The organism is Halobaculum magnesiiphilum (assembly GCF_019823105.1).
Classification (GTDB): domain Archaea; phylum Halobacteriota; class Halobacteria; order Halobacteriales; family Haloferacaceae; genus Halobaculum; species Halobaculum magnesiiphilum.
Genome location: NZ_CP081958.1, coordinates 615831 through 727612 on the forward strand (window position 1 = coordinate 615831; position 111782 = coordinate 727612).

109 protein-coding genes, 7 tRNA genes and 8 pseudogenes (2 of these 124 cut by a window edge) are annotated in these 111782 nt (G+C 62.6%); 68 read left to right on the plus strand and 56 right to left on the minus strand.

What is annotated here, in order from left to right:
- From K6T50_RS03170 to K6T50_RS03185, 4 genes are all read left to right on the plus strand, one after another.
- Positions 1-2198, plus strand: the end of a protein-coding gene (locus K6T50_RS03170; RefSeq protein ID WP_222607980.1) for a DUF7997 domain-containing protein. Its footprint begins 2362 nt before the window's first position; only the last 2198 of its 4560 coding nucleotides appear in the window; its start codon lies off the left edge, out of view; it ends in the stop codon at positions 2196-2198.
- Positions 2199-2371: 173 nt separating this feature from the next.
- Complete coding sequence (locus K6T50_RS03175) at positions 2372-2842, plus strand: NUDIX hydrolase (protein WP_222607981.1); 471 nt, start codon at positions 2372-2374, stop codon at positions 2840-2842.
- Between the two features lie 94 nt (positions 2843-2936).
- Positions 2937-3656, plus strand: a complete 720-nt coding sequence (locus K6T50_RS03180) for a metal-dependent hydrolase (RefSeq protein WP_222608807.1) — start codon at positions 2937-2939, stop codon at positions 3654-3656.
- Between the two features lie 95 nt (positions 3657-3751).
- On the plus strand, positions 3752-4150 hold the full coding sequence (locus K6T50_RS03185) for an OsmC family protein (RefSeq protein WP_222607982.1): 399 nt from the start codon (positions 3752-3754) through the stop codon (positions 4148-4150).
- 81 nt (positions 4151-4231) lie between these two features.
- Here the strand turns inward: K6T50_RS03185 and K6T50_RS03190 are convergent, their stop codons facing one another.
- Positions 4232-4381 carry a hypothetical protein gene (locus K6T50_RS03190; protein ID WP_222607983.1) on the minus strand — a complete coding sequence of 50 codons (150 nt, stop codon included), beginning with the start codon at positions 4379-4381 and terminating at the stop codon, positions 4232-4234.
- Between the two features lie 308 nt (positions 4382-4689).
- On the opposite strand from K6T50_RS03190, the gene K6T50_RS03195 reads away from it, so the two are divergent.
- From K6T50_RS03195 to K6T50_RS03205, 3 genes are all read left to right on the plus strand, one after another.
- Positions 4690-5442 (plus strand): GTP cyclohydrolase III, encoded by a 753-nt coding sequence (locus tag K6T50_RS03195; RefSeq protein WP_222607984.1) that lies wholly within the window; start codon positions 4690-4692, stop codon positions 5440-5442.
- A gap of 59 nt (positions 5443-5501) precedes the next feature.
- A complete protein-coding gene (locus K6T50_RS03200) occupies positions 5502-6389 on the plus strand; it encodes an ADP-ribosylglycohydrolase family protein (RefSeq protein WP_222607985.1) in 888 nt (295 codons plus the stop codon).
- Between the two features lie 69 nt (positions 6390-6458).
- Positions 6459-7247: a PHP domain-containing protein gene (locus K6T50_RS03205; RefSeq protein WP_222607986.1), complete on the plus strand. Its 789-nt coding sequence runs from the start codon at positions 6459-6461 to the stop codon at positions 7245-7247.
- Between the two features lie 17 nt (positions 7248-7264).
- Here K6T50_RS03205 and eif1A read toward each other — a convergent pair whose 3' ends face one another.
- Positions 7265-7552 carry a translation initiation factor eIF-1A gene (eif1A, locus tag K6T50_RS03210; protein ID WP_159668491.1) on the minus strand — a complete coding sequence of 96 codons (288 nt, stop codon included), beginning with the start codon at positions 7550-7552 and terminating at the stop codon, positions 7265-7267.
- A 234-nt stretch (positions 7553-7786) separates the two neighbouring features.
- On the opposite strand from eif1A, the gene psmA reads away from it, so the two are divergent.
- A complete protein-coding gene (gene psmA / locus K6T50_RS03215; protein ID WP_222607987.1) occupies positions 7787-8548 on the plus strand; it encodes an archaeal proteasome endopeptidase complex subunit alpha in 762 nt (253 codons plus the stop codon).
- A 127-nt stretch (positions 8549-8675) separates the two neighbouring features.
- On the plus strand, positions 8676-9497 hold the full coding sequence (locus K6T50_RS03220; RefSeq protein ID WP_222607988.1) for an MOSC domain-containing protein: 822 nt from the start codon (positions 8676-8678) through the stop codon (positions 9495-9497).
- 32 nt (positions 9498-9529) lie between these two features.
- On the opposite strand, the gene K6T50_RS03225 is transcribed toward K6T50_RS03220, so the two are convergent.
- On the minus strand, positions 9530-9793 hold the full coding sequence (locus K6T50_RS03225) for a BolA family protein (RefSeq protein ID WP_222608808.1): 264 nt from the start codon (positions 9791-9793) through the stop codon (positions 9530-9532).
- Between the two features lie 113 nt (positions 9794-9906).
- Here K6T50_RS03225 and K6T50_RS03230 point away from each other — a divergent pair, with 113 nt between their 5' ends.
- The 4 genes from K6T50_RS03230 (at position 9907) to K6T50_RS03245 (ending at position 13449) form a co-directional block, all read left to right on the plus strand.
- The gene (locus K6T50_RS03230; RefSeq protein WP_222607989.1) at positions 9907-10371 is read left to right on the plus strand and encodes a DUF7988 family protein; all 465 of its coding nucleotides are present in this window, start codon (positions 9907-9909) and stop codon (positions 10369-10371) included.
- Between the two features lie 57 nt (positions 10372-10428).
- The gene (dgoD, locus tag K6T50_RS03235) at positions 10429-11580 is read left to right on the plus strand and encodes a galactonate dehydratase (protein ID WP_222607990.1); all 1152 of its coding nucleotides are present in this window, start codon (positions 10429-10431) and stop codon (positions 11578-11580) included.
- 358 nt (positions 11581-11938) lie between these two features.
- Positions 11939-12763: an SDR family NAD(P)-dependent oxidoreductase gene (locus K6T50_RS03240; protein ID WP_222607991.1), complete on the plus strand. Its 825-nt coding sequence runs from the start codon at positions 11939-11941 to the stop codon at positions 12761-12763.
- A gap of 68 nt (positions 12764-12831) precedes the next feature.
- Complete coding sequence (locus K6T50_RS03245; RefSeq protein ID WP_222607992.1) at positions 12832-13449, plus strand: class I SAM-dependent methyltransferase; 618 nt, start codon at positions 12832-12834, stop codon at positions 13447-13449.
- A 185-nt stretch (positions 13450-13634) separates the two neighbouring features.
- Here the strand turns inward: K6T50_RS03245 and K6T50_RS03250 are convergent, their stop codons facing one another.
- Entirely contained in the window at positions 13635-15614 is a 1980-nt protein-coding gene (locus K6T50_RS03250; protein WP_222607993.1) for a 3-hydroxyacyl-CoA dehydrogenase/enoyl-CoA hydratase family protein, read from the minus strand.
- 168 nt (positions 15615-15782) lie between these two features.
- Between K6T50_RS03250 and K6T50_RS03255 the strand changes: the two genes are divergently transcribed.
- Entirely contained in the window at positions 15783-16442 is a 660-nt protein-coding gene (locus K6T50_RS03255) for a DNA-3-methyladenine glycosylase family protein (protein WP_222607994.1), read from the plus strand.
- Positions 16443-16544: 102 nt separating this feature from the next.
- Here K6T50_RS03255 and K6T50_RS03260 read toward each other — a convergent pair whose 3' ends face one another.
- The 3 genes from K6T50_RS03260 to K6T50_RS03270 form a co-directional block, all read right to left on the minus strand.
- Positions 16545-17153 carry an archaellin/type IV pilin N-terminal domain-containing protein gene (locus K6T50_RS03260; protein WP_222607995.1) on the minus strand — a complete coding sequence of 203 codons (609 nt, stop codon included), beginning with the start codon at positions 17151-17153 and terminating at the stop codon, positions 16545-16547.
- A gap of 249 nt (positions 17154-17402) precedes the next feature.
- Positions 17403-17606, minus strand: coding sequence for a DUF5786 family protein (locus tag K6T50_RS03265; RefSeq protein WP_222607996.1), 204 nt, complete (start codon positions 17604-17606; stop codon positions 17403-17405).
- 86 nt (positions 17607-17692) lie between these two features.
- The gene (locus K6T50_RS03270; protein WP_222607997.1) at positions 17693-19051 is read right to left on the minus strand and encodes a RimK family alpha-L-glutamate ligase; all 1359 of its coding nucleotides are present in this window, start codon (positions 19049-19051) and stop codon (positions 17693-17695) included.
- 153 nt (positions 19052-19204) lie between these two features.
- Here K6T50_RS03270 and K6T50_RS03275 point away from each other — a divergent pair, with 153 nt between their 5' ends.
- Positions 19205-20227 (plus strand): succinylglutamate desuccinylase/aspartoacylase family protein, encoded by a 1023-nt coding sequence (locus tag K6T50_RS03275; protein ID WP_222607998.1) that lies wholly within the window; start codon positions 19205-19207, stop codon positions 20225-20227.
- Positions 20228-20239: 12 nt separating this feature from the next.
- Here the strand turns inward: K6T50_RS03275 and K6T50_RS03280 are convergent, their stop codons facing one another.
- Positions 20240-21160 (minus strand): DUF7351 domain-containing protein, encoded by a 921-nt coding sequence (locus K6T50_RS03280; protein ID WP_222607999.1) that lies wholly within the window; start codon positions 21158-21160, stop codon positions 20240-20242.
- Positions 21161-21359: 199 nt separating this feature from the next.
- On the opposite strand from K6T50_RS03280, the gene sdhC reads away from it, so the two are divergent.
- The 5 genes from sdhC (at position 21360) to K6T50_RS03305 (ending at position 25548) form a co-directional block, all read left to right on the plus strand.
- Positions 21360-21785 (plus strand): succinate dehydrogenase, cytochrome b556 subunit, encoded by a 426-nt coding sequence (gene sdhC, locus K6T50_RS03285; protein ID WP_222608000.1) that lies wholly within the window; start codon positions 21360-21362, stop codon positions 21783-21785.
- Positions 21785-22156 carry a succinate dehydrogenase hydrophobic membrane anchor subunit gene (locus K6T50_RS03290; RefSeq protein ID WP_222608001.1) on the plus strand — a complete coding sequence of 124 codons (372 nt, stop codon included), beginning with the start codon at positions 21785-21787 and terminating at the stop codon, positions 22154-22156. Before sdhC ends, K6T50_RS03290 begins: the two co-directional genes overlap by 1 nt.
- A 2-nt stretch (positions 22157-22158) precedes the next feature.
- The gene (locus K6T50_RS03295; RefSeq protein ID WP_222608002.1) at positions 22159-23064 is read left to right on the plus strand and encodes a succinate dehydrogenase/fumarate reductase iron-sulfur subunit; all 906 of its coding nucleotides are present in this window, start codon (positions 22159-22161) and stop codon (positions 23062-23064) included.
- A gap of 168 nt (positions 23065-23232) precedes the next feature.
- Positions 23233-25086, plus strand: coding sequence for an FAD-binding protein (locus K6T50_RS03300; RefSeq protein WP_222608003.1), 1854 nt, complete (start codon positions 23233-23235; stop codon positions 25084-25086).
- Positions 25087-25296: 210 nt separating this feature from the next.
- Entirely contained in the window at positions 25297-25548 is a 252-nt protein-coding gene (locus K6T50_RS03305; protein WP_345778651.1) for a MarR family transcriptional regulator, read from the plus strand.
- A 109-nt stretch (positions 25549-25657) separates the two neighbouring features.
- Here the strand turns inward: K6T50_RS03305 and K6T50_RS03310 are convergent, their stop codons facing one another.
- From K6T50_RS03310 to K6T50_RS03330, 5 genes are all read right to left on the minus strand, one after another.
- Complete coding sequence (locus K6T50_RS03310) at positions 25658-26059, minus strand: VOC family protein (protein WP_222608004.1); 402 nt, start codon at positions 26057-26059, stop codon at positions 25658-25660.
- Positions 26060-26152: 93 nt separating this feature from the next.
- Entirely contained in the window at positions 26153-27157 is a 1005-nt protein-coding gene (locus K6T50_RS03315; RefSeq protein WP_225935359.1) for an ABC transporter ATP-binding protein, read from the minus strand.
- Positions 27154-28038, minus strand: a complete 885-nt coding sequence (locus K6T50_RS03320; protein ID WP_222608005.1) for an ABC transporter ATP-binding protein — start codon at positions 28036-28038, stop codon at positions 27154-27156. The genes K6T50_RS03315 and K6T50_RS03320 overlap by 4 nt, the downstream gene beginning before the upstream one ends.
- A complete protein-coding gene (locus K6T50_RS03325; protein ID WP_225935360.1) occupies positions 28035-29717 on the minus strand; it encodes a branched-chain amino acid ABC transporter permease in 1683 nt (560 codons plus the stop codon). The genes K6T50_RS03320 and K6T50_RS03325 overlap by 4 nt, the downstream gene beginning before the upstream one ends.
- Entirely contained in the window at positions 29714-30811 is a 1098-nt protein-coding gene (locus tag K6T50_RS03330) for a branched-chain amino acid ABC transporter permease (RefSeq protein WP_222608006.1), read from the minus strand. Before K6T50_RS03330 ends, K6T50_RS03325 begins: the two co-directional genes overlap by 4 nt.
- A 137-nt stretch (positions 30812-30948) precedes the next feature.
- Here K6T50_RS03330 and K6T50_RS03335 point away from each other — a divergent pair, with 137 nt between their 5' ends.
- Entirely contained in the window at positions 30949-31581 is a 633-nt protein-coding gene (locus K6T50_RS03335) for a GNAT family N-acetyltransferase (RefSeq protein WP_321170120.1), read from the plus strand.
- 29 nt (positions 31582-31610) lie between these two features.
- A tRNA-Thr gene (locus K6T50_RS03340) sits at positions 31611-31684 on the plus strand.
- 96 nt (positions 31685-31780) lie between these two features.
- Here K6T50_RS03340 and K6T50_RS03345 read toward each other — a convergent pair.
- Together K6T50_RS03345 and K6T50_RS03350 are read right to left on the minus strand one after the other, a co-directional pair.
- The gene (locus K6T50_RS03345) at positions 31781-32023 is read right to left on the minus strand and encodes a type II toxin-antitoxin system HicA family toxin (RefSeq protein ID WP_222608007.1); all 243 of its coding nucleotides are present in this window, start codon (positions 32021-32023) and stop codon (positions 31781-31783) included.
- The gene (locus K6T50_RS03350) at positions 32024-32305 is read right to left on the minus strand and encodes a type II toxin-antitoxin system HicB family antitoxin (RefSeq protein ID WP_222608008.1); all 282 of its coding nucleotides are present in this window, start codon (positions 32303-32305) and stop codon (positions 32024-32026) included.
- Between the two features lie 400 nt (positions 32306-32705).
- On the opposite strand from K6T50_RS03350, the gene K6T50_RS03355 reads away from it, so the two are divergent.
- Together K6T50_RS03355 and K6T50_RS18855 are read left to right on the plus strand one after the other, a co-directional pair.
- Positions 32706-35030 (plus strand): right-handed parallel beta-helix repeat-containing protein, encoded by a 2325-nt coding sequence (locus K6T50_RS03355; protein WP_222608009.1) that lies wholly within the window; start codon positions 32706-32708, stop codon positions 35028-35030.
- Positions 35031-35840: 810 nt separating this feature from the next.
- Entirely contained in the window at positions 35841-36194 is a 354-nt protein-coding gene (locus K6T50_RS18855) for a CHY zinc finger protein (RefSeq protein ID WP_225935361.1), read from the plus strand.
- Between the two features lie 100 nt (positions 36195-36294).
- On the opposite strand, the gene msrA is transcribed toward K6T50_RS18855, so the two are convergent.
- From msrA to K6T50_RS03375, 3 genes are all read right to left on the minus strand, one after another.
- The gene (gene msrA, locus K6T50_RS03365) at positions 36295-36828 is read right to left on the minus strand and encodes a peptide-methionine (S)-S-oxide reductase MsrA (RefSeq protein WP_222608011.1); all 534 of its coding nucleotides are present in this window, start codon (positions 36826-36828) and stop codon (positions 36295-36297) included.
- 72 nt (positions 36829-36900) lie between these two features.
- On the minus strand, positions 36901-37533 hold the full coding sequence (locus K6T50_RS03370; protein ID WP_222608012.1) for a class I SAM-dependent methyltransferase: 633 nt from the start codon (positions 37531-37533) through the stop codon (positions 36901-36903).
- Positions 37534-37583: 50 nt separating this feature from the next.
- Complete coding sequence (locus tag K6T50_RS03375) at positions 37584-38726, minus strand: serine hydrolase domain-containing protein (RefSeq protein ID WP_222608013.1); 1143 nt, start codon at positions 38724-38726, stop codon at positions 37584-37586.
- 178 nt (positions 38727-38904) lie between these two features.
- On the opposite strand from K6T50_RS03375, the gene K6T50_RS03380 reads away from it, so the two are divergent.
- Both K6T50_RS03380 and K6T50_RS03385 read left to right on the plus strand, forming a co-directional pair.
- A complete protein-coding gene (locus K6T50_RS03380; protein WP_222608014.1) occupies positions 38905-39741 on the plus strand; it encodes a nucleoside phosphorylase in 837 nt (278 codons plus the stop codon).
- Between the two features lie 136 nt (positions 39742-39877).
- Positions 39878-41128 carry an NAD(P)/FAD-dependent oxidoreductase gene (locus K6T50_RS03385; RefSeq protein ID WP_222608015.1) on the plus strand — a complete coding sequence of 417 codons (1251 nt, stop codon included), beginning with the start codon at positions 39878-39880 and terminating at the stop codon, positions 41126-41128.
- Positions 41129-41219: 91 nt separating this feature from the next.
- Here K6T50_RS03385 and K6T50_RS03390 read toward each other — a convergent pair whose 3' ends face one another.
- Entirely contained in the window at positions 41220-41360 is a 141-nt protein-coding gene (locus tag K6T50_RS03390; protein WP_222608016.1) for a hypothetical protein, read from the minus strand.
- A 46-nt stretch (positions 41361-41406) separates the two neighbouring features.
- Positions 41407-41940 (minus strand): HTH domain-containing protein, encoded by a 534-nt coding sequence (locus K6T50_RS03395; RefSeq protein ID WP_073311173.1) that lies wholly within the window; start codon positions 41938-41940, stop codon positions 41407-41409.
- Between the two features lie 220 nt (positions 41941-42160).
- On the opposite strand from K6T50_RS03395, the gene K6T50_RS03400 reads away from it, so the two are divergent.
- A complete protein-coding gene (locus K6T50_RS03400; RefSeq protein WP_222608017.1) occupies positions 42161-43087 on the plus strand; it encodes an NAD-dependent epimerase/dehydratase family protein in 927 nt (308 codons plus the stop codon).
- 58 nt (positions 43088-43145) lie between these two features.
- Here K6T50_RS03400 and K6T50_RS03405 read toward each other — a convergent pair whose 3' ends face one another.
- From K6T50_RS03405 to K6T50_RS03440, 8 genes are all read right to left on the minus strand, one after another.
- Complete coding sequence (locus tag K6T50_RS03405) at positions 43146-44915, minus strand: hypothetical protein (RefSeq protein ID WP_222608018.1); 1770 nt, start codon at positions 44913-44915, stop codon at positions 43146-43148.
- The gene (locus K6T50_RS03410) at positions 44908-47874 is read right to left on the minus strand and encodes an FtsX-like permease family protein (RefSeq protein ID WP_222608019.1); all 2967 of its coding nucleotides are present in this window, start codon (positions 47872-47874) and stop codon (positions 44908-44910) included. The genes K6T50_RS03405 and K6T50_RS03410 overlap by 8 nt, the downstream gene beginning before the upstream one ends.
- Before the next feature lie 255 nt (positions 47875-48129).
- Positions 48130-48648, minus strand: a complete 519-nt coding sequence (locus tag K6T50_RS03415; RefSeq protein WP_222608020.1) for a DUF8154 family protein — start codon at positions 48646-48648, stop codon at positions 48130-48132.
- On the minus strand, positions 48638-49327 hold the full coding sequence (locus K6T50_RS03420) for a nucleotidyltransferase domain-containing protein (protein WP_222608021.1): 690 nt from the start codon (positions 49325-49327) through the stop codon (positions 48638-48640). Before K6T50_RS03420 ends, K6T50_RS03415 begins: the two co-directional genes overlap by 11 nt.
- A 213-nt stretch (positions 49328-49540) precedes the next feature.
- Positions 49541-50059, minus strand: a complete 519-nt coding sequence (locus tag K6T50_RS03425) for a DUF7342 family protein (RefSeq protein ID WP_222608022.1) — start codon at positions 50057-50059, stop codon at positions 49541-49543.
- Between the two features lie 186 nt (positions 50060-50245).
- Positions 50246-51475, minus strand: a complete 1230-nt coding sequence (locus K6T50_RS03430) for an RNA-guided endonuclease InsQ/TnpB family protein (protein ID WP_222608023.1) — start codon at positions 51473-51475, stop codon at positions 50246-50248.
- 214 nt (positions 51476-51689) lie between these two features.
- Positions 51690-51974 carry a type II toxin-antitoxin system RelE family toxin gene (locus K6T50_RS03435; RefSeq protein WP_222608024.1) on the minus strand — a complete coding sequence of 95 codons (285 nt, stop codon included), beginning with the start codon at positions 51972-51974 and terminating at the stop codon, positions 51690-51692.
- Positions 51967-52248: a ribbon-helix-helix domain-containing protein gene (locus K6T50_RS03440; RefSeq protein WP_222608025.1), complete on the minus strand. Its 282-nt coding sequence runs from the start codon at positions 52246-52248 to the stop codon at positions 51967-51969. Before K6T50_RS03440 ends, K6T50_RS03435 begins: the two co-directional genes overlap by 8 nt.
- A gap of 145 nt (positions 52249-52393) precedes the next feature.
- On the opposite strand from K6T50_RS03440, the gene K6T50_RS03445 reads away from it, so the two are divergent.
- Both K6T50_RS03445 and K6T50_RS03450 read left to right on the plus strand, forming a co-directional pair.
- Positions 52394-52939, plus strand: a complete 546-nt coding sequence (locus K6T50_RS03445; protein WP_222608026.1) for a winged helix-turn-helix domain-containing protein — start codon at positions 52394-52396, stop codon at positions 52937-52939.
- Positions 52940-53139: 200 nt separating this feature from the next.
- A complete protein-coding gene (locus K6T50_RS03450; protein WP_222608027.1) occupies positions 53140-53529 on the plus strand; it encodes a hypothetical protein in 390 nt (129 codons plus the stop codon).
- Here the strand turns inward: K6T50_RS03450 and K6T50_RS03455 are convergent.
- On the minus strand, positions 53512-53727 hold the full coding sequence (locus tag K6T50_RS03455) for a DUF8154 family protein (RefSeq protein ID WP_222608028.1): 216 nt from the start codon (positions 53725-53727) through the stop codon (positions 53512-53514). The two genes, K6T50_RS03450 and K6T50_RS03455, sit on opposite strands and share 18 nt — an antisense overlap.
- Entirely contained in the window at positions 53720-54400 is a 681-nt protein-coding gene (locus tag K6T50_RS03460) for a nucleotidyltransferase domain-containing protein (protein ID WP_222608029.1), read from the minus strand. The genes K6T50_RS03455 and K6T50_RS03460 overlap by 8 nt, the downstream gene beginning before the upstream one ends.
- Before the next feature lie 422 nt (positions 54401-54822).
- Between K6T50_RS03460 and K6T50_RS03465 the strand changes: the two genes are divergently transcribed.
- Together K6T50_RS03465 and K6T50_RS03470 are read left to right on the plus strand one after the other, a co-directional pair.
- Positions 54823-55020 (plus strand): antitoxin VapB family protein, encoded by a 198-nt coding sequence (locus K6T50_RS03465; protein WP_222608030.1) that lies wholly within the window; start codon positions 54823-54825, stop codon positions 55018-55020.
- Positions 55021-55343: 323 nt separating this feature from the next.
- Positions 55344-56948: a SufS family cysteine desulfurase gene (locus K6T50_RS03470; protein ID WP_222608031.1), complete on the plus strand. Its 1605-nt coding sequence runs from the start codon at positions 55344-55346 to the stop codon at positions 56946-56948.
- A 67-nt stretch (positions 56949-57015) separates the two neighbouring features.
- Here the strand turns inward: K6T50_RS03470 and K6T50_RS03475 are convergent.
- A pseudogene (locus K6T50_RS03475) lies at positions 57016-57369 on the minus strand (type II toxin-antitoxin system PemK/MazF family toxin).
- The gene (locus tag K6T50_RS03480) at positions 57366-57737 is read right to left on the minus strand and encodes a MarR family transcriptional regulator (RefSeq protein ID WP_222608032.1); all 372 of its coding nucleotides are present in this window, start codon (positions 57735-57737) and stop codon (positions 57366-57368) included. The pseudogene K6T50_RS03475 and the gene K6T50_RS03480 overlap by 4 nt, the downstream one beginning before the upstream one ends.
- Positions 57738-57995: 258 nt before the next feature.
- On the opposite strand from K6T50_RS03480, the gene K6T50_RS03485 reads away from it, so the two are divergent.
- Positions 57996-58427, plus strand: a complete 432-nt coding sequence (locus K6T50_RS03485; protein WP_222608033.1) for an NUDIX hydrolase — start codon at positions 57996-57998, stop codon at positions 58425-58427.
- Positions 58428-59112: 685 nt separating this feature from the next.
- Here K6T50_RS03485 and K6T50_RS03490 read toward each other — a convergent pair.
- The 3 genes and pseudogenes from K6T50_RS03490 to aglM form a co-directional block, all read right to left on the minus strand.
- A complete protein-coding gene (locus tag K6T50_RS03490) occupies positions 59113-60372 on the minus strand; it encodes a DUF4365 domain-containing protein (protein WP_222608034.1) in 1260 nt (419 codons plus the stop codon).
- Positions 60373-60604: 232 nt separating this feature from the next.
- A pseudogene (locus tag K6T50_RS19240) lies at positions 60605-60676 on the minus strand (UDP binding domain-containing protein); the annotation flags it as partial.
- Positions 60677-61469: 793 nt separating this feature from the next.
- A complete protein-coding gene (aglM, locus tag K6T50_RS03500; RefSeq protein ID WP_222608035.1) occupies positions 61470-62774 on the minus strand; it encodes a UDP-glucose 6-dehydrogenase AglM in 1305 nt (434 codons plus the stop codon).
- 87 nt (positions 62775-62861) lie between these two features.
- Between aglM and aglF the strand changes: the two genes are divergently transcribed.
- The gene (gene aglF, locus K6T50_RS03505; RefSeq protein WP_222608813.1) at positions 62862-63614 is read left to right on the plus strand and encodes a UTP--glucose-1-phosphate uridylyltransferase AglF; all 753 of its coding nucleotides are present in this window, start codon (positions 62862-62864) and stop codon (positions 63612-63614) included.
- Positions 63615-63906: 292 nt separating this feature from the next.
- Here aglF and K6T50_RS03510 read toward each other — a convergent pair whose 3' ends face one another.
- Positions 63907-65712 carry an ABC transporter ATP-binding protein gene (locus K6T50_RS03510; protein ID WP_222608036.1) on the minus strand — a complete coding sequence of 602 codons (1806 nt, stop codon included), beginning with the start codon at positions 65710-65712 and terminating at the stop codon, positions 63907-63909.
- Positions 65713-65812: 100 nt separating this feature from the next.
- A pseudogene (locus tag K6T50_RS18865) lies at positions 65813-65944 on the minus strand (IS6 family transposase); the annotation flags it as partial.
- 153 nt (positions 65945-66097) lie between these two features.
- Here K6T50_RS18865 and kdsB point away from each other — a divergent pair.
- From kdsB to K6T50_RS03525, 3 genes are read left to right on the plus strand one after another with little or no spacing between them, the layout of a single operon-like run.
- Complete coding sequence (kdsB, locus tag K6T50_RS03515; protein ID WP_222608037.1) at positions 66098-67291, plus strand: 3-deoxy-manno-octulosonate cytidylyltransferase; 1194 nt, start codon at positions 66098-66100, stop codon at positions 67289-67291.
- Positions 67278-68105 carry a 3-deoxy-8-phosphooctulonate synthase gene (gene kdsA / locus K6T50_RS03520; RefSeq protein ID WP_222608038.1) on the plus strand — a complete coding sequence of 276 codons (828 nt, stop codon included), beginning with the start codon at positions 67278-67280 and terminating at the stop codon, positions 68103-68105. The genes kdsB and kdsA overlap by 14 nt, the downstream gene beginning before the upstream one ends.
- Positions 68098-69078, plus strand: coding sequence for a KpsF/GutQ family sugar-phosphate isomerase (locus tag K6T50_RS03525; protein WP_222608039.1), 981 nt, complete (start codon positions 68098-68100; stop codon positions 69076-69078). The genes kdsA and K6T50_RS03525 overlap by 8 nt, the downstream gene beginning before the upstream one ends.
- 104 nt (positions 69079-69182) lie before the next feature.
- Here K6T50_RS03525 and K6T50_RS03530 read toward each other — a convergent pair whose 3' ends face one another.
- Positions 69183-70121 (minus strand): alkaline phosphatase family protein, encoded by a 939-nt coding sequence (locus K6T50_RS03530; RefSeq protein WP_222608040.1) that lies wholly within the window; start codon positions 70119-70121, stop codon positions 69183-69185.
- A gap of 63 nt (positions 70122-70184) precedes the next feature.
- A complete protein-coding gene (locus K6T50_RS03535) occupies positions 70185-71900 on the minus strand; it encodes a capsular polysaccharide export protein, LipB/KpsS family (protein WP_222608041.1) in 1716 nt (571 codons plus the stop codon).
- 224 nt (positions 71901-72124) lie between these two features.
- Here K6T50_RS03535 and K6T50_RS03540 point away from each other — a divergent pair, with 224 nt between their 5' ends.
- Complete coding sequence (locus K6T50_RS03540) at positions 72125-72952, plus strand: hypothetical protein (protein ID WP_222608042.1); 828 nt, start codon at positions 72125-72127, stop codon at positions 72950-72952.
- A gap of 37 nt (positions 72953-72989) precedes the next feature.
- On the opposite strand, the gene K6T50_RS03545 is transcribed toward K6T50_RS03540, so the two are convergent.
- Positions 72990-73343, minus strand: a complete 354-nt coding sequence (locus tag K6T50_RS03545) for a CatB-related O-acetyltransferase (RefSeq protein WP_222608043.1) — start codon at positions 73341-73343, stop codon at positions 72990-72992.
- Between the two features lie 650 nt (positions 73344-73993).
- Here K6T50_RS03545 and K6T50_RS03550 point away from each other — a divergent pair.
- From K6T50_RS03550 to K6T50_RS03575, 6 genes are all read left to right on the plus strand, one after another.
- Positions 73994-75616: an asparagine synthase C-terminal domain-containing protein gene (locus K6T50_RS03550; RefSeq protein WP_222608044.1), complete on the plus strand. Its 1623-nt coding sequence runs from the start codon at positions 73994-73996 to the stop codon at positions 75614-75616.
- Positions 75617-75707: 91 nt separating this feature from the next.
- On the plus strand, positions 75708-76757 hold the full coding sequence (locus K6T50_RS03555; RefSeq protein WP_222608045.1) for a glycosyltransferase family 2 protein: 1050 nt from the start codon (positions 75708-75710) through the stop codon (positions 76755-76757).
- Positions 76754-77857 (plus strand): glycosyltransferase, encoded by a 1104-nt coding sequence (locus K6T50_RS03560; RefSeq protein WP_222608046.1) that lies wholly within the window; start codon positions 76754-76756, stop codon positions 77855-77857. Before K6T50_RS03555 ends, K6T50_RS03560 begins: the two co-directional genes overlap by 4 nt.
- A gap of 904 nt (positions 77858-78761) precedes the next feature.
- Entirely contained in the window at positions 78762-79730 is a 969-nt protein-coding gene (locus K6T50_RS03565) for a hypothetical protein (protein ID WP_222608047.1), read from the plus strand.
- A 339-nt stretch (positions 79731-80069) separates the two neighbouring features.
- Positions 80070-81473, plus strand: a complete 1404-nt coding sequence (locus tag K6T50_RS03570; protein WP_222608048.1) for a sulfatase — start codon at positions 80070-80072, stop codon at positions 81471-81473.
- A 25-nt stretch (positions 81474-81498) separates the two neighbouring features.
- A complete protein-coding gene (locus K6T50_RS03575; RefSeq protein ID WP_222608049.1) occupies positions 81499-83112 on the plus strand; it encodes an alkaline phosphatase family protein in 1614 nt (537 codons plus the stop codon).
- Here the strand turns inward: K6T50_RS03575 and K6T50_RS03580 are convergent, their stop codons facing one another.
- The 3 genes from K6T50_RS03580 to K6T50_RS03590 all read right to left on the minus strand — a co-directional run bounded on the left by K6T50_RS03580 (position 83113) and on the right by K6T50_RS03590 (position 85927).
- Positions 83113-84225, minus strand: a complete 1113-nt coding sequence (locus K6T50_RS03580; protein ID WP_222608050.1) for a glycosyltransferase family 4 protein — start codon at positions 84223-84225, stop codon at positions 83113-83115. It abuts the gene before it with no gap.
- Between the two features lie 11 nt (positions 84226-84236).
- Positions 84237-85490, minus strand: coding sequence for a sulfatase (locus K6T50_RS03585; protein WP_222608051.1), 1254 nt, complete (start codon positions 85488-85490; stop codon positions 84237-84239).
- Between the two features lie 62 nt (positions 85491-85552).
- Positions 85553-85927 carry a hypothetical protein gene (locus K6T50_RS03590; RefSeq protein ID WP_222608052.1) on the minus strand — a complete coding sequence of 125 codons (375 nt, stop codon included), beginning with the start codon at positions 85925-85927 and terminating at the stop codon, positions 85553-85555.
- 104 nt (positions 85928-86031) lie between these two features.
- Here K6T50_RS03590 and K6T50_RS03595 point away from each other — a divergent pair, with 104 nt between their 5' ends.
- Positions 86032-87174, plus strand: coding sequence for a glycosyltransferase family 4 protein (locus K6T50_RS03595; RefSeq protein WP_222608053.1), 1143 nt, complete (start codon positions 86032-86034; stop codon positions 87172-87174).
- Between the two features lie 32 nt (positions 87175-87206).
- Here the strand turns inward: K6T50_RS03595 and K6T50_RS03600 are convergent, their stop codons facing one another.
- Positions 87207-87860, minus strand: coding sequence for a DUF8102 family protein (locus K6T50_RS03600; RefSeq protein ID WP_222608054.1), 654 nt, complete (start codon positions 87858-87860; stop codon positions 87207-87209).
- A gap of 561 nt (positions 87861-88421) precedes the next feature.
- On the opposite strand from K6T50_RS03600, the gene K6T50_RS03605 reads away from it, so the two are divergent.
- The 3 genes from K6T50_RS03605 to K6T50_RS03615 are packed head-to-tail and all read left to right on the plus strand — an operon-like array spanning position 88422 to position 90308.
- Complete coding sequence (locus tag K6T50_RS03605; protein ID WP_222608055.1) at positions 88422-89798, plus strand: tyrosine-type recombinase/integrase; 1377 nt, start codon at positions 88422-88424, stop codon at positions 89796-89798.
- A gap of 59 nt (positions 89799-89857) precedes the next feature.
- Positions 89858-90061, plus strand: a complete 204-nt coding sequence (locus K6T50_RS03610; RefSeq protein WP_222608056.1) for a type II toxin-antitoxin system HicB family antitoxin — start codon at positions 89858-89860, stop codon at positions 90059-90061.
- Complete coding sequence (locus K6T50_RS03615; RefSeq protein WP_345778652.1) at positions 90039-90308, plus strand: type II toxin-antitoxin system HicA family toxin; 270 nt, start codon at positions 90039-90041, stop codon at positions 90306-90308. The genes K6T50_RS03610 and K6T50_RS03615 overlap by 23 nt, the downstream gene beginning before the upstream one ends.
- A 26-nt stretch (positions 90309-90334) precedes the next feature.
- Here K6T50_RS03615 and K6T50_RS03620 read toward each other — a convergent pair whose 3' ends face one another.
- From K6T50_RS03620 to K6T50_RS18870, 4 genes and pseudogenes are all read right to left on the minus strand, one after another.
- A complete protein-coding gene (locus K6T50_RS03620; protein WP_222608057.1) occupies positions 90335-91348 on the minus strand; it encodes a tyrosine-type recombinase/integrase in 1014 nt (337 codons plus the stop codon).
- Positions 91349-91615: 267 nt separating this feature from the next.
- Entirely contained in the window at positions 91616-92035 is a 420-nt protein-coding gene (locus K6T50_RS03625) for an HVO_A0114 family putative DNA-binding protein (protein ID WP_222608058.1), read from the minus strand.
- Positions 92036-92070: 35 nt separating this feature from the next.
- Positions 92071-92385: a toxin-antitoxin system TumE family protein gene (locus tag K6T50_RS03630; RefSeq protein WP_222608059.1), complete on the minus strand. Its 315-nt coding sequence runs from the start codon at positions 92383-92385 to the stop codon at positions 92071-92073.
- A gap of 181 nt (positions 92386-92566) precedes the next feature.
- Positions 92567-92985: pseudogene (locus K6T50_RS18870) on the minus strand (UDP binding domain-containing protein); the annotation flags it as partial.
- Here K6T50_RS18870 and K6T50_RS18875 point away from each other — a divergent pair.
- Positions 92969-93190 (plus strand): annotated as a pseudogene (locus K6T50_RS18875) (UTP--glucose-1-phosphate uridylyltransferase); the annotation flags it as partial. The pseudogenes K6T50_RS18870 and K6T50_RS18875 overlap by 17 nt on opposite strands.
- A 922-nt stretch (positions 93191-94112) precedes the next feature.
- A complete protein-coding gene (locus K6T50_RS19245; protein WP_222608060.1) occupies positions 94113-94340 on the plus strand; it encodes a MarR family transcriptional regulator in 228 nt (75 codons plus the stop codon).
- Here K6T50_RS19245 and K6T50_RS03645 read toward each other — a convergent pair.
- On the minus strand, positions 94337-94585 hold the full coding sequence (locus tag K6T50_RS03645; RefSeq protein WP_222608061.1) for a winged helix-turn-helix domain-containing protein: 249 nt from the start codon (positions 94583-94585) through the stop codon (positions 94337-94339). The two genes, K6T50_RS19245 and K6T50_RS03645, sit on opposite strands and share 4 nt — an antisense overlap.
- Positions 94586-94848: 263 nt before the next feature.
- On the opposite strand from K6T50_RS03645, the gene K6T50_RS03650 reads away from it, so the two are divergent.
- The 3 genes from K6T50_RS03650 to K6T50_RS03660 all read left to right on the plus strand — a co-directional run bounded on the left by K6T50_RS03650 (position 94849) and on the right by K6T50_RS03660 (position 96920).
- Positions 94849-95343, plus strand: coding sequence for a hypothetical protein (locus tag K6T50_RS03650; RefSeq protein WP_222608062.1), 495 nt, complete (start codon positions 94849-94851; stop codon positions 95341-95343).
- Positions 95340-96017 (plus strand): hypothetical protein, encoded by a 678-nt coding sequence (locus tag K6T50_RS03655; RefSeq protein ID WP_222608063.1) that lies wholly within the window; start codon positions 95340-95342, stop codon positions 96015-96017. The genes K6T50_RS03650 and K6T50_RS03655 overlap by 4 nt, the downstream gene beginning before the upstream one ends.
- A 63-nt stretch (positions 96018-96080) precedes the next feature.
- Positions 96081-96920, plus strand: a complete 840-nt coding sequence (locus tag K6T50_RS03660; protein ID WP_222608064.1) for a hypothetical protein — start codon at positions 96081-96083, stop codon at positions 96918-96920.
- Between the two features lie 708 nt (positions 96921-97628).
- On the opposite strand, the pseudogene K6T50_RS03665 reads toward K6T50_RS03660, so the two are convergent.
- The 4 genes and pseudogenes from K6T50_RS03665 to K6T50_RS03680 form a co-directional block, all read right to left on the minus strand.
- Positions 97629-98489, minus strand: a pseudogene (locus tag K6T50_RS03665) (hypothetical protein).
- A gap of 19 nt (positions 98490-98508) precedes the next feature.
- Positions 98509-99765, minus strand: coding sequence for an RNA-guided endonuclease InsQ/TnpB family protein (locus K6T50_RS03670; RefSeq protein WP_222608065.1), 1257 nt, complete (start codon positions 99763-99765; stop codon positions 98509-98511).
- Positions 99766-99902: 137 nt separating this feature from the next.
- Positions 99903-100853 carry a helix-turn-helix domain-containing protein gene (locus K6T50_RS03675; RefSeq protein ID WP_222608066.1) on the minus strand — a complete coding sequence of 317 codons (951 nt, stop codon included), beginning with the start codon at positions 100851-100853 and terminating at the stop codon, positions 99903-99905.
- Positions 100854-100945: 92 nt separating this feature from the next.
- Positions 100946-101221, minus strand: coding sequence for a hypothetical protein (locus K6T50_RS03680; RefSeq protein ID WP_222608953.1), 276 nt, complete (start codon positions 101219-101221; stop codon positions 100946-100948).
- 120 nt (positions 101222-101341) lie between these two features.
- Here K6T50_RS03680 and K6T50_RS03685 point away from each other — a divergent pair, with 120 nt between their 5' ends.
- A complete protein-coding gene (locus K6T50_RS03685) occupies positions 101342-101875 on the plus strand; it encodes a DUF7342 family protein (RefSeq protein ID WP_222608067.1) in 534 nt (177 codons plus the stop codon).
- Here K6T50_RS03685 and K6T50_RS03690 read toward each other — a convergent pair.
- Positions 101835-103088 (minus strand): RNA-guided endonuclease InsQ/TnpB family protein, encoded by a 1254-nt coding sequence (locus K6T50_RS03690; RefSeq protein ID WP_222608068.1) that lies wholly within the window; start codon positions 103086-103088, stop codon positions 101835-101837. The two genes, K6T50_RS03685 and K6T50_RS03690, sit on opposite strands and share 41 nt — an antisense overlap.
- Before the next feature lie 370 nt (positions 103089-103458).
- Between K6T50_RS03690 and K6T50_RS03695 the strand changes: the two genes are divergently transcribed.
- From K6T50_RS03695 to K6T50_RS03755, 13 genes and pseudogenes are all read left to right on the plus strand, one after another.
- Entirely contained in the window at positions 103459-103749 is a 291-nt protein-coding gene (locus tag K6T50_RS03695; protein WP_222608069.1) for a UPF0175 family protein, read from the plus strand.
- Positions 103750-103854, plus strand: a pseudogene (locus K6T50_RS19250) (PIN domain-containing protein); the annotation flags it as partial.
- 203 nt (positions 103855-104057) lie between these two features.
- The gene (locus tag K6T50_RS03705; protein WP_222608070.1) at positions 104058-104399 is read left to right on the plus strand and encodes a toxin-antitoxin system TumE family protein; all 342 of its coding nucleotides are present in this window, start codon (positions 104058-104060) and stop codon (positions 104397-104399) included.
- Complete coding sequence (locus K6T50_RS03710) at positions 104380-104817, plus strand: HVO_A0114 family putative DNA-binding protein (protein WP_222608071.1); 438 nt, start codon at positions 104380-104382, stop codon at positions 104815-104817. Before K6T50_RS03705 ends, K6T50_RS03710 begins: the two co-directional genes overlap by 20 nt.
- 351 nt (positions 104818-105168) lie before the next feature.
- Positions 105169-105591: a GtrA family protein gene (locus K6T50_RS03715; RefSeq protein ID WP_222608072.1), complete on the plus strand. Its 423-nt coding sequence runs from the start codon at positions 105169-105171 to the stop codon at positions 105589-105591.
- Between the two features lie 749 nt (positions 105592-106340).
- A tRNA-Gln gene (locus tag K6T50_RS03720) sits at positions 106341-106416 on the plus strand.
- A 3-nt stretch (positions 106417-106419) separates the two neighbouring features.
- Positions 106420-106493, plus strand: a tRNA-Asp gene (locus K6T50_RS03725).
- A gap of 251 nt (positions 106494-106744) precedes the next feature.
- Positions 106745-106817: transfer RNA gene (locus K6T50_RS03730), tRNA-Leu, on the plus strand.
- A gap of 196 nt (positions 106818-107013) precedes the next feature.
- Positions 107014-107084 (plus strand) — tRNA-Met (locus K6T50_RS03735).
- Between the two features lie 12 nt (positions 107085-107096).
- On the plus strand, positions 107097-107501 hold the full coding sequence (locus K6T50_RS03740) for a hypothetical protein (RefSeq protein WP_222608073.1): 405 nt from the start codon (positions 107097-107099) through the stop codon (positions 107499-107501).
- A gap of 47 nt (positions 107502-107548) precedes the next feature.
- Positions 107549-107624, plus strand: a tRNA-Glu gene (locus K6T50_RS03745).
- Positions 107625-108049: 425 nt separating this feature from the next.
- Positions 108050-108181 (plus strand) — tRNA-Arg (locus K6T50_RS03750).
- Positions 108182-108296: 115 nt separating this feature from the next.
- On the plus strand, positions 108297-109826 hold the full coding sequence (locus tag K6T50_RS03755) for a TROVE domain-containing protein (RefSeq protein WP_222608074.1): 1530 nt from the start codon (positions 108297-108299) through the stop codon (positions 109824-109826).
- A 298-nt stretch (positions 109827-110124) separates the two neighbouring features.
- Here K6T50_RS03755 and K6T50_RS03760 read toward each other — a convergent pair whose 3' ends face one another.
- A complete protein-coding gene (locus K6T50_RS03760) occupies positions 110125-110568 on the minus strand; it encodes an ArsR family transcriptional regulator (RefSeq protein ID WP_222608075.1) in 444 nt (147 codons plus the stop codon).
- A 125-nt stretch (positions 110569-110693) separates the two neighbouring features.
- On the opposite strand from K6T50_RS03760, the gene K6T50_RS18880 reads away from it, so the two are divergent.
- A complete protein-coding gene (locus tag K6T50_RS18880; RefSeq protein ID WP_225935364.1) occupies positions 110694-111299 on the plus strand; it encodes a DUF8170 family protein in 606 nt (201 codons plus the stop codon).
- 14 nt (positions 111300-111313) lie between these two features.
- Here the strand turns inward: K6T50_RS18880 and K6T50_RS19215 are convergent.
- Positions 111314-111415: pseudogene (locus tag K6T50_RS19215) on the minus strand (RNA-guided endonuclease InsQ/TnpB family protein); the annotation flags it as partial.
- 86 nt (positions 111416-111501) lie between these two features.
- Between K6T50_RS19215 and K6T50_RS03770 the strand changes: the two are divergent.
- On the plus strand, positions 111502-111782 hold the 5' portion of the coding sequence (locus K6T50_RS03770) for a coiled-coil domain-containing protein (RefSeq protein WP_222608076.1). The gene runs 391 nt beyond the window's last position; only the first 281 of its 672 coding nucleotides appear in the window; the start codon lies at positions 111502-111504; the stop codon falls past the right edge of the window.

Sequence of the window (111782 nt, forward strand, 5' to 3'; positions counted from 1 at the left end):
CGCTGGCGTACGAACACGTGATCACCGAGACGGGCGACGGCCGCGGCCACGAGTGGGAGCTGCGCGTCGAGTACGCGGTCGACCCGAACCACGACGCGCTCGTCGCGGACGTCGAGTTCCGCGCCGGCGACGACGGCGAGTACCACGTGTTCGTGGCCGCGGACACGGCGCTCACGAACACCGGCACGCGCGACCGGGGGCTGCGCCTGGGCCAGCCGGGGAGCCACCACCTCGTCGCCCGCGACGCCGGCGCCTACACCGGCGAGCGGGGCGACGCGCGGCTCGTCGACGAGGGCGGGAACGGCTACTCCGTCGCCGTCGCGATGGCGACGGTCGACCGCTTCGACTGGGCGACCGTCTGTGCCGCCGGCAGCGACGAGCTGTCGGCGCTGTTCGCGACCGGCGAGGTGCCGCGGACGCGCTCGTCGGTCGACAACGACAACGTCGTCCTCGTGGGTCGCCTCGGCTCCGGGCGACACACGAGCGAGACGCTCTCGCTCGGGTTCGCGCGGCAGGCCGACGCCTCGGCGGCGCTGGGCGAGGCGGTCGGGTCGCTCGCGACCGGCTACGACGAGGTCGCGTCGGCGTACCGCGAATCGTGGCGGGACTTCCTCGCGGACCGACCCCTGCCCGACGCCGTCGCCGGCGACGACGAGCTCGCGAACCAGTACCGCACGGCGCTGATGACGCTGCGCGCCGTCGAGGACAAGACCTACCGCGGGGCCAGCGTCGCCTCGCCGTCGGTGCCGTGGGGGGAGGCGGTCCACGCCGACGAGCAGAAGGGGTACGGCTACAACTTCGTGTGGGCGCGGGACCTGTATCAGGTGTTCACCGCCTCGCTGCTCACCGACGACATCGGCACCGCCATCGATCAACTGGAGTACGTCTACGAGTACCAGCAGGACGAGGACGGTTTCATCCCGCAGAACACCTACCTCAACGGCATCACCCGCTGGGGCGGCGAGCAGATGGACAACATCTCGTTCCCGGCGGTGATGGCCTACCAGCTGTGGGAGGCGGGCGTCGACTTCGCGGACACGCTGTACGACTACGAGCACGTCCGCCGGTCGGCCGACTACGTCGCGCGCAACGGCCCCGCCAGCGGGCAGGAGCGCTGGGAGGAGGAGGCGGGCTACTCGCCCTCGTCGATCGCCGCCGAGATCGCCGGGCTGGCCTGCGCCGGGAAGCTCGCGCTGGAGACCGGCGACGAGGCGAACGGGCTCGTGTGGCTCGCGCTGGCCGACCGCTGGACCGGCGAGGTGGAGACGTGGACCGCCACCGAGACGGGCACCGCCCGCCACACGCACACGCCGTACTACGTCCGCGTCACCCGCGACGGCGACCCCGAGGCGGGCCACCTCCGCACCCTCGCCAACGACGGCCCGCGCCTCGACGAGCGCGACATCATCGACGCCGGCTTCCTCGAGCTCGTGCGCCTCGGGATCAAGCCGTGGAACGACGAGACGGTCCGCAACTCGGTGCGCGAGGTCGACGACACCATCCGCGTCGACCTGCCGGCGGGCGTCGCCTTCTACCGCTACAACGGCGACGGCTACGGCGAGCTCGACGAGGGAGACGTGGGTGCCCCCTGGTCGGTCGAGAACCACGGGAAGGGTCGGCTGTGGCCCCTCCTGACGGGCGAGCGCGGCGAGTACGAGCTTCGGGTGGACCCCGCCGAGACGGAGCGCGAGCCCGAACTGGATCCGACCGCGCTGCTGCGGACGATGCAGCGGTTCGCCAACTCGGGCCGGATGATCGCAGAGCAGGTGTGGGACCGCGACTACCGCACAGAGTACGACTGGGAGTACGGCGAGGGGACCGGGAGCGCGACGCCGCTGGCGTGGTCGATGGCGCAGTTCGTCCGCCTCGCCCACGGCGTCGACGCCGGCGAGCCCGTCGAGACGCCCGCGTTCGTCCGCGATCGGTTCCTCGACCGGCGGCTCCACGACAGCGACGAGAAGCCCGCCCTCCGCGTCGACACGAACTTCCAGGGCAACAGCGTCGTCGTCTCCGGCGAGACCACCGGCGCGCGCGTCGCCGTGACGACGCCGGTCGACTCGGCGATCGTCGACGCCGAGGACGGGGAGTTCGAGGCGACGCTGGACATCGGCTACGGCGAGAACGACATCACCGTCGCCGCCGCCAGCGACGCGGACCTGGAGACGGCCGCGACGACCGTCTCCCGGTACACGGTCTGACCGTCGGTCGGGCTGGCACCAGCCAGCGCCGACCCCCACCCGCGTCGTCCGTTCCACGCCGGTTCCCGGGATCGGCGACCGGTGATCGCTCGTCCACATCGCGCCGAAATTCCTAGTAGGAGTATATACACCATCAGGGGTACCTTTACCACCGGACGAGTCAATTAACTCATATGACCGAGCCGGAGACGACGTACGTCGGGAAGGCGTGCGCGTACATCACTCGCGGCGGCTCGCAGTTACTGGTGTTCGAAGGACCGGGACACGACGGGCTCCAGATCCCGAAGGGAACGATCGAGCCCGGCGAACGGCCGCGGAGCGCGTTGTTTCGGGAGGTACGAGAGGAGAGCGGCCTTGCGACGCTGGCGAGCGTCGACAAGCTGGCGACGGACGTGTGGACCCGGCGCGAGTCGCCGCCGAAGGCGTACGTGCGCCACTTCTATCACGCGAGCGTCCACGAGCCGCGCGACGAGTGGACCCACGTCGTCCGCGACGGCGGCGGCGAGCACGGCAGCGAGTTCGCGTTCTCGTGGGTCGACATCGACGAGGCGCGCGACCGGGAGTTCGCGCTGGCGCTGGACGACTACGTCCACCGGCTCTCGGCGGTCCCCAGCGCCGTCGAGGTCGCCGGGGCGGCCGACTGAGTCGCGGCCCGCCTCCGGACCACCCGCGGATCGCCTCGCAGCCGGCGAACGGATTTATGTGTAATTCGACCGAACACACGGGTGCATGACATCCATGGACCTCACCTGGCACGGTCACTCCACCTGGACCGTCGAGATCGAGGACACCACCTTCCTGATCGACCCGTTCTTCGACAACCCCCACACCGACACCGACCCCGAGGAGGTCGACCCCGACCACGTGCTGCTCACGCACGGCCACGCGGACCACATCGCGGACGTGGACCGGTTCCGCGGCGCCCACGTCGTCGGCACGCCCGAGGTCACCGGCTACGTCACCGACGAGTACGGCGTCGAGGACACCACGGGGATGAACCTCGGCGGCACCGTCGAGCTGGGCGACGCGTTCGTGACGATGGTCCGCGCGGACCACACGAACGGGCTCGACACCGGCTACGGCGCCTCCGGCGGCACGCCCGCGGGGTACGTCATCTCCGAGACGAAGCCGACCCAGGAGTCCGACCCCGACAGCACGTCGTTCTACCACGCCGGCGACACCGCGCTCATGACGGAGATGCGCGACGTGATCGCGCCGTTCCTCGAGCCCGACGCGGCCGCGGTCCCCGCCGGCGACCACTTCACGATGGGGCCCGCGCAGGCGGCCATCGCCGTCGACTGGCTCGACGTGGACTACGCGTTCCCCATGCACTACGACTCGTTCCCGCCGATCGAGATCGACACCGACGACTTCGTCCGCGAGGTCCGCGCGACCGGCAGCGACGCCGAGGCGGTCGTCCTCGGCGACGACGAGACGTTCACGATCGGGGGGGAGTAAGTCGCCGCCGGAACCGGACTCGACGTCGGTATCCGTGAACCGGTGTCGTCCGCAGTAACAAGGTTTACGCGCGAACCGCCCTTGGTGCCGGACGCATGTCCGATATCGAGACTTCCACCGTCAGCGAAGAGGGCTTCACCAGCACGAGTCAGGTCGGCGACTTCTCGCTCACCGTCGACGCGCTCGGCGAGGACGGCCCCGACCCGAACTCCGTCCTCGTGGCCGACTACGCCTCCTGCTTCCTGCCCGCCTTCCGCGTCGGCGGCCAGCAGCGCGGGCACGAGGACCTCGGCAAGGTCCAGATCGACGCCGAGGCCGACCTCGACGACGACGACGACCTCACCGCGATCCGCTTCGACATCCACGTCGAGGCGGACGTCGACGACGAGACGCTCGCCGACATCGTCGAGCGCGCCGAGGGCATCTGCCACGTCCACTCGGCGCTGCGCGAGGGGCTCCGCGCCGACATCACGGCCCACGCCGACGCCTTCTGAGGCCGGCGCGGCCGCTCACGGGACGAATTCGTTTTTCGGGAAACGACGACCGGGAGCGGCGGCTTCGCGCCGCCTGCGGACTCAGCGGCGGGCGTCGTCGCCGCGGTAGGATCGGTACGTCATCGCGCGGCCGTCGATGATCACGACCTCCTCGTCGGTGCGGTCGCTCGCACCCCCGACGGGGTCGTCCGGCTCGTCACGGAAGACGTACGGTGAGTCGCGCTCTTCCATGGTAGTGGATACCACATCACCACGTATAAATCTTCGTCAGACAGTCTCTGCCATGATTTTTGGGGCGACATCGGCGTCCGTCGGATCGCCGGATCTCCGGGCTACCAGTCGGGCGAGGTTTCAGACTCCCGGCCCGCTCACTCTTCACGGGGCCCGTTGACTCGTCGCGGGCGATCATCACCCGCGGGCACGTTGACTCGTCGCGGCCGTAGGACTCCCCGCCCGTGGCTGGCCGGTGTGAACCCCCACCCGTCACGGATCCGTGAACGGTAACGCGTATGTGTCGTCGGTCCTCGAATCGACATACAGTGACCGCCGCGCAGTTGACGTTGGTGCAGATCGACAACTACGGCCCGTGGACCGTGACGCCGGAGCCCCGTCGGGAGATGGACCTCCAGACGCTCCAGTCGCGCCTGTTCGCGGACATGGCACAGTACATCGGCAACCGGGGCGGCTACGTCTTCTTCACCCGCTTCGACAACATGGTCGCCGTGACGAACGGCCTCGACCGCCGGGACCACGAACTCCTCCAAGAGTCCGTGGGGAACCGCTACCCCGTCACGGTGAGCCTCGGTGTCGGCGTCGACGAGGTGCCGATCGAGGCGCTGGAGACGGCTACCGAGCGGGTGCAGGCGGCCGGATCCGCCCAGTCGTCGGACCGTAGCGAGGTCCTCGCGGGCGAGTTCCACGGCGGCGACGCCGCGGACGACGTTCACATCGCGCACTTCGACGTGAACGACGCGACCGGGAAGTACACCGACCGGCTCAACGAGTTCGACTCGTTCATCAACATCGAGCAGGGGTACGCCTCGCTGATGAAGTACATGCGTGAGGAGCACGGCGCGCTCTCGTTTTTCGTCGGTGGCGACAACGTCATCGCGGCGTGTCCGGACCTCTCGCACGACGAGTACATGGGCGCCATCGACCACGTCGCCGCGGACGCCGACGTCCAGCTCAAGGTCGGGGTCGGCTCGGGCGCGACGCCCCACGAGGCCGGCTTCGCGGCGAAACACGCCCTCGAGGACTGCCGCTACGAGGGGACGCTCGTCGAGTTCGCCTGAACGCGACCGAACTTCCCGACACCGACACGGTTGTGTCGCCGCCGACCCGACGCACCCCCATGACCGACCGCGACTCCGAACCGCCGGCCGCGACGGATCCGTCCGGGTCCCGCCGCGATCGCGCCCGCGCGAGCCTCCTCGGGGTGGCCTGCGGCGACGCCCTCGGGCGCCCCGTCGCCGGCGACGCCCCGGCCGCCGTCCGCGACCGCCACGGCCGCGTGACCGAGATGCTCGGCGCCGACGGCCGCCCCGCCGGAACGACTACCGACCCAACGGCCGCCGCCGTCGCCGCCGCCGAGCGACTGCTCGACCGAGCAGACGCCGCCGTGAGCGCCGACCTCGACCCGCCATCGGCGGACCGCCCCGGCGCGCTCCTCGCCGCCGTCCCGTACGGCTGCCTCGCGGGGGACGCACACGACCGTGCCGCCGCGGCTGCCGAGGCCGCCCTCGTAGCCGGGACGGCCGCCGGCGACGATGTCGCGGCCGAGTCGTCCGCAGCGCTCGCGACGGTCGTGGGTGAACTCGTCGACGGCGAATCCGTCGCGGACGCGGTGTCGACGGCCATGAGCGTCGCCGTGGCGCGGGACGCGCCGGTTCCAGTGCGCGAGACGCTGTCGGTCGTCGGCGACCGCGGCGCCGTGACCATCGACCCCGCGGGCGACCCGGCGGCGGTGTTCGAGACGGCGCTCCACGAGGCGGTCGCCGCGGCGGACGCCGAGGAGGCGATCGTCTCGGCGGTCAGCCGCGGGGGGCACGCGAGCGTGCTCGGCGCCGTCGCCGGCGCGGTCGCGGGGGCACGCTTCGGAGCGGTCGAGGAGGGGGACGCGATCCCGGCGCGCTGGCTGAACGAACTCGGCGGGGCGGCGGATCTCCGGGCGCTCGCCGACGCGCTCGTCGCGCGGGAGGTCCGGATCGACTCCGGGGTCGACACCGACGGGGACGCCTGAAGCGACTGCAGTGGGAACCCGTGTCACCGTTCCCGAAGCTTCGTGAGGGGGGCCGTCATCGGATCGGCCGTGCACCACGACTACCACGTCCACTCGACGTACTCGGACGGGTACTTCATCGAGTTCATGGCGACGGCGGCCGCGGAGGCGGGGCTGTCCGGCATCGGCATCGCGGACCACTGCGTCGTCTCGGAGGACCCGGCCGAGGACCGCTACCGCCGCGAGATGGGGTTCAACCTCGACCTCACCTACGAGCGCCGCCGCGACGCGATCGAGCGACTGCGCGACCGCGTCGACGTGCGCCTGTTCGACGCGGTGGAGTTGGACTACGAGCCCCGCGACGAAGCGGCGATCGCGTCGTTCCTCGAGGAGGCGGAGTTCGATTACGCGATCGGGAGCGTCCACGACCTGGAGGACGTGAACGTCCACGTCCGCGACTACTTCGCCGACAAGTCCGAGCGGGAGCGTCGCGCGCTCGTCGACGAGTACTTCGAGAAACTGGTCGCGCTCGCGGAGTCCGAGCTGTTCGCCATCGCGGCACACCCGGACCTCGTGGAGCGGAACCCCGCCCTCCGCGGGCTTGCGACCCGGGATCACTACGACCGCGCGGCCGCGGCGTTCGCGGAGTCGCGGACGGTGCCCGAACTCAACGCCGGGCGCGTGCTCGACGACTACGGCGCGTTGCACCCCGCGCCGGGGTTCCTCGACGCGCTGGCCGACCACGGCGTCGCCGTCGCGGTCGGCACCGACAGCCACCGGCCGGCCGCCATCGAGCCCCGCGTCGAGCGAATCGACGCCGAGTTGGCCGAGCGCGGGCTGGAGCCGGTTCGGGTGATGGACGTCCCGGACGCCAGTTGACTGCGAGAATCCCGCGGTTATTGGATGTGGCCTTCCTCGCGGAGCTGCTGGGCGTCGTCGGACTCGTAGCGCCAGACGACCTCCGCCTTCTCGTCCTGCCAGTCCCACGGCTCGGCGATGACGATGTCGCCCTCCTTCACCCACGTCCGGAACCGCATCCGGCCGGGGATCCGGCCCATTCGCTCCTCCCCGTCGGCACACCGGAGGGTGACCCGGCGGCCGCCGAGCATGTCGGTGACGGTTGCGAACACCTGGTTGTCGTCGGGCATCCTCAGTGGCTTCCGATTTCCTGTGTCGTCGCTCATGGACGCGGGTAGGTGACCGAGTGGGATAAGTACGTGTATTCGGCGAGCGACGGACGCCGGCTTCGACAGCCGACGGCCGACACCGGTCGCGTCCGACTCGGTCCCCTCAGCGGTCACGTCCCGCGGTTTTCGGTCGTTCGCTAAAACTCCGTTTAGGGAGGCTTTTTCCGGCGTCGACCCATACCCTGGAGCGATGACCGCACTCGCGACGACGATTCACGTCGGTGGTGGCCGATGAGGGGGAACGACCAGCAGGCGTACGACCGCGGCACGTCGCTGTTCTCCCCGGACGGTCGGATCTATCAGGTCGAGTACGCCCGCGAGGCCGTCTCCCGGGGCGCGCCCTCCGTCGGCGTCCGCACGAGCGAGGGCGTCGTGCTCGCGGCGCAGGCGCAGGCGTCCTCCAGCCTGATGGAGTCGGAGTCGATCGAGAAGCTCCACAAGCTCGACGACCACGTCGGCACCGCCAGCGCGGGCCACGTCGCCGACGCCCGCCAGCTCATCGACTACGCCCGCCGGATGGCACAGGGCAATCGCCTGCGGTACACGGAGCCGGTCGGCGTCGAGACGTTGACGAAGTACGTCACCGACCACATCCAGGAGAACACCCAGCGCGGCGGCACGCGCCCGTACGGCGCCGCGCTCCTCGTCGGCGGCTTCGAGGACGGCAAGCCACGCCTGTTCGGCGCCGACCCCTCGGGGACGCCCCACGAGTGGAAGGCGACCGCGATCGGCGGGTCCCGCCAGGAGATCCAGGAACTCCTCGAGGAGGAGTGGAGCGAGGAGCTCACGCTCGATGACGGGATCAGCCTCGCGCTGCGCTCGCTGTTCGAGGTCAACGACGAGCTCACCCCGAACGATGTCTCGCTTGCGACCGTCTCCGAGGACGGCTACACCGCCTTCACGGCCGACGAGATCGCCGACCTCGTCGAGGGTCTCGATCTGAATACCGAGGAGGACGCGGACGACGACGCGGACGACGAAGCCGAAGAGTAACGCGCTCGCTCGGCCGCGACGCGGTTCGAACCGGGTTCCGTTTTCTCGACCCGTGCTCCGGCGACCGCGTCGGCGACGCCGACATCGGACCGGTCGATTCAACGGCGCCGGCGTCGTACCACGGACGATGACCGACGACGCGCTCGCGACGACGCTCGATCGGATACGCGTGTTCCCGATCAAGTCGCTCGACGGAGTCGACGTGGACGCCGCAACCCTGGCGCAGGCCGGCGGGCTCGCCCCCGACCGCGAGTTCGCGATCCTCGACGCCGACGGCGACTACGTGAACGGGAAGAACGAACGCCGGATCCACCGCGTGTCGGCCGACTTCGACCTCGACGGTCGGACCGTCGACCTGGCCGTCCCACACGACTCGGACGCACCTGCTGCCGCCGCCTTCCACCTCGACGACGACCGCGACGGGATCGAGTCGTGGCTCGGGTCGTTCCTCGGGTACGACGTGTCGCTGGCGGGCGAACGCGCCGGCGGGTACCCCGACGACACGGAGCTGCCCGGCCCGACGGTGATCTCGACGGGGACGCTCCGCGAGGTCGCCTCGTGGTTCGACGGCGTGACGGTCGACTCGATGCGACGACGCTTCCGCGCGAACGTCGAACTCGCGAGCGAGGAACCGTTCTTCGAGGACCGCCTCGTCGCCGAGCCGGGCGAGCGCCTCCGCGTCCGCGTCGGCGACGCCGAGCTGCTCGGGGTGAACCCCTGCCAGCGCTGCGTCGTTCCCTCCAGGAACCCCGACACAGGGGAGGAACTCGACGGCTTCCGAACCCGCTTCATCCGCAAGCGCGAGGAGACGATGCCCGACTGGAGCGGCGGCGGGCGCTTCGACCACGCCTTCCGGCTGATGGTGAACACCGAGGTTCCGGAGGCGAGCGTGGGAACGACGCTCCGCGTCGGCGACGACTTGCGGATCCTCGGCGTCGAGAACGAGTGAGAGTCTGGCCGCGGTCGGGGGTCGGGGGCGCCCTACTCCGCGTGCTCTTCGTACTCCTCGGGCGTGTACGTCTTGATCTCTAGGGCGTGCACCTCCCGCGTCATCGCGTCGCCGACGGCGTCGTACACGAGTTCGTGCTGCTGGACAAGCGACTTCCCCTCGAAGGCAGGGGAGACGACGACCGCGGCGAAGTGGGCGTCCTCATGGTCGGGGTCGGGCGCCCGCGGGGTCGTGACGGTCGCCTCGCAGTCCTCGATGCCGGCCTCGATGGCCGCCTCGACCTCCTCGGTGCTCATGCTCATGGGCGAGGGTGGGCGGTCGTCGGGGAAAAAGCGGTCGGTGCGGGCGGCGACATCGGCGGACGCGCGGTCCCGACGGGCTTACGACCCGAGGCGGGAAACGGGCGGTCGTGAGCGCCGGCACCGCCGAGGGCGACGATCCGGCGGATGCGGTTCGCGAGCGGTTGCTGTCCGAGCACGGCTCGCTGTTCGACGCCGTCGACGCCGTCGCCGACGCTGTCGCCGACCGGTGGGACGGTCCCGACCGCGGCGACGCTCCCCGAACGGCCGATCGCGACGCGGTGGTCCCGACGTTGCGCGCGGCACTCGTGGCCGCGGACGTGCTCGACCGTCTCCCAGCATTGCTCGCGACGGGCGCGAACGCGCTCGGCGTCGACCTGCCGGCCTCGCCCGTTCCGGCCCCGCCGTACCTCGTCGTGACCGCGACCGGGCCCGTGGTGCGGGCGACGCTCCCCGACCGGGGGCGACTCGTGATCACCGTCCGCGTGTTCGACGTGGACCGAACGGGCGCGTCGCCGCGATACCGCCGGCTCGATCGCGGCGTTCGCGAGACGCTGACCGTCGAACTCCGGTAACGCCGGGTGGAGGACACGACACCGTGGAGTTTTCACCCGGGACGTGAACCCCGAGATATGACCGAGATCGTCGACTACGAGCTGTACGCGGTGCCGCCACGGTGGCTGTTCTTGAAGCTGGAGTGTGCCGACGGCTCCGTCGGCTGGGGCGAGCCCGTCGTCGAGGGACGCGCGCGCACCGTCCGCGGCGCCGTCGAGGAGCTCGTCGAGGAGTACCTGCTCGGCGAGGACCCCGCGCCCGTCGCCGACCACTGGGAGCGGCTCTACCGCGGTGGATTCTACCGCGGCGGCCCCGTGCTCATGTCCGCCATCGCGGGGATCGACCAGGCGCTCTGGGACCTGAAGGGCAAGCATCTCGGCGCGCCCGTGCACGAGCTGCTCGGCGGCCCGGTCCGCGAGCGCGTCCGCGTGTACCAGTGGGTCGGCGGCGACCGGCCCGCGGGCGTCGCGGAGGCGGCCGAGGCGAAGGTCGACGCGGGCTTCACCGCGCTGAAGATGAACGCGACGCCGGAGCTGGAGCGCGTCGAATCCCCGGACACGATCGATCAGGCCGCCGAGCGCCTTCGGACGGTTCGAGAGGCCGTCGGCGACGAGATCGATATCGGCGTCGACTTCCACGGCCGCGCGACGAAGACCGCGGCGAAGCAACTGGCGGCGGCGCTGGAACCCCACGACCCGTTCTTCATCGAGGAGCCGGTCCTGCCGGAACACAACGACGCCCTCGCGGACATCGCCGCGAGCACGAGCACCCCGATCGCGACCGGGGAGCGGATGTTCCATCGCACCGACTTCAAGGAGGTGCTGGAGACGAACGCCGTCGACGTGATCCAACCGGACCTGAGCCATGCGGGCGGCATCACCGAGTGCCACCGCATCGCGTCGATGGCCGGCGCCTACGACGTGTCCGTCGCGCCGCACTGCCCGCTCGGCCCCGTCGCACTGGCGTCGTGTCTCCAACTCGACGCCGTCGAGCCGAACGCCCTCATCCAGGAGCAGAGCCTCGACATCCACTACAACGAGACGAGCGACGTGCTCGACTACCTCGCGGACCCCTCGGTGTTCGAGTACGAGGACGGCTTCGTTCCCGTGCCGGACGACCCGGGGCTCGGCGTCGACATCGACGAGGACGTGCTCCGCGAGCGCGACGGTCACGACGACTGGCACAACCCCGTCTGGCGCCGTCCGGACGGCAGCGTCGCCGAGTGGTGAGTCGGCGACGGAGCGGCGATCCCAGACTACCCACGGCTGTATCGGGGTAGTCCGAGGCGACGACGCCGAACAACCGCCAGCGACGATGACCGGACCGGGAACAGGGCGGGACTGAAAGGGGCCGGCGTTCTGCGGTCGGTGCGGCCGGCGCGCTCCTCGGTCGCTTCGCTCCCTGCGGTGCTCACCGGTCCGCTCGTTCCCGCAGAACGCCGGGGGCTTTCGGACGGATCGTCGCAGCAACTGTCACCGTGACGGCGGTCACGATCACCGCGCCGAGCACACCGACGACCCCGCCGACGACACGGTCCGATCACGAACCAAGCATCAAGTCACCCGACCGAGACACGTAACACGAACAATGACCAGCTACGACACCTCCGCCATCGACGAACTCGAACCGCGAGCGCGATACGAGAACAAGGTCGCCGTCGTCACCGGCTCGACCCGCGGGATCGGCGCGGGCGTCGCCAAGCGCCTCGCCGCCGAGGGGGCACAGGTCGTCGTCACCGGCCGCAGCGCAGACGCCGGGGCGGAGACGGTCGCCGCCATCGAGGACCTGGGCGGCGAGGCCGTCTTCGTCCGCGCGGACATGCGCGAGCCCGACGACATCGCGGCGTTGTTCGAGGCCACCGCCGACGAGTTCGGCCGCCTCGACGTGCTGGTGAACAACGCCGGCGTCGAGACGTACACCGCCGCCGACGAGGCCGAGCTGGACGACTGGAACTTCGTCCTCGAAACCGACTTCCGCTCCTACTGGCTCTGCGCCAAACACGCCCGCGAACACATGGACGAGGGTGCCATCGTCAACATGTCCAGCAACCACGCGTTCGCGACGACGCCGAGCATCTTCCCGTACAACGCCGTCAAGGCGGGGATCAACGGGATGACCCGCGCGATGGCGATCGATTTCGGCCCCGACGTGCGTGTGAACACGGTGAACCCCGGCTGGGTCGCCATCGACCGCACCACCGGCGACATGGACGAGGAACGCCGTGAGGAACTCGCGAGCATCCACCCGACCGGCCGGATCGGGACTCCGGGCGACGTGGCCGCCGCGGTCGCGTTCCTCGCGAGCGACGAGGCCGGCTTCGTGACCGGCGCGAGCCTGACGGTCGACGGCGGCCGCGACGCCGTGTTGCAGGACGACTTCCTCCCCGACTACCGCGAGCGCCGCGAGGAGTAGCGAGGCGCCGACCGCCGCTTCGCCGCGACTCCGGCGGAGGTAAACCGCCGCGTCCCCTGCCCCCGGATATGAACCCCGACGAGGTCCGCGACGACTGGGCCGAGCGCGAGGGAGAGTTCTCCCCGCGCTACTACGCCGAAAAGGGCCCCGACGACACGAGCGACGCCCTCCTGTCCGCCATCGAGTTCTATGTCGGCACCGACGCCCGGGTGCTCGAACTCGGCTGCGGCTCCGGTCGACACCTCGAACACCTCCGCCGCAACGGCTTCGACCGGCTCACGGGCGTCGACATCAACGACGAGTCGTTCGACGTGATGGCCGAGTACTTCCCCGACCTCGCGGAGTCGGGCGAGTTCCACACGGGCGCCATCGAGGACCTGCTCCCCGAGTTCGAGGACGACGCCTTCGACGCCGTCTATTCGGTCGAGACGCTCCAGCACGTCCACCCCGAGGACACCTGGGTGTTCGAGGAGGTCGTCCGCGTCGCCTCCGACCTGCTCGTGACGGTGGAAAACGAGGGCAACGGAGCACAACGGGGCCGCGAGGGCACCGAGGTGAGCTACGTCAACGACGAGTTCCCGCTGTATCACCGCAACTGGAAGGACGTGTTCTCCCAGTTGGGCGGCGTGCAGGTCGTGAAGGAGCCGACGAAGCGGGACACGGTCCGGGCGTTCAAACTCGCGTAGGGGGCTCGGATCGAGGGCGGCTCGCGTTCTACCGGTCGGTCCCGCTTTCTTACTGGGCGGCTCGCCACAGGGAGCTCGCCGCCGCTGCGCCGAGACGCTCGCTCCGCTCGCGTCTCGCTTACTGGGCGGAGCGGCACAAGGACCGCTCCGCCGTCATGCCGGGACCTCCCTACGGTCGGTCCCGCTCACTTCCCCTCGAATTCCGGCTCCTCGTCGGACATGAACGCCATCACGCCCTCCATGAGGTCGTCGGTGTTCATCAGCTGACCGAACGCCTGCGCCTCGATCTCCAGCCCGGCGTCGGTGTCGTCGCGCCCGGCGAGCATCGCGCGCTTCGTGTAGCGCTGGGCGACCGGCGGACCGCCGGCCAGATCCTGCGCCAGCTCCATCGCGCGTTCCTCCAGCTCGTCGTTCGCGACGACCTCGTTGAGGAAGCCGTAGTCGGCCATCTCCTCGGCGTCGTAGCGCTCGGCGGTGAAGATGATCTCCTTGGCGCGCCCCTCGCCGACGATGTGGCGCAGGCGCTGGGTGCCGCCCCAGCCCGGCAGGAGGCCGAGGTTGTGCTCGGGCTGGCCCAGCTCCGAGCGCTCGGAGGCGACGCGCAGGTCCGCACAGGTGGCGAACTCCATCCCGCCGCCGAGGCAGAAGCCGTCGATGCCGGCGACGACCGGGAGGTCCGAGGACTCGAACTTCCCGAACGTCGACTGCCCCTTCCGGGACAGCTCGACCGCGTGCAGCGGGTCGCCGCCGCCGGCGGCCATGCTCTGCACGTCGGCGCCGGCGGAGAAGGCGCGCTCGCCCTCGCCGGTGACAAGCACCGCGCGCACGTCGTCGTCGGCCTCCAGCTCGTCGATGGCGACGCCGAGCTCGTCGAGCAGCTCGCCGGAGATCGTGTTCATCCGGTGGGGGCGGTCGAGGACGATGTGGCCGACGCGCCCCTCGCGCTCGATGCGGATCGTCTCGAAGTCGACCGTGCCCTCGGCGGCGGTGTCGTCACTGCCGTAGAAGCCGTGACCCTCGTCCACGAGGTCGCGGAGGAAGTCGACCGCCTCGTACCGCTCGGCGCCCGTCTCCTCGTGGCGCTCGTCGAGCGTCTCGAGCAGCGCGTCGAGGCCGACCGAGTCGGCCATCTTCGCGGGCCCGTCGGGGAAGCCGGCGCCCAGCTTCACCGCCTGGTCGATGTCGCCGGCGTCGGCCACGTCGTTGCCGATCAGGCCGGCGACCTCGTTCGCCATGACCGCGAGCAGGGCGCGCTTGACGCCCTCGTCGGCCTCGTCGGAGGGCACCTCCGCGCCCGGGCCGTCCTCGTAGTCGTAGAAGCCCTTCCCGGTCTTCTTCCCGAGGTTCTCGTTGTCGACCTTCTCGACGAGGAGCGGGCACGGCTCGTAGGCGTCGCCGAGCACCTCGTGCATGTACTCCAGCACGTGGACGCCCACGTCGATGCCGACCTGATCGGCCAGCTCGAAGCTCCCCATCGGGAGCCCCATGTCGTACTTCGTCGTGGAGTCGACCGCCTCGATTGTCGCCTCGCCCTCGTGGACGAGCCACGCCGCCTCGTTCATCAGCGGGACGAGCACGCGGTTGACGATGAACCCGGGCGAGTCCTTGCGGACCCGGACGGGCGTCTTGCCCATCCGCTCGGCCACGTCCTCGACCAGGTCCATCGTTTCCCCGGACGTGTGGGCGCCGGAAATGACCTCGACGAGCTGCATGCGCACCGGCGGGTTGAAGAAGTGCATCCCGCAGAAGCGCTCCTCGCGCTCGGTCACCTCCGATAGCTCCGTGATCGAGAGGCTGGAGGTGTTCGACGCGAAGACGGCGCGGTCGGGCGCGTGCTCCTCGACCTCGGCGTACACGTCCTTCTTGATGTCCATCTTCTCGGGCACCGCCTCGATCACGAGGTCCGCGTCGGCGACGGCGTCCTCGACGGGGACGACCGGCGTCACCCGATCGAGGGCGGCGTCGGCCTCCTCCTCGGAGATCTGGTCCTTCTCGGCGAGCTTGCCGAGCGACCACTCGATCTGGTCGTAGCCGTTCTGGACGAACTCCTCGTTGATATCCCGCAGGTTCACGTCGTACCCGGCGAGCGCGGCGACCTCCGCGATACCGTGGCCCATGTTTCCGGCGCCCAATACCGCGACCGTGTCTACGTCATCAACGTCCATGTGACTCGCCTCGAAGTCCCCCCGATTCAACGTTTCCCTCCGTCGCGACGGGAACACGACACCAGTTTTCCGGAGTTGCTCGCTCCGCCTCGAATCGCCTCTCGACTCCCCCATATCCTCCCCCCGATCCCCGAAAGCCGTTTCTCGCCCGCGCCCCCACCACGGGGTATGCCAGTGGATGCGGACGCCGACGCGTTCGACGAGCTCGACCCGAGCGACCGCGAGGCGCTCTCGGCGCTGCGCGACGACGACCTGCTCGGTCCGGTGATCGACCGACACGGACCGCTCACGATCGAACCCGCCGCCGATCCGTTCGAGCGACTCGTCGTGTCGATCCTCCGCCAGCAGGTGTCGATGGCGTCCGCGAAGGCGACGCGCGAGCGCCTGTTCGACGCCGTCGAGGTGACGCCCGCGGGCCTGCTCGCGGCCGAGGAGGCGACGCTGAAGGACGCGGGGCTTTCCCGACAGAAGACGCGGTACGTGCGCAACGTCGCCGAGGCGTTCGCCGACAACGACTGGGACCACGAGGCGTTCGCCGCGATGAGCGACGACGAGGTCCGCCAGGAGTTGACCGCGATCACCGGCGTCGGCGAGTGGACCGCGAACATGCAGTTATTATTCACCCTCGGTCGTCCGGACGTGTTCCCCGTCGGCGACCTCGGGATCCGGAAGGGGATGGAGGAGCTGTACGGCCGGGAGATGAGCCGCGGGGAGATGGTCGAGGCGGCCGAGCGGTGGGCGCCGTACCGCAGCTACGCGTCGCTGTACCTGTGGCGCGCGAAGGAGGACATCGCCGCCGGCGTCGACGAGGTCGTCGGCGACGAGTAGGGGACGGGACGGGACGGCGAGCGTCCGCACCGACGTTCCCCAGGAACCGCGTCGCCACTCGGCGATAACTGAACTCGAGAGAGCGAGAAGCGGCGAGCCGACTTACAGCTCGACCGCGCTCTTCTGTCCGAGCGACTCGGGCACCGTGAAACGGATGCTCGTCGTCGCGCCGGCCATCGTGTTGATCTTGATCGTCACTTCGTCGCCCTCGGTGAGTTCGTCGCCGCCGGTGAACTCGCTCACGTCGAACACGAGGTTCAGGCGGTCGTCGGCGTCGTTGAGGACGTTATCGGAGTTGTCGGCGTCCTTCACCGCGACGTAGGAGAACTCGTCGCCGCTGGGAGCACCCCCGTCGCTGTAGTTCGAGGTCGTCGACGTCAGCTGGTAGGTCCCGCTGGAGCCGATCCACGACACCGTCGCGTTCTGGATATCTATCTCGCCGGCGCCGGGTGCCTGCGTCACCGTCACGTTCACGAGATCGATCTTGCCGGCGTCGGTCACGTTCCCGACGGTGGCGACCTCCTGCACGCGGTCGCTGACCTGCTTACTGCTCTGTTGACCCGTTTCCTGCGACTTGCTCTGGAGGAAGCCGGCGGTGTTGATCAGGACGCCGGCGGCGATCGCCGCCACCAGCACCATCGCGATGAACACGATGAGCGTCCCGATCCCGACCTGCCCGCGCTCTTCCTCGTCCGTGATGAATTCGAACATTGTGTCTCGTTCCGACCCGTCCGCGACGGCGGATCGGGTATACCCGGATCGGCGCCGAGCGCGTTGATATACCTTCGCCGCCGAGTTTCAGCGTCGATAACGGGACGGGCCACGTCGTCGCCACTGCGGTCGGGAAGCGTCGAATGAACGGAAAACGGGAATGAACGGAAAACTGGATGCCGAACGGGCGCGCCTCGCGGGCGGGATCGGTCGGTCCGGTCAGGAAGACGCGAACCGCGTGGATCGGGATTACTCGTCGTCGGCGTCGTCGTCGCCGTCGTCCTTCATCGTCTGGAGCTGTGAGACCAGGTCGTCGGTGGAGGCGCCCGCCTCGAAGCTCGCCTCGCCCTCGTGTTCGTTCTCGTGGGCGTCGACGGTCGAACCGTCGCCCGCGTCGCCGCCGTCGTTCTGTTGACGCTCCTGCTCGGATTCATCGTAGCTCCCGAAGCCCATACCCCACAGTGGTGAGCCGAGAGGGATAAGCGACCCGGCCTGTCGGGCGAGTGTGAGTCGCTGCCGCATTACTCCTCGCAACCTTCCTACTCCTCGCTTCCCTCTTCTTCTTCCTCGTCGCTCTCGGGGTCACGACCCTCGTCGGCGCGGCGCTGCACGTCGACGCGGTAATGCTGGAGGATGTCGCGTCCGAGGAGCACGGGGTACTCCATGTGCGAGCGGTCCTCCACGCTAGCCGTGACGGTGTGCTGCTCGCCGCCGATGCCGACGACGAGGTCGACGACCGGGCGGGCCTTTCCCGACTTCACGGAGCCGGACTTGATCCGGGTCATGCTCTTGATCGGGCCGGCACCGATCTCGGCGGCGAGCTTCGTGTCGATCGACGAGCGCGTCGCGCCGGTGTCGGACTTGGCGAACGCCTGGGTCGACCCCTGCGTGCCGGCCACGTGGACCTCCTCGATGTAGCCGATGAGCGTGGTCTGGCCGTCGTTGATCCGGCGCTGCGGCGGCATGCACGACGGCGTCGAGTCGTCGAGCACCGCCGACAGCTCGGCGACGCTGTCGTCGTCGACGGCGCCGCCGCCGCGCTCGATCGCCAGCCGAGCGATGTGGGGAGCCGGCGAGCGGCCGCTCGCCTTGAACAGCCCCTTGAACCCGGCGGTGGGGTTGACCTCCAGTACGTACCACCCGTCGTACCCCTGGACGAGGTCGACGCCGGCGTAGTCGAGGCCGATCGTCTCGGTCGCGTCGAGCGCCATCTCCCGGACCTCCTCGTCGAGGGTCTCGGTCGCGTCCTCCACGTCGCCGCCGAGCGCGACGTTGGTCCGCCAGTCTCCCTCCGGCGCGTAGCGGTTCATCGCGGCGACGACCTCGCCGCCGACGACGTACACGCGGGTGTCGTGGTGTCGCGCGTCGTCGCGGTCGATGAGGTCCTGGAGGAACGCCTGTCTGTTCCCGACCATCGGGTTGACCGGCTCGTCGAGGGGGATCTTCCAGGTGCCGCCGCCGTGGGTGCCGATCGCGGTCTTGTACACGCCCTCCTCGCCGAAGCGGGCGCGGCCCTCGTTGAGGCGGTCGTTCGACAGCGCCAGCAGCGCGTCCGGAACGCGGACGCCGGCCTCAGCGAGCGCGACGGCGGAGGCGAACTTGTGCATCGCCGTGAGCACCGCCGACGGGTCGTTGAGGACCGGTCGCGCGCGGCCGAACGTGTGGGCGAGGCCGAGCCCCTCGGCCGGCTGTTCGATGTTCGACAGCAGCATCCGGTTGGCGATCACGTCGACCTCCGGCTCGATCGTGACCTCGCCGTCCTCGATGCTGACGGCCGCGTTTTCGCGACGGAGCCACACGGGCTCGTGACCGAGCGCCTCGATCGCGTTACAGATCGCCTTCGTCTCCTTGCTCGTGTGCAGCGAGAGTACGCCGACGCGTACCGGATCTCCACTCATACAAACTGACTCGGCGGCGGCGTCAAATGTGTCCCGGTCGGCCGAACGGCGTGCGAGTCGAGTGCACGCACCGCCGTCGACACGTTGCCGGGCTGTCGACCCGTCTGGCGGCCGACGCGGTAGTTTATCACGCTCGGTCGCACACCGGCGATCATGACCGACGCCGACGCCTTCACGTACAACGGGGGCCGGGTGGACCCGGGGGAGCGACAGAACATCCGGTTCGTGGTGTCGGAGACGTACCTCGGCGACCCGGTTCGGATCCCGGTGACGATCATCAACGGCGAGCGGCCGGGGGCGACGGCGTTCCTCTCGGCGGCAGCCCACGGCGACGAGCTCAACGGCATCGAGGTCGTCAGGGAGGTCGCCCACGAGTGGGACCTCTCGGAGCTGTGGGGGACGCTCATCTGCCTACCCGTGTTGAACGTCCCCGGGTTCCTCGCCCAACAGCGCTACCTTCCGGTGTACGATCGGGACCTGAACCGCTCGTTCCCCGGCTCGTCAGACTCGACGAGCGCCAAGCGGATGGCCGCGCGCATCTACACGAACTTCATCGAGCCGTGCGACTTCGGCCTCGACTTCCACACGTCGACGCGGGGGCGGACGAACATGATCCACGCCCGCGCAGACATGGGCGATTCCGACGCCGCCCGCCTCGCCCGCGCGTACGGGACGAACGTCATCATCGACAGCGAGGGCGCCTCCGGGATGTTACGGACGGAGGCGGTGACCGACGGCATTGCGGCGATCACCGTCGAGATGGGCGAGGCACACCGCTTCCAGCGGGCGCTCATCGACGAGGCGCTCTCCGGGGTTCGATCCGTGTTCGCCGAGTACGGCATGCTCGAGGCCGAGCAGGTTCGCTGGCCCGGCTGGCGGACCGTGATCACCGAGGAACGCGAGAAGACGTGGCTCCGGGCCGACGCCGGCGGGATGGTCGACATGCACTTCGAACGAGGGTCGCTGGTCCACGAGGGCGACACGGTCTGTACCATCACGAACCCGTTCAAGGACGACAACGTCGCCGTCGAGGCGCCCTTCACCGGACTCCTCGTCGGGATCCTCGAGAACCCGGTCGTGTACCCCGGGAACCCGCTGTGTCACCTCGTCGAACTCGACGAGCGAACCCGGCGGGTGGTCGAACTCGACCAGAGTCCGTCCGGGACGGTGGCGTAACCGACCGCCCGTTCACTCGACGACGCGCAGGTCGGGAGCGACGACGACGCTGCTCCCTCCGTCCGGCGGCTCGAAGGCGACGGTCCCGTCCTCCCGCGGGGAGGCAGACCACGCGAGGAACCCGCCGAACCGCCGCCAAGCGGCCTCGCCGGCGGCGATCCGTTCGGCGGGTTCACTCCGCTGCTCGGGACGGGCGTCGATCCCGTCGGCTCCGGGGTTCCCGAACAGCGGGTGGGTCACGCGCCCCCTGCCGCACGTCTCGCAGACGACCTCCGCGAGGACGGGATACGCGGCGTGACAGTCGGGACAGATCCCGTCGCGATCGTGGTCGAGACACTGCCTGAGTCGACCGTCGACGACGCCCCCGCACTCCAGACAGACGCCGTCGACCATGGGTCGCAGCCGGCGTTCGAACACTCGGTGTGCCCGCCGGAACAGCGGGGTCGGATCGAGCTGTTCGACGACCGTCGGCGGAAGGACGATCCCCGTGATCGTCCCCGCGGGGCACTCTCCGGCGCCGAAGAGCCCCTCGCAGGCCGAACAGCAGGTGAACAGGTGGTGGTCGGCGTAGATCACGTGCACGTCGCCGCCGCAGCGGGGACACCGCGCGTCGACCGGCTCGGCCTCGAGGTCGGCGTCGCCGTCGACGATGCCGCGCTCCAGCAGCCGAACCGTCTCGCGGCCCGGTTCGAGCAGCCGGTAGCCGCCCGGGGTCTTCTCGACGAACCGGCCGACCAGCTTCCCGAGGTGGTAGCCGAACTTCCCGCTGTCGGGCTCCCCGACGGCGCGGCGCAGGTCGCTGTAGGCCATCGGGTCGGTCCGGGGACCAGCACGCTCCTCGTGGTCGGCGAGCACGCGGAGTATCGACAGCCGGAGGTCGTCGCCGAGAAAGGAGAACGCGTCGACCGCGCGTTCCGTCGAACGATCGGTCACTACCGGGCGTGCGGTGCACGGCGGCATAACCTTCACGCCGGCGGACACCTTCGCCGAGCCCTCTGCGATCCGGCGGGTACACGGCGTCTTCGTTCGGTTGGTCGGTCACACGAGGGCCCGACGCCGCGGCGATCCGTCGCGCGGGCGTGCGAGTGCGTCACGTAACTACTATACCCCCATAGGACGGAGCCACGGACGTATGAGCCAGTCGTATGACAGGGGCCTCGTCGAGGACTTCGGTCGGTGGCGGGAGTTCTCGGCGGGGATGTGGGCCTGGGTGTTCCACAAGTTCACGGGCTGGGTGCTCGTGGGCTACCTGTTCACCCATATCGCCGTGCTGAGTACCGCCATCTCCGCGGCCGGGCAGACGCAGCGGATCGCAGCCGAGAACGACGTGTACACGATGGTCATCCAGAACCTCGAGAGCCTGCTGGTCGTCCGCATCCTCGAGGTCGGGCTGCTCGCGGTGGCCGTCTTCCACATCCTCAACGGCTGCCGGCTGCTGCTGGTCGATCTCGGGATCGGGCTGGAGAGCCAGGACAAGAGCTTCTACGCGTCGCTGGTGCTGACGGGCGCCATCGTCGTGGCGTCGGTGCCGACGTTCCTCTCGGGGGTGTTCGGCTGATGGCCGAGCGCTACTCCTCGTTCGAGACGGGCGGGCGCCGGTGGCTGTGGCAGCGCATCACCGCCGCGTTCCTCGTGGTGGTGCTCGCGTTCCACTTCTTCCTGCTCCACTTCGTCAACCACGCCGACGAGGTGACGTTCCTTGCCTCGAGCGCCCGGATGACGGACCTCACCTACTACTCGCTGATGGTGCTGTTCCTCGTCACGGCGACGTTCCACGGCGTCAACGGCGTCTACAACGCCTTGGAGAACCAGGGGCTGACCGGCACGAAGAAGCAGGTCGTCAAGTACACGCTGATCGCGGCGAGCCTGGTGCTCGTCGTGCAGGGGATCCGCACCGCGAACGCCTGGGCGGGGCTCCCCACCTTCTGACAATGAGCACGCAAGTTCCAGAGACGGAGACGGAAACGGAGACCGAGGCAGAGACCGAGGTCGAGCACGACGAGCCGCTCGCCCCCGCACAGGAGGAGCGGATGCGCAAGAAGGCGGAGGCCCGCGCCGACCGCGAGGAACGCGCCCGGCGGGAGGCCGCCGAGCGCGCCGAGGGCGACGACGACACCTACCACCTGAAGGTGTTCCGATTCGACCCCGAGGTCGAGGGGAAGCAGGAACCCCGCTTCGACGACTTCCACGTCCCCTACGAGAAGGGGATGACCGTCCTCGACGCGCTCATCTACGCCCGGGACACGTTCGATTCCTCGCTCACGTTTCGGCACTCCTGCCGGCAGGCGATCTGCGGGTCGGACGCGCTGTTCGTCAACGGCCGCCAGCGCCTCGGCTGCAAGACGCAGCTGTCGGACCTAGACCAGCCGGTTCGCGTCGAGCCGCTCCCGCACGCGGAGGTCGAGAAGGACCTGGTCGTCGACATGGACCACTTCTACGACCAGATGGAGGCGGTCGAGCCGTACTTCGACGCCGACGAACTCCCCGACGGCGAGCTCGAGGAGCAGCGCCAGACACGGGAGAACCGCGAGAAGGTGAAGATGTCCACGCGGTGTATCTGGTGTGGCGCATGCATGTCCTCGTGCAACATCGCCGCGGGCACCAACGAGTACCTCGGCCCCGCCGCGATCAACAAGGCGTACCGTTTCGCGATGGACGAGCGCGAGGGGGAGGACCGCAAGCAGCACCGGCTCAACATCCTCGAGCAGGAGAACGGCGTCTGGCGGTGTCAGACCCAGTTCTCGTGCACCGAGGTGTGCCCGAAGGACATCCCGCTGACCGAGCACATCCAGGAGCTCAAGCGGGAGGCCGTCAAGAGCAACCTGAAGTTCTGGTAGGCTCGGGCGGCTCAACGGCCGGTATCGACACGCGATTGAAGTAGACGGAACCCGAAGCGCGGGTACCAACTACCCGACGGGAGTCGGCGCCCGCGCGGCGAACAGCGATCGAACGCGGACACACGCACGAACCGAACGCGGACACGGACCAAACACAACACACGACACATGTACGAACACGACGTCATCGTGGTCGGTGCCGGCGGCGCGGGACTCCGCGCTGCCATCGCCGCCCAGGAGGAAGGCGCGGACGTGGCCATCGTCTCGAAGCTCCACCCGGTGCGCAGTCACACCGGGGCCGCGGAGGGCGGCATCAACGCGGCCCTGCGCGAGGGGGACTCGTGGGAGGACCACGCCTACGACACGATGAAGGGGTCGGACTACCTCGGCGACGCCCCCGCCATCGAGACGCTCTGCAAGGACTCCCCGAAAGAGGTCATCCAGCTCGAACACTGGGGGATGGCGTTCTCCCGCGAGGAGGACGGCCGCGTCTCCCAGCGGCCGTTCGGCGGCCTCTCGTTCCCGCGAACGACGTACGCGGGCGCCGAGACCGGGCACCAGCTGCTCCATACGATGTACGAGCAGCTCGTCAAGCGAGGCATCACCGTCTACGACGAGTGGTACGTCTCGGATCTCGCCGTCACCGACGAGGAGCGCCCCGAGGACCGCACCTGTCACGGCGTCGTCGCCTACGACATTCAAAGCGGCGAGCTGTCGGGCTTCCGCGCGACGGAGGGCGTCATCCTCGCGACCGGCGGGCTCGGCCAGGTGTTCGATCACACCACTAACGCGGTCGCCAACACCGGCGACGGCGTGGCGATGGCCTACCGCGCGGGCGTCCCCATCGAGGACATGGAGTTCATCCAGTTCCACCCGACGAGCCTGCCCAGCACGGGCGTGCTCATCTCCGAGGGCGTCCGCGGCGAGGGCGGCATCCTCTACAACGCCGAGGGCGAGCGCTTCATGTTCGAGTACGGCTACGCCAGCAACGACGGGGAGCTGGCCTCCCGCGACGTCGTCGCCCGCGCGGAGCTGAGCGAGGTGAACGAGGGCCGCGGCATCGACGACGAGTACGTCCACCTCGACATGCGCCACCTCGGCGAGGAGCGCATCATCGACCGTCTGGAGAACATCCTCCACCTCGCGAAGGACTTCGAGGGCGTCGACGGGCTGGAGGAGCCGATGCCCGTCAAGCCCGGCCAGCACTACGCGATGGGCGGCATCGAGACCGACGAGAACGGCGAGACGTGCGTCGGCGGGCTCTACGCGGCCGGCGAGTGTGCCTGCGCCTCGGTCCACGGTTCGAACCGCCTCGGCGGCAACGCGCTGCCCGAACTCATCGTCTTCGGCAAGCGTGCGGGCGCCCACGCCGCGGGCAAGGACCTCGGCACCGCCGAGATCGAGACGGGCCAGCGCGGCGAGTACGAGGTCGGCGAGGTCGACACCCCCGTCCAGCCCGGCGAGGTCGAGCCCGCGGGCGGCGAGAGCGACGCGGTCGCCGACGGCGGTGTCGCCGCCGAGACCGGCTCCGGCGACGGCCACGACATCGTCGAGCGGGCGGTCACCCGCGAGCGCGAGCGCGTGCAGTCGCTCATGGAGAAGGACGAGGGCGTCCAGCACGCGGAGATCCGTTCGGACGTGCAGGAGTCGATGACCCGGTACGTGAACGTCTTCCGCGAGGAGGAGGGCCTCAAGCGGGCGCTCGAGGACATCGCGGAGGCGCGCGAGCGCTACCGGGACGTGTTCGTGAAGGACCCCTCGCGCACGTTCAACACCGACCTCATCCAGACGCTGGAGACGCGCAACATCCTCGATCTGGCGGAGGCGATCACCCTCGGTGCGCTCGCGCGCGACGAGTTCCGCGGCGCCCACTGGCGCGCGGAGCACCAGGAGCGCAGGGACGACGAGTGGCTCAAGCACACGATGCTGTCGTGGAACGACGGCTCGCCGGAACTGTGGTACAGGCCGGTCATCCTCGAGGGCGAGGACAAGGAGTACGAGCCGAAGATCCGCTCGTACTGACTACTCCCGTTCGCGACGTCCGCGCCTTCTCCCGTCGTCGCTCGCCGTCAACAGTCGAAACTCCCGGCCCGATCCCGGGGACGATGGATTTACTCGAATTCGCGTACTTCGTTGATACCCGCCGAGACCCGTACGATCGGCCGTTCGAGGCGATTTCGACGTTCGTCGTACCATGGTTTTACGTGTGTCGAAGCGTTGGATGCGTTCAAGATGGCTACGACGCACGCGGATGCGGTCGAGGAGCAGTCGAACACAGAGACGCCGATGACACGGCTTCCGGACGGGGTCTCCTCGCCCCGGGCGAAGCTGGTGTATCTGTACCTGGCGACCCACGGCGCCGTCTGTGAGGACGACCTCTGTGACGGGCTCTCGATGAAACGGATCTCGCTGTACGCCATTCTGAAGACGCTGCGTGAGGCGGGTCACGTCGAGAAGGCCGACGGTCGCTACGCGCTGGCGTAGAGAAAGCCTGAGATTTTCCACGACAGTCCCGAGCCCCTCAGCGACCGCGCCGCGTCGCGGATGGGAGCGGTGTGACGTGTGTGCTAACTGCGTGTCGTTCCCCGACGCCTCACGGTCCCGGCGAGAAGTCGGGCGCGTACGCGACCTCCCACAGGTTCCCGTCCGGGTCGGCGAAGTAGCCCGAGTAGCCGCCCCAGTCGGCGTGTGTCGCCGGCTTCACCATCGTCGCGCCGGCGCGTTCGGCCTCCGCGAGCACCTCGTCGACGCGCGCCTCGCCGTCGACGTTGTGCGCGAGCGTGACGCCGGCGAACCCCGAGCCCGCCGGGTCGACCCCGACGTCGGCCGCGAGCGCCTCGGGCGGGTACAGCGCCAGCCACGTTCCTGACAGTTCGAAGAACGCGATCTCGCCCTCGGAGTCGTGTTTCGGGAGCCCGAGGCCGTCCTCGTAGAACTCGACGGCGGCCGCGAGGTCGTCGACGCCGAGCGTGACGATGCTGATCGTAGGGTCCATCCGGAAACGGACGCGTCCGGGGACGCTGAACCTGTCGGCGTCGCCGACGACGGGCGCGGCGCCGTGTCGGCCCGGGCGCGGGTTCCGTGCCCCTCAGCCGCCGAGGAAGTCCTTGCGGACCTGCTCGTCGTTCAACAGCGCCTCGCCGGAGTCGACGTAGGCGTTCTCGCCGTTGACGAGCACGTAGCCGCGGTCACAGCGGCGCAGCGCCTGCTTGGCGTTCTGCTCGACCATGAGGACCGCGGTGCCGTCGTCGTTGATGCGGTCGATGCGGTCGAACATCTCCTGCACCAGATCGGGCGCGAGCCCGGCGCTTGGCTCGTCGAGTAACAGGAGGTCGGGGTCGAGCATGAGCGCGCGACCCATCGCGAGCATCTGTCGCTGGCCGCCCGACATCGTGCCCGCGCGCTGGTCCGAGCGCTCCCGGAGGATCGGGAAGCGGTCGTAGATGACCTCGATCTGCTCCTCCGGCACCTCGTCGAGGATGTACGCGCCCATCTCGAGGTTCTCGCGCACCGTGAGGCTCTCGAAGATGTTGTCGTTCTGCGGGACGTAGCCGATCCCCTCGTGGATGATCTCGTCGGGCTGGAGGCCGTGGATCGGCTCGTCGGCGAACTCGATGGTGCCGCCCATGTAGCTGGTCAGCCCGAACACGGACTTCATCACGGTCGACTTGCCGGCCCCGTTCGGGCCGACGATGGTGACGTACTCGCCGTCGCCCACGTCCAGGTCCACGTCGGTGAGGATCTGGAGGTCGCCGTAGCCGGCGTCGAGGTCCCGAACCCGGAGCAGACTGTCCTCCGGGTGCGTCGCCGCGGCCGCGCGGGTTGCGCCCGTCGACCCGTCGGCGTCGGCCGGGTCCTCTGTCGCATCGGTATCCGCCGGCGGCTCTTCGGTCGCCGTCGCGCCCTCCCGGGTCGCTTCGCTCTCGGCTTCATCCGAGGACTCGCGCTGCTCGTCCTCGCGGGTCGCTTCGCTGTCTCGCGGGTCGCTTTGCTCCCCGCTCGACTTCTCGGGGCGCTCGCTTTGCTCGCGCCCCGCACTGCTCCCCGCTCGGGCCGGGGGCTCGCTGCGCTCGCCCCCGCTCTCGCCACTCATACGTCGCCTCCGAGATACGCCTCGACGACGCGTTCGTCGTTCGTGACCTGTTCGGGGGTGCCCTCCGCGAGCACCGACCCCTGGTGCATGACGATGACGTGTTCGCAGTTGTTCATGATGACGTCCATGTCGTGTTCCACGAAGAGGAACGTGTTCCCCCTGTCCCGTAGCTTGTGGATGCGGTCGAGCAGCTTCTCCTCCAGCGTCGGGTTGACCCCCGCCAGCGGTTCGTCGAGCAACACCATCTCGGGGTCGGTCATCAGCGCACGCGCCATCTCCAGCAGCTTGCGCTGACCGCCCGAGAGCGTCCCCGCGTACTCCTGGGCGAGGTGGTCGATCTCGAAGAACTCCAGCTGCTGCCACGCGCGTTCGAGGAGCTCCTCCTCCTGTTCGACGACCCGGCCGCGCAGCCCCGGGACGACCGCGTTGGTGAGCCGCTCGCCGACCTGCCGCTTCGGCGCCAGCATCATGTTCTCCAACACGGTCATCTCGGGCAGCTCGCGGGCGATCTGGAACGTCCGAACGAGCCCCTGTTGGGCGATCGTATGGGGCGCCATCCCGGTGATGTCGTCCCCGCGGAACGTCACCCGCCCCGCGCTGGGAGTGTGCACGCCGGTGATACAGTTGAACGTCGTCGACTTGCCCGCGCCGTTCGGGCCGATCAGGCCGGTGAGCGACCCCTCGGCGACCGAGAAGCTCGCGTCGTCGACGGCGGTGATCCCGCCGAAGGTCTTGCGGAGGTTCTCGACGACCAGCGGGTGTTCGTCGGCGTCGCGTGCACCCTGTGCGGTCGCCTGCGACGGATCCGGGTCGGCCGAGTCGTCGGCCTCGCCGCCGGTCGCGTCGGCGTCCGGCCGTCCGGACGCGTCCTCCGCGCTCATTGTGCACCTCCGTCGTCGGCGGCGTCGTGGCCGCCGTCGGGACGGGTCAGCGGGATCGCCGCGGCCTCCTCCTTGCGGTGGCCGAGCAGTCCCTCGGGACGCCGCTGCATCAGTACCACGAGGATCACGCCGACGAGGATGAATCGCAGCGCCGAGACGTTGCCGAGCATGAACGCGAGGAACGGGAGCACCTCGCCCTCGATGAACGGCCCGACCGCCGCAGGGAACGTGCTCGGCGTGTCGCCGAAGTCGACGAAGTTGGTGACGACCCGCCGGACGTACACCGGGCCCTCCCAGAGCGCGCCCGCGAACAGCGCGCCCCCGAGGACGCTCCCGGTGTTGGAGCCGGCGCCGCCGATGATCAGCGCGACCCAGATGTAGAACGTGATGATCGGCCGGAAGGCGCCGGGGTTGGTGAACCCCTGACTCCCCTGCCAGAGGATGCCGCCCAGCCCCATCAGCCCGCAACCGAACATGAACGCGACGATCTTGAAGCGGTTCGTGTTCTTCCCGAGCGACTTCGCGACCGTCTCGTCCTCGCGGATCGCCTTCAGCACGCGGCCGAACGGGGAGTTCCCCGTGCGGACCAGCAGGACGTAGAACAACGCGACGAACCCCGTGAGCACGAGGACGTACGCCCAGTTGCTGATAACGGGGGGTTCGACGGCGAGATCGAGCGTGAACGCCGGTAGCGGGACGACCCCGAGCCACGACGATCCGGGCGGGATCAGCTCGATCCGGAGGTCACGAAACAGCGGGAACAGGACCGATCCCAACAGCGCGGGCTCCGCGCCGGCGCCGAACCCGTCGTAAAACAGGAGCCTGACAGGGTTGCCCGGCATCGTGATGCCCGTCGCGCCGCCGGTGCCGGTCGTGACGCCGGCGACGGTGAACTCCTGGAGCGTCCGGGAGTTGAGCGTGAGCCGGATGATCTCCGAGAACGCGACGGTGACGATGGCGAAGTAGTCCGCCCGGAGCCGGAGCGCCGGAAGCGCCGCGACCAGTCCGACGAGGGCGGCCGCGAGCACGCCGCCGAGGATACCGATCGGGAGCGGCAGCCCCAGCCCGGGCACCGACGTGGCACCGGCCTCCGTGGGCGAGGAGAGGATCGCCATTACGTACACGCCGACGGCCATGAACCCCGCGATGCCGATGTTGAACACCCCCGCGTACCCCCAGTGGAGGTTGAGCGCGAGCACCATCATCGCGTACACCGCGGTGAAGAACAACACCGAACTGAGCGCGCCCATGAGCCCGTTGAACGGGAGCCCGAGCGCGACCGCGAACACGAAGAAGACGACGACGACGTGCCCGAGGATGATGAGCAGTTTGTCGACGTCGGATTCCATCCACCGGTCCTCGAGCCACGCGACGTACGGCTCGCTCGGCGGCGCCGTGGCGACGTACAACACCCCGACGGTGATCGAGAGGTAGACGAACCAGATGAGGCTCCCCCCGATCGGGAGCGTTCCGAGGTCGAAGCCCGCCACGAGCGCGAACAGCACGCCCCCGACCAGCAGATGTCCGATCGCGGTCGCCCACGCCGTCGCGCCGCCCTCGCGCCAGCGGTCGCGGAACCACTCGCGGTACGGCGTCCAGCCGGGGATCGTCCGGCTATCCTCCTCGCTGGCGTCCGCGGTCCGTTCGCCCGCGTCGACGGATTCCGTCGGGGAGCTCACGCAGTCGTCACCCCCGAGAAGATGCCGTCGGGCTTGAACAGCAGCACGAAGATCATGACGCCGAAGGCCGCGACGGTGGAGAACTCGCTGGGGAGCCACACGAGCGCGATGCTCTGTGCGATACCGATCGTGACGCCGCCGAACATCGCGCCGTAGATCGAGCCGATCCCGCCGAGGATCACCGCCGCGAAGATCAACAGCAGGAGGACCCAGCCGAACTGGAAGTTCATCGCCCCGCGTTCGAGCGCGATGAGGAAGCCGCCGGCGCCCGCGAGCCCGCCGCCGATGATCCACGTAAAGCGGACGACCCGTTCGGTCGGGATACCGGTGACGCGCGCGAGGTCCTCGTTGTCGGCCATCGCACGCATCGCCTTCCCGAGCTTGGTCGTCTGCAGCAGGAGGTGAACCCCGAGCATCAGCCCGGCCGCGATGAGCACGAGCGCGACCTCGTGCCCGCCGACCTCGAACCCGCCCCCGAGCGCGAGCTGTGGCACCGACTGCGCGTCGGTGAGTCCGCGGGTGCGCTGTCCGAAGACGATGTAGATCGTGTACCGCAGCGCCAGCGCGACGCCGATCGAGGCGATGAGCAGCGAAATGCCGCCCTCGTCGCGCATCGGCTTGTACACCAGCCGGTCGATGACGAGCGAGAGCACGACCGTGGCCGCCGCCGCGACGATCAGTCCTGCGACGATCGCCAACGGTGTCGCGAACGCCGACACGCCCAGGTCCCTCGTCGAGACCGAGCCGATGAACAACAGCGTCGTCAGGTCGAACTGCCCGGCGCCGGCGAACACCCACGTCACCGCCCAGCCGGCGAACGCGCCGGAGGTCACGTAGTCGCCGTGGCCGAAGTTCGCGAAGTTCAGGATGCTGTACGTCATCGAGAGCCCGACGCCCGCGAGCCCGATAGAGAGCCCGACAACGAGCCCGTCCCACAGGAACGAGGCGAGTTGCCCCGCCGTGAGGCCACCGGGGGCGGCGAGTTGACGGACGAGATCGAACGCCAGAAGCCCGATGATGCCGACCACGACGAGGACGAACGGCCGCGAGACGGCCAGGTCTCTGCCGCGTGAGTACGTTTCGCTAATGCCCATTGATATTCCTTCTCACGATTCGTGAGGTACCCCGACGCACTTAACCATTCTCTCACCCGCAGCACAGCGTCGCTGAACCGACATGACGGGAGGAGAGCACAAGGGCCAAGCCCGTCGCGTCCGTTCCGATCGATCGGATGCCCGCCGACCCGCCGAACGCCGACACACGCGATCTCGACCGCCTCGACGGCGGAGAGTCCGGTTCCGCCGGCGACGGCGTCACGGTCGAGTCCGGGACGATGGACGACGTCGACGCGGTGGCGGACCTGTGGGTCGCCCTCGCGGACGGCCAGCGCTCGTACGGCACCCACCTCGCGGCCGCGGAGAACCGCCCGGACGCCGCCGACGCGGCCGCGCGCGCGGTCGTCACCGACGGGCTCGTCGTCGCCCGGGGTCCGGACTCGGACGAGTCCGACCCCGGCGACACGGACGGATCTGATTCGGACGGCACGGGATCGCCGCGCTCGGAGTCGGATGCGATCGTCGGGTTCGTCACCTTCGGCGTCGAGTCCGGGCGCTACGATCTCGACGTGACGCGCGGGGTCGTGTACAACCTCTTCGTTCGCGAGCACTACCGCGGTGTCGGTGTCGGTTCGCAACTGCTCGCGACCGCAGAGTCGTCGCTCGGGGACGCCGGCGTCGACGTGATCTCGCTGGAGGTGATGGCCGACAACGCGGACGCGAAACGATTCTACGACCGACACGGGTACGAGCCCCACCGGGTCGAGCTGGAGAAGCCGATCCGGGGGGACGGAAGCGATACCGATTAAACGGAGGACGCAGTACGACCCCAGTACGCGCCGGGGGAGCATGGGCGGTGCATGCACTCGACTTGTAATCGAGACTTCGCGGGTTCGAATCCCGCCCCCGGCTGTTCTGTCGGACCACGGGCACTCGCAGACGCCGGTCCCTACCCGACGAGATCCTAGACGCGGTCATCGGAGGTGGAGAGGCGTGAGCGCGGCCGAGTCAGCGATGCTCGTCGATCCACGTGCACCACGCTTGGAAGTCGTCCGCACCGCATTGGTCCGCGATGGATCGCAGGGTTCCGATGGCGATGTCGTCGTGCATCGGGACGTCGACCAGCCGGACCTCGCCCGTGTCGGGGTTCTCGTACCGAAGTCGGACGTGGCTCCCCTTCCGGTGGACGGGCGCGCAGCCGATGCTAATGAGTACGGAAATGACCTCCCGCCCGGAGTACCCCGACCGCATTTAGTGGAGGAAATCGGGGAGTTCGCCGTTCTCGTCGCGCGCAGCCTCGACGTCGTTGGGATCGATCCCGAGTTCATCGGAACAGAACGCGTCGGGGTCCTCGATCGGGTCGCCGCCGCCCTCCTGGAGTGCCAGCACCTCAGCGAGTTGGGACAGCGCCTCGGCCTTCGTCTCGCCGCCGCGGGCGAGTCCGGTTTCGAGGTCGCGGGCCGTGATCGAGCCGTCGTCCTCGACGATGAACTCCACCCCGGATTCGTGGTTCTTGTCGGACGCACTTGCCATACCTGCGATTCGTATAGCCGGCCGATATGCGTTCGGTCAGCATTCGTCGTCGAGACAGTCGTCGTTCACCGGGTCGAAGTCATCCGCATCCTTCATCCGCATCCTGATACTCGTCGAGTCGATTCAGGCCGGCGTGGCCGATCCATCCTCTCATCGCTCTCGGACCCCCGCCGACCTCGGTAGGGTCGCGTTTCGAGCGACGCGGCCGCAGTCCGGTCGCCATACCATGACGTATCAGTGCTATAACTTTTTATCGGTCGTTCGAACGCCGAATCCGACACGTCCGCGGTCGGGCGTGCGACACCATCATGCCGCATTCGGAACCATCGCTTCACCGACCGAGTACGCGACGCCTCGTTGACACGGCCGGCCCTCCAGTACACCAACGGGGGATGAACGAATGACCGGAGACGGGCCCGCACGGTCACCGCTCGCCGTCGTGACGGCGGTGGTGCTCTGTGTCGTGCTCGCGGCGGGGGTCGTCGGCGTCGCCGGCGTCGGCGGGGACATCGACACCGTCGAGAACACCAACGTCGGCGTGCTCGGACTCGACGGGGGCGAGGAAACCTCCCATGCCGACCCCGGCGCCGTGCGGGCGGCCGCCGACCGCGGGGGCCTCCCCGACGGGAACACGTCGACGCTCGAAGTGATCGCCGCCCAGGGCGACCGGTTCAGCTACCGGATCGTCGTCGAGGGCGACGCCACGTCGGCCGTCCTCGACGGCCACTCCGCCGACCGTGACGACACGATCCGGTACGACGGCGACGGAACGGTCACGATCGCCGGCGAGACCGGCGACGGAGCCGGCGACGCCTACCTCGTGACCGGCGAAATCCGGTCCGTGCAGGTGATCGGCAACGCCTCGCCGTACCGGATCGAGCTGGACGACGAGGACGTGACCGGTAGCCTCCCGACCGCAGACGATGACGCCGGGGACGCTGGGGACGGCGAGACCGACGGTGACGGAGTCGACGAGGACGAAACCGAGACGGCTACTCCCGCCCCCGGCGACGGGGACGAGGACGCCGGGGCGGATCCGCCCGACGACGTCGGCACCGAGACCACGGAAGACGACACCGAAACGCCGGAGAGTACGACACAACCGCCCGCTGAGGAAACCGAGACGCCGGAGACCACGACTGAACCGTCCGCGGACGAAACGGAACCGCCCGAGCGTACGACGGAACCACCTGAGAACGACACTGAAACACCTGAGCAACCGGACGAGACGCCGGGATCCGAGGACGGCCCGGAGCAGCCTGACGAGACCTCCGACGGCACACCCGCGCAGCCCGACGACGCGCCCGACCGCGAGATCGACTCCTGCACGGTCGTCGACGAGCCGGGACGATACGAGGTGACCGACGACTTCACGGCCGACGGCGACGGCGTCTGCCTCCACGTTCGCGCCCCGGACGTGGTCCTCGACGGGAACGGGAACACTATCGCCGGCGACGGGAGCGAGGACTCGATCGGGCTCCTCGTGCTCAACGGGACCGTCGGCACCGGCGATGTCGGCGACCCGCTGACGAACGTGACAGTCCGCGACATGGGCGTCACGGGGTTCGACACCGGCGTCCAGGCCGGGTCGTTCGACGCGGTCGGGACGAGCCTCACGCTCGTCGGGGTCGACGCCTCCGGCAACGCGGGCGCGGGCGTCTACTTCAACGAGGTGGACGACTCGACGCTTCGCGAGATCACCGCGAACGACAATCGCCACGGCGTCCTCCTGTGGGAGACGTACGACATCGAGGTTCGCGGGCTCGCCGTCGAGGACAACGACGCGCAGGGCCTGTATCTCGCACAGAACGTCGGCCGAAGCACGTTCTCGGACGTGCGCGCCGTCGGCAACGGCGCGGACGACGGCGGCGCGGCGATCCGCCTCAGCACCGACGTGGAGAACAACGTGATCGCCGACAGCGTCGTCGCGGACAACGACGGCCCCGGGATCGCGTTCTCCGACAGCGGCGACAACGTGATCCGCGACACGACGATCGAGGACAACGCCGCTCCCGGCGTCGTCGGCGACTACCCCGGCGGCGACCGACTGGAGCGGGTCGCGCTCCGCGGGAACGGCGACCGGCAACTCACCATCGAGCGCGGCGAGTTCGGCGTGACGGCGGTCACCGTCGGCGACGGCGTGACCGTCTCCTTCGCTGACGGCATCGCCGACCTGGGGCTGAACAGCGACGACCCGTACGAGTTCGACACGGTCGAGGGCGCCTCCCTGCCCGGCGACCCGCCGGGGACGCCCGTCGCGAGCGAAGCGCTGTCGGTGTCGGGTGCGACCGTCCCGACGGAACTCTCGTTCGAGATCGACGGGACGACCGACACCGGGGCTATCGACCTCTGGCGGTACGACGGCGATAGCTGGACCCGCGTCGCCGACGGTAGCATCACGGACGGGCAGTTCACGGCTACGGTCGAGGCTGTCGGCGTCCTCGTTCCGCTCGAATCCGTCGACGAGTCCGAGGACGGCACCGCGACACCGGACGGTCCGGAGGGCGACGGGACGGAGACGCCAGCGGGCGACGAAACCGGAACGGAGACGCCGGGAGCCGACGATGAGGGGACCGTGGCGGCCGACTCGGGGACCGAACCGTCCACGCCGGAGGCTGACGACGGGACGGCCACTCCGGCCCCCGACGACGGCGATTCCGAGCGCGAAGGGACGGAGACCGCGACGCCGACCCCCGACCCCGAGGAAACGGAACCGCCCGCCTGACCCTCGACCGACAGCGGGGACTGCGCCGAGCGACTCCGAGAGTTCGATCGACGCCCTTCGGCGGTATGAGTCGGGGGAGGCGCACCGACCACGGGGGGTCGTCGAGGACCGGACGGTCGCCGGAGAGGGAACCTCGCGAAAACGGGTGACGGATGGAACGTCACCCGTCGGGCCGAATCCGGATCGGCCGCGCCGGGGGGCGCGGCCGCGGTGGATGCGATGCGATGGCGACCCGCCGTAGTAGGGGGCCAGTTCGGCGGTCGTCCGAGCGGCGTCGGGCGGCGCGTGATATCGCCGGTGCCGACGCGTCTCGGTCGCTACTCGCGTCAAGGGAGGCGACAAACCCCGTCCGCGAGCGATCGATACGAGGCCCGACTCGGATATTGTTATCACCCGTATATCCTCAGTCAATTAGTTGACTATTGATGGACGCGTGGCGGATGAACGATGCTGCGGTGGAACCGGAGTCGTCGTTTCCAGCCTTGGCAGCGGTCGCTCACGGCGTCGTCACGCGAAAAATGGGTACCGGACCGGTCGGTCCGGCTCCGCTGCCGTGGTGTCCATGTCGGGCCAGTCGCGACCATCGGCGGGTCCGAACCGCCGTCCGTCGCCGCGAGGTCTCGCGGCCGGCAGGGGGCAGCACCGCCGCGAGCGACCGATGAACGTGGCGCGACACTGATAGTAATCGGCCGCATAACCGGACGGATCTGCCACAACTCGGGGGAGTGCGCCGTTCCGGATCCGGTCGCGAGGGTGACGGACCGGTTCGGTGACGGAACGGTTTTGACGCGTCCGTCCCCGCCGTACGACGTGCGACGGGACGTTCACGGCACGACCGTCGTCGGCGTCGATGTCGGCCCCGACACCCGCTGTGCCCACTACGACGGACCGACGGACGTGATCGCCCTGCGGCTCGGCTGTTGTGAGCGGTTCGTCCCGTGCGTCGAGTGCCACGACGCCGTCGCGGACCAAGGATCCGAGCCGTGGCCGCGCGACCGCTTCAAGGAGCCCGCGGTGCTGTGTGGCGCCTGCGGCGCGACGCTGTCGGTCGAGGAGTACCTCGACGCCGGATTCGCCTGTCCGGCGTGTGACGCGGCGTTCAACCCCGGCTGTGCGTCCCACTACGACAGGTACTTCGAGGGCGTCGAGCCGGACCGGTCGTAGGCGACGGAAGTGAAGTCGTCGCCGACGGAAGTGGAGTCGTCGCCGACGGGACCGGTATCGTCCCCGGCGACCGCGGTCGCCGAGCTTCCTGCCGCCGAGCCTACGCGTCGACCTTCTCGGCGAACTTCTCGCGCACCTTGTCGATCTTGGGCTGGGCGTGCATCGAACAGTAGGCGTCGTTGGGGTTCTTCGCGAAGTAGTCCTGATGTTTCTCCTCGGCGCGATAGAACGTCTCCAGCGGTTCGAGTTCGGTGACGACCTCGTCGTCGTAGCCGCCCTCCTCGTCGAGCGCCTCGATGTACGACGCCGCGATCTCGTGCTGTTCGTCGTCGTGAGACAGCACGATCGACCGGTACTGGGTCCCGACGTCCGGTCCCTGCCGGTTCAACTGCGTCGGGTCGTGAACGGTGAAGAACACCTCCAACAGCTCCTCGTAGCCGATGACATCGGGGTCGTACGTCACCTGCACGACCTCCGCGTGTCCCGTCGTCCCCGAGCAGACCTCGCGATAGGTGGGGTCCTCGGTGTGACCGCCGGCGTAGCCTGACGTGACGTCGTCGACGCCGTCGATCTCCTCGAAGGCCGCCTCGATACACCAGAAGCAGCCGCCGCCGAACGTTGCGCTCTCGGTCATACCCCCGATCAGGGGCGCGACGGGTATGTACCTTGCCTGCCGGCGGGAGGTGCGTCACCAGCCTCGCCGTCGTCACCGTGTTCGCCGGGCGCCGACGAGGAACGCCGGGTTTCGCGTACCGCGGCGCTCGAACACCGTGTCGGCCACGAACGCCAACTCCCAGCCGCGCTCGGGGGTGAACAGATCGCGCAGGTCCGCCCGCGACAACGACGCCCAGGTGGGAGCCACGTCGTCGCCGCGGGCGTCACACACGAGGAAGTACCACCCGTCCGGGCGCAGCGTCCGCCGGATCGCCTCGGTCGCGAGTCGGCGCTCGGCCGGCCCGAGACAGTGCAACATCGCGGAGTCGACCACCGTGTCCGCGGTCACGCCGAGCGCGTCGAGCCGGAGCGCGTCCCACACGAGGAAGTGGGCGCGGACGCGTCGCCAGCGTGCCTTCTCCCGGGCCTGCCGGATCGCCGTCGGCGCCACGTCGACGCCGACCACCTCGTGGCCCCGCCGCGCGAGAAACAGCGACAGCTCCCCGGTGCCGCAGCCGACCTCGATCACCCGTCGGCCGATCCGGCCGGCCTCCGCCAGCGCCACGAACGCGCGCTGCGGGCGACCGATGTCCCAGTTGGGGGAGGCGTCCCGGTAGCTGGCGTCGAAGCCGTAGGCGGCCGCGGGGTTGACGTAGTCGAGCCCCGGGTCCGTCGTCGCCGACATACCCGAGCGTCGGCGCCGGGGATGTTAGTTCCCGGCGGCGACTCCACCCGTCACAGACCGGCGAGGAGCCGTCGGAGGAACCGGTCCTGGTTCGGGAGGTCCTCGCGCTCGGCGCGGTCCTCCGACAGCGCGAGCCACCGCAACACCACCACGAGGTCGTGTTCGGGGTCGACCCAGACGACGTTCTGCCCGTGGCCGAGCATCGCGTACGCCGATTCGGGCGCCGACGGCCACAGCGTCCGGTCGGTGTTGAGCCACAGCAGGAAGCCGTAGTTCGGGTTCACCTCGCAGGGCGCGGTCGCGGCGTCGACCCACTCCTCGGAGAGGAGTCGGTCGTCTCCCCACCGTCCGCGGTTCACCAGGAGGTGACCCGCCCGCGCGAGGTCGCGCGCCGACCCCCAGAAGCCGCCGCCCCAGTGGCCGCCGCCGGAGACGGACTGCATGGTTCGTCCCTCGATCTCCACGTCGGAGTTGTGGTAGCCGTGCCACTCCCAGGTCCGGGTCGCCCCCGCGGGATCCAGCACCTCGTGGGCGAGCACGCGCGGGAGCGGCTTCGCCCACAGGCGCAGCAGCGACAGCGCGAGCCGGTTGATCCGCACGTCGTTGTACTCCCAGTGGGTGCCCGGGGCCGCCAGGTCGCGGTGTTCCCCCTTCCCCGGGCCGCCGGTCTTGCCGACGCCGCGGTTGCGGTCGATGCTGTCCGGGCGGTCGAACAGCGTCCCCTCCCACTCGCTGGTCTGCTGGAGGAGGTGGCGCCAGGTGATCGGCGCGTTCTGAGCCGAGTCGAAGCCGCCGTCGTCCGCGTGCCCGCGGCTCTCGGCGACGCGGTCGTCGAGCTCGAACAGCCCGCGGTCCCAGGCGGCCCCCGCGACGATCGAGAGGAACGACTTCGCGACCGAGAAGGAGTGGTCGACGCGGCGGGTGTCGCCCCACTCGGCGACGAGTCGCCCCTCCTTCAGGACCAGTCCCGCGGGGCCGCCGCGGCGGTCGGGCATCGGCCCGAGCGTGTAGCCCATCTCGCCCTCGGACTCGTCCCACGGCTCCTGGTTCGAGAAGTCGTACGCGACCTGCTCGGGCGGGGTACCGGTCGTCAGGTGGAACTCGACGGCGTCGCGGACGGCGTCGGGGTCGAGGCCGACCGCCTCCGGGTCGACCGGCTCGAACCCCTCGTCGCCGGCGTCGGGAAACTCCATGCGGGGCGGTTCCGCCCGCGGGACAAAAACCGACGGGAGCCGGCGGGCGACGCCGGGGACCGAACACCGGGAGCCGGCATCCGTTGGCCGACATCCGTGGCCGGGGTCCGCGAGCCGGCGTCCACGCCGCCGCGGGAAACGAGCGGACTTACAAGGACCCTCGCAGAAGTGCGGGGACATGAGCGATCGCGACCCCAGCGACGACAGCGAGGACCCGAACGCCGAGGTCCAGTACCACATCGAGGTCGGCCCCGACGACGTGGCCGACACCGTCCTCCTGCCGGGCAACCCCGAGCGCGTCGACAAGGTGACCGCGCTGTGGGACGACCACGAGGAGGTGGGTCAGCACCGCGAGTACCGCACCGCCACCGGCGAGTACGACGGCGAGGCGCTGTCGGTCACCTCCACGGGGATCGGCTCCCCCTCGGCGGCCATCGCCGTCGAGGAGCTGGCACGCGTCGGCGCGGACACGTTCATCCGCGTCGGCTCCTGCGGCGCCATCCAGGAGGGGATGGACGTGGGCGACCTGGTCATCACCTCCGGCGCCGTCCGCCAGGAGGGGACGAGCAAGGAGTACGTCCGCGAGGACTACCCAGCCGTCGCCGACCACGAGGTCGTCTCGGCGCTTGTGGCCGCCGCCGAGCGCCTCGGCTACGACTACCACGTGGGGATCACGATGTCGGCGGACTCCTTTTACGCCGGGCAGGGCCGGCCCGGGTTCGAGGGGTTCGAGGCCGCCGGCAGCGACGCGCTCGTCGACGAACTGCGCGAGGCGAACGTGAAGAACATCGAGATGGAGGCCGCCGCGATCGCCACGATCGCGAACGTGTACGGCCTCCGCGCCGGCGCCGTCTGCACGGTGTACGCCAACCGCGTCACCGGGGAGTTCCGCACCGAGGGCGAGTCGCGAGCCGCCGAGTGCGCCAGCCTCGCGGCGGCGCTGTTGGCGCGAATGGACGAGGTGAAGCGCGAGGCGGGCGTCGACCGCTGGCACGCCGGGTTGTCGCTGGAGTAGTCGGCGTCGCCGGCGCGGTTCGGTGCCGCCGGGGTCGCCGGGCGTCGCCTGCGCGGTCGGGGTCGGATCGGACGCCGAACCGCCCGTTGCTGGCGGTTTCAACACGCATTTATCCACCGCCCGGAAACGCACGGCCATGAGCCAACAGGTCGTCGTTGTCGGAGCCGGGTACGCCGGCGCCGGGACGGTGAAGTCGTTCGAGGACGCAATCCAACCGGGCGAGGCCGAGTTGACGTGGGTGTCGGACACCGACTACCACCTCGTGCTCCACGAGGCCCACCGCGTCATCCGCAAGCCGGAGGTCGAGTCCAAGGTCGCCATCCCGGTCGAGGAGATCAAGGACGACGACACGAACTTCGTGAAGGGCCGCGTCACGGAGATCGACGCCGACGAGCAGGTCGTCCACACCGGCGACGGCGACGAGATCGACTACGACTACCTCCTCGTCGCCGTCGGCTCGGCGACCGCGTTCTTCGGCATCGACGGGCTGCGCGAGCACGCGCTCACCCTCAAGACGCTCGACGACGCCCGCGAGATCCACCAGGCCGTCAAGACGGCCGGCCAGGAGGCCACCACCACCGAGCCCGCGACGGTGCTCGTCGGGGGCGCCGGCCTCTCGGGGATCCAGTCGGCCGGCGAGATCGCGGAGTACCGCGACGACCACAAGGCGCCCATCGACATCGAGCTCGTCGAGGGGCTCGACTCGGTGTTCCCGAACAACGACCCCGAGGTGCAGGGCGCCATCCGCAAGCGCCTCGACGAGAAAGACATCGCCGTCTCCACGGGCGAGTTCATCTCGAAGGTCGACGAACACGCCGTCTACCTCGGCGGCGCCGAGGCGGAGTACTACGACGAGGACGACGACGGCGACGCCCCCGCGAGGGAGGACATCGACTTCTCCGAGGACCTCATCAAGGAGTACGACGTGCTGCTGTGGACCGGGGGGATCACCGGCCAGCCCGAGGTCGAGGACTTCCACCTCCACGCCGACGACCGCTCCAACCGCGTGTACGCCGAGTCGACGTTCGAGACGAGCGACGAGAACGTGTTCGCCATCGGCGACACCGCCCTCGTCGAGCAGGGCGACGAGGAGTTCGCCCCGCCGACGGCGCAGGCCGCCTGGCAGGCCGCCGAGGTCGCCGGCGAGAACCTCGCGCGTGCCGTCCGCGGCGCCCCCCTGAAGTCGTGGCGCCACGAGGACAAGGGGACGCTCATCTCGGTCGGCGAGGAGGCCGTCGCCCACGACGTGAAGGCCGCCGGGTTCGAGGTCCCGATCAACACCTTCGGCGGGCCGGCCGCCAAAGCGCTGAAAAAGGCCGTCGCGAGCCGCTGGATCGCCGACGTGTCGGGCTACGGGCGTGCGCTCAACGCCTGGAACGACATGTAGACCATCGCAGGATAGTCACCGCAGACACGCAGTGCCGTCCGTTCTCGCGGTCCGTCTCGCCCGTCAGCCACGCCGTCGACGTGGGGCTCCGTTACTTCTCGCGGTTGTCGAGGTGCCGGCTCCGGGCGTGACCGCGCAGCATGTCGAACGTGAACCACGCGGCCGCTCGCGCCCGCTCGCGGACCCGTTCGAGCCGGCCCGGTTCCCGCTCGGTCGTTCGGTCGTCAGTCATCCGTATCGCCTCGGATCGGGGTTCCCTCGGTCGGTTCGCGACCGGATCAGTGCTCGGGCGGCTCCGACGGCGCCTCCATCCCGTCGATCTTGAGGATGAGCACCGAGGCGGTGTCGTCCTTCCCGTCGACGGTGCCGTCGATGACGAGCTTCGACAGCGGCGTCGGTCCGACGCTGACGGAGTCGCCCTCGTGGAAGTCGCGCACCGACCCCTGGACGTGGATCTCCGCGCGGCACAGCTCCGGGTGGTGGACGGAGGTGAGGTTGATCTCCTGGACGTTGACGTTGTCGAGGCGCTCGCCCTCGTGGAACAGCGGCGTCGACGCGGGCTCGTCAAGGTTCTGGAGGTCCAGCGCCTCGAAGGCGGTCGCGGTCGGCTTGTATCCGCCCTTCGGCCCCGGTACGCCCTCGACCAGCTGCAGCGCCTTCAGGCTCTGCATCTGGTTGCGGATCGTGCCGGCGTTTCGCCCGACAGCGTCGGCGATCGTCTCCCCCTTGACCGCGTCCTCCTCCTCGCGGTAGAGGTTCACCAGCTCGTTGAGGATCTTCCGCTGACTGTCGGTGAGTTCGATGGACGACATTTGCTCATTGTCGTCCGGGAACCCGCATAAAACCACGGACCCGAACCCCCCACGTGGACGATCCCCACACGGCGGCCGGTTGACACTGAGTGGGCGGGCGTGATCGCAGGACAACGACGGGTCGAGCGAGCCGGGTCGTCGGGACCGAACGGCCCCCGATGTGCGGCCGGCACATCAGCCAACCGACACGGCTTTGCCGGCGGCCGAGTCCATCCCGAGTATGAACGACACACGCGTGCTGGTCACCGGCGGCGCGGGGTTCATCGGTTCGAACCTCGCGAACACGCTGGCGGCGGCCGGCAACGACGTGATCGCGCTCGACAACGGCTATCTGGGGACGCCCGAGAACCTCTCGGCGGACGTGGAGTTCGTCGAGGCGGACGTGCTCGATGAGGACCTCCCGACGGACGTGGATTGCGTGTTCCACCTCGCGGCGCTGTCCTCCCGGCAGATGCTCGAGGAGAACCCCCGACAGGGCGCCCGCGTCAACATCGAGGGGTTCGTCAACGTCGTCGAGCAGGCCCGCGCCGACGGCTGCGACACGGTCGTGTACGCCTCGACCTCCTCGGCGTACGGGAGCCGCACGGAGCCCAGTCCCGAGGACATGGACCTGGAGGCGTCGACGGGGTACGACGCGTCGATGCTCGGGCGCGAGCGCTACGCGGAGTACTACAACGACTTCTACGACGACCTGACCTGTGCCGGCGCGCGCTTCTTCTCGGTGTACCAGGGCTACGGCGGCGCCGAGGGGCACAAGGGCGAGTACGCCAACACGGTCTCGCAGTTCGCCGACGACATCGCCAACGGCCAGTCGCCGGTGCTGTGGGGCGACGGCTCCCAGACGCGCGACTTCACGCACGTCGACGACATCGTCCGCGGGCTGGAGGCGATCGCCGACCACGAGCTGGCCGGCGTGTACAACCTCGGGACGGGCGACCCCTACTCGTTCAACGAGATGGTCGAGCTGATCAACGACGCGCTCGGCACCGACGTCGAGCCGGAGTACGAGCCGATCCCGCTGGAGAACTACGTCCACGACACCTGCGCCGACATCACGAGGATCCGCGAGGCGACCGGCTGGGAGCCACAGGTCGACTTCGAGGAGGGCGTCCGGCGCGTGTGCGCGCCGTATCTCGACGACGAGTAGGCGAAGACGGACGACGGCCGGCGGCGGGGAGTTCCGGAGTTCCGGTATCGTTCTGCGGTCAGCAGCTACCGCCGAACCCCGCAGCCTCGGGGTCGCCGATCGCCGACGGAACCGTCACGACGACGGGGTCGGCGCCGCCGGCGTCGTACACGAGCGAGCGCTGTGCGAGCCAGCGGTCGTACGTCGCCGGCGGGATCGTCGCCGGCGCGGCCGGGAACAGGTGCGCGCCGGTCGTCGTCCACGAGCGCTGGGAGACGACCGGACACGCCGGCGACGGCCCTCCACGGAGCCACGAGGCAGTCGGCCCGACGCTCGCGTCGACGTTCCCGTAGTAGTTCCCCGGGACGCGGACGCCGGTGTGGGAGCTGGTCCAGGTTCCCTCGATATGCTGGGTCGCGAAGGTGCCGGCCGCGAACTCGGATTCGGTCGTCGTGCTCGGATACGATCCGGTGTCGAGGTTCACGTACGCGACCGGGAGCGTCGCCGCCATCGCGACGACGAGCACGGCGACGCCCACCGGTCGGGCGGCCGCCGCCAGCGGCCGAACGACGGCACCGATCGATCGAACGGCGCCCCCCAGCGGGCCGGCGACGCCCAGCCATCGCCGGACGGCGGATCCCCCGTCGGCAGCGACGCCCGCGAGTCGCTCGCGCGGTTCGAGCCGCGAGACGACCGCGGCCGCGAGCACGAGCACCGGGAGGTGGACGTGCGTCTGTGCGCGCAGCGCCGTCGCGAAGTACTCGGGCGTGAGCCCCGCGGTGAACGAGAAGAGGATCTGGACGACCGGCGCGAGAAACAGCGCGAACAGCGCCGGCTCGACGGGGCCGGCCCGCCCGAAGCGATGGCCCGCAAGCGCCGCCAGCGCCGCGGGCACGGCGAACGGAAGCACGAACAGGAGGACGAGCCGCGGCGTCGCGGCGGTCCCCGGGAACACGACGGTCCGGGCGTTGACGGCGATCGCCGCGAGGATGAACGCCAGCGGGGCCACCGCGGCGAGCCGACGCATCCGGCGTGTCGTGCGCTGGTACCACGGGACCGCGGCGACGAGGACGACGAGCCACGCGGCGAACAGGCCCGGAGAGGACTGCACGCGGTCGACGTACGGGACCGTGAGCGGCGTCGACGCCGCGAGCGTGTAGTAGGCGACGAAGTACGCACAGAAGGCGAGCGCGACCCCGGCGGCGACGAGCCGGCCGCGGGTGAGGGGCCGGCCGATCAGGTGGCCCGCGAGCAGGCCGATCAACACGAGCGCCGCGATCAGGGTGCTGAACGTGTGCGTGACGGGCAGCACGAGCAGGATGACGCCCGCGACGGCGAGCCATGCCCCGCGCTCGCTCCGGGCGTACAGGTGGACGGCCAGCGCGAGCAGCGGGATCGTCACCAGCGTGATCGCGTCGTCGTCGGGGACGCCGGTGCGGCGGACGAAGACGCCGTCGACGGCGAGCGCGAACGCCGCGAGCACGGCCGCGCGAGCGCGCCGTCGACCCGGCCATCCGAGGCTCGCGCCGAGCCGGCGGGCGAACACGGCGCCGAGCAGCACGCCCGTCGTCCCGATCAGTGCGTACAACGGTTGCGCGAGTCCCAGCGGCGCCGCGCCCGTCACCAGGCTGCCGGTCGACAGCAGCGCCGTCGAGGCGAGGGCGTCCACCCGCATGCCGACGAGGTCGATGTGCCCGGCCGCGTGCACGTCGTTCGCCAGCCTCGCGTAGACGATCCCGTCGAGCGTCGCGGGGAGCGGGCTCCACCACAGCGGCGCCAGCCGGGCGCCCGCGCCCACGACGACGCACGCGAGGATCGCGAGCGCCCGGCGGTCGGGACCGTTACTCATCGCTGCCCTCCGTGGGCGGTCCGGTCGCCGGCTCGTCGCGGACGAGTCGCGCGGGGGGACGCGCCAGCAGCGACGCGGTCGCCAGCCCGGCGCCCGCCAGCGTCACCGACAGACCGGCGAGTGCGGCCGCCGCGAGCAGCCCCGGCGACCCGGTCGCCTGGATCCGGACGCCGAACACCGTCAGGTAGCCCAGGGCGCCCGCGATCCTGAGGCCGGCGACTCCAACCGGGACCGCAACCAGCGCCGCGAGGACCCCGATACGGAGGGCGTCGCCGAGGACGATCCGGAACACCCGCGACGGGGATGCGCCCGTCGCGCGGTGGATCCCGATCGTCTCCCGCCGGCCGTGGACCGCCCGCGAGAACGTCGCCGTCGTGCCGCCGACGGTGAGCCCCGCTGCCAGCGCGAGGACGGTCCCGAACACGAGCCGGAGGTTGCCGAACGCCGTCTCGACGGCCCGACCGATCCCCGACGTACCGGCGCGGCCGCCGGTCGCCAGGGCCGCCGCGACCCGCTCGTCGCCGGTGACACGGAACGACTCGACGGCGACCGTCTCCCCGTCGACCTGAAGGGTCGCCTCGTAGGTCCCGGGCGGCTGTCTGGGGAGGCGCACGCCGATCTCGCGGGTCGCGCCGGAAGCGAGGGAGACCGTTCGCTCCGTCCGTCCGTCGGGGCCGGCGACCGCGACGGACACGTCCTCGACCGGGTCGCCCCACGGGTTCGACAGCGTCGCGGTCACCGTCGCGCGGGTGAGCAGATCGGGCGACTCGGGGCGAACCGCGAGCGACGCGGTCGGCCGGCGGGGTGCGTCCGCTGCGACGCGCATCGCCGCTTCTCCAGTCCGGTTGCCGGCGCGGGCGCGGATCGTGAGGTCGCCCGGGTCGCCGGTCGAGAGCTGTGCGATCCCGGCGTCGGTCGTCGTCGCGGTGTCCTCGCCGGCGGTCACCGTCGCGTTCGCCACCGGGTCGCCGTCGGCGTCGCGAACGCGGACCGAGAGCGTCGCGTTCGGGGGGCCGCGCTCGGGGAGCGGCCCGAGCGTGAGTCCCCCGCTCGTCGCGTCGCCGACGCGGATCGTCCGCGTGATCTCGCCCGCTGAGATGTCGATCGTTCCGGGCGGTCCGGTCTCGACGGCGACGGGGATCGTCGCCTCGCCGCCGGGGTCGAGCGTCACCTCGCGCTCGACCGTCCGGTTCCCCACCGTGATCGGGACGGTCGCGGTCGTTCGCTCCTCGCGCCGGTTCTCGACGACGACGGTCGCCTCGACGGTGCTGTTCGGCGCCGCGCTGTCCGGAGCGCGGATCGCCGTGATACGGGTCGACCGCGCGTCGACGCCGTCATCTGGGAGTCGCTCCGCGCGGACGAACTGCGCCGTCCCCGGCGGCTTCCCGGCGAGGCCGCGTGCGGTCGACAGCGGCACGATCAGTTGGTCGTCGAAGGGGCCGGGAGCGGTGAACACGCCGACGACCTCGACGCGGGCGAGCCCGGGGCGGGTCGGCCCGCCGAGGGTCATGCGGTCGCCGATCCCCACGTCCATCGTCCGCGCGAGGTCGGCGCCGATGACGGCCTCGTCGGCGGTCGCCGGGCGACGGCCGTCGACGAGCGACTCGTCGGTGACCGAGGCGAACGCGCCGTACTCGGCCCCGCGGACCGTGTACGTCCGGCCGTCGTCCACCTCGAACAGCAGCAGCTCGGGGCTGGCGTCGATCCCGCGGTCGCGCAGCGCGGCCGCGTACGTCGTCGGGACGGTGCTCGCGATCGGGTGGACCGCTCCGGGCTCGGTGATCGTCGCCCCCTCGCCCCCTGAGAGCGGGGCGACGATGCCCGCCATCGACCCCACCAGGACGACGAAGGCGACGAACGCCGCGAGCGTCGCGGCGGTGGGCACGGCCGTCCTTACGTCGAGCACCGTCGGCTCGGCGACCGACCGAAGCCGCGCGAGGCGGGAGGTGCCGGTCGTGTGGGGGTGGGCGTCACGGCCGTCCGCCAGGGGCGAGCCGCGGACCGCCGGGACGGCCGCGAGCACGCCGCTGACCCCGCCGAGCGCGACGACGGCCCCGAGGATCGGGATGATGACCCGTGCGGCCGCCGGCGTCAGCGTCGGCGACAGCGAGGTCGGCAGACCGGCGAACACCGCGACGCTGACGGCGGCGTTGACGCCGATGACGCCGGCGGCGTACCCGAGGGCGGCGCCCGCGGCCGACAGCAGCGTCGCGCGGACGCCGAAGAGCGCGAGGATCGTCGCCGGCCGGGCCCCGGTGGCGCGGATCACCCGGATCGTCGCCCGGCGGTCGCGGACGGTCATCCGCGTGACGCTGTGGACGACCACGCCGATCAGGACCGCGCCGCCGGCGACGACGACGCCGAGGGCGGTCAGCGCCTCGCGCGTCCCGAGCACGAAGAAGGCCAGCGCGGTTCGCAGGGGAACGCCCGAGAGCGGAATCTCCCCAGAGTTGACCGGGTGGACCACGAACGCGCCGCTCGTTCCGAGCCGGTCGACCGTCGAGGCGTTCGCCACGTACCAGCCCTCGGGGACGGTACTCGCGCCCCCGCGGGGGGTGACTCGAACTGTGGTTGACCCATCGGGACCCTGGAGGGTTCGGGTCGTGGGGGCGTCGAGCGTCCCGAGCGTCGTCCCGCTGCCGGTGTGGAGGTCCGGGGCCGCCGTGGGGGACTCGGGTCTCGCGAGGACGTAACGATCGGAGCCGTTGGGGGTGTTGGCGAGGGCGAAGGGGATCACCGTCGCGTTCGCCGGCGCTGCCGCGGCGGCCGCCTCGACGCTCGCGTGGGTCGTGACCGCGCCGTCGCTGTCGTAGCCGGCGGCGATCGCGGTCGTCTGGTCGCCGGCGACGACGACGAGCAGGGCCGTCCCGCACAGGAACGCGACCCCGACCGCGACGACGAGGATCGCCAGCCGGTCGCGACGGGACCAGCGACCGATGAGGAGGCGACGATAGGACATCTACGGGGTGTGGTGTTGGTCGCACGCGACCCGGCGTGCGGTGTGTGGGATGGAAGCCGGCGGTAATACGCAAAAAGCTTCACACTTCTCTCGGGTCGACTGTGGTGGTCAGCGGATGGTGGGAGTTCACGGACCTGCTTCGATAATCGCCGTGAACGAACAAACATCGGCTCTGTTGAAATCCTCAATAAGAGGCACGCTCAGACCGGACTGTGGTCAGTACACTCGACAAATCCAATCGCACCGGGTGAACAGTCAGGACTCGTCAGGATCCCACTCACCACAGTTACACCGGGAGTGAGCGTCAGCGAACTTCACAACGTACCCGTGAACCGCTTCAGCTAACTCGTGCATTCCGGTCGCTAAGTCACGACCCGGTCGATCGATGTCGTAGTAAATCCGAGCCCGGTGTTCCGAACGGAACGAGTCGATCCGACCCGGAATTCCCGTGTCGGAGAACACACCACGCCCTTCGATTTCTTCGAACACCTGCTCGTGCGCCCGGAAGTCAGACGATTCCGCTGCAGTCTGATCCACTACATAGAATTGGAACGACCGCTCGATCGCATTGAACGACAGCTCCACGATGCTGACGTAGTTATTCGTTCCACGCCGTAGCTGCCGACAGGTCCCGAGCATCGCGCACGCCTTTCCGAGTTGTACGTCAGCATCTGCCTGCTGCCACGACAAGGAATCCTGTACCGGCCCCGTCTCACCGTCCGCGAGCAACGATTCTACGGTCTCGACTGCATCGACCACGTCGTCAAGCCTCATCGGCGAACACCTCCCGTTTCACGTCGTCCAACACAGGCGTGTCGTGTACCGTGATCCCCTCAGTGATGACATCCCGAATCCGGTCGTGCGTCACTGCAGAATCCCGCGTTTCAACGACGATGTGTGCTTCGTACCGATCACCGTCGAACTGTTCGGATGCGATGTCGTCCTCAATTCCGTGCGCTTCGCGTTGAGCGTTCATCCGCCCGTCCTCGATAATCACGAACACGTCAATGTCGCTTGCCCGGTCCGCGTCACCCCGAGCGACACTCCCGAACAATACGATGCCCGCGTCGTCGCCGATTCGGTCAACGATCCGGTCACGAACCGCTCGCACGGGGGCATGGTATTCTGGCTGCGGAATCGCTGTGATGGGATCGTCGCTGCGAACCAGTTTCTCCGGGTTGATTTGTACCTGATTTGCTCGGCCGTCACGGTCAACGGTGACAACACCGAGTTCTTCAAGCGATTCCACCGCGCCATTGACGTTCCCCATTCCCTTCCCCGTGAGGCGGTGAAGGTCGCGGTTTGAAAACGTCTTCTCAGGATTATCGGTGAGTATCTGGAGGATATCGGCGGTGGCATCGTGGGTGAACGCGTTACGGTCTCCGACCGGGATGGGGATACAGACGTGGGGTCCCTCACGGTCTCTCGATGATCGAACTGTATTACTGTTCATGAACAGATAGACGGTTCAATGAATGTTAAACATTAGGCTCACAGCACACCGGCAAATCGTCACCGGACAAATGAACTCTGAGATGCAGCGTCTCCTCGGTATCGATCGCCGCCGACTCGACCATGCGACTCCCGGCGAATCGCGATCCCAGTCGTTCCAACACGGACCGATCGATCGGCGCCGGACTCGCGCCGTCGTCCGCCGGCACCATCGTCAGCCGTGTGACCGCGCTGTCGAACCCGCGGCGTTCCTTCGGGCGCGTTCGTGCAGGCGACGCTCCTCGATCGCGGTGGCCCAGTCACCCAAGTCGGCGTACACGTCGTCGACGCGGTCCGCGTCGAATTCGAGGACATCGACCGCTGCGGGCGAGTCGGCGCCGTACCGGTTCCGGTACGTCTCGATCCGTTCAGTAAGCTCGGACACACGGGCCTGCAACTCGTCGACGGAGTGCTCCCGCGCCAACTCGTTCACCCGTCGCCACTCGAAGTAGTCGTCGTTGCGCTCGTACCTGACCGGTCTTCCCTCGTGCCGGATGACGATACCGAGGTCGGCGTAAAACGAGAGGTGTGTCCGTGCCGACTCCGCCGAGCAGTCCGCTTGCTCGGCGATCTCGGCGGCCGTCATCGGGTCTCGCGCATGCAGCACTCCCCCGTAGACACGCTGTTTCGTGTCCTCCCCGTCGAACGGGCTGTCGAAGGGGGGCGGACCGCCTTCACGGCTGTCGTCCGTCATACGTGCACCAACGGACGTAGCCAATATATTTCTTTTGTAGACAAAATATATGGCTCTGGGTGCTTCCGATACCTTCCACCGCTTGGGGGAGTAACATTCCCTCTTGAACGCCGCCGAGCTGGTGCGTGGAGCAGGACACAGGTCATTATCGAGATAATCATTATCTAGAGTGTAGGCTACCACGGCCTAACGGCCGTGGCATTCAGCATGGACTCTCGCTCTAACCAAATCTGGTACGGATGTAAGCCCGTTCGCGTTCAGCATCCCGCTGTTCAAGCGCACGCCCACGGGTGCGCCTCCCTCGTCCCCAGTTTGGTTACGAAGGAGTTTCAGCCCGATGTTCTTCGAGGCGTTGTAGTCAGCGTGGTTTTCGTATTCACACTTCAGACACGAGAACGTCTCTTGGTCGGGCCGATTCTGCTCGTGTGTGAATCCACAGTTCGAACACCGACGGCTCGTGTTTCGGGGATTTACCTGTCCAACCGACAGGCCACGGTCTTCGGCCTTGTAGCTCACGTAGTCGAACAACCGTCGGAACGCCCACTCGTGGTGCCACGTCGCCTCGGGGATGTTCTCACGGATGCCCGTGAGCTTCTCGAAAGCGATCTGCGAACAGCCGTAGTCGAGTGCTTCGGCGACGATCTCGTTCGCCACGCGGTGCAAGTACTGTTCAAAACGTCCCGTTTCGGTTTGACCGACCGATTGGACGTTCTCATGCGCCCATCGGGTTCCACACTGCTGGAGCGATCCACGACGCTTCTCGTACTCCCGTCGCCAATGGTTCATCTCGTCTGCCGACCAGAATCTTCCCGTCGAGGTGACGGCAATATTCTCGACCCCGAGATCAACACCGAGAACCGTTCCGTTCTCGGAGAGGTCGGGGACGTCCACATCCGCCTTTGTTCGGACGTGGAGGTAGTACGAGCCATTGCGTCGATGGAGTGTCGCACCAGTCGTCTCCCACTCATCAGAGCGGAGATACTGTGCGTGTGGTGTTCCAGTCAGTTCGTCGGGGAGGACGTAGTTGACCGTGACACGCCCATCGACGGTCGAGAGCGTTGCGTGGTCGTCGTTGAACGTCGCGTTCCGCTGATTGTACTCACAGGAGCGCGAAGTGAATCTCGGCAACGACGCCTTCTCGCCACGCTTCCACTTGGCGATAACCGACTTGAGCGCGTCGACCGCTCGGTTTCGAGCCGACTGGACGTGGTTACTGTGGAGTCGCGTCGCCTCACGAACGTCGTCGTATGTCGCCTCTTGGAGCTTGTACGCACGGGTTTCAACCCAGTCTCCCTCGGAGGCGACGGTAACGACGTAGTTACAGGCCCACAGAAATTCGTCGACCGTTTCCGAAAGTAGGTTCTCATCGCTGTCGCTCACGTCGAGTTTGACAGGGACGGTGCGACGAACCTCCATACTATCACAAGAATGCCCGTATTTAAAAACTTTCAAACTTGTGACGGGGGGTCAGCCTGCCATCGACGGTGGTATCGCTCACAATTGTCGGCTTCCTCCACGGGCTAAAGCCCGTGGTATCCGCCTTGAATCTCTATGAACAGGGAACCCGTTCAGCTTGACTGAAGTTCTGGACAGACCGAAAGAGAACGTCTGCGTATCGAATACCCGAATATCAGTCGTCGTCAGCGGTGTACGCACCGCCACGTCGCTTGATCCGAGCGACAACAAGTCGCTGGTCAGCTTGTCGAAACGAGACGGAGAGCCGAAACTCTCCGACACGGATCTTCTTGTAGGGACTGTTCTGCAGTGGCTCGCCGTAGTCAGGCGGATCCCGCCATGGAGAGGTGACGATCTCATCGAGCTTTTCGATGATGCGGTCCTGCTCGTCGAGCGACAACGAGTCGAGGTCGGATTGCGCCTTCGAGGCGAGTACCCATGTCCACCCGTCGTCACTCATCGGCGGTTCCGAACCGTTCGCGGGCTTCCGCCGCACTCATGGTTTGGTCTTCACTGATATCCTCCTCAGCGGCGAGTAGGGCGATGAGCTCGTCACGGTCGAACGTCGGGAATTCGACTGCATCCCGGAGCGTATAGCGAATGAACTCGCTGCGGCTGTTGAACCCTCGACCCTGCCACGTGGCGTCGATCTCTTCGAGGAACGACTCGGTGGCTTTGAAATTCACCGTGACGATATCGTCACCACCCTCACCGTTCGTACTTGCTTTAGACATATCAGCATATTACGCTCGTCTTACGATAATCGTTTCGCCGACGGGCTCACGCTCGAACTCGAGAGGACAGTAAAGGGGGGGACGACTAGCACGCAATAATTTGCGGAGAGATAGAATTATTGTGTTCGGTCGGATAGTGTCCCATATGCCATCCGATGAGCCCTCCGACGACGAGTCCGAGTGGGTACGGACGTGGAAGGCGAACGCGTCGGCGTTCGATAGGGTGAAGTCGGTCACGATGACGCTCTCGGAGCCACAGCCCGTCTCGTGGATCGCCGAGGAAGCGGCGGTCTCCCCGAATACCGCGCGGGACCACCTCCGCCGGCTCATCGATCTCGGCGTGGTGACGGCGACCGAGACGGCGGGGACTCGCCACTACTTTCCGGACCCGTTGTACACCAGGCTTCGGGATGTACGAGAACTGCTTCAAGACACGACGAGGGAGGAGCTCTCCGAGCAGGCCGCCGAGTTGAAAACCGACATCGCAGCTTGGAAACGCGAGTACGATGTGGATTCGCCGGCCGCGTTGCGTGAACAAGCGGCTTCGGACGGCGTGTCTGCCGAGGAGGCGTACGAACGCACGCGGGTCGCGAGCGACTGGGATCTGGCCCGATATCGACTTTCGCTCGTCCAGGACGCCATCGAGAACTACGACCTCTGGACAGCCGATCCGTCGTCGCTCACTGCATGACCGGCGACCGGGACACGCCGGGAACCTATCCTGACGTCGGGGGCCAGCCCGCTGGCGTCTCGCTGTGGGATCCCCACAGGAATGGCGTCCGCGCTGACGGCGGTGGAACCGCTGGGCGGGATCGCCACCGCATTTTACGCGAGTTGCGCAGCGAGTTGGTGCGACATCCCGGGGTTCGATCCATCGAGGGAGAACCACCCGTGGAGTACCGTGAACTTCGGGCGACGATCGATCCGTCGTGGTTCGGCCGCGGAGCAGAGATAGCGTCACTTCGGGTGACGTGGATTCCGGATCCGTCACCCGGGCCCGAAGCGTCCGACCGTGCGACCGACACGTGGGAGCGCACACCGATCCGGGCGTACTACACGCTTCACTACAGTGAGTCGGACGGAGTCGACTGTGGGTTTCACTGCGAGCCGAACCCACACGTCGACGGCCTGCTCCATTATCAGGAACGGGACGGCGAAACGGACACATACACCTACGAGCCGGTCTCGTTCGGCGCACGCTCCGTGGTCGGGCTCGTCTGGGAGCTGATGGATGCACTCGCCGAACGACTCGACGGTTCGGAGTCAGTTACCTACGACTGAAGTCGTGAGGTAGCCATCGTTTTCGCGGAGCAGGCGGCACGCGTCGAGCAGGCGACAGGCTTTCCGCAATTGGATTACGTCGGCCTCGTGGGCGTCCGGGCCGAGACCTTCCTCGTAGTCCAGCCGTCCCAGTTGGCCTCCGAAGGCGTCTTCGGCACGAGCGACGGCCTCGGCGAGGGCGGCCGGCTCGTCAGGCATCGCTCATCACCTCCCGCTTGAGATCACGAAGTTCCTCACTGTCGACGAGAGTGATCGCGTCGGCGAACACCTCTTCGAGGCGATCCCCGTGGCCGCGTGCCGATTCAGGTGTCTCGACGAGAATCTGGAACTCGTACCGGTCGCCGTCGAACCGTTGCTCCCCGAGGTCTTTCGCGAGTTCGTTGGCTCGGTGCTGGTCGGTTCGGTCGTCGGTGAGCACCCAGAGGTCGATGTCACTCTGGCGGTCAGCCCGACCTCGGGCGACGCTGCCAAACACGAGGGCGCCCTGAAGTTCGCCTATCTCGTCACGGACGCGGTCGAGTGCCGCTCGGATGGGTCGATGGAACTCCGGCTGGGGGATGCGCAGGACAGGATCGTCGGACTTCCGTACCCGGGTTCGATTGATGCCTACGAGACGACGGTTTCCTTCCGTCGAGACGGTGACGATGCCGTTGGTTTCGAGGACATCGACGGCCCGCTTGACCGACTGGGCCGCGTTCTCGGTGAGCCGCCCAAGCTGCCGAATCGTGAACTGCTCGTAGGGATTGTCACTCAGGAGTCGTAGAAGATCGTCAGTAGCCGTGTGACGGAACAGATCGGGATCCGGAGCCGGGATCGATACCTCGACCCTGGCTTGGTCTTGGTCGGAGGTCTCGGTTTCTTGTCTCGTCATGCGTTACATGTCTCGTCTTAGGAGACATTAGGTTTTGGGAGGTAGGTCCGAGCTTGCGGCCACCGACGCGTCCGTGGGTGGTATCTCACAGTGTCACCCGCCGAGCCGGTCGCGTACGCGATCCCGACGGTGGTCCTCGAATACATAGCTAACGGCTGGCCGTCGTCGCGGTCGGCGAGGGGAGATCCAGTAGATCGTGGGGAAGTCCGGGGGTGGGTGATGGTGGACGGCGACGAAGTTGGTCGGTAGCGGAGCCACGGATCATCGTTCCAGGGGCCGGAGACACGCCCGTCGCTGGGCCGTGAACACGGCCCGTTTCAAGGGAACTTCGATCAAGAGCCCTCGGACTGAACCCCCAGAAACGCAGAGCTTGTCGTCTGAGGCTAACGACTAAACCATGTCAACGCGATCGACAACGGACGATGGCGACTGCCGACGAACAGATCCGCGTCAGCGATTCGGTGAAGCGAGAACTCGACCGTCGCCGCCGGGACGGGGAGAGCTACAACGATGTCCTGCAGCGCCTGCTCGAGGACGACCGCGACCTCCTCGCCGGATTCGGTCGGTGGTCGGACGACCACGCCGATCGGGTCCGAGCGGCTCGCAAGCAGTCTCGGTGAACCGTCTCTGGCGTCTGCTCAGCAGCCAGAACGCGGAGCGTTCCGGCAGCACCACTGTATCGAGTTCAACTAGCATCTGAATTTTGGGGACGGGCAGGAGAGCGTCTTCGTTCGGGGATCGAGGTGGAGTGAGTGTGTCGAGGGGGCGCTTGAGTGTCAGTTGTCGTAGTCGATGCCCGCACGTCGGTCCACAGCACGGCGACCGTCGATTGTCGCGGTCGGGGTGACTGTCCACTCCCAATGGACCGAGTTCGCGTTCGGATCGCGGTGTCGAGTCCCGCCGTCATAGTCGGATTTATGAGGGATACTGTTTGACAGAGAACATGAGCTTCGACGCCGCGGAGATCCGCGCGGACTTCCCCGTGCTCGACCGACGCGTGAACGGCCACCCGCTCACGTACCTCGACAACGCCGCCACCACGCACACGCCGCGCCAGGTGTACGACGTCTTCGAGGAGTTCTACGCTGGCTACAACGCGAACATCCACAGGGGGATCCACGAACTCAGCCACGAGGCCTCGATCGCCTACGAGGAGGCCCACGACCGCGTCGCCGAGTTCCTCGGCGCCGACGGTCGCGAGGAGATCGTCTTCACGAAGAACACCACCGAGAGCATCAACCTCGTCGCGTACGGGCTGAGCCGGGGCCTCGACGCCGGCGACGAGATCGTGACGACGGAGATGGACCACCACGCCTCGCTGGTGACCTGGCAGCAGATCGCCAAGCGCACGGGTGCGACCGTCCGCCACATCCCCGTCACCGCCGACGGCCACCTCGACATGGACGCCGCCCGCGAGCTCGTCACCGACGACACCGCACTCGTGTGTGCGCCCCACGTTTCGAACGTGCTCGGCACGATCAACCCCATCGAGGAACTCGTGGATCTCGCGCACGACCACGACGCGTACGCGGTCGTCGACGGCGCCCAGTCGGCGCCGACGCGGCCCGTCGACGTGGGGGCGATGGACGCGGACTTCTTCGCCTTCTCGGGCCACAAGCTCGCCGGCCCCACCGGCATCGGCGGGCTGTACGGGAAGCGGGCGATCCTGGAGGAGCTCGACCCGTTCCTCTTCGGCGGGGAGATGATCCGAAACGTCACGCTTACCGATTCGACGTGGAACGAGCTCCCCTGGAAGTTCGAGGCCGGCACCCCGCCCATCGCGGAGGGCATCGCGCTCGGTGCCGCCGTCGACTACCTCTCCGAGTTGGGCATGGAGAACGTCCGCGCCCACGAGAACGACCTCGCGCAGTATCTGTTGGGGGAACTCGCCGACCGGGAGTTCGTCCGGACGTACGGGCCCGAAGTCGGCGAGGAGCGCACCGGCCTCGTCTCGTTCAACGTGCAGGGCGTCCACGGACACGACCTCTCCAGCCTGCTGAACGACCGCGGCATCGCCATCCGCGCCGGCGACCACTGCACCCAGCCGCTCCACGATCGGTTGGAGATCCCCGGCTCTGCACGCGCGTCTGTTTATGTGTACAATACCCGAGAGGACATCGACCGGCTTCTGGATGTGGTGGATTCCGCTCGCGAGGACCTGGATGGGTACCTCGCGTCCGAACGCTATCACGACCTTATCAGCGAGCATTATGAGAATCCCCGGAATCAGGGTGGGCTCGTGGATCCTACGTTCGTGAAGTCCTCAGAGGAAACGACGTGTGGCGACGACGGCGAGTTCCACGTGACGATCTCGGACGGCCGGATCGAGGAGATCGCCTTCGAGAGCCGGAGCTGTGCGGTCAGCCGTGCCGTCGCCAGTCTGCTTTCGGAGAAGCTCGAGGGGATGACGGTCGAGGAGGTCGCCGAGCTCGATGGGTACGTGGTGAGTGCGTTGGAGGGGCAGTACCCCGACCTCCGGCGCGAGTGTGTCGAGGGGCCCGAGGATGTGATTCGGGAAGCCGCTCGTGAGTACGTGATTTCGGGGTAGGTGAGTGGTGGGGTAAGGGTAGGTGTTCGCGAAGAGGGGGACCACAGCTACTCAACCCAGCAGAGCACTACCGTAGTTCTTGGACAAGGGCAGCAACCGCCTCGTCGACGAGGTCGTTGTCAAGTCGACCCTGCCAGAAGTCAATGTCTTCGTGGTCGATCGATTACACGCCCCACGGGACGATCCGACTTTCGTCCGGTGTCCCACCGCGAAGCCAGCTCCTCTCAGGGATAGCGATGAGGCCGTCCATCCAGGACTTCGACGTAAGCGTCACCGCGATATACTGCTCGCCGTAGAACGGATGTCCCTCGTGGTTCGAGAGAATGAGCCAGGGCCGAGCGTTCTCGTCACCGTTGAACGGGTCGTCACCGTAGACGACATCGCCCCGCTCGAAGACGGGGGCTGCTTCGTCGTCGGTCACTGTTCGTTCTCCACACTCGGATGTGCCTCACTGGGCGCATGTTCGCGCCAAGCCTCCGTGTCCTCTGTGCCGAGTCGGTCGTTGAACAGGGCAGTCGCTCGCTCGTAGCCACTGTATCCGTGGAGGCGGTCGGTGTCGTCGGTTATCGCCCAGTATGTCGCCTTGTGTTCAACGAGACCTCGGTCCTTCAGTCGTGAGAGTGCGGTGCTGACCGCGCCCTCGTCAATCCCGATCTGGGAGGCGATCTCGCGCGCCTTGAACGCCCGATCCCCGTTAGCGGAAAGGAATCCGAGTACCTGGTCAGGGACCGAAAGGTCCTCGAGCTCCTCCTCGCTCGTGTTCTCGAAGGTGTCTCGATCGATGGACATCGTTGATTGGTGAGACGGTACACACTGTAATGAGTGGTAGGTGTGAAAGCTACGAAAATACCGAACGTGAGTGAGGGGTGAGCTCTGGGTAGATCGCTGGGTGGGGATATCGAATCGGGTTACTCCAAGTCAACCCGTCGTGAACCGCCTCAGGGGCAGACCTTGTGGCTTCCCGGGTTGCGATCCTCGTGACTGGAGGCGCAAGGTGTGGTCAATGCGCTCGCCAGATTGATGGGCGATTCGTCCGTACCCCGGCCGATGACGGACGAACCGCTGCAGGCGACCGTTACCCAGCGGGGTGTCGTCTTCGCGCCGACCGACGAGGTATTGATCGTCCGGCGAGCGACCGACGGCGGCTGGGAGCTGCCGGGCGGCCGCGTCGACCACGGCGAGCGTGCCGTCGCCGGCGTCCGCCGTGAGATCACCGAGGAGACGACGCTCGACCCCGAGGTCGTCGCGCCCGTCGACACGCTCGTGTGGCGCAATGATTCTGGGGATGGGCGGTTCGCCGTGTACTACTACTGTCGGGTGGATGAGCGGGACGTGTCGCTGTCCGGTGAGCATGACGAGTACGAGTGGACGGTGGTGCGTGAGGCTCGACGGCGATTGAGCGAGCCGCAGGCCGCGGCCGTTGTGCTGCGTTGGAGAGGCGGCGGTCGGAGTAACGTGAGCACCACCTCTGGATTATAGTGAGCGATCTCGTGACTTGTTTGCGGCCGGCCGGTATTGATCCGAGTCGGCTTTGTGCCGTCGAATGACTCTCGGTTTCGAGCCGAGGGTGCATCCTCGCTGGCTCGACCGTTCGTTCGTGTTCTTCCTATTGTTGCGGTTCCATCTCGAACGCTTCAGTTGTCCAAAGGTATTTCATGTACACGTTTCACAAGTAGCCAACGAGAACGGCACGGGCTTCAGTTGTCCAAAGGTATTTCATGTACTGTCGTACACGTGAGGACACGATGGCCGGGGACGGGCGAACCGAGTATTGTCCGCGGTGTGATGACCATTGTGAGGTGATCGAGACCGTCCCGTGGCAGTCGGACATGTGCAAGGAGTGCGGCGCCTCACTCGATGGGAATGAATGAGTGGAGCTGAATGCTGCCGACGATGGGTGAACAGGCGGAGTAGTTTCGTCGATTGATCTGGCCCAATTAGTGGAAATTGCGTGGACTACCAGGTCCGTCATTCGAATACGATCCCGTTCCGTCGGTCGTTTGCGCGCTGACCGTTGATCACCACCGGGGCCACAATCGCGTCGAACGCCTCGTCGAGGGTCGCGATCTCCTCTCAGTCGGTCACGATGAAGGCGGTGGGAGCGTCGTTGAGAGGTATAGTTGGTCGTAGTTCCTGAAGTACCGTACCTGTGGCCGTTTCCAAGTCAGCTTCGACATTCAGCGCAGTGGACCTGTCCCCCTGGTTTCGGAATCTCCATATCCAGTGGATTCTCGTAGACAACTTCTCCACACGCATCGCACACTGTCGGTACTTCCTGTGAGAGCCACTGCTGGATCGTTTCACGGGACAGCCCACAGTTCGCACAGATCGCTGCAGTCGGTACGTCCCGGAGATCATCCGTGTCGAACGTGTGCGCTCGTTCAGCACATGCATCGACACGGGGATCCGTCGACGCCCCTGACTCTATGAGTTCGAACTCATCATTCCCAGCGACGGCTGGCGCTTGCAACCCAGTGAACTCAGAGCCATGTTGGACGCGTGCGGTCATCTCAGCTCCGTTCCCCTCCAACAACCGCATCCGATCGACATCGAGGACGCGGACAGGGAGACCCGAGGGACCGAGATATTTCGACCCGATGAACTTCTCCTCGATGTACTCCCATGCGGTCTCGTACTGCTCGCGGAATGCCTCCATTGGGTCTTCGTGGTCGTACTGCTTCGCCAGGTTCGCGCCCTCCCGTGCGAAGCGGACCTTCGCGAATGCCACAGGGAGGTCCTCGATCTCACGGAGCTCAAGCAGCTGCCGATACGCCTCGACCGTCGCCACTCCGTCTTCAGCCATTTGGCAGACTTCAACGAGTTTCCGTCGCGCCTGCCCACGGTGACCTGCATCAGCCAAGTTGACCGCGTCATCGACTAGTTCCTGTTTGTACGCACGTACGTCGGACGCCGACGCGACATCCATCCGAACCGGATGGTGCAGTGTCCCGCGGCGTGCGGACGCGACCCGCTGGCGTGTCGAGATACGGTGCTCTGCTGCACGAATCTCTCCCCGAAGCTTACTGAGCGCGATGGCGTCTGCGAGCGGTTCGCGATCGACATGGATTCGTTTGGTCTCCTGCTTGCGCCAGTCTCCGTGGTCAGCGTCCAGTATGTCCCAACAGTAGCGCTGGAGGACTGTCCAGTACAGTTCCTCCCGAGACCGATCACAGATCACGAGAACAACCGGGACAGACGCCTGCAAGCAATCCTCAACAAGAAAATCCGTCTCAAAATCGTGCCAGACAGCCTCCGAGTCATCGAACCCCTCGGAAGCCTTCAGCTGGATGTAGAAGGGTGACGGAAGGACGCGATTACCGTGTTGGTCTCTGGTGTCGACCTCGAATCCCTCCGTGGGGCGAACCTCGAAGTCAAACGCGTAATCCTCGTCGAGTGAGTTCACCACCCACTTCGAGAGCGTCATGCGCAACCGTCCCCGCGAATAGCGTTCGAGTTCGTGGTTTCGGTCCGTCTGCTTCCCCATAGGTGACCAACAGGTTCCGTGCCCCTGAAGACATCGGCGATAGTAGGAGAAGGAGGAAATTCGGTAGTCGGTGAACCGTATTTGTCCTAGTGGTAGGCCAACTACCAGGTTAGCCCCTCGTACACGATCCCGTCCCGATGGTCGATCGCGCGGCGGCCGCACCGTGCTCCTAAAGCTCCTCAATGATCGGCATGGCACGAGAATTCCGGGTATCGTCCGTACCCGGTTTGAACGCCAAGCCAAGTGTCCCACCAGCGCGAGTAGAACGGCCTTGCGACCGCGCTCCTCACCGTCGATGAGCACATCGACGACGAGGGCGGCATGTCTCTGTCGAGCCGACGTGGGTAGTTGAATGCGTAACCGGTCTCGGCTCACGGGTCGCCGGTGCGTTCCGGAACCGAACGGGGGAAGACTCGGCTTCGAGGCCACCGCCTCGACCTCGTCGCGGCCGCCCGCGAATCGATGAAAACCAGCGTCGTCGATCCGAACCGCGTCGCCTCTATGGAGTCCCGATGTGGGTCAGTCGCTGCCGAATATTTGGCGCGACATCAGAACTACGGGGTACCCATCAGGTAGTCCATTTTGCAGGAGGAACCTTAGACGCTGCTCTGTCCGGTTTTCCCTTGATTTTGCTCCAATAGAAGGTAACAGTGCTTAAACAGCGCGGCGAGACATACGTCAGTCTCCTTTCGAATTTATAATCAAAGGCTATGAGGGTAACAGTAAGGCTATCCGAATCTCTATACACGTCGCCATTGTATCCAATTTATCAGAAGTCCAAGTGTTTTCCTGCAGGTACAGGCACGAAACGTGACGATTCGTATTCACACGACGGCGCCGGTTGTTTATAAAGAACTCGGCCCCGGTCGATTAGATATCGTCACGCTGCGTGACAGCACTCGTCGCCGTCTGGTGATTCGCTAAATACACGGTACTGCGGCGGGGTGATAAATGTTCGGTATTAGTCAAATAATAGCATAATTACGGATGGATGGGGGGAGTATTTATCGAAGCTTCGGAACTGGTCGAAACGACAGTTACCAGGTAAGCCCTTCGTAGACGATTCCGTCTCTGCGATCGATCGCCCGGCGGCCGTCTATGACAACGGGTGTGGCCATGGCGTCGAACTCCTCGTCGAGCGAGGTGATTTCCTCCCAGTCGGTGACGATTAGGGCGGCTGAGGCGCCATCAAGTGCGGCTGCAGGGCTTTCTGCGTACTGGATGTCGGGGAAGTGCTCGCCCATGTTCTCGGCAGCGATGGGGTCGTAGGCGGCGATCTCGGCGCCGCGTTGTTGCAGCCCCTCGATGACGGGGATTGCGCGAGAGTTGCGGACGTCGTCAGTGCCGGGCTTGAACGCAAGGCCCAGAACGGCGACGCGTTTGTTCGTGACGTCGACGTGTTTGTCCATGAACGAGAGGAGGCGCTTTGGTTGTTCGTCGTTCACCTCGGTTGCGGCGTCGAGCATGAACGGTTCGTAGTCGTGCTGGCGGGCCGCTGCGCGGATCGCGGCGGTGTCCTTGGGGAAACAGCTTCCGCCCCACCCGAGCCCGCTGCGGAGGAACTGTGCGCCGATACGGTCGTCGAGACCGATGGCGTCGGCAACCTCGTAGGCGTCGACGCCGAGCTCCTTGCAAATGTTCCCGATGTCGTTGATGAGGCTTACTTTGGCTGCGAGGAAGGAGTTGTTCGCGTACTTGATCATCTCCGCCGTTCGGGTGTTCGTCTCGACGACCGGTGCTTGGGTTCGTTCGACGAGCGGGTCGAACACCTCGTGCATATCCGCGAGCGCACGGTCGTCGTCGGCGCCGAGGACGATCTTGTCCGGATCGAGGAAGTCGTGGACTGCCGTTCCTTCTCGGAGGAACTCAGGGTTCATCCCGACGCCGAAGTCTTCGCCTGTGGTCTTGTTTGACTCTCGCTCAAGGATTGGGGTGATTTCGTCCTCGGTGGAGCCTGGGACGACCGTGCTCTTCACGACGACAGTGTGCCAGTCATTCTTTTCGGCGAGGGTTTCGCCTAATTGTTCGGCTCCGGCCTCCATGATCGAAAGATCGATGCTGCCGTCGTCGTTCTGCGGTGTTGGGAGGCAGAGGAAGGTCGCGTCGGTGTCGAGAAGTTCGGCGTAGTCGGTGGTAGCGCGGAGCCGGTTTGTGCTGTTGGAGCCGGCGTGTTTCTTGAGGAGCTCCGGGAGGCCGTCCTCGTGGATGGGTGCCTCGCCGGTGTTGATGACGTCGACGGTTTCCTGATCGATATCGATGTTGACGACGTGGTGGCCGAGATCCGCGAAGCAGGCCGCGATCGTCGTGCCGACGTAGCCGCTGCCGACGACGGAGAGGTGCATGGCGTCGGGTAGGCGAGAGGGTCACTCATAGATTTGGTTATCCGTGTGAAAAGACATATGCCGGAGTATGACAACTCCAACATAGTCATGAAAGCCGTTGTACTGGCCGCCGGCGAGGGGACGCGGTTGCGTCCGCTCACAGAGGACAAACCGAAGGGGATGGTCGAGGTCGACGGGAAGCCCATCCTGACACACTGCTTCGAGCAGCTGGTGGAGCTGGGCGCCGATGAACTGGTGGTGGTGGTCGGCTACCTGAAGCAGAACATCATCGAGCACTACGGCGACGAGTTCGAGGGGGTGCCGATTACGTACGCACACCAGCGTGAACAGAAAGGGCTCGCGCATGCGCTGTTAAACGTCGAAGAGCACATTGACGACGACTTCATGCTGTTGCTCGGGGACAACATCTTCCAAGCGAATCTGGAAGACGTGGTTCGTCGGCAGCAGGAGGACCGGGCAGATGCGGCGTTCCTCGTGGAGGAGGTTGACTGGGAGGATGCTAGTCGGTACGGGGTGTGTGACACAAATCAATACGGGGAGATTACTGACGTAGTGGAGAAGCCAGAAGAGCCGCCGTCGAACCTGGTGATGACCGGGTTCTACACGTTCACCCCGGCGATTTTCCACGCGTGTCACCTCGTGCAGCCTTCTAACCGTGGCGAGTACGAGATTTCTGAGGCGATTGATCTGTTGATTCAGAGTGGGCGGACGATCGACGCGATTGGGTTGGAAGGATGGCGGATTGACGTTGGGTATCCCGAGGACCGAGATGAGGCAGAGAAGCGGTTAACTGAGACTCAGAGTGCTGAATCTGAGTCCCAACCGTCGGCCGAGTCTTAAGTTTCGAGGTTCACTTGGTTAGGTTTCGTTCTGTTCTGAGCGCCTCTGGGTACGGCTCCACGTATGGGTGGATCTCCAGATCAGAACACAGTGGTAAAACCCATTTTAGGGAGTCGTGGGCGTAGTCTCACAATCGAACAGATCGCTCCAGCGAAGAAATCGAAGCAGATTGCCCGACTGTGTGTTACAGGAAGCTCTGACGGTAAGGAGTTGAATGCTCGGTTGTCGTCTGCACCGAACATGATTGTTTTGATTCAGGAAATCCTCAACCAGAGTTCCCCTCTCTGCAACGCTAACCTTTCGACTGAATTGAATACAGCTCTTTATATTTTCCGTCTTTATCGACTAGTTCAGTATGTGTTCCAATTTCTATCACCTCACCGTCATCCATTGTATATATTCGGTCAGCATTCTGCACTGTGGACAGCCGATGTGCAATTGTGATCATTGCGTAGTCCCGGTCCATCGCTTCGATAGCTGCCTGGACTTCCTGCTCCAAGTTCGAGTCAAGGTCACTCGTAGCTTCGTCTAGGACCAACAGGTCTGCATCCTCTAACAGCGCTCTTGCTAACGCAACACGTTGCTTCTGTCCCCCAGAGAGTCGGACTCCGTCGTCGCCAAGCATCGTGTCGTACCCGTTCGGCAAGGTTCGTAAGAATTCGTCAACTCGTGCGATTTTGCAGATACGATTCAACTCTGTTTCCGTTACGTCTCGATTTCCAATCGTGAGGTTATACCGCAGCGTATCGTTGAAAATGAACGGACTTTGGCGCACAATCGAGAGTCGGTTCCTCCACTCATTGATGTCCATTTCGTGGATCGGTACGCCGTTTGCCCGAATCTCACCTTTGTCTACCCTATAGAAGCGAGCCAGTAAGGACACGATAGTTGATTTCCCGGCACCAGATTGCCCAACGAACGCTATGAACTCACCTTTTTCAACCTCAAAGCTAACTCCACGGAGTACCTTCTCTTTTTCGTCATACGAGAATTGAACGTTATCGAATTCAATGTGATCAATCTGTGCTGGGACATCATGTATGGGTTCATTCGTCTCTTCCCGACTCTTTAATTCCTGAATGAATTTCTGGGTTCGAACGAGATGCGGCAAGTCATTTTCGACTTTATAAAATAGCTGGTTTAATCGACTCACATTCGGCCCCAGTCGGAACATAGCGAACAGAAACACACCGAGTGCTCCAACTGATAAATTAGCGAACGTTAATGACATATATATGAGAACAAATACGGATACTGCGACACCGAGATTGTAGAAATTATTAATTGCCGCTTCATTACGGCGTAGTTTGATACGAGAGTCAGTAAACTGATCAATTGCAGCCATGAAATCTTGGTACAACTCATCAGTCAAACCGAATATTCGAATATCCCGAATTCCCTGTGTTCCTGCTTGTACCGCTTCCTGTCGCTGTTCGTTTGCTTCGGCAACCAACTCTCCGATGTTGTATCCTGGTTCAACGATGTGCCGAAGTAATACTGTGATTCCACCGAGAACGGCAAGCGCAAATATCGTAAGCCTTGGCGCCATCAAAAGTGCGATCAGCAGATATGCCAGCGATAAGAAAAGTACTCCTGAGAGTTGCACGACGTGCTGAATCGCTCGGCCAGCGTAGTTTGTCTGTGTGACAATAGCGTTCAGAATATCATCGGACCCTTCCTCATCAAAATACTCTATCCGAGCATCTAATGCACTTCCATACGCTCGCATCTGCAGATCTCGGATGTAGTATGTTCGTAGGGCCTCACGTAACCAAGCTACGAGGAAACTCATTGTGTAGCGGGCGGTCATCACCACCGCAACGCCAACAACGACGAACCCTAGGGTAAATGGGATACCCAGAGTTTGGTATACAGATACAAACATGCCCATTACTCCGTCCGCTTGAGTAACGGGGTCTTCCGCTCGTGCGAGTTCGATAATTGGTAGAATAAAACCTAAGCCAACCCCTTCGAAGATTGCAGCAACGAATCCGAGCCCAATAATGGGTACTGTTAACTGGGGGTTGAAGCGAGCCACATCAAGTAGCGCATTAATTTTCTCTCGACCAGACACTGTGTTGTTTTCCGAATCAGACATAAATGGGGGTGTGAAGAAACTTCTATTAGTAAGAACATATGCCATCAACAAAAGTACTCTGACTTCAGGACGCGTGAGCAATATGAATAGCAGGCGAATTGTAAACGGTCGGACGAGAACGTTCGGCACCCAATATATCGAGAATCAAAACGGGCTCGGAAAGTGATAATCCAGCCTGATGGAGTCGGATTCCGGGCTTTATCGAAGACTCGGGTGCCGCCTCTCGTTCCAGAAACTCTAATTCGAATCAGTCGACATCTTCGATGAGACGGGCGATCTCGTGCATTGACCACTCTAAAAGATCTCCCAACTCATCCATCATCCTTATGTGATGACCACCAACATCCTAAAACTTATTTACCTCCCATAATTTTCCTGGGTTAGTATGGGTCGATTAGTTTTTTCAGATGTCGATGGCGTTCTCACAGACTCAAAAATCAATATAGGCCAAGACGGTGAGATTTTCAAATCGTTTAATGTGAAAGATGGATATGGGATCGTCCAGTGGCGGAAACAGGATGGTAATGACTTCGTGTTTATCACCTCAAGGGAATCTCAAGCTGTTGTTAATCGCGCGTTGGAGCTTGGTGTGGAAGAAGTCCATCAAGGGGTGAAAAATAAACAACGAAAAGTCAAGGAGATCGCGTCTCGTCTCGGGTTCGATCTGACGGATACAGTTTATATTGGTGACGATTTGACGGACTTACAGAGTCTGAAAACCGTCGGCACGGCCTGTTCTCCTAAAGATGCGGCTCCAGAAATTAAAAACGAGTGTTCCTACGTCAGCCAGTATAACGGTGGTGACGGAGCTGTTCGGGACATCCTGAATTATTTAGAATCTGTTTCCCAAACGACACTCGGTGTTATCCCCGCTCGATACGGGTCAACACGCCTGCCCGGCAAACCATTAATCAAGCTCGCTGGTAAGCCGATGATTCAGCATGTATACGAGCGTGCGAGAGACGCAACGCTGCTTGATGATCTCATCGTCGCAACAGATGATGAACGCATCGCTGAGGCGGTTGAGGCAGTCGGTGGTACCGCAGTGATGACCGACCCTGACCATCCAACTGGAACGGATCGGGTGGCAGAAGTCGCAGCGAACGTGGAAGCAGACTTTACGATCAACATTCAGGGTGACGAGCCGTTAATCGACCCAGATGTCATAGACGCTATCGTGTTAGCTCTTCGAGAAAGCTCTCCGAAAGTTGCAACCCCGATTTCGACAATCGAAGACAACTCTCTTCTTGATGACGAAAATACCGTAAAGGTGGTAACCGACACCAATGGCAGAGCACTCTACTTTTCACGGGCGAAAATACCGTCTGGTGGAGAAGTAGGTAATACATACAAACACATTGGCCTATACGGATTCAAGACAGAGTTGTTACTCGATTACGTCAATATGGAGTCGAAGCTAGAATCCGCTGAAGACTTAGAACAACTCCGACTGCTCGAAAACGGGTACGAGATACAGACTGTAGAGACGGACTACGACCCCAAAGAGGTTAATGTGAAACGTGATATACAAGTAGTAGAAGAAGAAATGCAACGAGAGCGCACCAATGAAACTCACTAATAGTATCTCGGTCTCTAACGAAGACCAATTCTTCCTTATTGCAGGACCGTGTGTGATCGAATCAGAGAAACAAGTGCTGCAAACAGCACGAGAACTAAAAGAGATTACTAACCGCCACAACATCGAACTAATCTTCAAGAGCTCGTTTGACAAAGCCAACCGCTCGTCGATTAGTTCCTACCGGGGCCCCGGGATGGAACGTGGACTCGAAATTCTGCAGCGCGTCAAAGACAAGTATGATCTGCCGGTTATAACTGATTTCCACGCCCCTGAACAGGCAGAGGCGGTCGCAGACGTGGTTGACGTTCTACAAGTGCCTGCGTTCCTCTCACGACAAACGGATATGCTCACGGCTGCCGGTGAAACGGGGTTACCAATTAATGTAAAGAAAGGACAGTTTCTCTCAGCAGATGGCATGGACAATGTTGTTAACAAGATTGAATCCACGGGGAACGAACAGGTTATGCTCTGCGAACGCGGTGCGATGTTCGGATATAATAACCTCGTTGTCGATATGCGGAATTTAGATATCATGAAAGAGCTTGGCAAGCCAGTCGTGTTCGACACAACACACTCGGTGCAGCGTCCGGGCGCACGCGGTGACTCCAGTGGTGGCGACCGTCAGTTTGCGCCGACGTTAGCGCGGGCTGCACTCGGAGCTGGGGTGGCGGGTATCTTCGCTGAAGTGCATCCTGATCCGCCGTCAGCTAAATGTGATGCAGCCACACAACTTCCCCTTGATGAATTCGAATCGCTTGTTAAAAAATGGAAAGCGATTGATGACACGGTGAAGGATAGTGAGCGACATGACTGAGATGGACAAGACAGACGTTTATGAAGCTGTTTCTCACACGCTGTCGGTTCAAGAGAACTCTATTGCTACGCTTCAGAATGCGGAGACAATAGCGGAGATAACACAAGTGGCAGAAGTAATTAGCGAGGAGAACGGTCGAGTAATATTCTCTGGTATTGGCAAGTCTGGAGATGTAGGCAAGAAGGTCTCATCCACGTTCAATAGTATTGGGGTGTCTTCACACTTCCTTCATCCTGTTGAAGCACTTCACGGCGATTTGGGATCTCTTTCAGCCGAAGACCTTGTTATTCTCATTTCGAATAGCGGAAATACTGACGAGATGGTGGAACTACTGCAATTTATTCGTTCATTTGATGCGACAACTGTGGCGATCACGTCCGACCCTGAATCGAAGTTAGGTAAACAAGCGGATTATCACGTCAATACGAAAATTGAGAAGGAAGGCGCAGTCGTAGAATTAGTCCCGATGGCCAGTGCCACTGCTACGATGATTATCGGAGACTGTATCGCAAACGCCTTGATGACGAATCGGGACTTCAGCCAACAGGAGTACGGCCATTTTCATCCTGGGGGGGCGATTGGGAAGCGTCTGTTGCTAAACGTTGAGGACTTAATGCACAAGGACATTCCAAAATCTCGGCCGGCAGACACATTAGCCACAGTTGCTCTGAAAATAAGTGAAGGCGGTAAAGGGATTGCTGCGATTCAGGACGAGGAGAACTATTTGAAAGGTATCTTGACGGATGGTGATATCCGTCGACTGATTGAATCTGGAAAGGATCTGCATAATGTCGTAGCCAAAGAAGTAATGATTACTAACCCAATTACGGCTTCCGAAGATATGGCCGCAATAAGAGCTCTAGAAGTTATTGAAGAGAACGACATTTCACAACTTGTGGTAACTGATGATTCTAACAGGTTTTTAGGTGTCGTACACATCCATGACATTATGGAGAAAGGGCTAACAGTTTGATTTCCCTAACAAAAGGCAAATACGTTTAAATAGGGGATTGATGATTTTAGGGGCGGTATGGTTTTTGCTGCTCCGAAGTAGCTTACTGGGAAATTTGTTCTTTCTCATTTGTATCCGAGAGCAGCCAAGCGTGAGTCTACGTTCATCTGGTCCCCGTGGCGGATGGACGGTTCAGTTACTTCGGGATCGTAGGTTCGGGTATCAGTTCCGCTCGTCCGTATGAATGGAACCTCTCGAAGACACGACACCGCCAATGGCGGATGACCATAGATTCCTAGACTTCCGAAGGCGTTCCCGTGGTCGGATGTCACGACTACACTCCCGACGTCAGCATTACTCAGAAGCAACTCTACCTCGTTCATCACGAGCCGGAGGTTCTCCCGGTACGCCGTCCAAACCTCCTCTCGGCCCACTTCACCCGCCTCAAGGAGACTCCAAACGTTCTGTTCGTCACCCTCTTTGCGGAACGCGTAATCAAGATTGACACCGTCAGCGAGCTTGTTGTCGATAAACGGATAGTGGGGTTGCATGTAGTGAACAATCAACCTGTCGGGGTTGTTCTCTCGCAACTCAGTTATGGCGCGGTCAGTTACTGGTCGTGGTGGTACGATACCGATGTCTTCGTCCCAGTGGGTCTGCCAAAGTTCGTCAAGTAAGTTAAAGCGCGCTGGATCCAGTTCGCTCGAGAACATATTTGCAGTGACATATGTTGTTCGAGAGACTTCGTCCTGGTACTCCGTCGCGAATGTCCGTTCTAGCCATTGCTGTGACTTCGACCCGACCGAGTGAATTTCGGCGTACTCCTCGGGGAAGTCGTACTCTGGGTATACTTCACGCATCAGGTCTGCCCGGCAAGCGTCGAGGACTAACAAAAGGTCCCAATCGAAATCATAGATGTTCGGCCCTCGTTTATACCCTAACTTGTCAAGTCTGCGGAGCGGACCGTTCCGAAATACTTCAACCCCGACGGTTCTGGCAGTCGACCGAACCCCTTTTTCTCTAAGCTCACAAGCCGTATTTTGCAGAAAGTCGAATACAGACATATTGAAAACTCATTGGGCGTCTATTATATGTGTTGTGATAGCAAAACTTTTGCCCGCAAATTTCTACTGGTTAAGGCTCCTCGCTCGAATCACTTCAGCTATCGCGTCTGCTGCCGACTCCTCTAACAGGAACTGTTCGTGAGCGAACTCACGCTGTTCCGAGGCTAGTGCAGTAACCGACTTGGGCGTTTGTTCGGAAACAAACTCGGACAACGCCTCATTGGTCTTCAACAAGGGTACTTGAGGGGCACGCGCGTATGGTTTATTCTGGATTGCTGGATACCAACTGTTATAACAAACTGTTGGTGTACCGTTGAGCATCGCCTCAAGACCCACGTTGGAGTTAATCGTCATGAGTAGCGACGCATCTTTAATTTCTCTCCCTAAGTCGTCGCTCGCCATCGTTACGTAGTCACAATCAGCTAGTTGGTCAACTTGTCGTTGATAGAATTCCGGGGTTTCGTCGGGGTGAGTCTTTATTTTAATCTCGTCAACTAGATTGCTTTCCATACACGCCTCCAATATGGTCTTCAGGAACTCGCTTCGGACATCATCCTCAAAAGGTTGGGTCGCAATGAGAACAGTGAATGGGGTTGTTTCTTCTAGCTTATTCGGTGTCCCAAGCGAATTAACGTCGTATGCTACCTCAAAGTACGGCCGTCCGATTTCTAACAGTTCTGGGATATCACCCCCGTCATATATTCGCTTAATGTGATTGACGCCGATCTTACTTGGAACGAAGTATGTCGTGTCAGATGGTGGAAGGAATTCTGTGCCCGTTACAGTTGAGTGATGGACGTAATATGTATCCACATCCTTACGCTGTGCCGCCTCTAGGATAGCAAAGTCGCGTGGGTTCGGACCCCCAATCACGGCCGCATTAACATCGGTGTTTTCAAAGTAGTCTACGGCCCAACAGAAATACATGAGCGATCGGATATTTTGTTCAAAAACTACTCTAGTAGCAGTCTGAACGGTGTTTGGAAGTGCGACGCCGTACTCACGCTTAAACAGCGGTAGGAGGCTAGCGACCATTTCGTCTCTCCCAACGGGGTTCACAATCTCTCCAAGGACCCGAAGCTCACGGCGGATGATTCCCAATGTAATGTAATTCTGATACGAACAAACATCAGGCTCATAGTCAAGGTTTAGGGAGGACCAATAGAACTGCAGACGGAGTCGTGGAATCAGACAGTTTGCATCACCATCAAGAGCCTCTGCAATGGGGAGTGTGCTATCGAACCGGTCCGGATATGGAAACACAGAGATTGGTCGGCCATTAGGCGAATAATCCTTCGGCAGTACAAGACTTAACAACTGATCAAGAAGGAGGAGGCCAGCCTGTCGAAATATACGAGCCGTCTTTTTTGCCCATTCTACGACTTGTTCGACACCTGATTGTTCGTTTTGGCAGCTAAGTTTACAGTCTAGCTGTGTACAAACATCCTTAGCTACTGCTACGTACACTTCTGGTAACTGACTGTCAACGATTAGTTCGTCTACATTATTTTCAGTAATGTGAGTCATTAACCTCTGCGCTAGCGGAACGAGATCAAGGAGGGCCCCCTTGTCTGGATACGGCGTCGCCAGATGTGTCCAGATTATCTGGTATAATGGGACCGACCACTCCTCCTCAGGGCGATGTTCGTACATTAATCGGAGAACTTCAAAGACGGATTCGTCGTCGACGGCGGCGAGTTCCTCACGCAGTACGAACGTCTCTTTATCCCATCCGTCCGGAGCGTCTCCTGCGGTCTTCATAAAGAATGACCGCTTCATGTATAAAGGAATTTACTCCGCAATCGTAAACGATTGTCGGTTCGTCGAACATAGACCGGTTAATTTAACTAATCCTGTAAATCACTGTCAATTAGTGTACTAGCGTGTCTGCCATACGAAGTTTGTGTAACAACTGGTATCGGCCGAGATGGTGGTATCGCTCGGGACTCCCGTTCCTGATGAAACAGTACTACTCGAACCGGCCGAATCGTGGAAGCCGGATTATGGATGAGGACTGGGACAATCTGCTAATCCTTGATGCCTGTCGTTATGACCTCTTCGAAACTGCGAACGCCTCTTTCGAGTTGGCCTCGAGGGCATCACTTGAGTCAAGACGCTCACGTGGGTCGAACACACCCGAGTTTGTTTCGGAGAATTTCGATGATGGCCCCTATCTGGATACCGTATACATCACAGCGAATCCGCAGGTGAACCTGAATACTGACGCAGAATTCTTCGATCTAGTCAACGTTTGGGAGGATAGCTGGGATGACAATCTGGAAACTGTCCCACCGGAGCCGGTTACTACCGCGGCACGGGCCACCGCTAAGCGCGCACCGGAGAAACGTCTTATTGTTCACTACAATCAGCCGCATTACCCGTTCATCGGTGAGACAGGGCAGGAAATTGCGACCCATGCGGGCATGGAATACACGCGACGCGTTCTAGAAGGGGAGGCACCGGAGCGTGATCACGACACGGTTTGGGAACAGCTCAAGGATGGCACTGCATCGGTCGACAAGGTATGGGAGGCATACTACGAGAACCTCGTTCTAGTCCTCGACGAAGCGTTGACGTTGGTCGACGAGTTGCCCGGGCGTACTGTCATCACTTCCGACCATGGTAATCTGCTCGGTGAATTCGCTTGGCCGTTTCCCATTCGGCTATATGGCCACCCTGGACACATCCATACGAAACACTTGGTCTCAGTTCCGTGGTTGATTTTCGAGAGTGATGAGCGCAAAACAATAACCGCCGGGGACGAGGGCGTCAAGGGAAGGACCAGCAAAACTGACGTCTCGGACAGACTGGAAGCGCTCGGGTATATGTGAGTGCAACATTCAGATCAAAAGGATCTTTAGGCAATCTTCACCGAATCACCGACTTGAGATCATCAATAGTCCGAAGATCCGTCTTGAAGAACTCCTCATTATCGGTGATTCGTTCGGGCTCCCACTCCCACCAAGCCGTTTCTAGCAGCTGTTCTCGCATCTCCTCGTCGAAACGATACGATTTTGGCTCAGCAGGCACACCAGCCACGACAGCGTACGGGTCAACGTCATTCGTAATGACCGATTTCGCCCCGACAACGGCACCGGGACCAATCTGGACGTCCGAGAGAACGGTGACGTCCGCACCAAACCAGACGTCAGACCCGATTTCGATCGGACCCTTAGACGTATGCGGGAGCTCTTGCCCGAGAAAATTATCGTAGAATCTCATCTGCATTCCGGGTCTTGAAGTGACGTGATCTTCAGCTTGGAATGTCGCTCGACGTGCAATAGCACAGTACCGGCCTATGTCTACCGATCCGACCGCCTCGACTTCACGAACGAGGTTTGTCCAACGCCCCACGTCTATGTCTCCGTCTAGACGACTCTCCGGGCCTACTCGGGCCGACTCATGGACTGTTACGTCGCCTCTCAATCGTGAACCTTGACACACAGTCGCTTCCGATTTAAGCTGTGCATTTCCCTCAATTGACGTTCTGTATCCTATCTTTGCCCCCGGTGCCGACGAGATTGATGTATTGGCAGGTGATCTATTGATTATATACCGAAACATAGTCGGGTATCCAAGCAACCCGATCAGCTTGGATAGATGATTTTTCACATTCATTAGCTGAGTATGGTAAGGTAGTCTTATTATAGGTGTTTTATAGCTTGGGATTATTAAGTATTGTTATGATGGCGCATTTTATGTAAATTTGACTCTCTTAACTTAACATTGCGAGTTAAAACATGGATTGTATGTCCAACCTAGAAAACTCAACTATTCGTTTCAGTTGTGGCCGGCGTGGTTTTGATAGTCGTTGTGTCTCTGTATATATCAAACCAGAATATACTTGTGTCTGTTCTATCATCTAACCGAAGATGGATATCACTTGCAAATTCACATCTTCTGTTGAGGAGTATGAAGGGACCAAACTAATTGGATTTTGTCAGTGGCGGCAATGTGTAGATGAAAGTAACTTACCCATTGAAGCGTTCAGTAAGGCTACTACTCGGCCTGAGGTCAAAGATGTGGCCCGTTCGGTTACAGGCTTTTTCTCAGTATTGACTCCCATCGATGATGGGTGGTGTATCGCGGCCGACTATATTAACAGTTACCCGATTTACTACGTGTCGACAACGGGACCAATTCATCTCACAGACTCTCAAGAGCATGCAATTCAGGAGTTATCGAACACTGAATTTGATACAGTGTCTACAGCAGAATATCGTACCGCAAGCTATGTCACAGGGCCACAAACCCTTTTAAAGGGCGTTAGCCAGTCTCAAGCGGGTGAAATCATCCATTTATCTCCTTCTGGTATCGACAAGGAGAGGTATTTCAACTTTGAGTATGGAAACCAGCATGATCGAACGTTCGAGCACGTCCATCGAAATTGGGAGATATGTATATCCCGACTCATTGAATATGCGAACGGCCGACCGATCTGGGTGCCGCTAAGCGCTGGTTTTGATTCTCGGTATATTGTCACTGCGTTAGCCGAAATGGGGTATCCGAACTTGAACTCGTTTTCGTGGTCGAGTCGCCCTCAACAAGACGAACACCTGACCGCAGAACGTGTTGCCCGCTCTTTGGGCGTAGAACACCATCACTGGGAACCATCCCATGAGGATTGGAGGAGAATCTATCGTAGTAGTGGGCGTGAGGAGCTTGACAATCAACTCTGGTTATCGAGTGTCCCTGTACTTAGGGAATGGGGTGCGGTTCGTGAACTTGCGAACCAAGGCACGGTTCCTGAAAACAGCGTTATTGTCCCTGGACATTCGGGAGATATGATTGCAGGCAGCCACCTATCCGATGTGGCACTTTCTCCACCGGTATCCGAGCGGGAGGTCATTGATGAAATACTGAGAATCCATTACCGATACAATGCTATAGACCAAACCCAGGAAGAACATATTCGGGAGCGTATCCGGGATGTAATTCAGTTCGGTGGTGGTCCTCTGACCCAAGCACTCGAGGCGGTCGAACGGTTCGACTGGCGAGAGCGACAAGCGAAATGGATTACGGCGGCAACAAAAACTCATGGGCAAACAGGATTAGATTGGTGGCTACCGTTTTGGGATGCAGAGTGTGTTGACTTTTGGCTGGATACATCATTTAAACAGCGTAGCGGTCGGCGATTCCAAAGAAAAGCAGTCCAAGATAAGTACCGTTCCGTTGCAGATAATCCTGTAGGCCATTTTGCTGCGACCTCCTTGACTGGCCGAATAAAAAACATAGGCCGTGAATCACGAATTGAGCCTCTTCTACGGAAAATGTACAATTACGCGACCTCGATTTTGGAGAGTCCCAAGCAGTCAGTCCAAACGCCAGAAGAGATATATGAGAATTTGGAATACCGATTTGGGATGATCCCTCGTGACACGTTTTTACAGGCCTACAATGGAGACGCCGATCACCGCGCGTATCGAGCTAGACTGCTGCTCGGCGATATTGATGTTGGAGATATTACCCACCCTATAGATAGAGTCGACCAATAAAAGGAGTGGCTGGTATTATGTATTTACCAAGAACTATCTCAATAACTGCCCGTAACAGAAGATATATTGCCCCCAAGCTCGGTATCCGGTTGTGACTGACGCCCCTCTGGTTTCTGTTGTCATACCTACGTATGACCGGCCAGACAGAGTCGGTGACGCTGTCAGCAATATTAGAGAGCAAACCTACCGACCGATTGAGACAATCATCGTTGACGACTGTTCGCCGACACCGGTATCCGACGTAATCAAAGATGAATTCGGGTCACATCACGGAGTGACGATTATCCGCCACGACGAGAATCAGGGCGCGAACGCGGCGAGAAACTCTGGAATCAAACAAGCGAACGGTGAATACGTAGCGTTTCTCGACGACGATGATCGTTGGTTTCCGTCGAAACTCAGGCGGCAGGTCGATACACTCGAGTCGGCCGAGGCTGATACTGCAATCGCGTACACAGGGAAAGTCTACGTCAATGATGAAGGGCTCATCCAGAACGTTTCGACGCATTGTGTATCCGAGAAGCCCACGAAGCAGCTGTTAAAGACGAACCTCGTTGGTTCCTTCTCTACCCTGCTAGTTCATCGAGATGTCTTTGACGACGTAGGGGTGCTTGACGAAGCGTTCCCCTGCTGGCAGGATACTGACTTCCTCGTCAGAGCGACCCAGACGTACGACCTCGCATGTGTCCCCGAACCCCTGACGGTACGGGTGTACCACGGTGATCAGATAACCGGGGACTTCGACGCGCGGACTGAGACCGCGCTTCCGCTGTTCCTCGAAAAGCACAGTGATTTGGCTAATGAGTACGGCGATGGGTTCGAACGACAAATGCGGTCGCGGCTGTTTTTCAATGTCGGTTGGAATGGGGTCGTTAATGGCCATACTCTAGCAGCGTTCCCCTACATTCTACGAGCTATTAGGACCGATCCGGCTTGGATGCGGCCGTACGCGGCACTACTTGCGTGCATCGGCGGCGACCCGGTAAGACGCCTGCTGAGCGCTCTCAACAATTTCCGGTCTGATGACGATCCACGGGTCGGTGACACGATTATCGATACGGACGGTGAGCTTTCGATCCAGTCGCCGAAAGCGGCCGAAAAGTGGGAAGAGACGTTACCGGAGGCGGTTGTCGTCCAATGACAGTCGACATCGGGTTTTTTCTCCCGTCGTTCGACATCGGGGGCGCGGAACGGGTCACAATAAATTTAGCGAACGGGTTCGCCAATCGCGGCTACAGCGTGGACCTCGTTCTCCCCAGTCCTCAAGGGCTGCTCCGTACAGAGGTTGACCCGCGGGTTCGCGTTGTCGACCTTCAGTCATTACCGTTTCCGGGTTACACCCGGCTCGGGGACATTCCATTCCTAATGAGGTATCTCCGTCGGACGACCCCTACTTGGTTCTACACCGCTATGAATCACATCAATGTTCCTAACCTAATTGCGTGGAACCTAGCTCGCGTGCCGACCCAAATTATCGTGACGGAACACATCGACCCTAGAGTTGCCGTAGTGAATTCCACTAAAAACAGATTCGTCTACGCAGCGGCTAAAGAACTCTACTCGACAGCAGGCAAGTTGGTCGCTGTTTCGGACGGCGTTGTTGAGGGACTCAGCGATATTGTCGGTGTAGATCGCGACGCAATCACTCGAATCTACAATCCCATCGTTTCCGAGACTCTCCGGGAACGAAGTATGGAACCGCTCAACCACAAATGGTTTTCGTCAGATGATTACAAAGTTGTACTCGGTATTGGCCGTCTCTCAGAACAGAAGCAATTCTCAGATCTGGTGGAGGCTGTGTCACTGCTCGCGGACGAGTCAGTTCGCCTGGTGCTCATAGGTGACGGCCCAAAACGTGATGAACTGGCGTCGCGTATCGCCGAACTCGGATTATCGTCGTCGAGTGAACTGCTCGGGTACGTCGACAACCCGTATCAATATATGCGGAACGCGTCAGTGACGGCCCTTCCGTCTATCAGGGAAGGGTTTGGAAACGTCCTCGTTGAGGCGATGGCTTGTGGTTGTCCCGTTGTTGCAACGGACTGTCCAAGTGGCCCGGCGGAGATCTTGGACAACGGTGAGTACGGTCGTCTCGTATCCGTCGGTAATCCGTCTGCGCTGGCAGCCGCTATCGGTGAGACCCTTGAGGAACCGGTTGATGAGGACAAATTGATAACCCGGGCGTCGGATTTCAGTATCAAAGCTGCAGTGGATCAGTACGAGCGTCTACTTTGGGGGTGACAACATGACACGATTTGGATTTTCGGACGGCCGACTTATGAATCGGCAGTGGCAGGAGACCGCTCTTGTACTGTTGACTGCGCCAGTCAGCATTGGAGCGCTAATTGTTGGGTGGGCCGTCGACGTAACAATAATTCGCTTAGTCGCCATATCGGTGGGTATTGTCGTAGCTGGATACTATGTTTATCTCTTGTTGCCGATGCGTGAAACAGATATTTTTCAACTCAATTATATGAAAACTCAGGTGCTAGATGTTGCAATATATCTCTTGCTCGCAACTCTCGGTGTCACTATTATAGATCTAATCGGCCAGGGTGTCGTTCCAGCGCTCGTTCCAATCATCGGTGTCGTGATTGCAATCAGAGTTGTTCACGGCGTAGATAGTCCCTACAGAACGCTCACTGAAATCCTATTATTTGGATTGATAATCAGAGCAGGTCTGTTTTTCAGCGCTCCTGTCTACGGTCCCGATATCTTTCACCAGGGAATCCCCGGGTACATTATGGCGACTGGGGAACTAATCCCATCGTCGATACATTACTATCACGCGTATCCGGTATCACATACTTTAGCTGCTATCGGCGGATTAGTTACTGGGCTCTCTGTCGGACCAACGACGGGTCCCGGGATGTTTCTGTTCATTGGGTTGGTCCAGTCCCTCGCATACCTCGGAGTTTATTTGTTGTGTCTTAAATTGGGCTGTGGGCACCGTCAATCACTTCTGGTCCTCCTCGTGACAATCTTATCGGCGGGACCACTCATCCGGGGAAGCCAACTCTTTGCGCAGACATATGCAGGAGCTATGTTTGTACTTGTACTCCCGATACTTGTTCGCTCTCGAGGCACGAGACTCACCGGATTGCTCTTTCTATATTTTGTCGCCGCATTTGGAGGTCACCACTCTATGATTGTTTCGCTCACTGGCCTAACACTTTGTCTCTGGATAGTACAGTCCATCACCGACCGGATTTCTCCCTCGCTTCTTGATACCGACCAGTGGGGGACATCACGCTCGTATGGTCTCGCTATATTGTTCTGTGCCACTGCCTTTATTCATTATATGATATACATTAAACAATTCAAGGGTTATTATGGCCGAATCACAACGATTCTCAATCTTGATCGAGGAACTGCGCAACAGGTCGTTAGCGAATCAACGCATCCACCTACAATAGAAGTTCTCGGCTATACGCCCCCTGCAGTTCTTTCATGGGCCACTCCGCTTCTTGTTCTCGCAATCATATCGGGGATAGCTGCGCTAATCATAGTTTCAAAATCAATCAGGGGGGAAGATCAAATTCTGCCGTTACAATACAGCGCAGTAGCTGTTTCCATCGTCGGCGTATACGGTGTTGCATACCTGATTGGTGGGCGTGCTGCGGGTATTCGCCTACTTCCACAAGTCACTGTAGTCGCTGCTCCACTGGTCTCGATTATATTTGTGTCTCTTCTCCGTCGACGCGGCTTACCGCTGGTTTACGGACTGGTCGGTATTCTTCTCATTGCAGGAATATTCACGCCTGCGGTTTCTATTCCAGAACGTACCGCCGGGGATTACCGTCCGACTGCAAGCCATAGCGATCTTGCTAATGTTGAATGGACAACTCGTCATGCCGACCATTTCATGAGTGACACATTCTTAGTTCAAGTCGCACATTGGAAGCGCCTTTCAACCGGAACACAATCCTCTGAGCCGGAAGGTATCATAGGGTTGCGCCAATCAGATCCGGAGAGTGTCGAGATGTATCTTCATCCGGAGGATTCTAGTCTACTCATCCATCGGGCGTACTTCACTAGATATTACGGTGTCCAACGACCGCACTCGGCCAATCTAGTTTATACCAACGGTGAAACTACCGTACACAACCTATAACGTTTTCGTCACTAAATCAATACGAGGAGGACGGTTTTTGTCGAACAACGGTTCACAGCCGTGCGGACCTTCACAATAGTGCGATTTCATCTCGGTATGTTCAGGTTGAACAGGTCACCTGACGCGAGCGACCGCCGTTGTGCGTCCGCGTATAGCCGAACGAATCCGGGGGACACAAAGTTTGCCCCAGAACTCAGAAACACTTCTCAGTCGGATACAAAAGCCTTGAACGAAGTTTTTGATACCGCGCATTGAACTTGGTCTCATTAAAGGGACTGTCTGATATATTACCGACCCATATCATCAGCTCTAAGGTGTCCTACGGATTTTATCGGATTAATGACCAACATCGTGTTGGTGAGTGTGGATTGTCTTCGAGCCGACAGGGTTTACAATCACCACCGCTATACGACGCCGACGCTCCACAAACTCCAAAAGGAAAGTCTCATTTTCGACGCCGCCTATGCGACCGGCCCGTACACGACTGAGTCGATTCCTGGATTGATCGCCGGTCAACACTCTTACAACGGCTGGTACTACGGTAACGACGTCACGTGGAAAGCGATTGGTGACGGTCCGACGCTCGCGTCGTGGCTCCGTGACCAAGGCTTCGAGACGGTCGCCACGCTCACCAACCCACACCTAAGCCGCGCCCGGAACTTTGATCGCGGATTCAACCAATTTGAGAACCTCCGTCTCGGCGACGAAACCGACAGTACAGACGACCGTGACAAAGGAGGGCTGCTCCAGCTAGGGTCTCTTCTCTACGATATCCGGAGCCGGATGCGGAACTACGATACTGTTCGTAACCCGTACATGTTGCCGGTCATGGTCTACCGGTATCTGCAGACGAAGCAAGGATGGCCGACAGTAGACGGTGAAACCGTCGTCGACAATTTCACGGACCAATTAGAGCCTCTCTCCGATGGTTTCTTCGCGTGGACTCATCTGATGGACCTCCACGCACCACTCCGACCGTCTACTGTCCGGGCTGGCGGACTGTCAGCCGTTACGAGCACGTACGGCCAGTTGCAGTGTGATGCGGCCCGCGCGGCACGCGTACACGAACCACGATATGATACGATGTACGACAGTGCCCTCAGATACGTTGACGAACGTATTGGGGACGTGATTGACCACCTCCAGCGTACCGGTGTATGGGATGATACGGTTCTCGTCGTCACGGGAGACCACGGCGAGGTACTGTTCGATCGCAACGACGTGTATGGTCACCCGCCCCATCATCTCTATGATGAACTGCTACATGTACCGCTGATTGTTAGGACACCAGACGATCGTGCAGGGCGAATCAGCACACCGGTTTCCTTGGCCTGGCTCCACGAAATTCTCGCTGTCCTCTGTGACTTTGAGGAGGGCGAGTTCCCGGCGACTAGTGGAACGACATCCCTCCTAACCGATAGTGAGAGTTCGGCCCCCGTCGTTTCCGATACGCTCGACCGGACTGGCCACACACTCGCGGTTCGAGACAACCAGCGAAAAATTCTCCACCACGAACCTGCCGACGAAAACTCGCAGATTGACTACGATTACACCACTCGCGACATCCAGTTCAACTATCGGGAAGACCCACGAGAGCGTGCCACTATCCAGTCGGACATTTCACCAGATCTCACCGCGCTCGCTCATGATCTCGCGATCCACCCATCCGAACTCCCATCCGTTCAAGGCGAGTTTGGCCGAGACGTCGAAGAACAACTTCGGGATCTGGGCTACAGGGCGTAAACCTATGTCGGATATTCCCGCACCGGTGGAATCAGTCTCCGATGAGGTCATTCTCGTAGGTCTCGACGGTCTGGGGTTCGGAGAGATCGGTCAATGGATCGATGGCGGTATCCTCCCGACGCTCTCGTCGCTTGCAGACAACACGGCTACCGATCTAAAGAGCACTCACCCGCCATGGACGCCCTGTGCGTGGCCGTCCTTGCTCAGCGGTCGGAATCCAGGAAAACACGGCGTGTTCGACTTCTTCAAGCAAGAGGGGTATGAAAAACAACTTATCGAGCGATCGGACGTCGATTCGCCGTATCTGTTCGACGTCACCGCCGAGTGCGGTCTGACGCCAGTGGTGATTAACTATCCGATCACCCACTCCGCACTAAACATTGAGAATGGCGCCATGGTCCCTGGCTATTTAACTAGCGAAGACACACCTTTCCACCCGCCGCATCTCCGGGAGCAGTACGAGGCTGAGAACGGTAAATACCGGATCTACCCCGACTACGGAACGGACGATGATCCGATCGCTGAGTACGTCGACGTCGCGCGACATCGGCGTGATATCGCCCGGTTCCTCGACGAGCGGTTCGACTGGGATCTCCTCGCAGTTCAGTTCCAGGTAACGGACTCCGTCTTCCACGACCTCGACGATCGCGAACAGATCCGTGAAGTTCTTGAAAATGTCGACGAGTTCGTCGGCGACATTATCGACCTCGGTGACGACGACACTACAGTCATCATCGCCTCTGATCACGGGATGGGTGACTACGACTGGACCTTCTACGTCAACTCTTGGCTGGCCGAACACGGCTATTGTGAAACAACAGAAGGGGAAGCCCAGTACTTCAGACAGCAAAAGGACAAACTGAAAGGAAAATCGGACGAGTCGAAAAGCTCCTCAACCATGTCAAAGGCTGTAAGCACCACAGCAAACACGCTCTCTAAAGTCGGACTCTCTCCACGCAGAATCCATAGCGCGTTGGAGTCTGTTGGCCTGGCCAGCCACGTTGAGCGAATTCTTCCTGCCGATGCACTTGTCGCCGCACAGAATCAAGTCGTCGATCACGAAAACTCGATTGCGTATCAACTCCTGTTCAACAGTCTCGGAATCCACCTCAACGTCGAAGGCAGGGAGCCCCACGGGATGGTCCCGCAGAACGAGTATGAGGAGGTCCGTTCCGAGCTCATCGACGAACTCAAAGAGATCCGCGACCCCGACGGGAAGCTGGTGTTCGACGACGTGCGACCTCGAGAAGAGGTGTATGAAGGGAAGCACGTCGAAGACGCACCAGACATCATCCTGTTCCCACGGGACTTCCGCTACGACGTGAGCGGGTCGATCCTCGACACGTTCCGTCGGAACCCCCACAAGAACCACAAGCCGGAGGGCATCCTCATCTCGAATCGTGATCTCAATGTTGACCCGGAGAAAGGTGCATCAATCTACGATATCGCACCGACCGTCGCGGCAGAATTAGAAATCCCGGTCGACACCAACACCGATGGTCGAGTCCTCACCGACGTCGAAGAAACCGTCGAACGACAAGACTGGGACGAACTGGCTGGTGACTACGCGAGTGGAGGCTCTGATCAGGATACCTCCAGCGTTGAAGACCGACTCGCTGACCTCGGCTATATGGAGTAATCAGGCGAGGTCCTGGTACAGGCTGTATGTGCGTTCCGCCACGCCTTCCCAGGAGTACTCATCCTCGACGAGCTGCCGAGCATTCTCGCCCCATTTACGCGCCACTTCCGGATTCTCCAGGGTTGTCCGTAATGCGTCCGCCAACTCACCGGGTGATTTGGCCGGTACGAGATATCCCGTTTTTCCGTGATCCACGAACTCCTCGATTCCCTCCACGGACGACGCAATTACCGGCGCACTTGCAGCCCACGCTTCGAGCAACGTGAGCGGATGTCCTTCCCAGACGGAAGGCAGAACGAAGGCGCCTGCCGTGGCGTAGTACTCCGGTATTGCTTCGTCCGGAACGCGTCCCTCAAACGAGACACGGTCTGAAATCCCGAGCTCCTGGACTTGCGCTTCGAGTTCTTCTCGTTTCGGGCCCGTTCCGACGATGCGAAGCGTCGAGTCGGGGAATTCGTCCTCGACTCTCGCAAACGCGTCGATAAGGTCCGTCACCCGCTTTTTCGGCGCCAGACGGCCGAGGAACAACACGTCCTGAGTCCGATCAGCGTCTACGTCAAACCGATCAAGATCGACACCGTTCGGAATCGCTCGCACGTCCTCGTGGCCCGTCTCCAGAAGGTCCACGTGCTCGTGATTCACCGAGATCACCGAGTCGTAGTCGAAACCAAGAACGAACTGCTTCTCGATGCGGCGCTTCACTCCTGCAAGCGCGGACTCGTCACGTCCAACTCCGGAGGTCAACGCAGTTCCGTGGACAGTGAACACCGTCGAGGACCCGGAAAGAGCACCGGAGAGTCGGGTGGGAACAGCCGGGAGGAACGTATGGCCGTGAATCACGTCGTAATCACCACGAACCAACTTCGGGATTGGTGTCAGCATCGACGAGATGCGACCAACGGGGTTCCAGTACTCCGTACACGGGGAAACACGGTACACCGTTACGTCTCCTGAAGCGTACTGCTCAGTGTCTGTGTGTCGTTCCCCATCCTTCGCAAGCGCTCGAGTATAGATATCCACGGTACAATCGTGGTTTTCTGCGAGGGCGATCGCGAGCTCCTTCACGTGGACTGGGCCGCCACCAGTTCGCGGCCACCAGTCGTCTTGCACCATCGCAATCCGCATCACTCCGTATACCCCAACGCATTCAGTCGCCGCTCGATCTCTTCATCAACCTCTTCCTCTGCAGCCCCATCCCCGTTCTCGACGCGAACACGCTGCTCAACGTGGGCCTCCAGTTCAGAACGAAGCGACCGATCCGTCATGTCTCCAAACTCGATTGCCCCAGAATCCAAATCACGCTCACCAAAACACGCACCGTCCTGAGTTCGAACTGCATACCGTCGGAGATGACTATGTTCGTCCTCGCCACGGGCCTGGGAGAACACGCGCCGATTCCCATCGACGTCCTCCAGCAGCGAAAACGACGCCGACTCACCAATACCGCTCTTGATCGTCGCCACGATATCCAGCGTACTCACCGGCTCCTTGACGACCCGACCTGCACCACCGGGCGGCCGAACGAACAACGGAACGTGCGTGATTTCGTCGTGCAGATATCGCGGATGCTCGTAGTACCCGTGCTCACCGAACGCATCACCGTGGTCAGCCGTCACGATCAACAGCGACTCCTCCAGCAACTCACGCTCCCGAAGCGCCTCTAGGAACTGCCCGATCCGCATGTCGTTGTACCGAATCTCCCCATCGTACAGGTCAATCAACAGTTGCCGCTCCTCCTCAGTAATCGACTCCGGCTCGTCGATGGCCCGCTGATACAGCGACTGAGCATCACGGCCTGATAGTCCATCATCCGCGTACAGCGTCGCGTACTCACCGGGCGGCTCGTACGGTCCATGGGTGTCCATGTAGTGGTTCCAGAGGAAGAACGGCTGGCCCTCCTCCAACGAATCCACCCAGTTCAACGACCGTTCGTTGATCTCCTCGGCACGGGCGTAGTGGCGATTTCGCAGTTTATCCAGCGCCCGCTGGGCCAGCGCGATCAGCTTGTGCTGGCCCAGGTGGAGGTCGTCGTCGAAGTGGTCGAATCCCTCGTCGAATCCGTACGCCCGCGAGACGAACGGATTCGAGTGGAACCCACCAGTCGCGAACCCTTCCTCGGAGAGCGTCGACGCCACCGTCTCCGAGGCAAGGTGATACCCCGAATCGACGGCCACGTCAGGGTACTCCCCGGTCAGCAGTGCCGGAACAGCCTCCCGCGTGTGCGAGCTCGCACTGTACGCGTTCGTGAACCGGATACTCACTTCGGCCAACTCGTCGAGTACAGGAGTCGTTTCTCGTTCGTAGCCGTAACAGGAGAGGTGATCCGCTCGCAGCGCGTCGGCCGAGAGCAGGATCACGTTCTCCCAGTCCGCAGTCATCGTGATTGGGAGAGACCACTACTCGGGTAATAACTTTGCGTTCCGACCTGTTAGAGGGAGAACTACTCTCGACGCGCCCAGTCCCGGAACCGCTCCACGTCGACCCGGAAGATCGGCTCCTCCTGATGGCGCTCCGCGTAGATCATCCCGACCAGGAAGTAGACGCCGACCATCACCGCAGCCAGTCGGTAGGAGTCGCTCGGATCCGCCTGATCAAACAGCGGATGCAGCCAGAACACGTTCCCGAACGCCGAGTGACCGATTTCACGAAACGCGTTCTCGTATATCGGACTCACGCGCCAGAAGTCAGGCATCATCGCCCAGACGCCGCTCGCGACCGAGATGGCCATGAAGTACCGCGTCCGAACAGGGAGATACGCGAGGAGGAGGGTCATGCACAACGCGCCGAACGCGAAGTGAGTCAGTGCGATGCTCATGGCACCCCGTTCAGGACGAGGGTATACGTACTTAGGGGTATGGATAACCACGGCGCTCGCTCGTCCGAAACCGTATTACCAACCGAACGACACTCCTCATCAGAATGCGCGTCGCCTTCGTCAGTAACGTCGTCTACCCCTTCGTCACCGGCGGCGCCGAAAAACGCATCCACGAGATCGGTACTCGCCTAACCAACAAGGGCCACGACGTCACGATCTATGGACGGCAGTTCTGGGACGGCCCTGAAGAGACCACCCACGAGGGGATGACCCTCCGCGCCGTCGCCCCCGGAACCGAGCTCTACACCGGCGACGACGGCCGACGCTCCATCACCGAAGCGCTCGACTTCGCTGCCCGCACAGTCTACCCCCTCAACAAATATCTCCGCCAGAACGACCATGACGTCGTCGTCGCCTCCGTCTTCCCGCACTTCCCCGTCCTGGCCGCCAAGCTCGCAACCGTCGGCACCGACACCCCACTGGTCACCACTTGGCACGAGGTCTGGGGCGACTACTGGAACGACTACCTCGGCCACCTCGCCCCATTCGGGAAACTCACCGAACAAATCACCGCCAGAATCCCACAGCACCCCATCGCTGTCTCCGGCATCACCGCCGACCGCCTCGCCCGTATCGGCCAGGACCGAACCCGTATCCGGACCATCCCCAACGGCATCGACTTCGACCAGATCCGCGCCATCGAGCCCGCCGCCGATGGCTTCGACGTCCTCTTCGCCGGCCGCCTGATCGAGGACAAGCGCGTCGACGTACTCCTCCGGGCGTTCGACCGCGTCGCCCCCGCCGACACGACACTCGGCATCGTCGGCGACGGCCCGGAACGCGAAGCGCTCGAACAACTCACGACGACTCTCAATTCAGCCGACCAGATCACCTTCCTCGGCTTCCTCGACGACTACGCGGACGTGCTCGCCCATATGCGCGCCGCGGACGTGTTCGCCTCCCCGAGCACGCGCGAAGGCTTCGGCATCACCTACGCCGAGGCGATGGCCGCCGGCTGTACCGTCATCGGCGCCGACCACCCCGACTCCGCAGCTGACGAGGTGATCGGCGACGCTGGGTTCCTCGTCGAGCCAACCGTCGACGCCCTCACGAAGACACTCGAAGCGGCACTTTGCGGTGACCGACCATCTTCGGACCCCGTCGAACGCGCGCAGCGATACGATTGGGACGCAGTCGCGGACCAGGCTGAAACTGCTTATCAAAATGCCATCGACGGATCCTGGTGAAAACCTGCCCTTCACAACCTCCGACATTCACGTTACTCCCTAGATCCAGCCCTCTTCCCGACAAACACGCCGGGAAACCCTCCGGACGACTCGGCCAATTCTTCGAGATCATCCCCACCAATTCTCCCGGCCCGAACCAGCGCCCCGATCTCGGCGTCGGTCAACTCCCCATCGTCCTCAAAACGCTGATACAGCGCCTCGATATTGGGGTCGTACTCGACCGAGATGGACACGTCCGCGTCGGTCGCCCGACCCCCCGACTCAGAAAATTGGCCGACGGTCGCCCCCTGGAGGATCCCGTGCTCGAGACACGTCTCGAGCCGATGACGATCGCCCTCAACCCCGAGATACGCAAACGCGACCATCGACGCAAGGGCCTCGTCGGTTTCCTCCTGCCCCAGCTCCGCGAAGACCTTATCCCGCTCCCCGGGTTCGAGGAGCACGCTCAGTAACGCGAAGTCCTTGAGCCCGTTCACGATCCGTTCGCGGATGGCCTGCCGTCGGTTCGCATCCGTCTGGGGTTGGGCGTACTCTTTGTGGCCGCAGAGATACTCCCGGTCGGTCGGAGAAAGGATCCCGCGTGGTCGGTCTTCGGGCGTGAGAATCGGCCCTAACTCCCGGTCATCGTCGACGTCCTCGACGCCGGTGAACAGTTGGTCGCTAGGGATGTCCCGGTCATCAGTCATAGTTAGTCAATTACTGCCTAAATCTATATTCTTTTTCATCCATTACTACTTTGCCATACCGGGACGATCTATTACCTGGACAGAGAACATGGCGACAATAACATCCGCGACCGGCCATCAAGGTGCTCGCACGCCACGTCGATACCCGGTGACCGATACTGGCCGAGGAGTGACAGAGAACGACCTGATAACTGGCCGTCGGAATAATTGGCCAGGCACGGGCTACAAGGTGCTATTCCGAAGAATTCGACTCAGCCACGACTCTGAGAAGACCTCGTTCACCGACCATCGACGACCGGGTGTCCTTCACCAACCCCCGACCAATTCACCGACCAATTACGAGGGGTACCTCCGTCGACCTCTCGTAAAACCCGGTAACCCGACTGTTCGGGGGAATCCGACTACGAAAACACAGGGTGTAGATCGGACCCGACACCCGACGTCCCGGCCAATTCCGGACACAAATGGTCGGTCTTGCCGACCCTTCACGACATTCCGACCCGGCCACTGGCCCATTGGACCCGGTAACCGAGTCCCCCAATGTACGGAGTTGGTCGGCGAATGACCGACACAAACGACGGTTTCGACGAATCCGACCGGCCCAAAGACATCCCGGAGAATCCCGACCAACCCACGACCAATCCCGACCAAGACCAGGACGACTCAGAGAACCCGACTCGGAAGATCCGGACTGATGGTGGGGAAGTAGTCACGGGCCCGGGCCAGCATGCCCACCAAACGCCACAACCCCACGGTCCCGAGACGCCGGATTCCCGGATGGTTGGTCGGTCCCAGGATACCCACACCAACCTTGCCCGACCAACAGAAAGTACTAACAGCCAGACCGACAGCTCACCGACCAATTTCGCCGAGCCGTACACTGATTCGAAAACGACCAATTCCCCGAATGGCGACCAACTGTTCTCCGGGGTTGTCTTGGTCGACGCCGTCGCCGAGTTCTACCTTGACACAAACCCCTGGGACGTCCAGCCGAACACCGTTACAGCCTACAGAAACCGACTCAAGTACTTCCAGGAGTTCTGCGCGAAACGCGGCATCGAGGACCTCGGGACCGTCCAGCCCAAGACACTCGACGAGTTCCAGAACTACCTTCACAAAGAGTCCTCACTTGAGGCGACGTCCTCGATCAAGGGTTGTCTGGCTGCCCTCCGGAAGTTCCTCCAGTACTGCGAGCGCCGGGGCGTGTTCGACCACGGGTTCCACAAGCTCGTCATCCTCCCGACGCTCTCCAAACACGAGGGCCAGGACGAGCGCTGGCTGGCCAGAGAGAGCGCCGAGGAAATCGTCGACCACCTGGAGACGTACCGCCCCTTCACCAAGGCACACGTCGTCTGGGCCATCCTCGCGGAGACCGGGATCCGGCAGTCTACACTCTACGCGTTGGACCTCGACGACTACGACGCCGAGGAGCGTTACCTCTCGATTGTCAACCGAGAGGAGACCGGGACGAGACTGAAGAACGGCTACAGAGCCGAACGCGAACTCAGTATTTCCGCGGACGCCGCCCGGGCCATCGACGGCTACATCCAAGAGAACCGGAACGCCGTCACCGACGACCACGGACGTGAGCCACTCGTGACAACGCGCAACGGCCGGCTCCAGAAGGGCACGATCCGCCAGTACGTCTACGCCTGGACCCGGCCGTGTGCCACCGGCCAGGACTGCCCGGTCGGCGAGGATCCAGACACGTGCGACGCCGCCCAGACGAATAACGCCGCCTACGACTGTCCGGAATCCCTCTCCCCACATCCCGTCCGTCGAGGGTACATCACCCATCTCCGGGCCAACGGTGTCCCCACCGAGGACGTGATCTCGAAGCGGTGTGACGCCAACCCAGACACGATCGAACGGTGGTACGACATGAGCACCGAGTCTGACCGACGCGAAGCGCGACGGGAGTACGTCGAGGACCTGTAACCAGGTCTCATTGCACCATTCAGGCCAACGCTTAACCGAGCGCATACGTCTAATTATACATGAGCACAGGGCGCGAAATCCGCCTCATTGAAGAGTACGACGGTGGCTGGTCGGCCATCGACGACGGAACTGGCGTCGCGAGCCAGGGCGAGACGCGTCGGGAAGCCCTCGACAACCTCGATGAAGCGGTCGAACTGACCAAGGAAGAACGAGAAGCGGACACCGACGCACCCGAGCCGGATGCGCCGTGGTTTGAGGCGTGACGGACGCACCGCGAGACTTCTCCGGTCAAGATATTGTGAAGGCACTCACCAGCCTCAACTATCGGAAAGACCGCCAGCGCGCAGCCACGTCATCCTGGAGTACACAAACCCCGATACTGGAGAGGTTCGAACGGTAACGGTCCCGAAGCACGACCGCCTCAAAATCGGAACGCTCCAAAGCATCGCGGAACAGTGCGGTGCAGCCGACTTCCACAAGTGGTGCCGCTGGGTCGACGATCTTCGGTAGAGCCAAAATCGGGCTATCAACCCCGCCTACACGTTATCGAGATACTCCCGTCGTTGTTCCATCTTCTCTTGGTCAGTGCGCTCGTCGTAGTGCTTGTCGATAACGCCCTCAGAGACGTCTGCACGATCCGAGACAATCTTGGTTGGGACGTCGGAGCGCAACCAGTGCGTGATCGAACCGCGCCGAAACGGGTGGGGTGAGACGGACTCCGGGCAGCTACTGACCTTGCCGTGATCGGTCGACTCACACATCTCGGGGTTCCGATCCAGCGGGCATCGCCGTTTGTACCGGCATGGTTGGGTGTACTTGTACGCATATCCCGCTATTGTGCCCTTTGCGATGCGCCCGTTCGTGGTAGTGATGAGTGGATCTCGACCGTACTCATCGGTGACATCAGGGCGCTTGAGCTCAATCCAGTCATCGAGTAGGTCAGCGAGCGACTCCGAGATGGCGACGTGGCGCTCGGACGTCTGTTTGTTCTTGAGTGGCGTCCCGGTCTCGGGCCGATGCGTGAACCGGAGAGACTGTTTCTCCGCATCGTAGTCGTCGAGATCAAGCGATCGAACGGCGCCACAGCGGGCCATCGTGTGCCACATCACCGCCAGCGTCACGTGGGGCCGACTACAGTAGTGGAACCGGTCGAGGTTTTTCAGAACTTCTTGGGCCGTCTCCGCGTCGAGTTGCTCGTCGCGAACGTCGTCGTCCCCGGAGATGGTCGGGGGCTGGACGCGCTCGGAGAGCCCGCTCTCGACGGCCTCGATGCCTTCACACCACCGTATGAACACCCGGATGGTGGTCATCATCGAGTTCTCGGTCGACGGAGCCCAGTCGTTCGCCTTTCGGCCTTCGAGTTGGTACTCTTTGACGAGGCGACCCGTCAGTTCGTTCATGTTGGTGATCCCTCGCTCGTCGAGCCAGTCGACGAACGCGGAGACGCGCCACCGATGGGACCGGATGGAACTCTGAGAGAGGGTTCCCTCCTTGTCCGCGAGGTACAATTCGAGTGCGTTTCGAGGTTCGATTGGATCGAGGTCTGACATACTAGTTCACGCTCACGTTGGGTGCGCGAACCACCAGACAGCGCCGAGATCCGAATCGCGTTCAGCTAGTTCGGACCCTGCAGCTCATCTGATGATCTATGCTAAACCAGATACATTCGTTAGCAATCGTCGTTGATACGATCGGGACCCCTTCGCCGACGACGCACTCGCCGCGTACCAAGCGGCCGTCGACGGTGAGTGGTGAGGGACACCCTCTGCCGTTCTCCAAGGAGAGCGATCTCGCATGTACGGGTGAAAACCAAGTGGCTAGTCAGCGCTAGCGGGAGTGCTGTCTCCGTCGACATCGTCGAGAAGGGGGTAGTCGATGTGCATCTCGATTGTATCGAAGGGGACAACTGGCTGGATCGCTCCGCCAGGGCCTCCCTCCTTGAGCTCGAGGATACCCAGCACATCCAGCTGTTTCAGATCTGCATGGACATCGGAGACGTCGCGGTCGACGAGTCGTGCAGCCTCACGCATGCTGGATGGGCGCTCTTTGGCGATCGCCTGGATGAGATCGAGGCGCAGTGGTGTGAGGCTGTCGACGAGATCGTCATAGGTCCCGAACTGGAGTACTGCACGCTCATCGCTTGCATCCAGTCCATCAGCCTCGGCAGTCTGAATGAACTGGAGCGTGTCCTCTCGGAGCTGTGCTCGGTCGCCGACGATGATGTGAAGCGTGGTCATGTTCGGGTGGGTTGGATCTGTATTGTGTCTGCAGTTCAATAGGGACGGGGTGGGGTGCCACCGATCGTGTCCCAGTATTCGTCAGCACTGGCCCAAAACTCGACGATGAGTTCTTCCATACCAGGGAACTCGACGTCTGCGTCCCCAGCAGCGGTGTGGAGTTCGTGGCCTTTGGTGTCTTCGTGAGCGTTGTCGTAGCGGATGAGCGTCAGATCTTGCAGCGTTCCCAGGTGCAGTGTGTACTTCCAGCCGGACGGGTAGGCGTCTGTGTCGGTCGTCCGTCGGATGACGACGTTCTCGACGAGTCCAGCTTCGACATGGGTGTAGCGGTGCGTGAGTTCTTGGCCCATCCCTCACCTGTTGGTTTGCCGCCCAACACGATAAGTGTGTTGGGTATACGCCCAACAATTACTCAGATGATGACGGGGTCTCGCAATCCTACTGTGGGGCGATGAGTTCACTCGTTTCCGCTCCAACTGCCGCTTCGATATCACTATCAACCCGGCCGATGGTTGCTCACGACGCGTCCGATCACCACGTCATCCCTTCATACGTCAGTCCCTCCCGACGCTCGATCACGCGACGACCGTCGACCACCACGGGCTCCGCCATCGCGTCGAACTTCGAATCGAGCGCGGCGAACTCGTTCCAGTCGGTGACGACAGCGGCACCATCAGCGCCGGCGAGCGCATCCGCACCGGAATCAGCATACTCCATGTCGGGGAAGTGCTCGCGCATGTTCTCGGTCGCGACGGGGTCATACGCGACGACGGTCGCCCCCCCAGCTGCAACGATTCGATCACGGGGGTAGCCCTGGAGTTGCGAACGTCGTCGGTCCCCGGCTTGAACGCCAAGCCCAACACCGCGATCCGAGCCCCATCCAACTCCACCGCCGCCGCCAACAACTCGACGAGCCGCTCGGGCTGGCGATCGTACACCTTCACGCCGGCCATCTTCCACGCGTGCCACCTCGTCCAGCCCAGCGACCGCGGCGAGTACGAGATCAGCGACGCGGTCGGCCTCCTGCTGGAGAGCGGCCGGACGATCGACGCGATCCCGCTGGACGGCTGGCGGCTGGACATCGGCTACCCCGAGGACCGCGACGAGGCCGAGCGTCGCCTGAGCGACGAGGTGGAGCCGGAAGCCGAGGCCTGAGCGGTCACACGGCGGCGACACGGGACGGAGAGACCGCACGAGCGACCACAAGTTGACGAAACCCCGAACCGACGCGATGGCCGTCGACCTTGCAGGAACTCTCTCGCGTGCCCTCGTTGTCGACTGTCCGCCTACCGAGCTCTCAGACTGAAGGCCTCCACTGGGTACCGCGTCGGTGACGACAATCTCGCCGCTCACTGAGAGGCCTCAATGGATCTTTCGGCTAATTCACTGGAGGATGTCCAACGTGTAACTAGTTATTAGGAATACATCGGTGAATCGCCGGTCCTCGTGCTGTCCGCTGAGGCTATACGGTCACCGAGATGATCATGTTCTCACCTTGCATTGAGGCATCAACCAGCGCACCGTTCCAAGCTGTGAGTACTCGAAGGACTCTCGGTGTGACCTCACTCGTCGAGAGCGTCGCCTCAACAGTCCACTGGCTGTAGCCTCCGGTACCTGGCGCGTGTACAGTCACATCGTAGACTGGCACACACTGAGCCAACGCGCTCGACAGTTCGTGGGCGTGGATCCGAGCGAGTACGGTACAACTCACAGGTTCACCCTCACAGGCGGATCTTCGTTCAAGTTGCTCGAGCTGTATTCACTTGATCGAGTTTCTCCACAGTAGCACTTGAAGCACGAGAACACACCCGTTCGAACAGTGTCGTTCTCACGGTCCACCCCTATACAGAACGTACTCTCGTGACGGCAAGCATTCGATTCGTCGTCGCTAGCTATTTCAGTCGGTGTCGTATCTATTGACATGGGTTGTTTCTCCTTGTAGAACACCCACCGCCCACCTGTTCCAACAGGGGGCATTTCACCAGCATCAGTAGCTGACTGTGGTGCGTGTTCGTAGTAGACCATTGTTCCGGATAACCCATAAAACCTTTGAAGCGCAGAAAGAGTATCCAGTAGCATGGGCACCGAAGAGGCCGCGAACCGACAGAAGGTTAGTGACGACCAGGTTATCCAGTTGTTCCGAGACGCACGTCAGCCGATTCGGACCGCAGGCGATCTCACTGAACAGTTGCCCATCACCCGCCAAGCTGTGAATAAACGGCTTAAGCGACTTGCTTCGCAAGGGCTTCTATGTCGACGAAAAGTCGGCAGTTCGGCTGTAGTCTATTGGCTCCCAGAGAGTTAGTCCAGATCTGCGGTTGCTGCCACCTTTCTCCCTGCAGGTGTGATCCAGTACACCCGTGCTGCTCCGCCCACTTTTCGGCTTTCAAGATAGCCAGCTTCAACAAGTGATTTGAGTCGCTTGTTTACGCCCTGTTGTGTCATCTCCATCTGCTCGGTGAGCTCACCCGCAGTCACGATAGGGTCCGGAGAGAGGGCGACGAGTTGGAGAATCTGCTCGTCTGGGACTTTGGGATCCGGACCGGGCATATGGATCGAATCACCATAGCACTGAGTAAAGTTGTGTGTGGTTGCTATCTGTTTCTACGCAACACCGTTTATGCGCAACCACTAAGTAGTGGCTCTACCTTCGAAGAGTACGCGACTCCACACGCACCCGCCGCCCACAGATGTGGCGGCTGACGCTCCACCGTCACCCGCCGTGTGGGGTCGCACACAAGCGACATGACCGATTCGCACACGCGTCGGCATCAACGTGCCGACACCGAACCAGTCGCAACACCCGCAAACCAATGACCGAGCACACCTGGAGCGATCTCACGAGTGCACAACGAGACACGCTCGTCACCATCGCTCGATTAGAGCGCGATGACATCCCAGCCACGAACCAGCGCCTCACCGAACTAGTCGACGACTCCAGAGCACTCAAAGACCTCCTCGGAACGGCCATCACAACCGAACAAGACACGTACACACTCACGAACAGCGGGCACGCACTCCTCCGGCAGCACCAGGCTCGCCTCACGAGTATCCTCGGGCACCCCAACTCCGATGCAACAGTCGCAGTACCGTTCTGCCCGCAGTGTCACGCCCCGATCACGCTGTTGTCACCACGAGACAACACCAGTGTCCGAGCGACACCCTGTGGCTGTCACCTCGAGATCGACACCGAACGCGACCCACTATACGAAACCCTCACCGACGCACTCGCACTCGCCCACAACAGGGACGCCCGAACACACCTCCGACAGGCACTCCAACTTACCATCGCGCGGGGTGAACAATGAACTACGATCCACTTACACCGTTGATGGTGATAGAAGGCCACGTCCTGACGTGGGACGGGCGTGCGGACCCGGTGACGGTCATCGATCAGAGTGAGGAACGCCTGCTGGTCGAGACAACGACTGGTGACCAGCTCTCCCTCACGGCCGTCGCTGATGGACTCGCTCTCGAGAACACGGACGAACCACTGGAGAACCCGCGTGTTATCGGCACGATGCCGTGGCGCAAGACCAAAATACTCGCCGACTATTACGAGGAGAAACTCGGGCGAGATGGGCAGAAGATACAGTCTGCTGTCGAGTATGCCGAACAAACAGTTGGCACCATCGCTGAACTAAACCGCCAACTCGCTGAACTACAAGCTGATCCAAGATCCACCGTCAGTGCTGTTCGATGTGGGTATCATACGTGGCTGATCTACAACACCAGATTCCAAGGTAACGCCTCACTGTCGGAACTCGCCGACTCACTCACAGACCGGGAGCTCGTCGAGACGGCCTCAATTGAGGACGACACCGTCGTCGTCACGTTCGATGAAGCGGCGACAACAGTCCCGCTGCTAGTCGCACACCTCGTCTATGACGCGGGGTGGGCGATCGCGTCGGTCATTCCGCACTCGACTGACGACCCACTCACGATGACGGTCACACGTCGGCCGGAGGCGACCACACCGTAGCGACGGTCGACCCTCACCACTCGTTCGCTCGCCACACCACTAGCCACAGCACTCGCACTCTACATGTCACACACCCCATCGCCCGAAGCCGCACCGTCAACAACTGAGACCACGATCGACCAGCTCGTTACGCTCGTTCACGACCAGCAGTCGACAATTGCCGACCTCGAAGCGACCGTCAGTGACCAAGCCGAGCTCATCGAGACACAACAGCAGCGACTGGAGACGCTCTGTGAACGCGTGAGCGAGCTGGAGAACGATTCGACCCCAGCAGATGCTCCCCAGCCCGTCGAACTCGCAGATCGCCTTGAGACGCTCGAGCGCACGGTGACGATCAAACACGACCGCCACCTCTCGTGGCTTGACCAGCTTATCGTCGGCGACGAGAGCGGCTACCTGACCGATGACCAAGAGGCACTGCTCGCAGAACACGACTCGCTCATCGACGCACTCGATACGAGTACACAATCTGGCGAACCCACAGACAGTGACACGACCCGGCTGCGTCGCGTCGTCGATGCGATCGCCGAGAAAGTCGACCTCGACACGTCATCGCCACTCGGTGGAGCAACAGAGGACACACTCACCCGCTTGCTGAAACACGGGCCAAGCGACATCACCGACCGGGTGTATGCCGTGCATCACCGCGCTCGCGACGTGCTCAGTCACATTGGCGACTGGGGGACGACAACCAACGATGCGTACGGTCGCCGGATCACCATCTCAGCACCGGTCGTCAAAGAGAAGTTGAGCCTCAAACGCGATGAACAGCTCTCCTCGACGGAGGTCCGCCGTATCTTCGAGAAGCTCGAAGCGCTCGCTGCAGACTCACCGCGAGACGTGACGGCCGATACGGGCGGCAGATCCCAGAACCGACTCATGATCGCGCTTTCGGAGTCCTGACAGCTGGTGATACCCCACCCACGAGCCTTGGGGTGACACCACCCCGCGATACACGCGACTACCCTGCCTGGGATACCCATCCCAGCAGCTGATCGCGCGGTGCGTGCCCACGCACACCCACACGCTGTGTGGGTGGCTAGCTGTGGGTGCGTCTCGAAGAGCGGTGGTCGGCGGTGGTCTGTGGGACAGTACAGGAGTTGTACGGGCTGTCACCAGGTGACAGCGTCAAGATATGGAACCGAGATGAGTCGTCGAAACCATTGACAGTCCGTCTCTACAGGCGGAGCAGACCGAGTGCTTCGGGGCTTGACCCCGAGGCGGTTCACAGCCGCAATATCGTTACATCCCGAGACATCACACTCAAGCGGGTATCTGCGGGGGGTGTACGCACCAACCAAACTCGTTCCAGACAAGTCCAACGATACTACCAACGACACACACGCCGCCTGCTGAGCGGCCGTCGACGGCGAGTGGTGACCGACCGTTCCGCCAGATCGTGGTGTCGGCTCCGGCGTCCCCGTCGCCCCGCCCCCCGCGATCGCGTGCTCGGTAGTCGCTCCGACGCAGATTTGAAATTGAGAATAACCGACACACATGACAACTAACATCCGACGGGCTGTATCGAACATCACACAGCTACCAGCTCTCACTGTCCTGCTCGTGGGTGGCGGCATCATCTAAGTCTGTACTCAAACATGTATTACCTGCTCAGCGGCGTCGAACTGTATCTCCGTCGCGCTCGAGAATCTGCTTTGCGACTAGTCGATCAATTGCTTCATCGACGGTGTCTTTCTGGTCGTCCGAAAGTGCTCGCACATTCGCGAGAACTCTATTCCGAAGTACTTCGACGTTGTCGATCCCATCGTCAACAGCACCCAGAACGGTATATTCGACCTCGAACTCCGTCGCGAACTCTGCGATACGAGCGGTGAACTTGTTTGGGAGCCCCGACAGTGAGTTTACCGCTATCTCGATAGTGAATAGGGGATGCGAACGATCACGGATCTGCCGTGCTTCAGTCGTGCCGGTATTGAAGGGTCGCTGTTCGTCGATCTCAGTGAGGATTGATTCGTAGTCCAGCCCACGCTGGGCGTATTTCCGCATATCTTCGATGTCACGTCGACGGCCACTCGCTAGATCACCGCCGGAAACCGCTTTCAGCAGGAACATATCCTCATCCGAGAGGATGAACGCTGTTACCAAACTCCCGGTCCAGAACTCTTCGGCCCGGTCGCGCATCCGGTCGGTGATCCAGACTTTCCCGACGATCTGCTGTTCGAAGATATCGATTCGAAAACCGCGCTTGTCGTGATGGAGTTCGACGGTTTTTCCGACGCCCTCGAACGACTCCGTTGGTTCGTCGACAACCGTGAATCCCTGTGACGTGAGCGTCTGGTAGACGTGTTCGAACTCAGAAAGAACACCCACCGCAAGATCGATATCTTCGGTTTGGTCTTTCAACCCCCGGACCGTCATCGCAGATCCGCCGAGGAGATACACCGTCACGGACTCCGATAGCTAGGTATCGAACTCCTCGAGGAACTCTTTGACCGCCTCGCCACCTGTCAACTACCCCACCCTACTTCGCTCACCCTGACGGGTTCGCTCGTTGAGGGTGGGGCTTGTCCGTGAACTCGGCGTCGAACCCTTTCGGGTGGGCGGTGAATCCGCCACTCGGCGTCACTGTTCCAGACTTCAGGGCGAGCTGACTGTCGCCCGTCCGCCGAGACGACTGTTGGCCCCGGCGGACATACCGCATACCGATGTTCTTTGCCGCGTTGTAGTCCGCGTTCGCTTCCGACTCGCACTTCACACACCGGAAGTCGTTGCGGGTCGGGCGATTCTCGTCTGCCGTGAAGCCACACTCGGCGCACCGATTCGACGTGTACGCCGACCCGACTTGCTTCACCGAGATACCTTCCGCTTCGGCTTTATACTCCACTTGCTCGTACAGCGTTCGGAACGCCCACTTGTGACCCCACGACGCACCTGTGCGGTCGCGGATGTGGGTTAGGTTTTCGAAGACTATCACGTCACACTCGTATCGGAGTGCTTCATCCACGATCGCGTTCGACGCTCGGTGAAGTACGTCGCGGACGTAGCGAAGTTCCCGGCCACTCGACTGTTCGAGCGTCCGGTGGGCGCTTCGCGTCCCGCTCTGTTGGAGTCCGGCGCGTACTTTCTCGAACTCGCGGAGGTCGTGAGCCAACTCCCGCCCGCTGAAGAAGAAGGCGGTGCTGGTGACAGCGAGGTTTTCGATACCGAGGTCAACCCCGAGGACCGTTCCGTCCTCGGCGGTGTTCCGCTCCGTATCGTTCTTGTACCGGCGGAAACCGATATGCAAGAGGTAGTCGCCGTCACGGGCGGTGAGCGTGCTTTCTGTGACGCTCCACTCGTCGGAGTCGAGGTACTGTCGCTGGTAGCCATCGTCGGCGTCGGGGAGGGCAAGCGGACACCGGACGCGACTCTCCGTGGTGGAGAGCGACACCGTATCATCATCGAACAGCGTCATGGTCCGGGTGTCGTACTTCACCGTGGGTGCGGTGAAGGTGGGCTTACTCACCTTCTTGCCCTTCGCCTTCCGTTCGATACAGCTGGTGATGGCTTGTGCGGCTTGGTGGGTGGCGAGAATCGCGTGCTGACTCCCGAGGTCGGTGTGTTCGCGCACGTCGTCGTAGGCGAGGGGCTGTACGTCGCTTTTGGTGTTGCACGTGCCCCACGCCATGTCCGTGGCGAGTTGGCAACCACGCTTCCACTCGGAGATCGTCTCTTCGAGGAGGTCGCGTTGCTCGTCCGTTATCTCAAGGCGAGTGATTGCCGTCCGACGCACGTAGTCGTCTGCCACGTATTCAATGTGGTCGCTGGGCTACTTATACGTTGGTGGGTGCAACCAATACGAACGCGCTCCTCCCCTCCCTACTCGCTCCCTTTGGTCGCTCCTTGAGGAAGGGGACTCCGCGCTACCGCTTCAGTTGAATACCGTCATACTACACCGTACTGCTCTTTGAGCGCCATAAATTCTGATTCACTTGGAAGGACGACAGGGATCTCGTCCGAGTCTTCGACCCCTTCCTGTGGTGCCTGGTACATCGCAGCGACCGTGGTTTCCAGATCGTACCACGTTGCCGTTTCTGTGAGCGTCTCCTGGTCGATATCTAACGCCTCGATCAACAACATTGCATAGCTAACCCGGCGGGAGCCGCTATCGAGGGCAAGCGTGTGACACACCACTTCGCCCGGTGTGAGTTCCTCGTCGGGCGCGTACCAGAACGCGGGCTCACCTGCAAGGAAGAATTGTAGCCCGTAATCCTCGAATCGACCAAGCCCGGTCACCTGCCAATCTGGTGCGTCTAGTAGCGCGTCTGTATCTTCAGTGGTCTGCACGCGGACGAGTGTTCGTTTCGGGTCGCACCACTCGATAGTCGCACTCGGCGCGATATCCCGGGCTCGCGATCGGTGCTCGTGGGTCACGACGGCCTGCGCGAACGCCAGCAGCGGTGCGAGGTCCTCACTTACCGCGTAATCGGGGCCAGACGGGGACAGCATTGCCCGGTTTTTGAGCGGCGACAGCGCCTTGTGAACGCCTTGTCGAGTAATCCCGAGTCGCTTTGCAATCTCGGATACTCGACGGGGTTCGTCGAGAAACCAGCACACTTTGAGGGCGGCGGGCGAGAGGAGGTCAGCCCATTCAACGTGATTGAGCTTCGACTGCAGCGTCCGGTACGCTTCAATGACCGGGTGGTCCGCGACACGGACTTTCCGCTGGTTGTTGGGCCTACGGCGTTCGATCAAGAGCCCCGCGTCCAGCAAGTCATCGAGCACCTCGTAGATGTGTGTCTGTGAATACCCGGTTTCAGTTGCGAGATCCACTGGCGTCGCTTCTCGGCCGGTACTCAGAGCGTCAATCACGGCGATTCCGGCCTTTGAAATCACTGTGTATACCCTAAACCCCATCCATATATAAAGGTTTCTGGATTTGGGTTGACAATCGAGTTATTCCGGTACGATGTCTGCGAGTGCGTTCTCTAGAGACCCGTGGAATTGCCAACTCGCCCGCTTGAACGCCCCGCGGTCTGGATGTCGAGTTCTTCACCGGATTCGTCCACTTCCCAATTCAGGGTCCCGAAGCAATGTACTTCGCAGAGTTGGCGGACTGCCTGTGCATCGATTACGATTGCGCCGGTCGATGTCGTCCAACGTATACCGTCGTCATTCAAATCCGGTGCGTTGGCACGCTCATCGACGTCGGTCTTCAGTTCATTGCCCGGTTCGTCCATCATCTCCCACAGCAGGCCGACCACAGAACGTGTGACAAACGACACGCCTCGTACGTGTCATTCATCCAGTCTCGTCTAGTACTCTATCTCGGATATCTGTGACCCGTCCAAAGAAATAATAGAAGAAGTCGCGCATCGGTGAGTATGACTGACCGTGGACTCGACTCGTGGACTGACGACCTCACTGCACGAGAGCGTGTACGAGAGATCGTGACCACGATCACCGAACCGCGGTCTGTCGAATGGGTCCGTGAAGAAGCGCAGGTGTCGTCGTGGCAAACTGCGAAAGACGAGCTGGAGATGCTGGTCGACTTCGGGCAAGTACAGGCTGTTGGAGGCGACGACGGAAACAGGAAGTACGCGCCGAACTACCAACGTCGCTACTTCGACGAGGTGGCCGAGTTGATCAACACGCACACGCGAGCAGAACTTCGTGATGAGATCGCCTCCATTCATGCAGACATCGACGAGTGGAAGGGCCGATTCGATGTCGAATCCTGGGATGAATTAGAAGCGACGCTCACTGATGACGCCCTCGACAGTGAGAGAATTCGAGAGCGCAACCGCATACTACGCCAGTGGGAACGATACGAGGACAACAAGCGTCTCCTCAAACATGCGCGTCAACTACCCCACCCTAAACGCCTTCGGCGTTTTGAGGGAGGGGCTTGTCCATGAACTCGGCGTCGAACCCTTTCGGGTGGGCGGTGAATCCGCCACTCGGCGTCACTGTTCCAGACTTCAGGGCGAGCTGACTGTCGCCCGTCCGCCGAGACGACTGTTGACCTCGACGGACATACCGCATCCCGATGTTCTTTGCTGCGTTGTAGTCCGCGTTCGCCTCTGACTCGCACTTCACGCAACGGAAGTCAGTACGAGTCAGGCGGTTTTCGTCTGCAGTGAACCCGCATTCGGCGCACCGCTTCGACGTGTACGCCGAACCCACTTGCTTCACCGAGATGCCATCTGCCTCGGCTTTGTACTCTACTTGCTCGTACAGCGTTCGGAACGCCCATTTGTGCCCCCACGACGCGCCTGTCCGGTCGCGGATGTCGGTCAAGTCCTCGAACGCGATCACGTCACACTCGTATCGGAGTGCTTCATCCACGATCGCGTTCGACGCTCGGTGGAGTACGTCGCGGACGTATCGAAGCGCACGTCCACTCGACTGTTCGAGTGTTCGGTGGGCGCTCCGAGTGCCGGTCTGTTGAAGTCCTGCACGCACGTTCTCGAACTCGCGGAGGGTATGAGAGAGTTCGCGTCCATTGATGAATCGGGCGGTGCTAGTGACGGCGAGGTTTTCGATACCGAGGTCAACCCCGAGAACCGTTCCGTCCTCGGCGGTGTTTCGCTCGGTGTCGGTCTTGGGTCGGCGAAACCCCATATGCAGGAAGTAGTCACCGTCGCGAGTTGTGAGCGTGCTTTCTGTTGGCTCCCACTCGTCGGAGTCGAGATACTGCCGTTGGTAGCCGTCGTCGGCATCGGGAAGGGCAAGCCGACACCGGATGCGACTCTCCGTTGTGGAGAGGGACACCGTATCGTCGTCAAATAGTGTCATTGTCCGGGTGTCGTACTTCACCGTAGGCGCTGTGAAGGTCGGCTTGCTCACGTTCTTGCCGTTGGAGCGGCGTTCGAGACAGCCGGTGATGGCTTGGGCGGCTTGGTGGGTGGCGAGAATCGCGTGCTGACTCCCGAGGTCGGTCTGGTCGCGCACGTCGTCGTAGGCGAGAGGCTGTACGTCGCTTTTCGCGTTACACTTGCCCCACGCCATGTCCGTGGCGAGTTGGCAACCACGCTTCCACTCGGAGATGGTTTCCTCAAGCAACGTTCGTTGCCTGCCGTTTACCGAGAGGCGGGTGATTGCCGTCCGACGCACGTAGTCGTCTGCCACAATTCAATGTATGTACGTACCTACTTATAGAATAGTGTCTGTACTCGATACGAACGCGCTCCCCCCCTCCCTACTCACTCGCTCCGCTCGCTCCTTGAGGAAGGGGACTCCGCGCTACCGCTTCAGTTGAATGTGTTTGACCGGCGAATCGATGATCTCGTGGATATTCTCGATGTGGTGACGTGGGAAGACGGCGTCCCTCACCTCCCGAACGAAGCAGTCCGGTAAACACCGTTTGGAACTACGTAAGTAGAGTCCGCATGTCGAGTGTTTTCACGGGTGACCCCCTCACTCACTGGTTCGGATCCGGCGAGTGAAACCCAGACGAGTCGCCGAAATCATTGTACACAATGCATACATTGCGAATAGTATGGGAACGATCTCGGCATGCGTGCCCGATGAATTGGAAGCAGAACTCGACGCATACCTCGAAGACGAAAACCTCGACCGAAGTACGGCTGTTCGAAAGCTTCTCTCGGAGGGGCTTGCTGAGTGGCAACGCCAACGAGCACTCGACCAACTTGCAGCTGGAACCATCACGTTCGCTAAAGCGGCCGAGCTGGCGGGGATGTCCGTCTGGGACTTTGCACAGCTCGCCAACGAACACGATATCACCTGGGTGGCCGACGAGCATCTCGACTCGGACCTCGAGGCGCTGTGAATGTGGGTCTTCGACGCAACGCCGCTCAGCTACCTCGCGAAGGTCGATCGACTCACGCTCGTCCAGCACCTCGAGGTGTCGTGTGGTATCGCCGAACTCGTCTACGTAGTGTATTAGTCTATAGTGGGAGAGAGCAAGCAGCCACGTATCACTCGATTCGGTAGCAACGTTCGCACCAAATTGTTTCGTAGAAGTTTGTTTAAACTGTACTGAGACACCAGTTGCGGGTACAGGGAGGTGGGCGAACCAGTTCCCACCATTGGGGAGGAGAGCAACACCTTTTGTGTTGGAGCCTGTAACAACGGGTGATGCCGTGGGACGACGATAACGGTGCAACGCAGGTACTCGACGTCCGCGAGCGGTTTCCCGAAAACGCGACGTACGTGCAGATCAGTGCGTACCACGTCCCCCGCTCAGACCGCTACCCCGACGGCGTCAAGTATTCGATGCAGTACGGGCACACGAACGCTCCTGACGGCGAAGATGGCACGATCATCCGGTACGACAACTTTCCGGATCATCCTGGCGCACCGGTCCATCACAAACATACAGAGGACGGAGGGATCGAGTCGGTCGCGTTCGACGGCCTGCGCGAACTCTACCGCGAGTTCAAACACGAGGTGAGAGAAAATGACGAACCCTGGGACTGACCCCGACGAGACGACCGAGAACCGCATCATGCACATCCGGTTCGCCACGGGCAATGCTGACCGCGTCGAGGAGGCGCTGGCGGCACTCGACCGTGGCGATGAGCCGGTTCCCTACCTCGAGCGCGTCTACCGTGACGTCGACAACCTCCACCGGGTGACGCGACCGAAGAATCTGGAGCTCCTCCGCGTCCTCGCGAGCGAACAACCGGAGAGCATCCGGGAGACAGCGCGCCTCGTCGACCGTGATGTCCGGCAGGTTCACCGGAACCTGGAAGAGTTGGAGGAGCTGGACCTGATCAGCTTCGAGAGCGAGGGACCGGGGAAGCCGAAGCGGCCGCACGTGTGGTACGACGAGATCGCCGTTGAACTCCCGCTGACCGCCGGCGACGGAGCGAACGAAGACTCTGTCGAGGCGTAGGCTACGCCGGCGGCCGCCAGTCGTCGAGTTCATCGAGCGTCCAGTCCCTGCACAGCCGGTTCTCGTTGATCGAGGATAGCCATCTCCTCGAAGAGAGTGAAATACTCCCCGCGGTACACGGCGGGGCTTCCCAGACGGTTGGAATACCAGTTGGTTCGTGTACAGCGAGGACCCCCAAACCACGACAGCGGTATCGACCACACCACCGTGCTACACGATTTCCCTGAATACCTACCTACCCAGCAACGGGAATCGACTCCCCAGCCCGGCCACCCGTCCGCCGATCGGCTGGGGCAGACTCCGACCGACCGCCACGTACTATCGGGAGCGCCCGTATGTTCGACCCAGGAGATGCTCCGGACGGTGCTTCGCCACGTCGAGAGTGGCCCGCTCTCGCGTCAGCTCCGACGGTTCGTTATCGTCGGGACCATCGCGGCCGGAGTCCAGATGGCCTTGCTCTGGTTGTTCGTCGAGACTGCTGGAGTGCATTATCTGATCGGGGCAGTAGTCGCGATCGAGATCACGATCGTCCTCTCGTATGTCCTGAACAATGCGTGGACGTTTCGGCGGATGCAGAACTCGGGAGTGGGCGGATATGTGGTGGGCCTGCTCAAGACGAATCTCGTTCGTGGAACGGCGATTCCGATCCAACTCGTGGTGCTGTACCTGCTCGTTGACTGGCAGCAGGTCCCGTATTTGCTGGCCAACGCGGTTGCCATCGTGTTCAGCGGGCTCTATCGGTACGTGCTCGATGTTCAGTGGACCTGGGGATGACATCTTCACTGGCTAATTCGCCAACCGAGTAGGACCGATCCCGCAAATAGTCGATAACCCGTAGCTCCGCTTCCCTCATAGATTCCAATTTCACCGATGTATTTATACGTATATCGGTGAGTGTGGAATTCAGACCCTTGGCGCTCAGATCGGGTCGTCAAATGGTGAGGCGTTTGTACAAACGTATTCGGGGAGGCAATTCGATCTGCGAGTCCGAACTACTCGAGAGTGATTAGATATATGTGGTACTTAGTAACACACACTGACTAATTTTAATACAATTGCCACGATATTCCAGGCTGACGTCCGATACACCCCTCAAACCGAGAGAATTCAACACGATGATGATCACTCGCCTCACCCCGCGGCGTGCTCGTTCTCGCTTAGCCGCGGGTCCCGTGTTCGGCGAGTGCCTACAAGATCAGCGTGCGAAGAGCCCGGGCGCAAACCGCCGGATCCACGTCGACTTCGAATACGAGAGTTCGACGCAATCCGGCGACGGCCGGACACTCTCACCCGCATAACTCGGCCCCCATACGGACTACCCGTCACGGGTCGGGGAACACGGGATTGCCGCCTGCCTGTGCCCGGTACTCGCTCAGGACACAGCCTGATGCGAGTGCGGGATGCCAGGCTCGCGGCTGCTTGGTTTCCGTTCGTCCCGATACAGGAGCGAGCGGACTCCGTCCGCGCTGAGCGTACGGAAGTCGTTAGCCAACAGCCCCGCAGCGAGAGCTGCGGCTACGTCGAGCCCCGGAGTCTCCGCTGGCGAGGGACGCCGGACTTTGAATCCGGAGGTCGCCGGTTCGATTCCGGCCGGGGCGACATGCCGACGTGGTGTAATCCGGCGAGCATACGGTCCTGTCACGGCCGTGATCCGGGTTCAAATCCCGGCGTCGGCGTGGATGCGTGGCGTGGCCACGTGGGGATACCCATCGAGGTAGGCAGCCCGTTGGTGCGATCAGCTAGATCGTTCCGACGATGCTGGGCCCAGCAGGGTCTGCAACCTACATGAGCCGGTGTGGTATTCCAGGGAACACCCGAAGTACGCCCCCGCGATGAGACGCGCAACCACAACTACTCGGTCGCGGTTGCACAGTTGGAAACAGTCGTACAGATAGCGAATCAGCTGCCGAACGCTCGGCAGTCCAGTAAGCCGATGGTCCAGCGGACGACGATCTGTGCTTTAGGCGCACAGGACCGAGGTTCGAATCCTCGTCGGCTCACTGTGCCACGACTGGGTATTGGGGAACCCAGCGGCCTGCTATGCCGTGGCCGTCTATGTTCGGCCTCCCGGTTCGAATCCGGGCTGGAGCATTCTCCAACAGTCCGAGACCCCCTCACTTCCAGCCGACGAGACTGAGGGACGGACAGCTGTGGAGAACTGACAGATGCCCATGAGTGAGTTCCGAATTGTGGTGCTGCGGGATAGGGTAATGGCAGTCCACGGGGCTCATATCCCCGAGGCCCAGGTTCGACTCCTGGTCCCGCAATGGAGGACAACAATGGGACTATTCGATACAGTCGAACTCTACGACGACGTCCACCTACCGGAGTACCCCGAAAGGATGACTCCTGCCGAGGACGTCGACTGGCAGACGAAAGGCATCGATCGACCGACCATGACCACATTTCGGATTACGGCGGACGGTCGGCTCCTCGAAGAGGAGTGGCACACCGAAGCGGTCCCGCCAGAAGACCGACCATACGCGAGCCGTGACGACGTCGACGAGGACGATTTTCGCTACATGGCCGGTAGTCTGAATCGAGTCCACGACGGCTGGATCGAACGAGACGACTACCACGGCCGCTTCAAGCTCAAACACTCCTTCGAGGATCTCGATACACTCGTCACGTATCAAGTGACGTTCACGCACGGGCAACTCGAGGGCTTCGAGCGCTTGCAATAATCCGTGCGTGTCCGCCGCACCTCAGCGCTTGATTTCGTCCCTACTGCGCTCCCGGAGTCTCCGTTGGCGAGAGACGCCAGTTTTTCAAACTGGAGGCCAGGGGTTCGATTCCCCTCGGGAGCACTCGGGGGGCTGGCTCTGACAGCGTTTTCCCGTGTCTGACATAGCTGGCAGCCACGGATCCGTGACGCTGTCACGGTCGGCTTTCCCCAAGCGTGTGGTCGTCCAGGTGGTGCGTTCCTTCAGCCCGCAAAGCACACCAACGGGAGTCATAGCCCGTCGCACCACCGGTTGCCCGACCGCACGTGGCGACCGTCGAGTCGGAGCGTTGCTTCGCTAGGAACTCGCAGGTTCAAATCCTGTCGGTGGCGCAGTCCATCGAGAACATCCCGGACAAAGAGCGTACGAGAGGACGCTCGACACCGGTTCCGCTCCGACAGTTTTCCGGTCGCCGTGTCGCCAGTGGCCGTCGATCTGGAGCGTTATGTCGATGGCACTCTACGGGTTCGAATCCCGTCGTTCGCTCCAGAAATTGTTCGGCCACTCGTGTTCCCGTAGCTCAGTCAGGACAGAGCACCGTCAGAGCGAGACTCTGACGAGCCCTCCTTCGGGTCTTCGAACCTCACGAGGACACCGGCCTTCGAAGCCGGGTGTCGCACGTTCGAATCGTGCCGGGAACGTCCAGCCGAGCGATGCGAGGCTGGTTCGGGAAGTTTCTCTCCCGATACTCGCTGCTCACAGAGTGAGTGGGCAACATCGGTATCGGAGTCGCCTGTCGCGGCTCCAAGTGATAGGATGGAATTCAACACGCCAAAGCAAACGGTCGCGGAGGCAACGCGGACCACCAACTACGAAGGTGGGGAAGCGTTCGAGCCTGCCGACCCCCGACTCGCACTGTACAAGCAGACGATCAACCAACTGCTGGAGGGCTCGTTCTACGAGACCGATGACGAACAACTCGCTGCTGTCGTTCGCCAGTTCGATGCCGCCGCAAACGAGGACCCGGAGTTCGTCCTGAAGCTCGCGGCCTATGCTCGCCAGGAGCTCTACTTGCGGGACATCCCACAAGTGCTACTCGTACTGGCAGCCAACGACGACCGATTCAAGGACGACTCCCCCGAGTCGCTCATCCGCGAATGGGCGCCGGCGATCATCAAGCGGATGGACGAGACGGCCACCGCGCTCGCGGTCCACGATCAGCTGTTCGGCGGGACTGCGCCGTGGCCGCTTCGACGCGGGATCGAGGACGCGCTGGTGGAGATGGCCGACGCCTACACGCTGGGCAAGTACGACCTGTCGCGGCGCGAGGTGACGCTGCACGACGTCTTCAACCGCGTCCACCCCACGCCCGTCGACGCCGAGCAGGAAGCGCTCTTCGAGCGGTTCATGCGTGGTGGCCTTGACGACTATCCCGACGTCGACCCGTTGCCGGCGCCGAACACGTGGGAGACGGTTATCTCCGAGCGCGGCAACACCCAAGCCGCCTGGGAACTGCTCATCGAGGACGACGAGTACACGCTGCCCATCTTCGCGTCGATCCGGAACCTCCGGAACATGCTCGAAGCCGGCGTTCCGGAGGACACCGTCGTGGATCACCTCGACCTGGAGGCCGTCCGACACGCGCCGCTGTACCCGTTCCGGTACTACCAGGCCTACACCGCGCTGCAAGACGCGGATGTCCAAGCACCGACGGTCGAGCAGTGGCTCGAAGACGCAATTGATGTCGCGGTCGAGACGGTGCCTGGCGGATTCGGCGATACCGTTGTCGCAGTCGACCTATCGGGATCGATGGATCATCCGCTGTCTGCGAACAGCACGCTCCGACTGAAGGAGATCGGTGCGTTGTTCGGTGCGATCCTGGCCGACCAGGGTGCTGACGTCGGCGGGTTCGGCGATGACTTCCAGACCGTTCCGATGCACGTCGACACGCCAGTCCTGCAGCGCCAATCGGCGGTGTTGGCGATCGACGAGGACGTCGGGAACTCGACGAACGGTTGGAAGGCTATCAGGCACCTCCACGACCGCGAGGATGCTGTTGAACGCATCATCGTCTTCACCGATATGCAGATCTGGGACAATACGCCGTTCACAGCCCGCGATTCCCAAACAGTCAAAGACGCGTTCGATGCCTATCGGGACGAGGTGTCTGCGGACACCGCGCTGTATCTCGTCGATCTCGCGGCCTATGGCGACTTGGTGACACCAGAAGGCTACGAGAACGTCTACAACATCTCGGGGTGGTCGGAAAACGTCCTCTCGTTCCTCGAACACGCCGAGAATCCGAAGCAGGTCATTGATGAGATCGAGGCGTTCGAGCCGACCTAGCCCTGTCCGAATCTTTCTTTGAGAATGTGCGAGTGGTGGAGTTCGGAACCAAGCGGTCGTGCCACGATCGAGACGGGCGTTCGAACTGTCCCTCGCGCACTCTGAGTACAGTTGTGGAACATCTGGACCGTGAGACGCGCCTTAACGGAGAGGATAATACAGTGTAGTAATTCGCGTGGGGCGTTGGTTCAGCCAGATTCATCCGTGTCAGACAGCACGGCCCAAAACCACTTCTGAGCCGTCCCGGAGAAATTCACGAATGCCACGACGAGTGTCTTGGGACGGACGAGACAGGTCTTCAGGCGCTGGATGAAGACAGATCCGGGCGCGGCATCTCTTCGATGTCGCGGATGCGGTCTGTCTTCTCGACGGACTGGTACTGTCGTTTCCAGGCGTTTTCTGGGAACAGACCGTTCTTGTCGAACAGTTTGCGAGCTGGCTCAGTAAGTCGGTAGAACTTGAAGGGGTAGCCTCTGACACGGTTCCCTACTTCGAGTTCCACTTCCTCAACTACCCCCACATCCATCAGCGTCTTCAGATGCCGACGGATCGCGTCGTCACTTAGTGGAGGATTCATATAATCCAGTTCCTCCACAGTGGGGAGTCCGTTCGGATGGCCGACAATGTCCGCAAGGATGTCGGCCCGCTTCGAATCGGTGGCTTTCTGCAGTGCCCTCCAGGTATTGAACTCCTCAGTATCCTCAGTAGGGGGGTCATCAGCCTGGGGCGGGACGTGGCTCATATCCGTAGACATGTTCCCGACCAGCATAAACACTTGCATCAGAATGAGGTCGGTAGCACAAATACTATCACAACTAATTGGACGGAGATACCATAATTGAAGTGGTGAACGGACAGTGGACACCTATGGATAGTGGCGAACGATCGGGGGACGAAGACGATTGGGAGAGATCACAGATCCCGGATGCAGACGAGATCATGGACGGGATTGAGAGTATCAGCCTGACGCCAACGGAGCACCAACGGATCAAGGACCTCCTCAACGGTGAACGCCTGAATCGAATCAAACGGTTCGACCGCCGATACCTCGTCGTCGGGGCGGGTGGGGATACAGCAGCAGCCGAGCGCCGGATGATCGTCTACGACCTGCTCGACGAGCGTACTGATCCCCCGGCTATTGCTACCCGTTTGGAAGACTTCGGCCTCACCCCGGAAGACATCCGTCTGTGGGGACGCGTCTTCGATATTCTCTGCGGGGAGGCGACGCACATTGTCGGAGTACTCGAGGATTTCGACGGCGGCTACGTCTGGGAACTAGGCCTGCTATTTGCACCGGAGTACCGCCAGAAGGTATGGATTCTCAAACGGGCATATGAGAGCGAACAGGAGGAACGCAGGCGATACGAGAACGGGATGGCAGCCTCACACGTCGAATTGCTTCTGACGGGAGAGCAGAGCGTTGAATGGGTAGATGTTGAAGACCTGAAGGCGGCGACGAACAAGATTCCATGAACTACCCTACCCTGCCGCTCGGCTGACGGCTCGCGCTTGAGAGTGGGGCTTCCTGCTTCGATGGCGCGCTTTGCAGATGAGGAAGTGTCTATAGGGAGTGCAGTCTCCACAGGCGTGTCTCCAGGTTATTCCTTCATCGCAAGCGAGAACCGAGGATACGTCTACCGGCTCTGTTGAACCCTCAGAAGATGACCAGAATGGTGTGCAAGATACAGTCGAAATACCGAACCCAAAGGGTATAGATGGGATGTCCTTACAATGGGTCAAAATGGCTAGAATTGATGCCACTATCGAGACGTTACAGGAGTACACTTTCGTTCTCAAAATCCTCTTGTTGGTTCTTAGTGCGGTTTCAATAATCGGAGGTTCAAACCTTCTTTCGACCAAACCTGTCTTGGGAGGGACTCTGATTTTTTCCGGTATTCTTCTCGACTTTGGTGTGTTGTTAATATATAAATGGGAGATTGAGACGGTTCAGGACGA

Coding starts and splice junctions, on each gene's coding strand:
- K6T50_RS03660 (WP_222608064.1), top strand. CDS start 96,081: ATGTCACACACCCCATCGCCCGAAGCCGCACCGTCAACAACTGAGACC.
- K6T50_RS03345 (WP_222608007.1), bottom strand. CDS start 32,023: ATGCGGTCGGGGTACTCCGGGCGGGAGGTCATTTCCGTACTCATTAGC.
- K6T50_RS03655 (WP_222608063.1), top strand. CDS start 95,340: ATGAACTACGATCCACTTACACCGTTGATGGTGATAGAAGGCCACGTC.
- K6T50_RS03695 (WP_222608069.1), top strand. CDS start 103,459: ATGGGAACGATCTCGGCATGCGTGCCCGATGAATTGGAAGCAGAACTC.
- K6T50_RS03510 (WP_222608036.1), bottom strand. CDS start 65,712: ATGTCTGATTCGGAAAACAACACAGTGTCTGGTCGAGAGAAAATTAAT.
- K6T50_RS03470 (WP_222608031.1), top strand. CDS start 55,344: ATGAGCTTCGACGCCGCGGAGATCCGCGCGGACTTCCCCGTGCTCGAC.
- K6T50_RS03350 (WP_222608008.1), bottom strand. CDS start 32,305: ATGGCAAGTGCGTCCGACAAGAACCACGAATCCGGGGTGGAGTTCATC.
- K6T50_RS03535 (WP_222608041.1), bottom strand. CDS start 71,900: ATGAAGCGGTCATTCTTTATGAAGACCGCAGGAGACGCTCCGGACGGA.
- K6T50_RS03375 (WP_222608013.1), bottom strand. CDS start 38,726: ATGGAGTTTCCCGACGCCGGCGACGAGGGGTTCGAGCCGGTCGACCCG.
- aglF (WP_222608813.1), top strand. CDS start 62,862: ATGAAAGCCGTTGTACTGGCCGCCGGCGAGGGGACGCGGTTGCGTCCG.
- K6T50_RS03435 (WP_222608024.1), bottom strand. CDS start 51,974: ATGAGTGACGACGGGTGGACATGGGTACTCGCCTCGAAGGCGCAATCC.
- K6T50_RS03580 (WP_222608050.1), bottom strand. CDS start 84,225: ATGGTGCAAGACGACTGGTGGCCGCGAACTGGTGGCGGCCCAGTCCAC.
- K6T50_RS03390 (WP_222608016.1), bottom strand. CDS start 41,360: ATGACTGACGACCGAACGACCGAGCGGGAACCGGGCCGGCTCGAACGG.
- K6T50_RS03710 (WP_222608071.1), top strand. CDS start 104,380: ATGACGAACCCTGGGACTGACCCCGACGAGACGACCGAGAACCGCATC.
- K6T50_RS03400 (WP_222608017.1), top strand. CDS start 42,161: ATGAACGACACACGCGTGCTGGTCACCGGCGGCGCGGGGTTCATCGGT.
- K6T50_RS03275 (WP_222607998.1), top strand. CDS start 19,205: ATGACCGACGCCGACGCCTTCACGTACAACGGGGGCCGGGTGGACCCG.
- K6T50_RS03260 (WP_222607995.1), bottom strand. CDS start 17,153: ATGTTCGAATTCATCACGGACGAGGAAGAGCGCGGGCAGGTCGGGATC.
- eif1A (WP_159668491.1), bottom strand. CDS start 7,552: ATGAGCGACGACACAGGAAATCGGAAGCCACTGAGGATGCCCGACGAC.
- K6T50_RS03220 (WP_222607988.1), top strand. CDS start 8,676: ATGACCGACGACGCGCTCGCGACGACGCTCGATCGGATACGCGTGTTC.
- K6T50_RS03315 (WP_225935359.1), bottom strand. CDS start 27,157: ATGAGTGGCGAGAGCGGGGGCGAGCGCAGCGAGCCCCCGGCCCGAGCG.
- K6T50_RS03685 (WP_222608067.1), top strand. CDS start 101,342: ATGACTGACCGTGGACTCGACTCGTGGACTGACGACCTCACTGCACGA.
- K6T50_RS03485 (WP_222608033.1), top strand. CDS start 57,996: ATGACGGACGAACCGCTGCAGGCGACCGTTACCCAGCGGGGTGTCGTC.
- K6T50_RS03420 (WP_222608021.1), bottom strand. CDS start 49,327: ATGAACAGTAATACAGTTCGATCATCGAGAGACCGTGAGGGACCCCAC.
- K6T50_RS03245 (WP_222607992.1), top strand. CDS start 12,832: ATGAACCCCGACGAGGTCCGCGACGACTGGGCCGAGCGCGAGGGAGAG.
- psmA (WP_222607987.1), top strand. CDS start 7,787: ATGAGGGGGAACGACCAGCAGGCGTACGACCGCGGCACGTCGCTGTTC.
- K6T50_RS03490 (WP_222608034.1), bottom strand. CDS start 60,372: ATGACGCTCTCGAAGTGGGTGGTGAACTCACTCGACGAGGATTACGCG.
- K6T50_RS03355 (WP_222608009.1), top strand. CDS start 32,706: ATGACCGGAGACGGGCCCGCACGGTCACCGCTCGCCGTCGTGACGGCG.
- kdsB (WP_222608037.1), top strand. CDS start 66,098: ATGGGTCGATTAGTTTTTTCAGATGTCGATGGCGTTCTCACAGACTCA.
- K6T50_RS03180 (WP_222608807.1), top strand. CDS start 2,937: ATGGACCTCACCTGGCACGGTCACTCCACCTGGACCGTCGAGATCGAG.
- K6T50_RS03530 (WP_222608040.1), bottom strand. CDS start 70,121: ATGTCTGTATTCGACTTTCTGCAAAATACGGCTTGTGAGCTTAGAGAA.
- kdsA (WP_222608038.1), top strand. CDS start 67,278: ATGAAACTCACTAATAGTATCTCGGTCTCTAACGAAGACCAATTCTTC.
- K6T50_RS03550 (WP_222608044.1), top strand. CDS start 73,994: ATGGATATCACTTGCAAATTCACATCTTCTGTTGAGGAGTATGAAGGG.
- K6T50_RS03410 (WP_222608019.1), bottom strand. CDS start 47,874: ATGTCCTATCGTCGCCTCCTCATCGGTCGCTGGTCCCGTCGCGACCGG.
- K6T50_RS18880 (WP_225935364.1), top strand. CDS start 110,694: ATGGATAGTGGCGAACGATCGGGGGACGAAGACGATTGGGAGAGATCA.
- K6T50_RS03380 (WP_222608014.1), top strand. CDS start 38,905: ATGAGCGATCGCGACCCCAGCGACGACAGCGAGGACCCGAACGCCGAG.
- K6T50_RS03465 (WP_222608030.1), top strand. CDS start 54,823: ATGGCGACTGCCGACGAACAGATCCGCGTCAGCGATTCGGTGAAGCGA.
- K6T50_RS03405 (WP_222608018.1), bottom strand. CDS start 44,915: ATGAGTAACGGTCCCGACCGCCGGGCGCTCGCGATCCTCGCGTGCGTC.
- K6T50_RS03200 (WP_222607985.1), top strand. CDS start 5,502: ATGACCGACCGCGACTCCGAACCGCCGGCCGCGACGGATCCGTCCGGG.
- K6T50_RS03570 (WP_222608048.1), top strand. CDS start 80,070: ATGACCAACATCGTGTTGGTGAGTGTGGATTGTCTTCGAGCCGACAGG.
- K6T50_RS03540 (WP_222608042.1), top strand. CDS start 72,125: ATGGATGAGGACTGGGACAATCTGCTAATCCTTGATGCCTGTCGTTAT.
- msrA (WP_222608011.1), bottom strand. CDS start 36,828: ATGACCGAGAGCGCAACGTTCGGCGGCGGCTGCTTCTGGTGTATCGAG.
- K6T50_RS03760 (WP_222608075.1), bottom strand. CDS start 110,568: ATGAGCCACGTCCCGCCCCAGGCTGATGACCCCCCTACTGAGGATACT.
- K6T50_RS03565 (WP_222608047.1), top strand. CDS start 78,762: ATGATTGTTTCGCTCACTGGCCTAACACTTTGTCTCTGGATAGTACAG.
- K6T50_RS03370 (WP_222608012.1), bottom strand. CDS start 37,533: ATGTCGGCGACGACGGACCCGGGGCTCGACTACGTCAACCCCGCGGCC.
- K6T50_RS03590 (WP_222608052.1), bottom strand. CDS start 85,927: ATGAGCATCGCACTGACTCACTTCGCGTTCGGCGCGTTGTGCATGACC.
- K6T50_RS03440 (WP_222608025.1), bottom strand. CDS start 52,248: ATGTCTAAAGCAAGTACGAACGGTGAGGGTGGTGACGATATCGTCACG.
- K6T50_RS03545 (WP_222608043.1), bottom strand. CDS start 73,343: ATGAGATTCTACGATAATTTTCTCGGGCAAGAGCTCCCGCATACGTCT.
- K6T50_RS03290 (WP_222608001.1), top strand. CDS start 21,785: ATGGCCGAGCGCTACTCCTCGTTCGAGACGGGCGGGCGCCGGTGGCTG.
- K6T50_RS03525 (WP_222608039.1), top strand. CDS start 68,098: ATGACTGAGATGGACAAGACAGACGTTTATGAAGCTGTTTCTCACACG.
- K6T50_RS03455 (WP_222608028.1), bottom strand. CDS start 53,727: ATGCCTGACGAGCCGGCCGCCCTCGCCGAGGCCGTCGCTCGTGCCGAA.
- K6T50_RS03270 (WP_222607997.1), bottom strand. CDS start 19,051: ATGAGTGGAGATCCGGTACGCGTCGGCGTACTCTCGCTGCACACGAGC.
- K6T50_RS03625 (WP_222608058.1), bottom strand. CDS start 92,035: ATGACCACGCTTCACATCATCGTCGGCGACCGAGCACAGCTCCGAGAG.
- dgoD (WP_222607990.1), top strand. CDS start 10,429: ATGACCGAGATCGTCGACTACGAGCTGTACGCGGTGCCGCCACGGTGG.
- K6T50_RS03310 (WP_222608004.1), bottom strand. CDS start 26,059: ATGGACCCTACGATCAGCATCGTCACGCTCGGCGTCGACGACCTCGCG.
- K6T50_RS03585 (WP_222608051.1), bottom strand. CDS start 85,490: ATGACTGCGGACTGGGAGAACGTGATCCTGCTCTCGGCCGACGCGCTG.
- K6T50_RS03605 (WP_222608055.1), top strand. CDS start 88,422: ATGACCGACACAAACGACGGTTTCGACGAATCCGACCGGCCCAAAGAC.
- K6T50_RS03645 (WP_222608061.1), bottom strand. CDS start 94,585: ATGCCCGGTCCGGATCCCAAAGTCCCAGACGAGCAGATTCTCCAACTC.
- K6T50_RS03265 (WP_222607996.1), bottom strand. CDS start 17,606: ATGGGCTTCGGGAGCTACGATGAATCCGAGCAGGAGCGTCAACAGAAC.
- K6T50_RS03295 (WP_222608002.1), top strand. CDS start 22,159: ATGAGCACGCAAGTTCCAGAGACGGAGACGGAAACGGAGACCGAGGCA.
- K6T50_RS03740 (WP_222608073.1), top strand. CDS start 107,097: ATGGGACTATTCGATACAGTCGAACTCTACGACGACGTCCACCTACCG.
- K6T50_RS03705 (WP_222608070.1), top strand. CDS start 104,058: ATGCCGTGGGACGACGATAACGGTGCAACGCAGGTACTCGACGTCCGC.
- K6T50_RS03250 (WP_222607993.1), bottom strand. CDS start 15,614: ATGGACGTTGATGACGTAGACACGGTCGCGGTATTGGGCGCCGGAAAC.
- K6T50_RS03175 (WP_222607981.1), top strand. CDS start 2,372: ATGACCGAGCCGGAGACGACGTACGTCGGGAAGGCGTGCGCGTACATC.
- K6T50_RS03425 (WP_222608022.1), bottom strand. CDS start 50,059: ATGACGGACGACAGCCGTGAAGGCGGTCCGCCCCCCTTCGACAGCCCG.
- K6T50_RS03225 (WP_222608808.1), bottom strand. CDS start 9,793: ATGAGCACCGAGGAGGTCGAGGCGGCCATCGAGGCCGGCATCGAGGAC.
- K6T50_RS03650 (WP_222608062.1), top strand. CDS start 94,849: ATGACCGAGCACACCTGGAGCGATCTCACGAGTGCACAACGAGACACG.
- K6T50_RS19245 (WP_222608060.1), top strand. CDS start 94,113: ATGGGCACCGAAGAGGCCGCGAACCGACAGAAGGTTAGTGACGACCAG.
- K6T50_RS03615 (WP_345778652.1), top strand. CDS start 90,039: ATGCGCCGTGGTTTGAGGCGTGACGGACGCACCGCGAGACTTCTCCGG.
- K6T50_RS03395 (WP_073311173.1), bottom strand. CDS start 41,940: ATGTCGTCCATCGAACTCACCGACAGTCAGCGGAAGATCCTCAACGAG.
- sdhC (WP_222608000.1), top strand. CDS start 21,360: ATGAGCCAGTCGTATGACAGGGGCCTCGTCGAGGACTTCGGTCGGTGG.
- K6T50_RS03600 (WP_222608054.1), bottom strand. CDS start 87,860: ATGACTGATGACCGGGACATCCCTAGCGACCAACTGTTCACCGGCGTC.
- K6T50_RS03620 (WP_222608057.1), bottom strand. CDS start 91,348: ATGTCAGACCTCGATCCAATCGAACCTCGAAACGCACTCGAATTGTAC.
- K6T50_RS03480 (WP_222608032.1), bottom strand. CDS start 57,737: ATGTCCATCGATCGAGACACCTTCGAGAACACGAGCGAGGAGGAGCTC.
- K6T50_RS03415 (WP_222608020.1), bottom strand. CDS start 48,648: ATGAGGCTTGACGACGTGGTCGATGCAGTCGAGACCGTAGAATCGTTG.
- K6T50_RS03330 (WP_222608006.1), bottom strand. CDS start 30,811: ATGGGCATTAGCGAAACGTACTCACGCGGCAGAGACCTGGCCGTCTCG.
- K6T50_RS03240 (WP_222607991.1), top strand. CDS start 11,939: ATGACCAGCTACGACACCTCCGCCATCGACGAACTCGAACCGCGAGCG.
- K6T50_RS03255 (WP_222607994.1), top strand. CDS start 15,783: ATGCCAGTGGATGCGGACGCCGACGCGTTCGACGAGCTCGACCCGAGC.
- K6T50_RS03335 (WP_321170120.1), top strand. CDS start 30,949: ATGCCCGCCGACCCGCCGAACGCCGACACACGCGATCTCGACCGCCTC.
- K6T50_RS03755 (WP_222608074.1), top strand. CDS start 108,297: ATGGAATTCAACACGCCAAAGCAAACGGTCGCGGAGGCAACGCGGACC.
- K6T50_RS03715 (WP_222608072.1), top strand. CDS start 105,169: ATGCTCCGGACGGTGCTTCGCCACGTCGAGAGTGGCCCGCTCTCGCGT.
- K6T50_RS03430 (WP_222608023.1), bottom strand. CDS start 51,475: ATGGAGGTTCGTCGCACCGTCCCTGTCAAACTCGACGTGAGCGACAGC.
- K6T50_RS03320 (WP_222608005.1), bottom strand. CDS start 28,038: ATGAGCGCGGAGGACGCGTCCGGACGGCCGGACGCCGACGCGACCGGC.
- K6T50_RS03190 (WP_222607983.1), bottom strand. CDS start 4,381: ATGGAAGAGCGCGACTCACCGTACGTCTTCCGTGACGAGCCGGACGAC.
- K6T50_RS03630 (WP_222608059.1), bottom strand. CDS start 92,385: ATGGGCCAAGAACTCACGCACCGCTACACCCATGTCGAAGCTGGACTC.
- K6T50_RS03300 (WP_222608003.1), top strand. CDS start 23,233: ATGTACGAACACGACGTCATCGTGGTCGGTGCCGGCGGCGCGGGACTC.
- K6T50_RS03445 (WP_222608026.1), top strand. CDS start 52,394: ATGCCATCCGATGAGCCCTCCGACGACGAGTCCGAGTGGGTACGGACG.
- aglM (WP_222608035.1), bottom strand. CDS start 62,774: ATGCACCTCTCCGTCGTCGGCAGCGGCTACGTCGGCACGACGATCGCG.
- K6T50_RS03385 (WP_222608015.1), top strand. CDS start 39,878: ATGAGCCAACAGGTCGTCGTTGTCGGAGCCGGGTACGCCGGCGCCGGG.
- K6T50_RS03460 (WP_222608029.1), bottom strand. CDS start 54,400: ATGACGAGACAAGAAACCGAGACCTCCGACCAAGACCAAGCCAGGGTC.
- K6T50_RS03560 (WP_222608046.1), top strand. CDS start 76,754: ATGACAGTCGACATCGGGTTTTTTCTCCCGTCGTTCGACATCGGGGGC.
- K6T50_RS03595 (WP_222608053.1), top strand. CDS start 86,032: ATGCGCGTCGCCTTCGTCAGTAACGTCGTCTACCCCTTCGTCACCGGC.
- K6T50_RS03185 (WP_222607982.1), top strand. CDS start 3,752: ATGTCCGATATCGAGACTTCCACCGTCAGCGAAGAGGGCTTCACCAGC.
- K6T50_RS03305 (WP_345778651.1), top strand. CDS start 25,297: ATGGCTACGACGCACGCGGATGCGGTCGAGGAGCAGTCGAACACAGAG.
- K6T50_RS03610 (WP_222608056.1), top strand. CDS start 89,858: ATGAGCACAGGGCGCGAAATCCGCCTCATTGAAGAGTACGACGGTGGC.